This window comes from Rothia nasimurium (assembly GCF_035916755.1).
Classification (GTDB): domain Bacteria; phylum Actinomycetota; class Actinomycetes; order Actinomycetales; family Micrococcaceae; genus Rothia.
Window position 1 is genome coordinate 185,653 of the sequence record NZ_JAYWIX010000003.1, and the last position, 110,241, is coordinate 295,893.

The following is a 110,241-nucleotide window of genomic DNA, read 5'->3' on the forward strand; positions in this document are numbered from 1 at the left end:
CCAGCAGAGGGAGCGCTAGAACCTACCAGCTGATACAGCACCAGCCCCGGGGCAGTCGGCACCCCGTCGGCCATCAAGCGGCGCACATGCCCACTGGCCTCAAGCTCACGCAGCGCTTGAGCTGCAATACCGGGAGTAAGAGAACAAGCCCGCGCCACGATACGCGCAGAGGTAGCCAAGGCACCCGAAGCACCAGCCACACCCCGCACAAAGCCCAGCACCCTCACCACATGCGGCCGCAGCCTATCCACCGGCACCGAATACACCGCCCCGGGCTCTTCAAGCTCACCAGCGAACCAATAGACACTAACCGGCCGCCTATCAGGGGCCAGCACATGAGGGGTCAGATGCACCACTTGATAGGCCACGCTCAAGGCAAAGACCTCTCTACCGTCCTTATCCTGCTGCCCAGGTAGCCACCGCCGCGAGACAAGCCCACGGGCACACAGACGCCGCAACCCGGCCTGAACAGTGGAGTACGTCGCCCCCACAGCCTCAGCAAGGCCCGCAATACTAAAATGGGCTGCCCCGCTGGTAGCTATCGCTAGAAGAATCTCGTACACAATGGCTTTCGTCGCATACCCCTGCCAGCTCTCAGCAGGTTCAAGAACTCGAACCACACGGCCGCCAGGAGCGCTCATAACGGTATTCATAATGGGGTGTTTTCCTCTCTAGAGTCTGTGACTATCCCGCCACCCCTGGGCTGGCTACTACTGCGGTGCCCTGTCTGCAACGGCACTGAACAATAGCCAGCAAAGGGGGGTGTTTTTCCTAGTGGGGCGCTCGCGGCGGGAGCGGTCGCCCCGGGTGGGTGTATCGGCTAATAAGGTGGCTGGTGAGGCCGGTGGGCGGGTCTATCGGGTTAGCCATTCCCTCAAGACCCCGGCCGGTACGCAATGCACGGGGCAGGGTGCTGTGTTGGAGCCCCCGCCACGTCTGGGCATTTACTTGGAAACAGACCCGGGGCCAGTCACACACCAGTTAGGCTTGTGACTGGCCCCGGTTCTCTTATGCCCCGCTCCCCCCTGTCGTTTGCTGTCAGATGGGCTCACCGGCGGCGAGCGCAGCTAGAAGAGCAGCAGGGGCGGCCGTCCTCTTGTTTAGGCGGCGTCTTGCTTGATGGACGCGGCGGGCGGCTCAATCGTTTTCAGGGTCGCCTTGACGTTGTAAATGACCTTGCAAGCCACGTCGAGCAATTCAAGGGGCACATCGCCTACCCAATAAGATGCGTCCTGTTCGTGCGTGTCTAGCCCTTTCTGGAAGAGGTCTACGAACTTCCAGATGTCGCGGGCAACGAAAACCGCTTCGCTCAGGTTATCTTCTTTATAGTGTTTGTACTGGTCTCTGCCTGCTAAAAGGCGGCTAGAGATAAAAGGCGGGATAGTAAGGCGGCTGCAAGGGCCCTTTGTGACGGTAATTTCGGGTCTTCCCTCTTCTGTAGCGTCCAGCATAGTGAACGGGAACGGTAAAGAGCTGTCAAAAGTGATGCCCACACGCAGCACCGTGTAGCTATGTAGTGCTTGGAGCTGAGAGGCTGCTACTTGCAGAGTCTCTAGGGCGGTGCGTTCACTCTTGTTGAGCTTGTTGGTATCGAACGCCCCATAAATAACGATGGCTCGGAAGTTGGCGATGTCCTCGTCTAGTTCAATGAGGTTCATGGTGGTTGTTTCCTTATCTGTTGTTCTCAAGGGTGAGCTATTCGGTCTCAAGGTCGGATAGCTCAGGGAAAATTAGGGTGCTGGGCTTATTGCTGGGCCACTGTGCTTGCTCAAAGCACACGGCGCAGGTCAGGCGACTGTACCCCTCTTCTGGTAGCGGGCGTTCTTCCATCTGGTGCGGTGCCAGCTCTAACCCGCACAACATAGGCGTGTACCCGCTCCCAGCCTTTTTAGCTGCCCGGGCGGCCGTTCGACTGTAGTAATGGGCCATATTGGCACTACCTACAAGGGTCAGACGGCGCTCGCGGGCTAGGCGGGTCAGTGTGGTGTTCAGTTCCGGCGGTGGTTTCATGCTGCCTCTTCTAAAGGTGGTAGGGGGAAGATTTGAGTTAGTGGCCCGTGGCCGTCCCACTGGGCCAGCTGGTAGCAATGGGCGCAGACAAGGCGAGCGCGGCCCTCAGCAGGGGCAGGGCGGGCCTCAAAGTCGTTGGGTGCTAGTTGTAGCCCGCAGAGCATAGGCACAAGCTCATAGCCCGCTTTTTTGGCTGCTGTGGCGTTTTTGTGGCTGTAGTAGTGGGCGATATTGGCGGGCCCAACGAGCTTGTAGCGCTGCTGCTGTGCCTGTTCGGTGAGGGTGGGGTTTAGTTCCGGTGGGGTAATCATTGGTGAGTGTCCTTATCGGCGGTGGTGGTTTGTGTGGTGGGTTTCAGTAGACCGGCGGCCGCTAGGTTCTCTTGCAGGGCGGCGCGGCGGGTGCGCTCGTCCTTTGTCTGGGCGGCGCACCATGCGGCGGCCTGTACCACTTGAGCGGCGGCCTCTTGTATCTCTTCAAGGCTCACCTCTTCTAGGCACACGTTGAGGCTGTAGCTGATAGCCCCGGTGTCTGCCTGTACGATGGTTTCGCAATCTGCTAGCGGTTCGTCCCCTAGCGGTGCTGCCCCGATGAAGTGAAGAGGGAAGCTGGTAAAAGTGGCCGATATTGCCGCGTCATGGTCGGTCTTATAGCCCGGCGGGCAGAGAATCGGGGCCCCTGCTACTGTGTAGAAAATACGCGGCGGAATCTGACCTAGAGGGGCAAAGCTCATGCCGCCTCACCCCCGGCGAAAACAGTAGCGGGCGCGGGCTTGAACGGTGCCAGGGCACTGACCGGGGCCAGCACAGACCGCACAGAATGACGGCGCGGCACCGGACGCGGCACCGGCACCCCCGGCCGCGAGACATGCACCGGACGCGGCCCCCGACGCCGTGAACCAACACTAGGAGCCGCTGCCCCCTGCCCCTGAGCACCGCTAGCCCCGGCCGCTGCAACCCACAGACGCGCCACCGATACCGGCGAGGGCACCCGCACAGCCTCAGCAACCACACCGGCAACCTGCAAGACACTCGCGGCCGCCCCCTGCCCTGCCAGGGTCACGGCACACCCTAAATGAGCTGCCACCTGAGAACCAACCGAACCGGCGGCCGGTGCAGCAGGTACAGGCACAGACCCGGCCACCGGCTGCCTGTGAGCCTCACGCCCTGCCTTGACCTCAGCCAGCAGCTGACCACGACGCGAGCGCAGATAGCCCACCAAGGCCGCCGCCTCTACATCATCTACAGAGCCCGGGGCGGCCGTTATCTGGTCAAACTGGGCTGCCCGCAGGTCTTTCTCAACCGCTGCAAGCTCACCCTCAAGGGCCGAAAACGAGCCCTCAACACTTGAACCTGTGCCGGTGGTAGGCTTAAGTGAAGCAACTGGCTTGAACCTCTCTAGCCTGTGCTGTGCCCCCAAATCAGGGGTCTTATCCAAGCCCGCGCCGCCTGTCTGCAAACTGAACGGCGCGGGCTTGCTTGTACCCATAGACGGGTGAACTGACATAGCCCTCTCGCGGGCCTGATGAATCGGTGTAATGGTGGCTGACATGTGCCACTGCCTTTCTATCGGTTGTCGTAAATCGTTGATGGTGGGCCCTTTTGCCCTTGGGGGGTGCGCTCGCGGGGGGGCGGGTCTCTGCCCCGGCTGGTGGGTGCTAGTGAAAAGGGGTTCCACAAAGCGGATACCCGTAGGCTTATGTCCCGGCCGCCGGGTACTGGCCAAAACCTCCGATTGGGCGGTTTTGAGTTTCGACGTCTGCCCCGGCCGGTGGGTGCTGGTCTAGCTGACAAGGCGTAGACCCCCGTAGTTCCGGCCCTCATACACGGCCGTTTCTTCTGGTGTGATGCGGTGCCCTGCAATGTAGGCGGCGATAGCTGAATGTTCGTACCGCACAGACGAGCCCATTTTCACGTAGGGAATGCCTTTTTGTAGGGTTCGCCAGTTGGCTAGGGTGTTCACGGGTACGCCGGTGAGGTCTTGCACCTCTTTGGGGGTATAGAGCCGAATATCAGCAGCTTCTACCGCGTCGGCCTTGCGCTGTTTCCCGTACCCGTAGATACCTAGTCGCGGGCGGGTTTCTGGCAGTCGTTGAACAGGCATGGCTTCTAGATACCTCTCTCTAGGTTCTGCTGTGCCCCCAACGTGGGGGCCTTATCCAAGCCGGTGCCGCCTGTCTGCAAACTGAACGGCGCTGGCTCAAATCTGTTGCCCGCGAGCGCGGGTGTTCTGGGCTTATGCACGGGAGCCCACTAGCTGCCCGGTGTTCTGCTGCTGGGCGGTGCCGGGGGTCTCTGCTGGCTCGTTTTGGGCGGCTATCCATTCGTTCACGGCGGTTGCTGAGTATCGAACAGCGCCGTTTATGCGGGTGGTGGCCGGGCCCTTGCCTCTGTGTCGCCATTGGGCGAGGGTGGCGGGCTTGATGTCTAGCTGTGCTGCTAGTTCGTTGGTGCTGTAGTAGCGCTCTACAACAGGCATTGCGCCAATACCTCCATATCCAACCGTTTATTGGTTGAGTTTTCTAACCAAAAATAGAATATCCTTTTATCGGTTGGAGTGTCAATGCAATAAACAAATATAGACTTCCAGTAGGGTTTGTGTAAGCAAAAATCACGTACCCTTAACGCATGGACACCAAGACCCGAAACAAAGCCCGAAATAAAGCGATAGGCACAAACATCACCCGACTTCGAGGGGAACTTTCACAAACAGAGTTAGCGAAAGCCATGTCAGAACGTGGGCATAGCTGGCTACAAACAACCGTCTCAGCCATCGAAAGCGGCGAGCGCTCGCTAAAGCTCACTGAGGCTGTAGACCTTGCAGAAGTGCTAGACACCCCCCTAGAGGCCGTTGCTTCTGAATCTTCACTTTTCACAACAGAAAGAGAGCTGAGGAGGTCTATAGATATTCTTTGGAAGTCATACGAGAGCGCGATACAGGCCCTGAAGGACTTCAACAAAACGAGGGGCGCCGTTTTCCTTGATGCAGCAAGAAGGCTCACCACCCCACAGCCGCAAGAGGTCTCAGACGATACACTCACTTCATTTGCTGATATGTACACAAGCTGCAATATCGCAGCCGTGGTATTCAACGCCTTTGACAATGATTACGGCGACGCAGATTTATACACCCCCAATGCCCCGCGCCAAACTGAACAATGGGAAGAATCGAAAGCGCGGGAAATAGCCAAGCTGACCGGCGTAAACGTAGATACATCTGCTGCATTCCCCACGTATCACGACATCAAGGAAACACGTGATTTATTGAGCGGAGTCATTAGGGCACATGACTATGCAACGCAGAAAAACAATTCAGACCCCACACCCTAAGACCATGACCGGGAGGGCAACACGGCAATGGCAACCATAAAACCCTACGAACTAAACACCGGCTCAAGCGCTCGCGAGCGCACCCGCTACCGTGTCGTGTACCGCCGCCCGGACGGCAAGCAAACCAGCAAGTCAGGTTTCAAGACCAAGCGAGAGGCCGAACTGTTCGCCGCGTCCGTCGAGGTGAGCAAGGCTAAGGGTGAGTACGTGAACCCCTCAGATGGGGCCATTCCGGTTCACGTGCTCTCTGAGGGGTGGTTACGACGTAAAAAGGCGCTGCTGAAAGTATCGGCTTACCAGCCTCTTGAATCGGCGTGGCGCAACCATGTTAGGCCGGTGTGGGGTGAGGTTGCCGTCAAGGACGTTCGCAAATCTGATGTTCAGGCATGGGTAGCTGAGATGCTGACCGGCTCTAGCCTCTCTCAGCGCAAGCCGTTGGGTGCGACGTCCGTTATTCGTGCCCATGAGGTGCTAGCGGGCATTCTTGAGAATGCTGTTACTGACCGGCTTATTTTGGTGAACCCTGCTAGGGGCGTGGACTTACCGCGCAAGGGCCGCAAGCCTAACGTGTACCTCTCGCACGATGATGTGTTCAAGCTGGCTGGGCTGTCTGGGCGGCCTGAGTTGGTGCTGACTTTGGCCTATACGGGTATTCGGTGGGGTGAGGCGGCCGGGTTGCAGGTCAAGCATGTGAACTTTGAGCGGCGGCGTCTATCTATCGAGCGCAACCTAGTGGTAGTGCAGGGCGGCCAGGTAGATATAACCACCCCTAAGAACGGCAAGGCCCGCTCTGTACCGTTCCCGTCCTTTCTTGAGCCCCATCTAAGGGCTATGTGTAAATCGAAGCTAGCGAGCGCCTCTGTCTTTACTGAGCCAGATGGGGGCACCTTGAAGCGGCCGCATTCGCGTGATGGGTGGTTTATCACCGCTGTGAGAAAGGCAGAGCTAGAGCATATTACCCCGCACGATTTGAGGCATTCGGCTGCATCATTCGCGGTGGCCTCTGGTGCTCACGTCAAGGCGGTGCAGCGCATGTTGGGGCACCAGAGCGCGGCCATGACCCTAGACCGCTATGCAGACCTGTTTGATGGGGACTTAGACGGTGTGGCGAGCGCTCTTGATGAATCGGTATCGAAGAGCGGGGCGCGTCTGGTAGTTGTGCCGGATATTGCCTAACGCTGGTCTCTGCTGCTGGCCCTTGAGAACCGGCGGTTTGCCGGTTTTGGGTGCGCTCGCGGGCTTTGCTGGCTGCTGGTGAGAGGTGGGGGCGTCCTCTTTGCCGTGGCTGCCCCCGATGTATGTTTTTCGTTCCGCCGGGCTCTGCTGGTGGCCCTTGAAAACCTACGGTTTGTCGGTTTTGGGCGTGCCCGGGTGCTCCAAGGCTCAAAGGGGGTCATTGAAACACTTACCCTCTTTGGTTCTAGGTGCGTTCGCGGGCTCTGTTGGTGGTTGCGGCCTTTTTGGTGCGGCGTCTTGCCTACATGCGGCCGTTGGAATGGCTACCGGGGCCGGTGGGGGCATTGCCCGCGCCACCGGCCCGGCCTCTTACTCACTCAGGGGCACCCGGCGGAGGTATCGACGGCGGCCACCCCTGGTACGTACCAATTTAGCAACCTTATGGGGTTGTTTTCACTTCCCCCAGACTCGTACACAGCCAGAGAGCCAGAACGTAGCGGGAGTGGGCCCAAACACCCCCCGGGGGACCCCCCACGGGGGGGGGTAGGCACAGACCATGCCCTCACATGCGGAAACATCAACTCTACAGGTGAGGAAAAACGCACCAAACACGGGGCAACCACAAATACACACAGCCATGCTAAAGACCAAGCCCCGCGCACCCATCGAAACCCCCACCTCTCTCCACACCAGCCACCGCCCTAGCTGGCCCTGTGCCGCCCTGGGCTGGCTATCGCAGTACATCTACTACCCGGGAGCGCTGGCAGGGCTTAGGCGGCCAGCCTAGCGCGTGTGGGCACATACTGACCCGCACCCGGCGGCGCGAGAGTGTTAAGGTGGTGACGTGCTCGCGGGCTCTACTCTCCCCCGCGAGCCGGGTTTTCTTTCGCGGGCGGCCCTCATTTGCCCATTGGGGGGCTGCCCGCTGCTGGAACTGAAACCGACGGGAACATCATTGGTCATACCTGGTCTAAGGCCCTGGCTACCGCACCACACGCGCAGCCGGGGCCTTTGCCGTCTCCCCCGCCACCCTGCCCCATACCCTCAACAGGGGTGCGCTTGAGATTCTTCTAGGCGCTCGCGCACTTACCAGCCCTCTAGCTGGCTCTATGCCGCCCTGGGCTGGCTATCGTAGTACATCTACTACCTGGGAGTGCTGGCAGGGCTTAGGCGGCCAGCCTAGCGCGTATAGGCGCGAGCTGACCTACACCCGGCGGCGCGAGAGTGTTAAGGTGGGAGCGGCCGCCGGTCATGTGCTCATGTTGGCCGGTCTGCTAGGTCAGTGGCCCCGCTCGTCGTATGCCCATGACGTCGGGCGGGGTAGCCTCTCTAATCTGGTAGGTAGTAGCTCAAAGGGTGCCCCGGTAGTTGCAGCAATGCTCTACCGGGGTTTTTGCTGCCTATCCCCTGCTGCTGGCCCGGCGGCGTCCTACATGCCCGCTCCCCTGGCCCTGCTGCCCCTTTCTGCTGCTGGGCATTCAGAGGCGAGCGCGGTGGGTGTTTTTGGTGGTGGTTTTTTGGGGTGTTGGGGGTGGTTTTTGGGTGGCGATTGTTCCCGGTGTTTACCGGGTGTTACCTACAAAATGTTGCGGAAATGTTGCTGATGGGGTGTTTTTGGGGTGTGAAAAACCCCGTTTATTCCTGGTTTGACTAGGATAAACGGGGTTTTTTTAGCGAGCGCCCCAGGAGGGAGTCGAACCCCCGACCAAGAGATTAGAAGGCTCCTGCTCTATCCACTGAGCTACTGAGGCTAGCCGCTGTTTATACTATCGATTCCTCGGCTAAAAGTCATCTCAGCACCCCAGGCGGCGGTAGTCGAACCCCCGACCAAGAGATGAGCAAGGCTCCCGCTCTCATCTGCAGGCTAGATACTGACTTCGTAGAGGGAGGATCGTTGGCCACGGCGGAGCACTCGGCGGGTTGCCGGGTCGAAGAAGACCAACCAGAAGGCGTAGGCAAGGCTGAGTACAGCTGCGATAAGGCGGCCCATGTTCTGGTCGAAGTTATCGAGGTAGGGTGAGACAGCAAGCTGGTCTGAGACCCCGTAGATCACAAAGAACATGGTGGTCAGGAAGTAGAAGTCCAGCTGCCAGTCGGTGCGCACACCGGCCACCACAAACAACGGGATGAACCAGAGCAGATACCATGACTGCAGCATGGGTGAAAAAACCACAACCATAGCTAGAGCCAGGCCTGTGCGGCGGATGAGGTTTTCGTCCTTGCCAACAAACATGACAACCACGGCCATAATCATGCCTGCTAGCTTGCCCAGGGAGAAGAAGGTGTCGCGCACCGAGTTCGCTAGGGCGTTATCGCCGGTGATAGATACCAGAATCTGGTTGATTTGCAGCCCCAGGAAGCCGATGGGAGTGAACCAGATGTACTGACCACCGGTGGTAGCCAGGGCCCCAATCCAGCCAAAGCCCAGGCCGGTCACGGCCCCAAGTACCCAGAGCTCTGCCATGGAGATAGCCAGGGTCATGGCCCAGAAAATAAAGCGGCGGGGCCAGCTGGCTCCCCTACCGGCCCAGAAAAGCCCGATGAAGGGTAGGGCAACTAGGGCAATAGGCTTGACCGCTACGGCCGCGGTCACCAGGGTAATTCCCAGTAGGCCACCCACGGTATCGCGGCGGGCCGCCGAGTGGTAGACGCCTGCCAACACCAGGCCGGTCATCAAGGCATCATTATGGGAAGAAGTGATGAAGGCGGCGATAAAGAGGGGGTTGGCCAGCACCAGCCAGTTAGCTCGTATGCCATTGATACCGTGGAGGCTCGCCAGTTTAGGCACGTAGTAGGCAATAAGACCCACTCCGATGAGGGCAACCAGTCTAAAGAGATAGAGGGCGGTATCTACGGAATCACCGGCGATTTGGGCTACCCATTTTTCGATGAGCAGGAAGACGGGGCCGTAGGGCGGAGCCGATTCGGACCACATCTGGTCGGCACCGTACTGGAAGAAGTTATTGACGGAAGATACCCCGTACTCGTAGGGGTTAAGCCCTGAGGTCATGACGCGCCCCTGGGCAAAGTAGGAGAAGACGTCACGGCTGTAGAGGGGGAAGGCAAACAGCTGGGGTAGCATCCAGCAAATAATGGCTGCGGTTGCCCAGCGTTTTGCACGCTGGTCCCAGACGAGCAGTTTCTGCACCATGCGCAACCATTCGCGGCAGAGCATCATCGACCCCACAACGAGTAGGGCGATGCAGGTCACTAGCCCTGGTGTCGTGTAGCGTAGCGGGATAATCCAGTCCACCCGGCGGAAGGGCGAAGCGTCCGCCAGCCACCCCACACCGAAGGATGCGAACATCACCAGTAGAGAACCGATGGTTCCAAAGATGAGGGTTCGCAGGGGACTACCCGAGACATAGTGGGCTGTCTTGGGGTTATACCGGTGCACCGGGATGCTGGCGGTATGGGTTTGCGCTGTTCTGGGGCTCATGGTCCTCCTGGCCGGGCGGAAGAGTACACCTGATTTTACCCGGTTACCCCTAGCCCACTGGGCGTGTGCGGCGCTCTGCTCTCTGAAAATCTGCTGTGGGTTAGGGGCCAAAGGGGGTAGATTGGTTCTGTGTCTATTTCAAATGAACGTATCGTATGGATTGATTGTGAGATGACCGGCCTCTCTCTTGAGAAGGACGCCCTGATTGAGGTCGCCGCACTGGTGACTGACGGGGATCTCAACATTTTGGGTGACGGGGTAGATGTCGTCATTAAACCCGAGCCTGAGGCCCTTGAGCAGATGGATGATTTTGTGCGCAACATGCACACGGTCTCTGGTCTGCTGGATGACCTGGAGCAGGGTATCACTATGGCTGAGGCCCAGCAGCTGGTGCTGGATTATGTGAAGCAGTGGGTTCCCGAGCCGCGCAAGGCTGTGCTGGGTGGTAATTCTGTGGGCACCGATAAGACTTTTTTGGTGCGAGATATGCCCGAGCTCGTGGATTACCTTCACTATCGCGTAATTGACGTATCTACCATCAAGGAGCTTTCCCGCCGCTGGTTTGAGAAGGCCACCTATAACGCCCCTGCCAAGACCGGCAACCACCGGGCACTAGGCGATATCCAGGATTCTATCGACGAGCTGCGCTACTACCGCGGCACGGTTTTTGTACCCTCCCCCGGGCCCGATAGCGCAGCCGCCCAGAAGGTTGCCCAGGAGGTTGCGGCAACCCGCCAGCAGATTAATCCTGCTTAGGAGTTCAGGCGGTGCGGGCGCCGCCAGCTGCCGGGCAGCGCCCGCCGGGCTCCCAGCCCCGAAAGTTCGTGAGCACAGTCACCCCGCATTACCTCATTTTCGATTTGCGGGGAATCAAAACTGCGTGTAAGCTAGTATCCGTTGCCAAAACAAGCCAATGAAAAGCGGTTCTGTTTTGAACACATGGTGGTCGTAGCTCAGTTGGCAGAGCGCCTGGTTGTGGTCCAGGAGGTCGCGGGTTCAACCCCCGTCGATCACCCCGAGTAGAAGGGTCGCTACGGTTTTTATCGTAGCGGCCCTTTTTATTTACCCTGCGTGAGAGGTTATGTCATGACTGTTTTGCCCATTGTTATTCACGGTAACCCGGTTCTGCACCACCCGGCTGCTCCGGTGACGTCCTTTGATGATGAGCTGCGCAAGCTGATCGACGATATGTACGAGACCCAGGAGGTCTCGAACGGTGTGGGCCTGGCTGCCCCCCAGGTGGGTGTGGGTCTGCGCCTGTTCACCTACAAGTTTGAGAATGAGGACGGTGTGCCCCCGTTGGGTGTAGTGGTCAACCCGGTTCTGACTCTGGGCAAGATTTCAACGGCTGATCCCGACCCCTACGATGAAGTTGAGGGCTGCCTGTCCTTCCCCGGCTATTCTTTCCCGCTCAAGCGCGCTGACTGGGTCACTGTGAACGGGTTCGACGGTGACGGTAATCCACTGAAGTTTGAGGCTACCGGCTGGTTTGCCCGCGTCATGCAGCACGAGACTGACCACTTGGATGGCAAGCTCTACGTGAATCGCTTGAATGCCAAGTACAGCAAGAAGTACAAGAAGGTTGTGAAAGCTGAGGGCTGGACTGCCGAAGGTAACACCTGGATGCCGGGCGTAGACCCCGACCCCTTTGGTCATGGGGAGTAAAGAACGGGACGGAATCGAGCTGAGGCCTGGAAAGACGCGCCGAATGCCGACGTGGATCGGGGCTGGCGGTGAATTGCTGAGCGAGCTCTGCGAGCCAGCAAGAGCGGCTGTCGGCAAGGCGCGTCTGGAAGGCCGAAAGCGCCAACTAGAGCAAAGCCTGTTGAGAGAACGGGACGCCCGATAAGCCGGGTTCTGTACCTACCCAAAGGCAGGCGGCAATCATCCATCTAGACCCGTCGTTGCCGACGGGTTCAAGCAGCCTACCCGGGCGCTTCACCGCACTGGTTACTAGCGCGCCCTGTTTGGCCTTGCTCCGGGTGGGGTTTACCGAGCTACCGCAGTCGCCTGCGGTACTGGTGAGCTTTTACCTCACCTTTTCACCCTTACCCCGTGGTGGGGCGGTTTGTTTTCTGTGGCACTGGCCTGCAGGTTACCCTGAGTCGACGTTATCGACCACCCTGTGCTGTGGAGCCCGGACTTTCCTCGAAGCGATTGTGCGCTGCGCGATTGCCTGGGCGTCCCGTTCTGGGGTTCTACTTTACTACACTGGTGGGTATGTTGATTTTGTTTCCGCCGTCTGAGGGTAAGACTCCTGCCACATCTGGCTCCGGGGTTGAGTTGGGTGACTTGTTGGCTCCTGAGTTGACGGGGGCGCGTGAAACTGTGGTGGATGAGTTGGTGCGGGTGAGCGGTTTGCCCGATGCGGGGCAGCTGTTGAAAGTTGGCCCGTCCTTGCTGGCCGAGGTGGAGCGGAATACTCTGTTGTGGTCGGAGCCTGCGGCGCCTGCGTCCGAGGTGTATTCGGGGGTTTTGTTTGAGGCTTTTGGGTACGGCGCTTTGGGGGCGGACGCGCGGAAGCGGGCTGATAGGGCTGTTGTGGTGATATCTGCGGCCTGGGGTGCGGTGGGTCTTACCGATATGATTCCGGCCTACCGGCTGTCGATGGGCACGAAGCTGGGTGAGATCGGGGATCTGGCTAAGTTTTGGAAGGGCGAGCTCAAGCGCCCCTTGGATGAGTTAGCCGGGGACGAGCTTGTGGTGGATGTCCGCTCTGCTGCTTACGCGAAGGCGTGGACGCCCGCCCCGCAGCACCATCTGCTGGTTCGGGTGGAGAGGGTGGCGGCTGATGGGAGCCGCAAGGTGGTCTCGCATATGGCTAAGCACTACCGCGGCCTGTTGGGCCGCTACCTGGTGCAGCAAAATCTGACTGAGATTGAGGACGCCGGTGAGCTGGCCGAGGCGCTTGCCCCTGGTTTTGAGGTGGAGCTGCTCTCCCCCACCGGGAAGAAGCCGGGTACCCTGACTCTTCTGGTGAGGGAGTAGAGCATCTAGCGGGTGGAGGCTGAGCCCGTTACCTGCCCGGTGGAGACGGTGAAGTCCCAGGGGTCGGTGTTGAGGGTCGAGACGTAGGTGTCGATAGTAAAGCCCTGGCCCTCTAGCTTATCGGCGAGCAGTCGGGCTGCCCCGTCCATCCAGAGCCATTCGCTGGCGTAGTGGGAGCAGTCGATTAGGGCCGGGGTGCCGCCGCTGATGAGGGCCTGCTCGCGGGCTTCTGAGGCCGGGTGGTGGCGCAGGTCAGCGGTGATATAGACGTCCGCACCCGATGCGCGAGCGTCGCCAAAGAGGGAATCGCCCGCTCCGGTGCAGAGGGCAATTTTTTGAACCTTCTGATCGGGCCGGCCTGCGATACGCAGGCCACCGGCGGTTGCCGGCAGGAAGTCAGCAATTTTTTCGGCCAGTTCCTTGAGGGTGACGGGAGCAGGCAGACTGCCAACGCGCCCGATGCCGACGCGAACGTCCGCCCCCTCAATCTGTACGGCCTCTTCCTCGGCCAGGATCTCGGTGTCGGCGATGCCCAGCTTGCTCATGAAGACCTCGTTGGTGCCGTGCGGGGCCGAGTCCACGTTGGTGTGAGCCCCAAGCAGGCCGCAACTAGCCTCAATGAGGGTGTGCACGATTTCGCCCTTATAGTCGGTATCGGGCAGGAAGGACGCCCCGCGCAGCAGCAGAGGGTGGTGGGTAATGAGCAGGCCCGCGCCTTTTTCTGCGGCCTCACGGGCAGTTGCCACGGTGATGTCCACCGCAAAACCAACGGTGGTGACGGGTGCGTCAGCGCGCCCAACCACTAGACCAGCAGCGTCCCATTTCTCGGCAAGAGAGGGCGGGAAAATTTCGTGGAAGGCCCGGGTTACATCGTCCAGGGTGGGGGTTGAAAGTTCAGTCATGCCCCTATTCTGTCATGAACGCCGGGGCGGGAATAAGACCGGGGAACCTACGGTTACCCGAAGTATGCAAAGTTTTGTTGTAGGTGGCGGGTGCTTCTGGTGCATCGACGCCGTATATCGTCAGTTTGAAGGAATTACCGCCAGTATCAGCGGCTACACCGGTGGGCACCTTGAGAACCCCACCTACCGCGAGGTGTGTTCGGGTACCACCGGCCACGTTGAGGTAGTCAAGGTGGAGTTTGACGAGACCGTCATTCCCGCCGAAACCGTGCTCGATATTTTCTTTACCTCGCACGACCCCACCAGCTGGGATAGGCAGGGGGCGGACGTCGGCCCCCAGTACCGCTCGGCCCTCTACTACGAGAACGAGGAGCAAAAGGCTCTCTTCGAGGCAGCCATTCAGCGGGCCTCACAGCTGTGGGACCAGCCCATAGTGACGGTGGTAGAACCCCTGGGCACTTTCTATGAGGCGGAGGACTACCACCAGAACTACTACGCCCTTAACCCCTACCAGGGGTACTGCATGGCCGTCATCAACCCCAAGCTGGCTAAGACTAGGCAACATTACGCCAGGTTTCTTAGAAGTTAAGCTCTCCCCCTTTGTTTCGTAAACTAGAGGGCGAACCATTCATCTCTTCCACCTGAAAGGTGCACCCGTGTCAAAGATGTACAACAATATCACCGAAGTTGTCGGCCGCACCCCCATCGTCCGCCTCAACCGTCTGGACGCTGACCTGCCCGGCAACGTCGCAGTCAAGCTGGAATTCTACAACCCCGCCAACTCCGTCAAGGACCGTATCGGTGTAGCTATCATCGACGCCGCTGAGAAGTCTGGCGCCCTCAAGCCCGGTGGCACCATCGTCGAAGGTACCTCAGGCAACACCGGTATCGCCCTGGCCATGGTGGGTGCTGCCCGCGGCTACAAGGTCATTCTGACCATGCCCGAAACCATGAGCAACGAGCGTCGCGTCATGCTGCGCGCCTACGGTGCTGAGATTGTGCTGACCCCCGGTTCTGAGGGCATGCGCGGTGCCGTTGAGAAGGCAAAGGAAATCGTCGCTTCCACCGAGAACGCTATTCTGGCCTCCCAGTTCTCCAACGAAGCTAACCCCGAGATTCACTACAACACCACCGGCCCCGAGGTCTGGGAAGCAACCGAGGGTAAGGTAGACATCTTCGTTGCTGGTATTGGCACCGGCGGCACCATCTCCGGTACCGGCAAGTACCTCAAGGAGCAGAACCCTAATATCAAGGTTGTTGCGGTCGAGCCCAAGGACTCCCCCCTTCTGACCGAGGGCAAGGCTGGCCCCCACAAGATTCAGGGCCTGGGCGCTAACTTCGTACCCGATACCCTCAACCGCGACATCTACGATGCCGTCACCGACGTTGCTATCGACGACGCCGTTGCTACCGCCCGTAAGCTGGGCGCCGAAGAGGGCATCCTGGGCGGCATCTCCTCCGGTGCAGCCGTCTGGGCCGCCCTGGAAGAAGCTAAGAAGAGCGAGAACGCCGGCAAGCTGATTGTCGCTGTCGTTCCCGACTTCGGTGAGCGCTACATCTCCACCCTGCTCTACGAAGATATCCGCGGCTAAGCATTCAGCCCTGTGATAATCTCTGGCACCCCGCTGGTTGGCAGCGGGGTGCTTGCGTCTCTACAGGCAGAAGCCTGCGCGGACGCCCGCCCTCAACTTGTCATAAATGTTTTGAGGTGAGACGGAATATCGTTCTAGCCATGACTGTTGTAGAGTTCAGCAAGAGCGCCAACCGCGCTCCCCTTCCTAGATCTTGAGGAGAAGCATGAGTTTCCGAGCGCGCCTGCGTGAAGACTTAGACACCGTCAAAGCACATGATCCTGCCGCCCGCGGTGATACGGAAATCATGATTAACTACTCAGGTATGCACGCCATCTGGGCTCATAGGCTAGCCCATAAGCTCTGGCAGCGGGAGTCTACCCGAACACTGGCCCGTACCCTCAGCCAGTTTGCCCGCTTCATGACGGGGGTTGAGATTCACCCCGGTGCCACCATTGGCCGTCGCTTCTTTATCGACCATGGCATGGGCGTGGTGATCGGTGAAACCACCGAAATCGGTGACGATGTCATGATTTACCACGGGGTGACTCTGGGCGGACGTTCCCTTGAGAAGGGTAAGCGCCACCCCACCATCGGTGACCGTGTGACCATCGGTGCCGGTGCCAAGGTTCTAGGCCCGGTGCTGATTGGAGCTGACTCAGCTATCGGCGGTAACTCGGTGGTCGTACACGACCACCCCGAGGACTCCATCATTACCGGCATTCCCGCCCGCTCGCGTCCGCGCACCCCCGAGAACAAAAAACCCCTGGTCGACGCCGTCGAGTATGTTGACCCCACCATGTGGATCTAATAAAAGATCCCAGCCATGCAGGCTGGGATTTTTTTATTCTCCCCATTTTTGGGTGATTAAACTTCGAGATACGACGTTGTCGTGACGATACTTCTGGTATTTCTTATTCCAGGGGGTACGAGCGTGGAAAGCTAAGACTTCGGGGTCTTGAACAAATACGAGCTTTCCGCTGGCACGAGAGAAAAAATCTCTGTGTTCGTTAAGCCTAAGCTCGTCGTCCCAGCCCCCAATAGAACGAATTGACTCAGTGCGTGCTAAGAAGTCATTGGAGGTCATTAGCCGGAAAGGAAGCCCATGAACCAGCTGCCCGGGTTCGTATACGGGGTCAGCTGATTTAGCGTACAGGGTATCCGCTTTTGAACCGTAAATATGGGTACGGAAGGTGGGAACCTCAATCAGGGTGCAGGCGACTGCATCCACATCAGGGTGGGCTTCTAAATAATCATAAGCTTTCTGCCAGTTGCTCGCACGAGTATGGACAGTATCGTCATCGGTAAATAGAACATACTTGGTGTTGACCTGCTCCAGGGCCGCATTTCGGCCTCGTGAGATACCCACGTTAAAGGGCAACTTTACGACCTCAACCGCAGGGTCTCTAGTTGACCAGTGCTTTTCAGAATCATCAGCTACAACTACGCGCCCGGTAAACGTTGTCTGTCGAATGCCGGAAAGGCAACGGTTCATGGTTTTAGGGCGTAAGAAAGTCTTTACCGCAAAGGTCACATTCTCGTTAAAATCCGAACTGATGGGAGTCTCTTTACGAAGAGCATAGCGGGCAGTAAGGCTGTAATATTTTACGATAGCCCCTACAACCAGGCCATAACTAAATGTAGTGAGTTTATTCCCCTGGTCGCTGATGAGCGCTGTCTTTAACTTTGAACGTAACGACATTCAAATCCTTTTTCTCTTCCAGGTAGTAGACTCTGCGCCCTGAGCTATGAAGCGTCAGGGCACAGAGTCTATTAATGGTAGGTATAGGTATAGAGCCTAGTGGGTGTGGGAGCCCTCAGCGTTGATTTCGCTGCGGTTGCCGCTCCACTCGGTATGCCACATGCCCTCGGAGTCGATACGACCATAGGTGTGGGCGCCGAAGAAGTCACGCTGACCCTGAATCAGGGCAGCGGGCAGGCGCTTGCGGCGCAGACCGTCGTAGTAGCTCAAAGAGGACGCAAAGACGGGGACGGGTACGCCCTCGGCGGTTGCCTTAGCAACCACACGACGCCAGGAGGGAACGAGTTCTTCCATGAGCTTTTTGAAGCCGGGGGCCAGCAGCATGTTGGCGGGGGTTTCGTCCTTGTAGGCGTTCATGATTTCGCCCAGCAGTTCTGCACGGATGATGCAGCCTGCGCGCCAAAGACCTGCAATAACGTCAAGCTTGAGGTCCCAGCCATACTCATCTCCGGCTTTAGCCAGCATATCGAGACCCTGGGCGTAGGAAACCAGTTTGGAGGCAAACAGGGCCTTGCGGACGTCCTCAATAAACTCTTCGTCACCATTAGCAACGGCGGTGGTTGCGATCAGGCCTGCGGGTAGCTCTTCCTGGGCCTGCTTGCGAGCGTCAGCGTTGCTAGATGAGAGGGCACGGGCGAAAACTGACTCTGCGATACCGGATACGGGGGCACCCAGGTCAAGGGCGGCCTGTACAGTCCAGCGACCGGTGCCCTTCTGGCCTGCCTCATCAACAATAACGTCGACTAGGGGCTTGCCGGTCTTGGCGTCAACCTGGGCCAGAACCTCAGCGGTGATTTCGATGAGGTAGGAGTTGAGTTCGGTGGTGTTCCACTGCTTGAAGATTTCTGCCTGGGCAGTGGGTTCTAGACCTGCAACGGTGCGCAGCAGATCGTAGGCTTCACCGATTACCTGCATGTCAGCGTATTCGATGCCGTTGTGGACCATCTTGACGAAGTGACCAGCGCCATCGGTTGAAATCCAGGCGCAGCAGGGGTCGCCGTTGGGGGCCTTAGCAGAGATTTTTTCGAGCAGGGGGCCGAGGGATTCGTAGGACTTAGCGGAGCCGCCAGGCATGATGGAGGGGCCGTTGAGGGCGCCTTCTTCGCCACCGGAGACGCCGATACCGACGAAGTGCAGGCCCTTTTCGGCCAGGGCACGCTCGCGGCGGATGGTGTCGGGGAAGTGGGAGTTGCCGCCGTCGATGATGACGTCACCTTCATCGAGCAGGGGTTCAAGCTGCTCAATGACGGCGTCAACGGGGCCACCGGCCTTCACCATAATCAGGATGCGGCGGGGGGCTTCAAGAGAGTCAACCAGTTCCTGCAGGGTCTCGGTGCGGATGAAGTCGCCCTCATCGCCGTGGGCTTCGAGCAGGGCGTCGGTTTTTTCAACGGAACGGTTGTGCAGGGCTACGGTGTAGCCGTTACGGGCCAGGTTGCGGGCCAGGTTTGCACCCATGACGGCCAGGCCGGTTACACCAATTTGTGCCTTACGAGCAGTATTATTTTCAGTCATGCCTTAAGCCTACGCTGGTCTGCTCTATTTATGCTTCAAGGCCGGGTGAGATGAAGCAAACTCTCACATTCTGGGAGGCTTGCAGTGGTGTGCGCTGGTCTTTGTTAGGAGTCATAGGTGTCGGTGAAGAGCACCCACACAGCAGCGACACCGATGACCAGGGCTACACAAGCGAAAATCGACCAGAGGGTCACCATGGCCCCCTGAGTGATAAAGAAGATTGATATGAGCAGCCAGATGACCGACAAAAAGACCGCGGTGAAGTTTCGTGGTTTAAAGTTTCTATTCACTGTCGTTGGCCTATCTCTCAAGCGGGGAGGCAGAGCCCCAGTCTAGCATTTCTGAAACAAGCAAAAGGGGCAAGACCCAAAAGTCTCACCCCTCTCACTTACCTGCTACGGACATGTGCCTGACTTGCTTATACTTTCGTTGCAGCCTGGACAGTAGTTGCGGTGACCGAGCTTCCGTCAACGGTGTAGGTAGCTACATAACCGGTGTATAAACCTACGATCTCGTTTGCCAGCATGGCACCGTCAGGCGAGGTGAAGCGGCCTGAAATATTGGTTGCGATATCGGTGCCCAAAACGGCCTGGGAGGTGGTTTCAGACCCTACAGTAACGGTGGTTGCACCTGCGTTATAGGTTGCCGCATAGATCAGATAATCTGCAGAGGAGAGCACATTACCGTTGGTGAGAGCAACGGTGCCTTGAGCTGAAGAAGCCATCGGGTCCCAAACGGTCGCAGCAGGCCCATAATTAATGTTGACTGAATCGATTTCGTAGGCAGCATTACGAGGAATCAGCACATAGTAGGTCAGGGCTGTGAGGACGGCGGTGGTATCGGTACCGCTGGTCTGGTAAAGACGGAAGCCGGTTGAGCCATCGGTCATGGGTGACTGGGCGGTCTGACCTGTGAAGTTCACCAGGTCAGTTGAGTCCACACTCTGGAAGCCAAAGGAGTCCGCTGACCCTTGAGCAATGACGCTCGTGGACGGAGTTGAAGACGCATAAGCAGGGATTGCAGCGGTTGCTAGGACGGCCGGGGCCGCCCAGGCGGTCCCTTGGAGCAGGGTACGACGTGAGGTAGTCAAGATAGGTTTCCCCTCTAAAAGTATGTGCGTGAGTCAAACTGAAGTTTTTAGTTTACCTATGAGTGCTTCCTGCGAGCACTACATTTACCCTTGTTAGACGCCCACACATAGGCCCACAACCCTCCCCAACCTGACCACAAAAGTGGTGGAATACAAAAAGCCCCACACCGAAGTGTGGGGCTTATTTGTGGGTCCTACCGGGATCGAACCGATGACATCCACGGTGTAAACGTGGCGCTCTACCAGCTGAGCTAAAGACCCTTGTCTCTTCCGCGTTATCTCTCGCGGCGACATGTAATACTCTACGCAGGTCAAAACAGTCGCGCAAATCGAAAGCCCCCTTTGAAGCACAAAAAGGGCTCATTTTCTGACTATTTCAAGCAGACAAACACCAGAAAATACCTTTTTGACATGGGGTTATATTTTTCTCAAAAAAATTATTAACTTTTTTCTGCACCACCTTCTTTCGGGCTAGAACCTACCAAAAAGGGCCCCCTGTCTAACCAGACAGAAGACCCTTACGCCTATTTCCCCTGCTTCATCACTAGGCGGAAAGCAGCCCAGTCTTGAGCGAGAGACTCAGATGTAGTCACATGCAGACCCGCCAGCGGGGCAGCTTCTTGAATCTCCACCGGTGGGATATGCCCTTCACGACCATTTTTTGGAGTCAGAAGCCATACAACTCCCCCATCATCGAGAGTTGCTAGTACATCCATGAGTCCGTCAACCAGATCGCCGTCCTCAGCACGCCACCACAGCAAGATGCCGTCGACAACTTCCTGATCGTCTTCATCTAGTAGCTCCGTACCCAGAAAATCCTCTAGGGCATCGCGCAGGTCGAAGTCGACGTCCTCATCGTAGCCAAACTCCTGCATCAGGCTGCCAGCGGGCAGGCCCAGCTTCTGACCAACAGTCTCTTTAGTAGCACCGGTGGCGCTCACGTATGTCCTCCAAAGAATCATAAGAAAGTGACGGGCTGCCATACCGCAGACCCTGCACACCCGTGTCCGCCCTCTTTGCTGAGCGAACTCAGGCATGCTCATAGTTCCTACTGAACACGCTTCAAGGCCCCAAATCAACAGAACACGACCAAAACAGGTCAGCTAATTTCACCCTCAGAAGAAGAAGGGGCAAGTGACGGCTAATTCACACCCCCAAACCCTTGAAACCACAACCTTAAAACCGGCAATTTGTGACAACATAGAAGAGAAGTTGTCTTAGCGCCTGGCCACCGGCAGCGCGAGACATACACCCAAGGCTCACCGGGCGCATACGCTGCCACAGGTGAACATATACCCCTACAACAAAGAGAGGTTGACTAGTGGGACCCTCAGAAACGAACGATCACGTTTTGAGTGCACTGACCAACAGCTTCACCGACATTGATCCCGAAGAGACCAGCGAGTGGATTGAGTCTTTCGACGACCTGGTTGAAGCTCACGGCACCGAACGTGCACAGTTCATCGTGCGCTCACTCATGCAGCGCGCAGGCCAGAAGTCGATCACCGTACCCATGGTGACCACCACTGACTACGTCAACACTATTCCTGTCGACCAGGAACCCGAATACCCCGGCGACGAGCAGATTGAACGCCGCTACCGCGCGATGCTGCGCTGGAACGCTGCCATGATGGTTCAGCGTGCCCAGAAGGCCACCATTAGCGTAGGCGGCCATATCTCCTCCTACGCGGGTGTAGCTACCCTCTACGAAGTAGGTTTCAACCACTTCTTCCGCGGCCGCAACCACCCCGGTGGCGGCGACCAGATTTTCTTCCAGGGCCACTCATCCCCCGGCAACTACGCCCGTGCCTTCCTCGAAGGCCGCATCACCGAAGAGCAGCTCGACGGCTTCCGCCAGGAAAAGACCAAGCAGGGCACCCACCTGCCCTCCTACCCCCATCCCCGTAACCTGCCTGACTTCTGGCAGTTCCCCACAGTTTCAATGGGCCTTGGTCCCCTGAACGCCATCCACCAGGCACAGTTCAACAAGTACCTGCACAACCGCGGCATCAAGGACACTTCAGACCAGCATGTCTGGGCCTTCCTGGGTGACGGTGAAATGGACGAGCCCGAGTCACGCGGTGCCCTGCAGCTGGCTGCCAACGACAAGCTCGATAACCTGACCTTCGTGGTCAACTGCAACCTGCAGCGCCTGGACGGCCCCGTTCGCGGTAATGGCAAGATCGTTCAGGAACTTGAAGCCTTCTTCCGCGGCGCAGGCTGGAACGTCATCAAGGTCCTCTGGGGCCGTGAATGGGATTCCCTGCTCGAGAAGGATAAGTCCGGCGAGCTCGTCCGCATCATGAACGAAACCCGCGACGGTGACTACCAGACCTACAAGGCTGAGTCCGGCGGCTTCATCCGCGAGCACTTCTTCGGCCAGACCCCTGAGACCAAGGAACTCGTTGCGGACATGACCGACGACGAAATCTGGGCCATGAAGCGCGGCGCTCACGACTACCACAAGGTTTACTCAGCCTTTAAGGCAGCTGTTGAGCATAAGGGTCAGCCCACCGTCGTTCTTGCTCAGTCTGTTAAGGGTTATGGCCTGGGCGCCTCCTTCGAGGCCCGCAACGCCACCCACCAGATGAAGAAGCTGTCGATGGAAGACCTGAAGCAGTTCCGCGACCACCTGCGCATCCCTATCTCTGACGAAGAGCTGGAGAAGGACCTCTACAACCCGCCCTACTACCACCCCGGTAAGGACTCCGAAGAGTACAAGTACCTCATGGCCCGCCGTGAGGAACTGGGCGGCTTCGTCCCCTCCCGCAAGAACGTCCAGCCCAAGATTACCCTGCCCTCAGACAAGGCCTACAAGGGTGCATTCAAGGGCACCGGTAAGCAGATGGCTGCTACCACCATGACCTTCGTGCGTCTGCTCAAGGACCTCATGCGTGAGAAGGACTTCGGCCACCGCATCGTGCCCATCATCCCCGATGAGGCCCGCACCTTCGGTATGGACTCCTACTTCCCCACCGCCAAGATTTACAACCCCAATGGCCAGAACTACCTGGCTGTTGACCGTGAACTCATGCTGGCCTACAAGGAATCACCCGAGGGCAAGATTATTCACGTAGGCATCAACGAGGCTGGCGGTACCGCTGCCTTCACCGCCGTAGGTTCCTCCTACGACACCCACGGCGAACCCATGATTCCCGTCTACATCTTCTACTCGATGTTCGGCTTCCAGCGCACCGGCGATGCCTTCTGGGCAGCAGCTGACCAGCTGACCCGCGGCTTCATTATGGGCGCAACTGCCGGCCGCACCACCCTTACCGGTGAAGGCCTGCAGCACGCAGACGGACACTCACCGATTCTGGCCGGCACCAACCCCGCAGTGATCCACTACGACCCTGCCTACGGTTACGAAATCGGCCACATCGTCAAGCGCGGTATCGAGCACATGTACGGTGACAAGGACGAAGACCACAACGTCATGTACTACATCACCGTCTACAACGAGCCCATTCAGCATCCCGCTGAACCCGAGAACCTTGACGTTGACGGCCTGCTCGGCGGTATCTACCGCCTGCACGAGGCAAAGAATGACGGCCCCCGCGCCCAGCTTCTGGCCTCAGGCGTTGCAGTTCCCTGGGCTGAAAAGGCACAGCAGATCCTGGCCGAGGACTGGGGCGTCTCAGCAGACGTCTGGTCAGTTACCTCATGGACCAACCTGCGCCGCGACGGCCTTGCCGCCGAGCGCGAACTGCTGACTAACCCGTCCGCTACCCCCCGCACCCCCTTCGTTGCCCAGCAGCTTGAAGGTGCAACCGGCCCCATCGTCGCCGTGTCTGACTATCAGACCGACCTGATGGACGGCATCCGCCAGTTCGTTCCCAACGAATTCGCAACCCTGGGCGCAGACGGTTTCGGCTTCTCAGACACCCGCGCAGGTGCCCGCCGCTTCTTCAAGATCGACGCCGAGTCCATCGTTGTCCGTACCCTGCAGATGCTGGCTAAGCGAGGCGAAGTCCCCGCTGACGCACCTGCTAAGGCCTTCGAGAAGTACGACCTGAACAACATCAATGCAGGCACCTCAGGTACCGCCGGTGGCGACGCCTAAGCCCCTGTGCTGATCAGTTCCTAGCTCACGGCGAGTCCTAGATTCGCGCTGAGTGTAAGGGCGGTCCCCACGAGCATCGTGGGGGCCGCTTTTGTTCTGGGCAGTCTTTGGTCTAGCCTGTCTTACCCTCTAGCTTTCTTGGGCCGAGGCCCTTAGCTGTGAGTTTTCTTGGCTTTTGAGATTGCACAGCTGTGCCGTCCCAGCTGGCCTGCTAACAGGAGTAGGATAGTTATTTGAACAAAGCGCTAGAAACTTTCAAGTTCTAGGTCTCACACTCTATTTTCAAGGCGGTTACGCGTGATAGCACTGGTGTGCCCCGGCCAGGGGTCGCAGAAGCCCGGGTTCCTCTCAAACTGGTTAGACATCGACGGGGTACGCCCCCACCTCGAGCGTCTCTCTGAGGCTGCAGAGCTTGACCTGGTTCATTACGGCACCGAGGCCGATGAGGAAACCATCAAGGACACCACTATTGCCCAGCCTCTGATTGTGGCAGCTGGTCTTGTTACCGGTCGCCTAGCCCAGAAGGCGCTGGAGGGTCAGAAGCTGGTTTTTGCCGGTCACTCGGTAGGTGAAATTACCGCTGCAGCCCTAGCCGGTGTGCTCACCGAAGAGGACGCTATGCGTTTTATCAAGGTGCGAGCCGACGGCATGGCTCAGGCAGCTGCCGCTACTCCCACCGGCATGGCCGCCGTTCTCGGTGGAGTTGAGGACGCCGTCCGCGCCGCTATCGCCGAAGCCAACCTCACTGCCGCTAACTCGAACGGCGGCGGGCAGATTGTAGCCGCTGGTTCCCTCGATGCTCTTGCAGCTTTCGCCGAAAACCCGCCCGCCAGAAGCCGCGTGATTCCGCTGAAGGTAGCTGGTGCCTTCCATACCGACTACATGGCAGCAGCCCAGGGGCCCCTGGCAGACTTTGCGGCAGGCCTCTCCCCCGCAGAACCGACTGCTGAGCTGCTCTCAAACTTCGACGGCCAGCCTGTTGCCTCGGGGACAGCGGCCCTTGAATCGCTGGTTGCCCAGGTGACCCGCCCCGTCCGCTGGGATTTGTGCATGGCAACCCTCGCGGAGCGGGAAGTTACCCGCTTGGTTGAGGTTGCTCCCGCCGGTACCCTCGTGGGTCTGGCCAAGCGCGGTATGCGCGGCACACCAGCGTCCGCCATCAACACCCCCGATGACCTTGCCGCCCTAGCCCAGGCTCTCCAGGCCTAAAGTTTTCCCGAAAGGACTTCACGATGCCTACTCTCAAGCAGGTTGAGCCCAACCGCTACTCCCGTATTCTGGGCTACGGTGCTGCCCGCCCCGACCTGATCGTCACTAACGATGATATTGCCGGCCCGATTGATTCCTCAGATGAATGGATTGTTCAGCGCACCGGTATTAAGACCCGCCACCGTGCTTCAGAAAAGATTTCTGTAACAGACCTTGCAGTAGGAGCTGCACAGGACGCCCTGGCCGCCTCAGGTGTGCAGGGTGAAGAGCTGGACGCCGTCATCGTCGCCACCATCTCCCACCCCTACGCAACCCCCGCCCTCGCAACCCTGGTAGCTGAAGCTGTGGGGTCCAAGGCGCCCGCTTACGATATTTCGGCAGCCTGTGCAGGCTTCTGCTACGGCATTGCCCAGGCGGACGCCCTGGTGCGCTCCGGCACCGCCCAGAAGGTTCTGGTCATCGGCGTTGAAAAGCTCTCAGACTTCATCGATAGCACCGAACGTACTATTTCCTTCCTGCTCGGTGACGGTGCTGGTGCGGCAGTCGTAGGTGCTTCCGATGAGCCCGGAATTGGCCCCACTATCTGGGGTTCGGACGGCGAGCGCTGGGACGCTGTGGGCATGACCCATTCCATGCTTGATATCCGCAACCGTGATTTTGTGGCTAACCCGGTACAGGAGGGCGAGAAGCTGTGGCCGACCCTGCGTCAGGACGGTCAGGCGGTCTTCCGTTGGGCTGTGTGGGAGATGGCTAAGGTCGCGCAGAAGGCTCTCGATGCTGCCGGTATTACCGCAGATGACCTGGGGGCGCTGGTGACTCACCAGGCCAACATGCGCATTATCGACCAGATGGTGAAAACCCTGAAGCTGCCCGAGAGCGTTGTGGTGGCCCGCGATATCGAGTGTGCAGGTAACACCTCTGCTGCTTCGGTTCCGCTTGCTGCCCACCAGCTGCTCCAGGACAACCCCGACCTCTCTGGCAAGTTTGCCCTGCAGATTGGTTTCGGTGCGGGTCTGGCCTACGCGGCTCAGGTTGTTGTGTTCCCCTAACCTGCTCTGAGCAGCGTCGGCGGAGCGGGCGTCCGCACCGTATTTTGACAAAATGTTAGATTTATTTCAAAAATTAGGTGGCGTCACAGCTTAGCTTTGTGCAGGCTAGGGGCTACACTCAATTTTGGAAGCTAAAGCGGGTTCTGCCCGCTTAACCCTCAACCGCTGCGCGCCCCTGCGCGGTGAGTTACAACTGTGGCCCCACGCCACTCATACTAAGACGAAGGAGCCATCATGGCAGATCAGAACGAAATCCTCGCAGGTCTTGCAGAAATCGTGAACGAAGAGACCGGTGTAGAGGTTGAGGACGTCCAGCTCGAGAAGTCCTTCACCGAAGACCTGGACATCGACTCCATCTCAATGATGACCATCGTTGTGAACGCTGAGGAAAAGTTCGGCGTTACCATTCCCGACGAAGAGGTCAAGAACCTGAAGACCGTCGGCGACGCTGTTAACTTCATCGCTAACGCCTAAGTCGCGTTGACCAGGTTGGGCACGGTCTTATCGTGCCCAACCTGCTTTTTATTCTTTACCCCCAACCCAAGACTGTATTCGAAGGAATCAAGCATGACTCGTAAAGTTGTGGTCACCGGCCTCGGCGCCACCACCCCCATCGGTGGGGATGTTCCGACGACCTGGGAAAATGCGCTTGCAGGTGTCTCAGGCATCACCACTATTGAAGAGCCCTGGGTTGAGGAATTCGACCTGCCGGTTTCGATTGCTGGCCGTGTGGCTGTAGACGCTGTTGAGTCGGGCCGTCTGACCAAGGTTGAGGCTAAGCGCCTGGACCCCTCGGGCCAGCTGGCTTTGGTTGCTGCGCGCGAGGCCTGGGAGGACGCCGGTTTTAGCGGCCCTGATGCTGAGACTGCCGAAGAGTGTGATTCGCGGCGGACCGCTGTTGCTTTTGGTACCGGTATCGGTGGTGTGTGGACTCTGCTTGATGCCTGGGATACTCTGCGTGAGAAGGGCCCGCGCCGTATGCTGCCCATGACGGTTCCCATGCTGATGCCCAACTCAAATGCTGCTGCGGTTTCTATGAACCTGAAGGCCCGTGGCGCTGCGCAGACCGTGGTGTCCGCCTGTGCTTCGTCGACCGAGGCTTTGGAGCTGGGCCTGATGCTGATTCGCTCGGGTAAGGCCGATGTGGTGATTGCCGGTGGTTCTGAGGCCGCGATTCACCCCATGACGATTGGCGCTTTTGCGAAGATGCAGGCCCTGTCGACCCGCAACGATGACCCTGCTGGTGCTTCCCGCCCCTACGACACCGGCCGCGACGGTTTTGTGATGGGTGAGGGCGGTGCTGCGCTGATTCTCGAATCTGAGGAGCACGCGCTGGCCCGTGGTGCCCGTATCTACGCGGAGCTGGCTGGCACCGGTGTCTCAGCGGACGCCCACCATATCACCGCTCCCGACCCGGCTGCTCTGGGTGCTACCCGCGCCCTGCAGGAGGCTCTGACCGATGGCGGTATTTCTCCCGAGCAGGTAGTGCACGTCAATGCGCACGCAACCTCTACTCCCGTGGGTGATATCCCCGAGTCCCTGGCTCTGCGTGAGGTCTTCGGGGAGCACACCGGCAAGGTAGCTGTATCTGCAACCAAGTCAATGACCGGTCACCTGCTCGGCGGTGCCGGTGCTCTTGAGGCTGTGCTGACTGTTCTTGCGATTTACCACCGTAAAGCTCCCTGCACCATTAACCTGGAGAATAAGGACCCCGAGATTGACCTCGACGTTGTTACGGAGGCTCGGGACCTTCCTGCCGGTGAGATTGTTGCTGTCTCGAACTCCTTTGGCTTTGGTGGCCACAACGCTGTAGCGGCTTTCCGTAGCGTCAGCAACTAGCACCGTGCTGGTCTAGCCTGTGAGAAAGGGCCTTTCTGTGCGAACTCTGGTTCGGGCAGAAGGGCCCTTTGCTGTGCTCTGGGGCTGGTGCTCTTGCCTTAGGCCCGGAGCCTGACGGTAGCGCTGGTCGATGAGGCGTTAGGACGCAGGGGCTCAAGTTCGTCGTCCCAGGGCTGGCCAACAGCGGCAGAGAACTGCCGGTAGAGTTCATCGAAATTGCCGGCTGCCTTTTCGAAGGCATAGCGGATGCGGTCTTCGGTCACGGTGAAGTTGCCCTGTAGGTCTATCGGTAGGGTACAGATGCCGAGTTCTGGGGTGTGCATGATGCGTAAGGCGTCGGAGGTTGCGGTGCGGCGCTCGGTGACCTCAAAATAGCTGCCCTTGAAGTGCCGCAGGGTGGAGGCGATGAGGGCTGCTCCCCCGCTGTTGCCCTGCCAGCTGATATCTGCACGGTGGTAGCCCGGTTTCTGGGGCTGGGCTTGCCAGGTGGGGGTCAGCCGGTAGGCAGTGAGATTTTCAAGAGCCCAGGTAACGTGGCTTGTGAGGGCTGAGGGGATAGCCAGCAGAAAGATAAAACCACCGGTAGGGTTGCCGATAGTCTCTGGTGGAAGGGGGACGGGCTGGCCGGTCTTTTCTGCTGGTGAAAACATGGTCTTCCCATCCTATACCTTCTGCCTTACCTTAGGCCCGAGGGTGAGCCCTGCTATAGGCCTGGGCAAGACGATCTACCGAGACGTGGGTGTAGACCTGGGTGGTTGCTAAAGAACTGTGCCCGAGAAACTCTTGGACGGCTCTGATGTCTGCTCCCCCATCGACCATGTGGGTTGCTGCTGTATGGCGGAAGACGTGGGCGCCTGTGGCTTCGGTGTCGTCCAAGGTACCCAGGAGGGTGGTGAGGTCTTGGCGAATCTGCCGGGGATTGGCGCGTTTCCCCTGGGGGCCGATGAAGAGGGCGTGTTGAGCCGGGGCGCTTTTAGCTGTCTCTGTCTCGGGAAGCCACTGCGGGCGTCCTGCCACAACCCACCGGTTGAGGGCCTGCATAGCCTGGGCCCCGAAGGGCACGACCCGCTCTTTATTGCCCTTACCCAACACGCGCAGGGTTCGCTGTTTACGGTCAATGCTTGCTAGGTCTAGACCGGTGAGTTCTGAGATGCGCAACCCGCTGGCGTAGAGTAGCTCCACCACCGCTTGAAGACGCAGGAGCCGGGCATCTCGCGGGGCCTGCTCCAGAGCTGCTGTCAGGGTTGTGGTGAGCGCCTGCATCTGGGCTTCGCTGAGTACCGAGGGCAGGTGGTTGCTCTTCTTGGGGGTAGTGAGTTTGAGTGCCGGGTTGGCTTGGATGAGTTCTTCTTCCTCCGCCCAAGTGAAGAAAGTCCGCAAGGACGAGGTCCGCCGGGCCATAGAGCTCCGGGCAGCCTGTTTGCGGTGATGGTAGGCTAGCCAGTCTCGAATGACGTCAAGGGTGATGTGAGAGAGGTGGGTGGTGCCGTGCCGGCGAGCGTGGGCAAAGAAATCAGTGAGATCGGAAACATAGGCCCGAATTGTTTGGGGTGAGCGGTGGAGCTCGTAGGTGAGGTAGCGTTCAAAGGCTTCAAGGGCTCGTACGAACTCTCGGTCTTCATCGACCGTGGAGGCCCCGATTTTGAGGGTGGTGGGTAGCTGGTCTGCAGGGTGCACCGTACCGTTCCTTTCTACCGGTGGCTGAGCTCAGGTCTTCATTCTATCCCCCGGAGCTTTCCGCCGGTGGTTTAGTTTTTCGCCATCCAGTGCCTTCCTGCTCTGCGAGGTTGAGTCGGTTGAGTTGGGATAGGGCAATCATGGCGGTTCGGGCAGGTAGCGCATGGTCAGCACTGAGCTGTTCAACGGTAGCAGGAGTGTGGAGGGGCAGTACATCCCACACCCGTCTTTGAGTTTCGGTGAGCGAATCCAGGAGCTGCTGGTGGGCAGAGGGAGCTGCAAATAGGCTGGTTTGTTCTGCATCTATCTCCGAGGTTCTGTCGTCAAGAATCTGGCGGGCATCGGTCACAAGCTGGGCTAAACCGTCTCGAATCAGACGGTGGCAGCCTTCTGAGGTCGGTGAAAAGATAGGGCCGGGTACAGCATAGACGGGGCGTCCCAGTTCTAGGGCATGATGGGCGGTATTGAGCGCGCCACTGCGCCAGCGGGCTTCAACAACTATGCTGGCCCCGGTAAGAGCGGCGATGAGCCGGTTACGTTGGAGGAACCTGTAGCGGGTGGGGTTCTGCCCCAGGGGAACCTCGCTCAGCAGCAGGCCCCGTTCAATAATCTCGTGCAGCAGGCGTTCATTGGGCTTGGGGTAAAGACGGTCAAGACCTCCTGCCATCAACGCTACCGTGGGCAGGGAAAAGGTCGCGGTAGCGAGGGCAGCTCGATGGGCAGTGGTATCTACACCAAAGGCTCCGCCTGAGACCACCGTATAGCCCCGGTTTGCCAGTTCACCGGCAAGGTGGCTGGTTGCTGAGTTGCCGTAGGAGCTGACATCGCGGGACCCCACTACCGCATAACTCTTTTCGGTGGTGAGCTGGGCCAGTAGCTGGCGGTCTCCCCTGCCCCAGAGGCCGACCGGAGTTTTTTCTGCGAGGTCATTCAATGCCTGTGGCCAGTCTGGGTCTTCGGGTATACACAGCCAGCTACCGCTGGCCCGGGCTAAAGCCATGTCCTGTTGGACGCTGATACCTGCCCGCCTGCTCTTCCACCGCTGCGTCCGTTCACCGATTGCACTAGCGAGGGCAGGTGCCGCAGAGACATCCTGTGCTCCTGCTTCCTCAAGGTGTCGGGCTAGAAGATGCGGAGTGAGCTCCTGGCGGCCGGTGAGGTAGTCTGCGGCACGAACCGGCCCCACTAGCCGAAGCAAGGTGTAGGTGGCGACGTCCTCGGGGTCGGTAATGCGCAGGATCTCGGTACGGGCTCTACGAATATCGTGGTGGGGGTCGTGATGTGTCATGTCTGGTAGCTTTCAGTGGCGTGGTTGCGGAAGTAGAGAGCGAGGTCAAGGTGATCTCGACTGGGGCTGGTGACTCCATCTAAATCGGCTAAGGTCCAGGCAGTCCGTAGCACTCGGTCATAGCCGCGGGCTGTGAGGGTACCGTGATCCAGGGCGGTGGAGAGGGACGAGGTCAGTTGGGCTGAGAGCTTGAGAGGGCCTCGCAGAATCTTGCCGTTGGTCTCAGCGTTTGTGGTCACGCCCAGCGGGCTCAGTCTTTCCGCCTGGGCTTTGCGGGCTTGGCTGACCCGATAACGAATCTCGTCTGAACTTTCGTTGGTGCCGCTGGTAGCGAGGTCGGCGGCCGTTACTTTAGGGACGCTGATATGAAGATCAATACGGTCGAGCAGGGGCCCCGATAGCCGATTGAAGTAGGACCTTCGCTCACGGCTAGTACAGGTGCAGTCTAGGCCCCGACCCACGTTATAACCGCAGGGGCAGGGGTTGGCAGCTAGTACGAGTTGGAATCTAGCCGGGTACCGGGCTGAAGCAGCTGAGCGGCTAATAATGACTTCGCCGCTTTCGAGGGGCTGGCGCAGAGAATCTAAAACGCTGCGCTTAAATTCCGGAGCTTCATCGAGAAAAAGGACGCCCCGGTGCGCCTTTGAGATGCACCCTGGCTTGGGCAGTCCGGCACCGCCTCCCATAATCGCAGGTGCGCTGGCAGTATGGTGGGGCGCTTCGAAGGGCGGCCTGGTCATCAGTTCGGTGAGAGGTTCACCCGAACGACAGAGCGAGTGCACCGCGGTGACATCCAGCGCTTCTTGTGGCGTGAGCGGAGGAAGAATACCGGGGAGGCGTTCTGCCAGCATGGTCTTGCCAGAACCGGGCGGACCGGTCAGCAACAGGTGATGGCCCCCTGCAGCTGCTATTTCAAGGGCTAAGCGCCCCTCGGTCTGCCCGGCAACATCTGCCATATCAGCGCTCTGCTGCGGGCTGCTGGGCTCCGTAACGGTCTTCTGGCTCCCCACCAGAGCTGGTCGTTTGAGTTTTTCTGGTTCGGGGCAACCCAGGAGTTCAAACACTTCAGCGAGACAGCTGACCCCGGTCACTTCAACCCCCTCTATCAGGGCTGCTTCTTGGGCATTACCCCCGGGTACAACTACCCGCTCATACCCGGCATCGCGGGCCGCTTTGACAGCAGGTAGCACTCCGGGAACCTGTCGAACGCTCCCGTCAAGACCGACTTCGCCCAGAAAGACCGTGCGACCTGATGAACCTAGCTGCCCCGCCGCCTGCTGGGCTGCAACCAACATGGCCACATCAAATGCCGAGCCGCGTTTGGGAAGGGTAGGCGGGGTGAGGTTGATGGTGAGTTTCTGGGGTGGCAGGGGCAGCCCGGAATTCTTCGCGGCAGACCGAACCCGGTCTTTGGCCTCGTTCAAAGAGCTATCGGGCAGCCCGAGCAGCACGAAGCCGGGTAGGGCAGATGAGATATCGGCTTCTACTTCAACGAGATAACCGGTAACGCCCACCAGGGCAACCGAATAGGTTCGTGCGAAGGCCACGGCTACACCACCGCCTGCCGATGCTCAAAAGTGAAATCCGTGGGACTCCCGCACAGGGCAATAGCGTCTACTCTCATAGTGGTATAGGGAGCCCGGTTTTCTGCCAACCAGGCGTAGGCCAGGTGTCGTAGCATCTGGCACTTCCGGGCAGTAATAGATTCAAGCGGGTGCCCATAGCCTGCACCAGAACGGGTTTTAACCTCGATAAAGACCAGGGTCTGGTCGCTATCGCGCATAATCAAATCAAGTTCACCGCTCCACCGCGGCCGCTCTTCAGTTCGTGCGGGCCGCCAGTTACGAGCCAAGAGGGTATAGCCTTGCCGTTCTAAGACGGCCAGGGCAATATCTTCACCCCAGCGCCCCACCTCTTTGGGCCGCAAGGACGCATGAGGCGAGGATAGTTGTAATGCGGGGTTCATGGGGCCTCCTTTATGTATCTGGGTTAGCCCCATCATGACCTGCCGGATCTGGTTCTACCTAGCTCTGTGCTGGCTGTGGATTTCGCCTTTTCCCTATACCACCAGGTCAGCACCAGATAGCTCGCATCTGCACGCCCATAAACGGTACAGCCATGACCCAACTATGACGTCCCGCGCGTCCTTATCCCCAGCCAGCTGCACCGGGCGTCCACGCCCCTCTACCTCCTATAGACGAAAAACCCGCCCCTTCCCTCGCGGGAAGAAGGCGGGCTCACACGCAAAGTAGTTTTTAAGCCGAACCGGGGTCGAAATCACTCATGGTCGGCACGACCAGGTCTTCAGCGGCAGCGCGTTCTTCAACGTTTACATCATGCACCGAATACACCTTCACGTTTTTGACAAACCGAGACTGGCGGAAAATATCCCACACCCACACGTCCTGCATCTCAACCTCAAAATACAGAGACCCGTCAGCAGTTCGCGGGGTCACCTGTACCTGGTTGGCCAGGTAAAAACGGCGGTCGGTCTCAACGATATAGGTAAAGAGCTCAGCTACATTCTTGTACTCTTCATACAGGGCTAGCTGGGCACCTGACTCGTAGCTCTCAAGATCCTCTTGGCTCATACTTCTTCCTTCTCTCGTTCCACCATAGCCTGCTGGATTTGTGCCTCGGTAGCCGGCAACGACCAGCTCAACCGATGTAAGGGGGTGGGCCCCATCGTTTCTATCGCGGTGCGGTGGGCAGCCGACCCGTAACCCTTATTTTTCGCCCAGCCGTAGCCAGGGTAGCAGGCGTCCAACTCGTCCATGAGGGTATCGCGCTCCACCTTAGCCACCACCGAAGCTGCCGCGATAGAGGCACAGCGGTAGTCCCCCTTAATCTCCATCTGCACCGGCCCGAACCAGCCACCTGACTCACCCGCTAGACCTGCCCAGGCTTCAGCCACCAGCCCACAGTAGAGGGCGGTTGCCGGATCAAGGTCTGCAAAAAGGTCAGCCTCGGGAGCAGAAAGCCAGTTATGCTTGCCATCCAAGAGGACGGCGTCAGGGTAGGCCCCAGCCCGAGCCACCTGGGCAAGAGCCCGCTGGCCCGCTAAACGCAGGGACATGGTGATACCCAGAGCATCGATTTCAGCCGGGCTGGCGTGCCCCACTGCGGTCACGGCCCACTGCTTCACCTGCGGAACCATGGCCACCCGCTTTTTCTCGGTCAGAGCCTTTGAATCGATGAGCCCCTCAATGCTGAGCTGGGCGCTCGCATCAATCACGGCAACCCCAACGGTAACCGGCCCAGCCAGCGGACCGCGCCCCACCTCATCCATACCAGCCACCAGGGTCTTGCCCGCTGCAAAAAGCTGAGTTTCGACGCTCAAGTCAGCGGACGCTGGTTCTTTAGCGGGCACGGTCTTACTCGGTATCGGTTAGGTCGGCAAAGACATCGCTGGCCCCACCGACGAATGTGAAGTTAGACAGGGGCCAGGCAACCACGAAGACTTCCCCCACGACATCGGCGTCGTTGATGAACTCGGTGCCGGTCTGAATATGGTAACGGGAGTCAGCAGAGTTAGAGCGGTTATCGCCCATGACGAAGTAGGAGTTCTGGGGAACAATCACATCGAAGGGAAGCTCGGTGGGGCTTACACCGGGCTTGAGGTAGGTCTCGTCAATTTCTACGCCGTTGACGGTGATACGACCATCAGCGGTCCCCACGATGTGGTCACCACCCACCCCAATCACACGCTTGACCAGGTAGTTTGATGAGCTATCGGGCATCACTCCCACAAAGGCTAGGGCATCGCGTACGGGGTTAGAGTTGGTAGAGACCGGCATCCAGCCCTGGGTGTCTTTGAAGACCACGATGTCGCCGCGCTCGGCTTCGGTGAAGAGTCCACCTGCCACGTTCACAAAAACGCGATCGTTAATCTGCAGGGTATCTTCCATGGAGCTAGAAGGAATGTAAAACCCGCGAACCACAAAAGTTTTCAGCAGGAAGGCGATGAGCACCGCATAGAGGATAATCAGGGCGTACTCTTTGACCGCGCTGTTTTCGCGGCGGCGCTTACCGCCGCGGGGCTTGTCAGTCGAGGCTGTGGTGGCCTCCTGTGCCGCTGCCTCGATGCTGTCTGAGTTCTTCTGCTGCTCCATGAGCCCGCACCCTTCTGCTATGAACGTGTTTAGAGGATAGTTTAGTGGTTTTAGCTGGGAGCTTGGCCAAAGCGGTGGGCTGGCCAGGCAATAAAAACCGGGGTGCCAATTATCTTATCGGTGCGAATCATACCCCCGCCAGGTGCCCCCAGCAGGGACCTGGAATCAACAGAAGCCGACCGGTAATCGCCCATGACCCAGATACGTCCCTCAGGCACCTGCACGCTAAAGTGCACCTCGCTAGCGCTGTCGCCGGGGTAAAGATAGGGCTCTTCAGAGCGCTGCCCGTTCACCAGAAGATAGCCCTGGGCATCGCAGCACTCCACGCTATCGCCTGCCACCCCAATAACGCGCTTGATGTAGACCGTCTCTGACCCCACCAGCCCCAGCCACTGGCCTGCGGTGGTGATGGGCTCACGCACCCAGGAGCTGCCGGGCACATAGGGGGCAAAGGAGCCGGTACCGTCAAAAACGACCACATCGCCGCGCTTCGGCTCGGTAGTTAGTTTTGAGACTAGAATACGGTCGCCCGGTTCGTAGGTGGGTTCCATGGAACTTGAAGGTATGTAGAACACATCAATGAAGAAGGAACGAACCACCAGGAGCAGGGTGAAGGCCAGGGCTGCGGCAACAGCAACAAGGCGCCAGCCCTGTAGAAAGGGTTGGCGCCTTGCCTCAGAAGAGTCGGCGTTTACGCCAGTCTCCATAAATCTGATGAAACCTAAATGGCTTAGGCTTCGCGCTTCTCGCGGATGCGAGCAGCCTTACCGTGGCGGTCGCGCATGTAGTAGAGCTTTGCACGGCGGACATCACCGCGGGTGACAACCTCGATCTTTTCGATGACGGGAGAGTGTACGGGGAAGGTACGCTCTACACCAACACCGAAGGAAACCTTGCGGACGGTGAATGTTTCGCGGACGCCAGCGCCCTGACGGCCAACAACGAAGCCCTTGAAGACCTGGACACGGCTGCGGTTACCTTCAACAATGTTGACGTGTACGTTCAGGGTGTCGCCGGGGCCGAACTCGGGGATGTCGGTGCGAAGTGACTTGTTATCAATGAAGTCAAGAGTCTGCATTGAGTTTCTCCGTGAATATCTCTGCCGCAGGTCAAACATATTCGGTGTATGTCGCAGGCAGTGTCTAGGGCTACCAGGCGATGCTAGACCGATGCTGTCTACGATAAATTCTTTTCTCACCGTACCCTGAACGGTCAGGGCCGGTGGTTCACGCTGTTATAGGTCGCTCTTCCCCCTGCGGCAGGGGCGTGCCCAGCATGAACACAAAGAAAAATTATCCCACAGAAAACCCGCCTGCACCAGAGGTGCGGCGGCGGGCGTCCTGAAGTTAAATGTGAGCTTACCTACTTTACTAGCCTTCGCTTGAAAGCTCGGCCTCGCGCTCAGCTTTTTTTGGCAGCTTTCTGCTCGGTGTGCAGCTCCTGCAGGAGCTTGCGGTCCTTCTTATCCCAGTTCTCTGCGGGGTAGGCCTTGACCATATCGGGGCGGCGGGCAAAGGTGCGCTTGATCTGCTCATCGCGGCGCCAGCGGGCAATAGCCCCGTGATTGCCAGAGAGCAGGACGGGCGGCACCTGCTGATCACGCCAGGTAGCGGGCTTGGTGTAGACCGGGTACTCCAGCAGCCCGCCGGTGTGGGACTCTTCGGCCAGGGACTCGGGGTTGCCCATAGCACCGGGAATCAGGCGGGTAATGGCCTCAATCATGACCATCACAGCAATCTCTCCCCCGTAGAGCACATAGTCGCCAATTGATACCGGCAGCACCCGAAACTCCTGCTCAGCCCAGTCCAGCACACGCTCGTCAATGCCTTCGTAGCGGGCCGGAGCGAACACGATGTGCTCTTCTTCTGCCAAATCGTAGGCCAGCTGCTGGTTGAAGACGGTGCCCGCTGGTGAGGGCACGATCAGCAGGGGTTTGCCCCCGTCCGCCCGTGCGGACGCAGGTGAGGCGGCAAGTGCCTGGTCCAGGGCAAGGCCCCAGGGCTCGGGTTTCATGACCATGCCTGCTCCCCCGCCGTAGGGGGTATCGTCAACGGTTTTGTGCCGGTCGAAGGCGAAGTCACGCAGGTTGGTCAGGTGCAAATCAACCTTGCCCGATTCGCGGGCTTTGCCCATGAGGGAGAGCTCTAGCGGGGCCAGGTATTCGGGGAAGATGGTGATGACATCAAAGCGCATGAGCGTTAGTTGTGCTCACTCTCGGTCTCAGCTTCTGCTTCTTCACCGTCGCTGTTGAGTTCGAGCAGGCCGGCGGGCGGGTTGATGATGATGTAGCCTTCTTCGGTGTCGATAGCGGGGATGAGTTCTTCGACGAAGGGGATCATGATCTCTTGGCCATCTGCGGTGTTTTCGAGAATCAGTAGGTCCTGGGTGGGCATGGTCTGCAGGCCGGTGACGATGGCGACGGGTTCTTCGGGAAGGTAGCCGTCCTTGATGTCGGCGGCCAGGTAGACGGGCAGGTCGAGCAGTTCGTGCTCGTAGTAGCCTTCATCGTCACCATCGGTGTCGGTTTCTGCGGAGGAATCGAAGGTGAGGCGGGTGTCGCGGAGTTCTTCGGCCTGGTTGCGGTTGGTGACTTCTTCGAAAGCTACGACCAGGATTTTTTTGTTCCAGCGGGATTTTTTGACGGTGAGGGTACCTGCGGGGGCGATGGCGCCTGCGGGGCTTGCGGGGTTGAAGTTTTCGATATCGAGTACGGCCCCTGGGGCGAAGCGTTCTTCGGGGGCGTCGGTGAAGAGTTGGACGGTGACTTCGCCGCGGATGCCGTGGGGTTTGCCGATGCGGGCGACCTGTACCTGCACGCGTATCTCCTTGGGGGTAAAGGTGGTGTGGGGTTTGGGTTCTAACTTTACCGGGTTTTGCGGACGCCGGTGGGTAGGCACAAGAAAGCCCCTACAGCTGATAAGCGGTAGGGGCTTCTTGAGAAGTATTCAGTTAGCGTCGTCGGTCGGTGTCGATGACGTCTACGCGCACGTGGTCGCCATCGTTGATGGCATTGACCACGGTGCGGATGCTCTTGGCAGTGCGGCCGGAGCGGCCAATAACACGGCCAAGGTCATCAGGGTTCACGCGAACCTCCAGGGTTTCGCCCCGGCGGCCAGTTTTGGCGCGGACCTGGACGTCGTCTGGGTTGTCGACGATACCCCGAACGAGGTGTTCGAGAGCGTCAGCCAACATGATTACTCAGCTGCTTCCTCAGAAGCTGCTTCTTCAGCAGCCTCTTCTGCGGGAGCTTCTTCAGCCTTGTCCTCGCCCTTGGGGGTGATTGCCTCGGGAAGGATGACGGAACCCTTTTCGGGAACAACGAACTCGGGCTTAGTGTCAACGGGCTTTACGGTTGACTCAGCCTTTTCGCCCTTGGCAGCAGCCAAGTCACCGGTCAGCTTCAGCAGAGCAGCTACCTGCTCGGTGGGCTGGGCGCCAACTGACAGCCAGTACTGGGCACGCTCTGAGTTGATCTCGATGCGTGAGGGGTTCTCGGTCGGGTGGTAAATGCCGATTTCCTCGATAGCCTTACCGTCACGCTTGGTGCGTGAGTCAGCTACTACAACACGGTAGCGGGGATCGCGGATTTTACCGAAACGCTTCAGACGAATTTTAACAGCCACTGTAGTGGTTTCTCCTGTTTTCTATAACTGTTCGAGGTCAGGCATCAGCTCGTGGGGCGGGCTTCGTCAAGACCTCTGCGGACACAATTTCTCCCGGATGAGAGGGGCCGGTAAAAATCGAGTACCCGTCAAGTATGCCAGCTTGGCCCCGCTTAATCTAGGGTTACGCTCTATGGAGTGAGCGTGTTGTGAGCAAGCTGACCCAGGCTACTCCAGCGCATAGAGCTCGCGGCGAAGCTGCTGGCTCGGGGCTGGCGTGAATCACCTAGTGAGCGCAAGCGAACCGGGTGAGAGGGTCGGCAGCGTGCGCGAGCTCAGGCGCTGGAGAAGCCTACCGCCCCTCCCACATCAAACCTATCTCCTCAGCGCCTGCTTCCAGCTCACCGAGGTTCCGCCGCGCATGATGTTGTTGCGGTAGATGCGGGCGCCGAGCCGGGTGAGGAGGGCTGCTACTGCCAGGGTGAGGGCGAGGGCGAGTAGGGGTTCCCAGAGGGCTACGTCTTCGGCGAGCAGGCGGCGGGGCATGGCGATTGAAGATAGGACAGGCACAAAGGAGACAATCTTGAGCCAGGTTCCTGAGACGTAGATACCGGCGAAGAGGGCGGCGATGAGCACCATGGTGATGGGGTTGGAGAGGTTGGCGATGTCTTCGGTGCGGGCTGCCATGGCGCCGACGGCGGCCCAGATGGTGGCGATGGCTGCAAAACCGACGATGTAGAAGAGGGCGAACCAGCCGGCCGAGGGTAGAATCCAGCCGAATTCTGAGGCGCTTCCGGTGATTTGCATGCCTATGAGGCCGGCGACTGCGTAGATGGCTACCTGCAGGATGGCGAGCACGATGTTGCCCACGATTTTGCCCGCCAGCAGCTGGCTAAGCGGTATGGCGGTGGCGATGATTTCGACAATGCGGTTTTGTTTTTCTTCGACCACGGAGTTGGCGATGGCTATGCCGAAGAGCAAGGTGGTCATGTAGAAAATCATGGCGAAGACCATGGCGATAAGGAAGGCCAGCCCTGCATTGCTGTTACCGGAGAGGACGCTGGTGCTCACCTGGGTGCCCGCGGCCAGGGCTTCGAGATCAACACCTGCGGCAGCTGCGTTTTCGGCTGTAACGGTGGAGGTGATAACGGCGCCCAGTTCAGTGACCAGGCTGTTGTCGGGGGAAGAGTCAAAGACAAGTTCCCAGCCCTGGTCTGTGGGGGCGAGGTAGGCGTCCGCGTCCCCGTCGGCAACGAGGGTGCGGGCAGCGTCCGTGCTGTCGACCTGGGTGGCGGTATAGCTGGTGTTCTCGTCGCTGCTGGCTTCAGCGGAAGCGACCAGGGAGGTCGCTCGGTCGTCGCTGGTGGCTACGGTGTAGTCGGTTGACCCCGAGCTCATAAAGTAAGGGATGAGGATTGCGGCCAGGATGATGACGAGGGAGAAGATGGTTCCGCCGATGAAGGATTTGTCGCGCAGCTTGACTATGATTTCGCGGGTGGCAACGATTTGCCAGGTGTTTTTGGGGGCGGTGCTGGGGCGGGTGGGTGCGGTGTTCATTGGCCGGTGACCTTTCGGTAGATGTCGCCGAGGGTGGGGAGCTGGCGGGAGAACTCGTGCATGTCATGGTGAAGTCCTGCGCTCAGGATCTGGTGGCGGACGCTGGCCAGGTCGGCCCCGTCTGCGATTTCGAGGACCGCGTCGGTACCGGAGACATCGAGGACGTTGACCCCGGCCAGGTCGCGGAGCCAGGCGGCGTCAGCCCCGCCCCGGTAGAGGTAGCGGGGGGCGCCTGATTCGCGCAGTTCGGTGGCGCTACCGCTGGCGCGGACGGTTCCGCCGTGCAGAATAACGACGCGGTCGCAGAGACGGTCAACCAGGTCGAGCTGATGAGATGAAAAAAGGATGGGGACCCTGTTACGCATGAGCTCGCGCATCATGGAGACCATGGTGTCTACGGCTTTAGGGTCAAGGCCGGAGAAGGGTTCGTCAAGAATCAGGGCGGTGGGCTGGTGCAGGATAGAGGCTACGATTTGCACCCGTTGCTGGTTGCCGAGGGAGAGGGATTCGAGCTTGTCGTTCAGGCGCTCCCCCAGACCCAGTTCGGTGAGATGGTCGGTAGCGATAGTGCGGGCGGTGCTGGCGCTCATACCGCGTAGCTGGCCCAGGTAGATGAGCTGGGCAAGGATAGCCTGCTTGGGGTAGAGGCCGCGTTCTTCGGGCATGTAGCCAAAACCCGCACGGTCTGCGGCGGTGATGGGACGGCCGCCGTAGAGTACCTGCCCTTCGGTGGGTTCGAGCAGGCCCATGATCATGCGCATGGTGGTGGTTTTACCCGCGCCGTTAGCGCCGAGGAAGCCGGTCATGGAGCCCGGCTCAACGGTAAAACTCACATTTTCTACGGCGGTAGTGGCACCAGGGCCGCTGCCGTAGACCTTGGTGAGGTCATGCACTTCTATGGTTCGGTCAGTCATGGGGCACTTCCTTCGGGTAGCTTGTACTTCAAGTCTAGGAAGGCTGTGAACATAACGACTCCCCCACCGGGTGGAGCCGGGCGGGGGAGATTGTGGGCGGGCGCTGAGAAGCTAGGTTGAGAATCTAGGCTAGCCCTACCCGGTGGGCGAAGATAACGGCACCGACCCGGTCACGGCTGTGGGTCTTGGCCAGGATATTAGAGACGTGGGTCTTGATGGTTGCCGCCCCGAGGAAGAGTTTTTCTGCGATTTCTGCGTTGGTAAGGCCCTGGGCAAGGAGCTCTAGGGTTTCTTTCTCTCTGGGGGTAAGTGTGCTCAGGGCGAAGGCGTCCTCAGGACTCAGGTCCTGGGCGGAGCATATTCCCCCGCTCTTGCCTGCCCCTAAGCTACCTGCCTGCGCTGCGGCATCCTGCCCCTTGGTCTGCTCCACAAAACGGGCAATGAGCGGCAGGGTCATCTCGGGTGAGAGCAGGGCTAGGCCGCCGGCGACCTTACGGATAGCTTCAACCAGCTCATCGGCATCCGAGGTTTTAAGCAGAAAGCCGCTGGCCCCGGCCTGCAGGGATGAGAAGAGGTAGTCCTCGCGGTCGAAGGTGGTGAGGATTAGGACGGACGTGCCCGGCAGCTGCTCGGTCAAGGCGGCGGTGGCGGTGATTCCGTCCATCACGGGCATTTGAACGTCCATGAGCACCACATCGGGGCGGGTGGCTACGGCAAGGTCAAGGGCCTCGGCCCCGTTGCGGGCCTGGCCGACCACCTCGATGTCGTCCGCCATCGAGAGAATGAGGGCGAAGCCGGAACGCACCATGTCTTGGTCGTCAGCTAACAGTACTTTGAGGGTCATGAGGTGCTCCTAGAGGCGTGGGTGTCGTGGGTTTCGTCAATATCTATGGGGAAACGTACCTGTACCTTCCAGCCGGGGGCGCCGCGGCGACGTCCGGCCCAGCAGGTACCGCCCAGGGCTGCAGCTCGTTCCCGGATGCCCTGCAGACCGTAGCCGTGGCGGCTGGAATCGGGTATGTATTCTTGGCCTTCTCCCCGCTCTGGGCCGGTGGCAGGGCCGTCATCGGTGACCTCTAATTCAGCCCAGTGGGCACCGGGGCTGCCGCCGGTACGCAGGGCCAGCACCGCATTCTGGGCAGCTGAATGTTTGCGCACGTTGGTCAGGGCTTCTTGGGCCATACGGTAGATGGACAGCTGGCTTCCCTGGTGAAGGTGGGTCAGCCGGGCAAGGTCTTGTTCCCCTACCTGCAGTCGGGTCTGGACGCCAACCGAGCTCATGTGCTCAACCAAGTCAAAAATTTCAGCGACCTGGGGTTCTTTCGCCGAGCCACCACCGTGCTCAGCCTCCCCTGCTGCCCGCATGACTCGAATCAGGTTCTTCATTTCAGAGACCGACGAGCGGGCCAGCTTTTCGATGTTGGCCAGGGGCTCTGCTGCCAGTTCAGGTTTCTTGTTCAGGGCCCGGCGGGCTGCTGCCGCCTGGATCCCCATGGACGAGACGTGGTGGCCTACCGAGTCGTGGAGTTCCCTGGCGATACGCAGGCGGTCGCGGGTCACGGCGTCCTGGGCCATCTGCTCAGCCTGCCGCTCTAGCTGCTGGGCCTGGGCCGCAAGGACGGTCCGCTGGTAGGCCTGGTTCCAGGCTGTGCGCCCCATCAGGGCGGCGCACCCGTAGTAGAAAAAATTTGTTACGAAAGACATCACGTAGCCGGCCGTTGCCTGGCTGAAAGGGCCCCCGGAGTACTCTTCAACGCCCGCCATACTGTAGGCCGAGTCGGTCACGACCCAGGCAAGCACAATCCAGATGAGGGCGGCAGTGCAGACCAGGGCATAGACAATCCAGGTCATCGTGCGGTTTTTACCCCAGGCGATGCCGGCAAAGAGCACCGTAAAGTAGCAGAGTTGGTAACTCAGGGTAGCGGACGCTATTTCAGACACATAGCTCAGAGCAAAGAAGAGCGCGGTGGCCAGGAGCATCATGCTCAGCGGGTAGACTCGGCGGAAAATAAGCGGCAGCGTCATCGCAGCTGCGGCCCAGTAGGAATGGTGAATCTGCTGGGCGTCATCCCCCAGAAAACCCGCGGAGTGGTAGGCGGTGTTCAGTAGCAGGGTTGCGGCAAGCACCACGAGCCAGACCAGCACATCCCGGCGCAAGGACGCCGCTGGCGGGGTGGGGCGCTCCCAGTCCGGGTCTATATGTGAGAAGGAAAAACGTGTGGCTGTGTTCACCTGCCCACTGTATCAAGACCAGGGCGCTGGCGGCTCCCCCGCGAGGCGGAGGGAGCCAGGCTCCTAGTCACGAGCGCCGAAGAAATGCCCCCAGCTGTTGCCGGACAAGCTGCCCTGCCTGGCGGCCGAGCTTCTGGGCGTTGCGGACGACCTTGGGGGCCTGCGGCTCGGAGGTCTCTTCCGCCTGTTGCTGGGCCTGGGCGCGGAGCTCTTCGGTCAGCGAGAGGGGTCTCACCTGGTGGTGTTCGACCGTGGACAGTTTCTCGGCTGCCTGCAGGCGGCGGTAGACACGTGCGATGACTAGTTCGGCTGCGCCGGTAGCCCCGAGGGTGGCTGCTGCGATGAGGGCCGCGCGGGGTGAACGACCCTGCGCTACGCGTCGGGCTGCCCACAGGGCCAGGGCGCCGGAGGCACCGAGCTGGGCAGTGGCATCCGCTGTGAGAAGCCAAGGGCGTTCCCTAATTTCCCGGCTCACGGTGCTGAGTGTATCGGTGCCGTTGGGGTAGGCGGTGACGCTCTCCTTGAAGCGCTCCAGCCCATTCATATCGGGGGCGAATTTTCGGTAGCCCGCGAACTCATCAAGGTGCACAGCCCCGGTGAGCACCTTCAGTAATTCTTCGGGTAGTTCGAGGGCATGGATTGTGGATTCCAGTCCGTCGGAGCTTTCGCAGTCCAGCACGTAGTTGGTCAGGCGATTAGCGGTTTGCTCATCGAGCCCGTAGAGCCAGATGAGCTGTTCGAGCTGCTCACGGGCGGCTAGTTCCCTGAACGGTGCCGGGAGTAAGCCCGGCAGACTCCAGACCAGGTTACCCACTTCGCTGGAGACCCGTTCAAGGGCAGAGCCGATTTTTGTTAGGGGTGACCAGCTAAAAGTCAGCACGGTGCCTACCAGACCCGAGTCGGGAGTGCCCATGACCTGGTTGACCCAGTCGGTGACGCTACCGGTTTCGGGGCCGGTGGAATCGGCAGGGAGCACGAAGGTCAGGTTCTGACCAAAGAGGGTCTGCTCAGCCACAATCGAGGGCACGTTCATGGCTTCAAGCAGATTGGCCAGGGTGCGGGGGTCGGCAGTAAGCAGCGACCAACCCTTATCGGCAGGTGCCGCCTCAACCTCACCGGCCATGAGCTCAGGCTGCATGTAGGTGGCAAGGTCAGCCATCGACAGCTCCACCAGCGCAGCACTCACCCCGTGCGGGTCAAGACTCAGGGAATCGGTGCCCTGGGAGAAGGACGCCAGGTGGTAGTCCTCCCCCGGCTTTTGGGGTATAAGGTCAGCGGCACCCGGGAAGAGGTCGTCCAGCTGATTCAGAAACTCGCTCAGGGGCACACCGGGCAACAGCACCCCGGTGCTGTCGGTCTGCACAGTACGCAAGGACGCCTGCCCCGGCACTCGCTCGCACAGCACGAAGAGCTGGGCGCGGCGTCCGTCCGTTTCAAGGGCCGTCACCGTCGCCACTGACTCTAAATAACCAGCTAGCTGAGGGGTAATCTCCCAGTTCAGCTCTTCCACCGCGGCCAGATCCTCTGGGGTGAGGTCACCGGTCATTGTCTGAAGCTCCTCTGCGGTAACCTCAGTAGAAACCTCTTCAGGCTCTGCCAGGAACTCTCCGCTTCCCTGCTCTGCCTGCATAATCTGCTGAATCAGATCATCGAACTTATCGGGGTCGGCAGCGAGCTCTTCAACACTCTTGATGTCGTCCTCGGTATACTCGTAGCTCTGGCCAGCTCCCTGAGCCTGCTCCCGAATCATGCCGATAATGCTCTCTAGCTGATCCCGAACCTGCTGCTCAACGTCAGCAGGCAGGGCAAGCTGCTCACCGGCGTCCGCCCCCTGCTGAGTATCAGGCGAACCGCTGTAGAGAGTAGGAACCAGCTCCCGCCAGCTCCCCCAGGGCTGGGCACAATCAATGCGCAGACGCACCCACAGCACATCAGAACCCACAACCTCCCCGTAGGAGGCACCCTGCTGGGCGGGGTCACAGTGTGATTCAGTCATATGCTTACAATCCTTATCAACGCTTCATCAAACGGGCAGAGCTCTGCCTCGGGCCACATAAGGCAAGGGTAACTAGCGTGCAGATGAATCGCTAGAAAACTCGTACACGGCCCCGGTCTGCAGGGCACGGAAAGCCTGCTGCAAACGGTAGGCCTGCCCCTGATCAAAGTAGTTACCCAAATCTTCAGGTGCTACCCATTCATAGGCGGTCAGCTCTTCTTCCTGCAGGGTAATGACCGCATGGGAAGGAAGCACACCGGCGTCATAGATGTAGTAAGTGGAGTCACCCCAGATACCCATCTGCAGGCCGTGGAAAATCACCAGAAGACGGCCCGGCTCAAGGGTAAGACCAACTTCCTCAGCCACCTCACGGAAGCAGGCTGGCTGCGGAGCTTCACCCGCCTCAACGGTACCGCCCGGGATAGTCCAGCCGTCCTTATAGTTGGGCTTGACCAGCAACATCTGCCCCGCTTCATTCCGAATCACAGCACCGGCCGCCAGACGACGGGTGGGCAGACTTTCAATAAAAGCCTTCAGTTCTTCTTCAGGCAGATAAGAATCAACCACGGTACTGCTCCTTCTCAACGGGCGGTTACTACACCCAATGTACCGCGCCAGACCACAGCGTAAAAGGCAGAGGGGCCCTTGCACTCTCTCAGCAGAACTGGCCCCTGCCCCCAAGCGTCCTTAAAAGCCACAGGGCGGGGGTAAGCCACCTGCTTACCCCCGCCCTATCAGCAGGTTTTACTTGAGGAACTTCTCAAAACCCTTGGGCAGGTTCAGATCCTCAGGCTTAACGTCCTGGGTCTGCTGCCCAAAGGCCGAACCCAGAGCAGCCTGCTGCTTAGCTGCAGCTGCCTGCTCCTGCTGGGCACGCTTTGCCGGGTTGCCAGAACGAGCCTTCTGCTTGCCCTTACCCTTACCCTTGTTCTTACGGGCAGCACCACCGGCAGCGGCCATACCGGGCATCTGCATACCACCGGGCATACCGGCCATATTGCCGCTAGCCAGCTTCTTCATCATCTTCTGGGCCTGGGCAAAACGCTCCATGAGCATGTTGACCTCAGAAACGGTCACACCGGCACCCTTAGCGATACGGGCACGGCGGGAGCCGTTAATAATCTTGGGAGCCACGCGCTCGTGCGGGGTCATGGAGCGAACAATAGCCTCGACGCGGTCAATTTCCTTCTCGTCAAAGTTCTCCAGCTGCTGACGAATCTGGGCTGCACCCGGCATCATCATGAGCAGCTTCTTCATGGACCCCATCTTACGAATCTGCTGCATCTGGGCCAGGAAGTCTTCAAAGGTGAAATCTTCCTGGTCAACGAACTTCTTGGCCATGCGGTCAGCTTCGGCCTTATCCCAGGTCTGCTCGGCCTGCTCAATCAGAGTGAGCACGTCACCCATGTCGAGAATACGGCTGGCCATGCGGTCAGGGTGGAACTGCTCAAAGTCGGTGACGTTTTCACCAGTTGAGGCAAACATGATGGGCTTGCCGGTTACCGAAGCAACTGACAGGGCGGCACCACCGCGGGCGTCACCGTCCAGCTTAGAGAGCACAACGCCAGTGAAGTCGACGCCCTCGTTGAAGGCGTTAGCGGTGTTGACGGCATCCTGACCAATCATGGCATCGATGACAAAGAGAACTTCGTTAGGTTCAATAGCGTCACGGATGTTGCGGGCCTGCTGCATGAGCTCGGCATCGACACCCAGGCGGCCTGCGGTATCGACAATGACCACGTCGTGCAGCTTGGCGCGGGCTTCAGCTACACCGTCGCGGGCGACCTGGACGGGGTCACCGGTGGGCACGTCAAATTCACTGGTGACGCCGGGGTGCGGGGCGTAGACGGGTACGCCAGCGCGCTCACCCACCACCTTGAGCTGGTTGACGGCGTTGGGGCGCTGAAGGTCAGAGGCCACCAGCATGGGGGTGTGGCCCTGCTTCTTGAGCCAGTGGGAAAGCTTACCGGCCAGGGTGGTCTTACCGGCACCCTGCAGACCGGCCAGCATAATGATGGTGGGGCCGGTCTTGGCCATGTTGATACGGCGGGTCTGGCCACCCAGAATGTTGACCAGCTCTTCGTTGACGATTTTAACGATCTGCTGGGAGGGGTTGAGGGCTTCTGACACCTCGGCACCCAGGGCGCGTTCCTTGATGTGAGAGGTAAATTCACGGACGACGGGGACGGCCACGTCGGCATCCAGCAGGGCACGACGGATTTCGCGAACTGTAGCGTCAATGTCTGCTTCAGTCAGCTTGCCTTTGCCGCGCAGGTTTTTGAAGGTTGCTGTCAACCGGTCTGAGAGTGAATTAAACACGGGCTGTGCACTACTTTCGTGGCTGGATGGGCGTCGCGGGCTTAGAGGGGCCCGCTAACAAATTTAAGAATCAGCTATTAAGAATAACGTATATAGGCCAGGAGCCGCCGGGTTTGCGCGGTTGAGAGTCAGAATCCCTGTTTCGACACTTTCGCCGGTTTTCAACGGCTAAACCGTCGAAAACCGGCGAAAAGATGGAAACTTAGGCGTTGGGCCTATTCCTTGACCCAGCCGGTGTTGATGTAGGCGGACGGGTTGGCGTAAGGGCGGGCAAAAAGGAAGGCACCGTAGTTAGCCAGGTTGGTCTTGCAGAACCAGATTTCAGGGCCGTTGATGATGGGAATCATGGTGGCATCCTCTGCCATGTGCTTCTTCTCAATCTCAGTGGCCACGGCAAGATTGAGGACGCCGCCCTCCTGCAGGTTTGCGCGGTCACGTTCGTTGATGGCAACGAGCTTTGAGATATCGTCACCGCTTGTGAGTGCCGAACCGGTTTCGGTGCTTGAGGTATTGCTATTGCCGCCGCAAGCAGCTAGGAGACCGGTCATACCGGCTACACCTGAAACGAGGAAAAGTACCTGCGGTTGAGGTTCATTCGAGCATTCATGATGCCACCCTTAGATAAGCAGAACTTAATGTTCACCACACCTTTTATGTGATTGGGGCTACCCTAGTGGGCAATTCATGCCACTGTAACTCTTTTTCAACCCGTATTTCACATAATGGCCCCGTAAGAACTGAGTATTTTTGTCAGAAATAGATTAGCTTCTCTAAATTTTTCTGATGTTTCAGCATCTTCAGAGCCCCTCCCCTGGTCACCAACCCACAGGAGTAACAGTGCACCGAGATAACACCCCAGATTAAACAAACAACTTGCCCCACCACCTGCATTAGGTGATGGGGCAAGTTAGGGGTTGCCCTGGGAGTTTTCTAGACTAGATGAATTTAGTCCTTCATCCAGCCCACACGAGCCCAGAGGTGCGGGTTCGCGGAGGGACCACCGAACATAGCTGCACCGTAGTTAGCCAGCTTGGTCTTGCAGTAGTAGATATCGGGGCCGTTGAAGACAGTACCGAGGGTTGCGAACTCGGCCATGAACTTCTTTTCAATCTCGTTGCACTTTGCGTTACGCTCAGCGTCGTCCTCAATCTTTTCCATATCGGCAATCATGGTGTCGATTTCCTCAGAGCCTGCAGCACCGTCGAGGTTAGATGAGTGGTAGAACTGACGGGTTACTGAGGTTGCATCGGGGCCAACAGTGAAGCCTGAGAAGGTCATGTCGTATTCCTTGTTACCGACCACCGAGGTGAAGTTAGCGTCGGGCTGCTGGTCGATAGAGCACTCAATGCCGATGGCCTTCATCTGTTCAACCATGGTCTGAGCCAGGGCAGCTGAGCCGGGGTCGTCACCAAAGTTGGTTACGCGGAAGCTGGCATTGGCGCCGTCCTTAGCGTAGTAGTTGCCGTTCTTGGTGTAACCGGCATCTTCCAGAATCTTTTGAGCCGCCTCAACACCGCGCTCTTCGGGGAAGTTGTCCTGATAGTACTCGGAAACAGGTAGCAAGAGCATGGAGCCCGGAGTCTCTTCAGTCCAGTTCAGACCCTGGAAGCGGATATCTGAGAGTGCCTTGCGGTCGGTACCTGCAAAGATAGCGCGGCGCAGGGCGACGTCCTGGATACGAGCAGGGTTGAGGTTCAAACCGCCGGAGAAGAGACGCAGAGCGCGACGGGGCTCAGCATCGGGAGTTCCCTCAACGTCCTTGTAGGCCGCCAGGGTACGGGCACCCACTGCATCAATTTCGCCATTGCGGAAGGCTGCACGGGCTGCGGTAGCTTCCATCTGGCGGAAAGTGATGCGGTCCAGAATAGGCTTAGTACCCCACCAGTTTTCATTGGGAACAACGGAAAGGCGCTTTTCTGCTGAGTTCCATTCTTCCAACTTGAAGGGGCCTACGCCGTAGTCGGGGTTGGGGTTATCTGTCCAACCGTTATTGAAGACCTCGGCATCTGCCATGGCAGGGTGCAGCAGGGTACCAAAGAGGTTTTCTGCCGGGTAGTAGGGCTGTGACATGGTCACAACTGCGGAGAAAGCATCACCGTCTTCCTCAATGGACTCTACAAACTCATACATACCAGAGGTAACAATATTGTAGTCACCCTCGGTGGACTTGAAGACGTTCCATGAGGTACGCAGAGACTCGATATCGATGGGGGTTCCATCATTGAACTTAGCCTTGGGGTTGAGCTTCACACGAATGGTCTGCACACCATCAACGGTTTCGGACTCATAAGACTCGCAGAAGTCAGGGTTGATGCTGGGGCTACCTTCAAAGTCTGACTGCCAGATACCGCTGGTCATCGAAGTGTGGAAGGTGGAGAGAACGAAGCTGTTATTTGCTGAGTTACCGTTCTGGGAGGAGATGTTGAAATCAGGGCCCAGGGAGCTAACGGGCAGGTTGACGACGCCACCGGTCTGCAAGTTAGCGACGTCCTGCTCGTTGATTTCGACCTTAATTTCATCACCGGCCGCTGCCATGCTGGCGGTTGCAGCGCTGGTGGTGTTGGAGCCTGAGCCACCGCAAGCGGTCAGTAGGCCGGTGGTTCCCAGAATGCCAGTACCCCAGAGCAGGGTACGGCGGTTCAGAACTACGTTCTTGTTCATTCTCTCTTCTCCTTTGTAAAGAGGATGGGCAAAAGTGGGTTTGAAGTGATTTCAATTACATACTATACATGTAATTTAGCTCATAGCAACTTCGTGTTCAGGATAATGACAGGCGTACTGGTGGTCCTCACTCGCCCGGCTTAGAACAGGCACATTTGCGGTGCAGTTCTTCTGCTTATCTTCTGGCAGTAGCTTGAAGACAGGGCAGCGGGTTGCAAAGGCGCAGCCCTCCGGTGCATTCACGGGGGTGGGCAGATCGCCTTCCAGCACAATACGCTCGCGCTTTGCCTCGACCTCAGGATCAGGCACAGGAATAGCAGAGAGCAGGGCCCTGGTGTAGGGGTGGACGGGGTTATCAAAGACCTCATCCACATCACCTATCTCAACCACGCGGCCCAGGTACATAACAGCTACCCGGTCAGAAGCGTGGCGGACCACAGCCAGGTCGTGGGCAACCATCAGATAGCTCAGGCCCAACTCCACCCGTAGCTGCTCCAGCAGGTTAATGACACCCGCCTGCACTGAAACGTCTAGAGCAGAGACCGGCTCATCGAGGGCCACTAGTTTGGGGTTAACCGCAAGAGCGCGGGCAATACCAATGCGCTGACGCTGGCCACCTGAGAACTGATTGGGGAAGCGGTTGACATGATCAGGTTGCAGGCCAACCGTCTTCATCAGCTCCAATACTCGCCGCTTGATATCTTTAACGGCCCAGCCCTGGTTTTCAAGGGGTTCAGCTAGAATCTCGTAGACAGTAAAGCGGGGGTCAATGGCACCGGTTGGATCCTGGAAAACCATCTGCTGGTTCTTACGCAGGGCGTTGAGTTCGGAGCCGCGTAGGCCCTGCTTGTTGGAGACACCTGCAATGACGATTTCACCGTCGATGTCCTTGGAAAACTCCATAATTTCAAGCAGGGTGGTGGTCTTACCGCAGCCCGATTCACCCACGATCGAGAAGCACTCACCCTCGCGGATATCGAAGCTAACCCCGTTAACGGCCTTGACGGTGCCCACACGACGTTTGACAAGGGCGCCCTTGGTGAGGGGGAAGAACTTCTTGACGTTCTTCACCTCAAGCACGCTGGCGCGCTCCTCGCGGGGTACGCTATCGAGGGCAGAGACGGGGATGGGGGGCACAGGGAACATCTGCTCAGGACGTTCGTTGACGAACTTCTCTGCGTACAAGCAGGCTGAGCGGTGGTTCTCGCCGGTACCGGCAATCAACTTGAGCTCCGGCTCCTGGGTGAGGCAGGCGTCCGTAGCCACCGGGCAGCGGGCCGCGAAGGAGCAGCCCACCACGGGCTTGAGCAGGTTGGGCGGGGTACCCTCGATGGGGACCAGGGATACTTTTTCTTTTCGATCCACACGCGGGACCGCCCCCAACAAGCCGATGGTATAGGGCATAGAGGGCTTCTTGTAGAGGTCAGTAGCAGCTGCATGTTCTACAGCCTTACCGGCGTACATGACCATAATTTCATCGGCCATTCCGGCCACGATGCCCAAATCGTGGGTAATCATAATAGTTGCAGCCCCGGTCTCTTCCTGAGCCTTCTGCATGACCTCAAGAACCTGGGCCTGAATGGTGACATCCAGCGCGGTAGTCGGCTCATCGGCAATGAGCACGCGAGGCTCATTGGCAATGGCCATAGCAATCATGACGCGCTGACGCATACCGCCGGAGAACTCGTGGGGGAAGGACTTGAGACGGCTCTCGGGTGAGGGAATACCGACCAGACGCAAGAGCTCTACGGAGCGGGCCTGCATAGCCTTATCGCTCATACCCTTGTTGTGGGCCTTAAGCACCTCAGCTAGCTGGTGGCCGATGTTGAAGACCGGGGTGAGCGATGACAGCGGATCCTGGAAGACCATGGAAATCTCTTTGCCACGGTAGTCGCACATCTGCTTATCGGTGAGGCCCAGTAGTTCAGCGCCCTTGTACTTAATGGAGCCGGTAATATCTGCGGTGGTGGGGTGCAGGCCCATAATCGCCATAGAGGCAACTGACTTACCCGAGCCAGATTCGCCCACGATGCCCAGCGTCTTGCCTTCGTAAAGGTCGAAGTCAATGCCGCGCACCGCGTGCACAATACCGTTCTCGGTATTGAACTTGACGTTGAGGTCTCTAACGCTCAGTACTGGTGTAGTGCTCATTTACTTCTTCTTTTTCTTAACTTTGCCAACGGACAGAGAGGTGGGGTCAAAGGCATCGCGCAAGCCGTCATTCATCAGGGCCAGAGGGCCAACTAGGAGGAAGAAGAACAGCAGGGGAATCCAGAACATCCAGGGCAGGGTGTTAATTTGGCTTGATGCCTGAGCGATGAGAGAACCTAGGGAGAAGTTAGGGTACTTCACGCCAATACCGATGAAGGTGTAGGATACCTCAGCCAGAATTGCTGCGGTGATACCGCGGGTAAATTCAAGCACCATGAGTGAGCCCAGATTGGGAACCAGGTGGCGCCAGATAATTTTCATGGGATGCACACCCATGTAGCGGGCGGCCTTAACGTAGTCACGGGAGATAAGTGACATAGCCATAGCTCGAATAACACGGGCGGTGTACATCCAGCCAAAAATCAGGAGCACGATAGTGAGGATCAGCCAACCGGGCAGGTTATCTCGAATACCCTGGCCACTTGCACCGTTGATAACGATAGCTACAACCAGGAGGCTGGGGGCCATGATGAGGGTTTCAAGGACGAACAGCAAAGTCTTATCGATCTTGCTACCGAAGTAAGCCATCAAGCAACCATAGACCGCTGCGAAGATAACCGATACGCCGCCAACGATCAGGCCGATAAAGACCGAGGTGCGAACGGCTTCTACCATCTGGGCGTAGAGGTCAGTGCCTGCGCTAGTAGTGCCAAACCAGTGTTCGGCGCTGGGGCCAGTAGAGATATAGAAGGGGTCGATGGTGGTGGTGTCCCACTTGGCGAAGATACCACCGAAAAGGCCGAAGGCTACAACGAGCAGGAAGACGGCCAACCCGAAGACAGCGGCCCTATTGCGCATAAAGCGGCGGAAGATAATCTTGTTCTTACTAATGATCTCGAAATCAGCATTAGCCTGGTCAACCCTGGTGATGATGCCGGTGAGATTGTCGCTATTGATGGAGGGTGAATTACTCATGAGATCCTCACTCGGGGATCGACGATGGTGGTGGCAATATCAGCGATGATAGCGCCAACTGCGAAGATGAAGGAGCCGTATGCCAGGGTTGCCACCGCTGCATTGACGTCCTGGGCGCTGATCGACTGAATTGACCAGAGGCCAATACCGGGCCAGGCAAAGATCATCTCTGCAAAGAAGCCTCCGGTAAAAATCGCCGGAACAGTGAAGGCAATAGACTGGGCTACAGGAATGAAGGAGACCCGCAGGGCGTGGCGGCGAATGGCCTGGTTCCGGGTAAGGCCCTTAGCGCGAGCTGTGCGCACAAAGTCGGCGTTGACGCTGTCGAGCAGGTACTGGCGCTGGGAAATCTGGTAGCTGCCCCAGCTCATAATCGTGATACAGAAGGTGGGCACAATGTAGTGGGCTGCCAAGTCTACCCAGTATTCGACGCTACCCGGGGTGAGGCCTGGCGAGGAAATACCGGTCACGAAGAAGACCCGCTCCCCTGCGGTGCTGTTGATTCCAATGGCACCTAGCTGCACGAGGAAGTAGGCGATAGGGGCCGGCAGAATGTAAACCAGGTAGGAGTAACCGGTAATCACACGGTCAGAGAACTTGTACTGACGAGCTGCTGAATAAACACCCAGGGCTACACCGATGATAAGGGAGAGAATCACAGCCACCAGGTAGAGGCGGGTTGATACCCACACTCGCTGACCGAATTCAGCGTTGATGTAGGCGCCGTTGGGGCTGCGGCCCCAGTCCCAGTGCAGAACAACGTTGGTCAGCCACTGAACATAGCGGTCCCAGGCGCTCATGGTGGGGTCAAGGTTCAGGGCGGCGAAGTTACGCTGAATCTGCTCAGGAGTGGGGCGGGGTATGCGCTCTTGTTCAAGCAGGGCGGGGTTCAGTGAGGTAACGGCGAGGAAGTAGCCACCTGTCGTCGTTAAGAAGATCATAACGGCGTAGATAGCTGCTCGCCTCAGCAGATACTTAATCATGAGGCGAACTCTTTCTGGGTAACGAACATTGTGTGTGAGCCTTTACAGATACTGCCAGGCTTGTGATGCCCAACATATACTGACGTGTTGAGTTGAGTATATTTAGTCGCACCCGTCACATCAAGTTGGGCAACACACCGCTCGTCCGCAGCAAAGAGTCGGCGAAACGTAGCCGAAATAATCCACGCATTAAAAAGCCCGAGAATACACGGGTGCAGCCTCCGCCGCTCCCCTGCTGATGCCTGATTCTGCAGTTTCTACCGCTCTAAAACTTTAAAAACATTAAACATTTACCCCGGTTTTTCTCACATATCAGTTCACCCTTGTTAAAGGACCGTCCTGCCCCCATCACCTGGACACAGCAAAACCCGAGGGTCCCTGGCGTTACAGGGGCCCTCGGGCTTCTAACTGATAGACCTGCTTTTACCTAGCCCAGGTCGATATCGAGGAGAATCGGGGTGTGGTCCTGGCGCGGGCCTGAATCAATCATCTCTGAGGCTCGCACCTTCTCAGCGACCCGGTCTGATACCAGCCAGTAGTCAATGCGCCAGCCGGTGTTGTTGATCTTGGAGGTGCGGGAGCGCTGGGCCCACCAGGTGTAGGCTCCGGTGACATCCCCGTGCAGGTGGCGGAAGGTGTCGGTAAAACCCCGGGAGAGGATCTGAGTGAAGCCCTCGCGCTCTTCGTCGGTGAAGCCGGGTGAGCGGCGGTTAGCCTTGGGGTTGGCCAGGTCGATTTCGGTGTGGGCAACGTTGAAGTCGCCGGTTGCAAGCACAGGTTTGGTGGCGTCCAGGCCGGCAAGGTAGTCGGCGTAGAGGCGGTCCCAGACCTGGCGGTCAGGCAGGCGGCGCAGGCCGTCTGAAGCGTTGGGGGTGTAGACCTGGGTGACGTAGAAGTCCTCAAATTCCAGGGTAATCATGCGCCCTTCGGAATCCATGGTGGTGGGGGCAGAGAGGCGGGGGTAGGTGACGGTGGGCTCTAGCTCCTGCTTGTAGAGGAACATAGTGCCCGCGTACCCCTTACGGGCGGGTTCGTCGGAAGATACCCAGGCGATCTTGTAGTCGGGGAAGTAGGCGTGCAGGGCTTCGAGATGCTTCTTGGTGGGGCCCTTGGCTGAGAGCTTGGTTTCTTGCAGGGCAAGGACGTCGGGGTTCAGCAGGGCGATGGAGGCAAAGACATCGCGGGAGAGCAGGGCACGGGCCGACTCACTGGTGAGTGCAGCATTGAGTGAATCAACATTCCAGGAGACAAGTTTCATGCCCCCTAGTCTACCCGGCCTTCCCCCGCCGCCGTCCTGATCCACGTCCGCCCCTTGCCTACTAGATTTCCTGCCTAGCCCGCAAAAAGTTAGGGCAGACCCACGAAACCATGGGTCTGCCCTAGATTTGTAGGTCGCTTGTGCTGAGATGGCGGATACGCCGTGTTCTCCGGTACGAATACGTGCCCGTGCTGGCGTCCGTAGCCCTGGGCTTCTGAGACCGTCATCCCGTCGACCCCAAAGTTTTCGAGGGTTCCCCCGGTTTCTAGATAAACTCAGGTTGCGCTTTAGTCGAGGAGGGCGTCAACGAAGGCACCGGGCTCGAAGGGTGCCAGGTCGTCAGGGCCTTCGCCCAGGCCGATGAGCTTAACGGGTACGCCCAGCTCTTCCTGGATAGCGACCACGATGCCGCCCTTGGCTGAGCCGTCCAGTTTAGTCAGCACGATACCGGTAATCTGAACGACCTCGGAGAAGACCTTGGCCTGGATCATGCCGTTCTGGCCGGTGGTGGCGTCAATGACCAGGAGCACCTCGGTGACCGGGGCTTCTTTCTCGACCACGCGCTTGATTTTGCCCAGCTGGTCCATCAGGCCGGCCTTGTTCTGCAGGCGTCCGGCGGTGTCAATCATGACGGTATCGACGCCGCGGGCCTTGCCCTTGCGGATAGCTTCGAAGGCAACTGAAGCCGGGTCGGCGCCGTCCTTATCGGAGCGGACGGTGTCGACCCCTACGCGGTCGCCCCAGGTCTGAAGCTGGTCGGCGGCCGCCGCGCGGAAGGTATCGGCTGCACCCAGCAAAAGGTTTTTATCTTCAGCGACCATCACGCGGGCCAGCTTGCCCACGGTGGTGGTCTTACCTACGCCGTTGACGCCAACGACCAGAACCACGCCGGGGTTGCCGTCGGTACCGTCCAGGGCCAGGGAGCGGTCGGTATCTTCACCCACGATTGAAAGAAGCTCCTCACGTAGCATCTGCTTGACGTGGGCGGGATTCTCAGTACCCTCCACGCGCACACGCTGCTGCAGGGCCTCCACCAGGCGGGCTGAGGGCTCGGCACCCAGGTCTGCCAGGAGCAGGGTCTCTTCGACCTCATCCCAGACGTCCTGGTCAATCCTGTCGCGGGACAGCAGGGCTAGCAGGCCCTTGCCCAGCAGGTTGTTGGAGCGTGAGAGGCGGGCACGCAGGCGCACCAGGCGCCCCTGGGCGGACGCCGGACGCTCGATAGCGGTGACCGGACCGTCAGCGCTATCTGCGGGGAGGTCATCGGCATCGCGGGTGGCCTCGTAGCCTTCCTTAGGGGCTTTAGGGCCGCGCAGCAGAACCGCGAGCACACCACCCAGAATCAGCACACCGAGAAGTATGTACACAATGAGAGTTAGAGAATCATTCACCCTTCTAGCTTGCCATATTCTCCCCGCCCCATACAGCCCCAGCAATGGGAGTAGAATGCACTTCTACACACTGCTACCCCGCACCGGCAGGCATTGTGAGCTAAGATACTTTTCAGACAGATACACGCAGCATAGAAGCAGCAGAACACAAGCGCATGAGCAACCACATTCCAACCCCCTCCATGGACACCGGGGCCATTCCCGTCATCCCCGAATCGGTACGGCAGGAAAGCCGCAGCCAAAAGCCCCGCACCGCCGAAACCGTCAAGGTGCCAACCCAAATTAAGGTCCTGATTGCCGCCTCATTCCTCATTGCCCTCGGCTACGGCCTGGTCGCCCCCGTGCTCCCCGGCTTTGCCCGCAGCTTCGATGTGGGAGCCATGGCAGCAACCTTCGTCGTCTCAGCCTTTGCCCTCTCGCGCCTGGCCTTCGCACCGGCGTCCGGGCGCCTCATCTCCCGCTTCGGCGAGCGCCGCATCTACTCAGCGGGCCTCATTATTGTGGGGCTGGGCTCCATCGGAGCCGGACTCTCGGTTAACTACCCCATGCTCATTGCCTCCCGCATTATCGGTGGCACCGGCTCGGTTATGTTCACCGTGGCCGCCATGGGTATCTTAGTGCGCAACTCACCCCCGACAATTCGGGGTAAGGTCTCGGGCTACTTTGCTACATCCTTCCTGCTGGGCAATATTTTGGGGCCTGTTCTGGGGGCAGCTGCCTCGTCCCTGGGTATGCGGGCGCCCTTCTTTGTCTATGCGGCAATGCTCCTGTGCGCGGCCCTTGTGGTGCTCACCCAGCTCAAGGACGAGCCGCAAGAGGTCAACCTCAACACCCAAGGTATTGCCGTACCTAAGCCCGAACTCAAACTTGCTGATGCCCTCAAGTTCACCAACTTTAAGGCAGCCCTCGTGACCAACCTGGCGGTGGGGTGGAGTGTCTTCGGCCTACAGTCCACGGTGGTTCCCCTCGCCGCCGTAGCCCTCCTGGCTAATCTGCACGCCGGTGAAGCCGGCTACGACGCCGCCGTTGCCGGAGCCAAGCTGGCAGGTTTCACTCTGGCCACCTACGCAGCCGGTAACGCCCTGGTCCAGATTTACTCGGGCAAGATGGGCGATAAGATTGGCCGCCGCCCCATGGTCTTTTCCGGGCTGATTCTGGCAGGTATCGTCACCATCGTCTTTGGCCTAATCACTAACCCCGTTGTCTTTGTGGGGGCTGCTGTGCTCCTGGGCATTGCCTCGGCCCTGCTCGGACCCTCCCTGCAGGCTGCTGTCTCAGATATTGTGGGCAACAAGCGCTCAGGCGGCCAGCCCCTGGCCTACTACCAGATGGTCTCAGACATCGGACTGATCGTCGGCCCGCTCGTAGCTGGCTTTATCATCGACGCCTGGGGCTTCTTCCCCGCTTTCATCGTGGCCGGTGCTCTGCTTCTTCTTGCGGCTGTTGGCTGGTTCCCCGGCTACCGCCCCAAGTTCCCGGCAGACATAGCCGACGAAGGCTACACCGGCAAGTAGCTACCCTAGTCCGCCAGGCGGTGCGAGAGCACGCTTGAAACACCCTGCCGCATGGTGATGCCGTAGAGGGTATCGGCCTGGGCCATGGTGCGCTGGTGGTGGGTAATCATCAGCAGCTGGGACTTCTCCCGCAGCTGCTCCAGCACCTCCAGCAGACGGCCCAGGTTACGGTCATCAAGCGCTGCTTCTACCTCATCCAGCACGTAGAAGGGGGCAGGGCGGGCCATAAAAACCGCCAGGAGCAGGGCCAGAGAAGCCAGGGTGCGCTCGCCACCAGAAAGCAGGGAAAGACGGGTGACCTTCTTACCGGCCGGTGTCACTCGGATATCAAGCCCGCTGTGTTCAAGGTCATTGGGGTCGGCCAGCACCAGTTCGGCCTGGCCGCCGGGAAAGAGGAGGGCGAAAATCCGGCTGAACTCCACCTGAACATCGGCTAATGCCCGGCTGAAAGAGGTTTCAATCTGGCCGGTCACATCCTTCATCACAGCCCGCAGGTCTGCCCGCGAGGTCTTGATGTCTTTAATCTGCTGGCGCAGGTAGCTATGGCGCTGTTCGAGAGCCTCGTACTCTTCAAGGGCTAGGGGGTTGATAGCCCCCAGGCGGGCCAGCTCTGCCTCGGCTACCGCCAGGTCAGTCTCGATGTCCTCCCTGGGCAGGTCGCTGGCCTTGTGGCTCTCTAGCAGGGCCTCAAGACTGAGCCCCAATTCGCTATCTACCCGCTGGGTCAGGGCTTCCCAGCGGGCTTCAACGCGGGCGCCCTGGGCCGACGATTCAGCCTGCAGGGTCAGGGCGGCAGCCAGGGAGGTCTGGGCACCGGTCAGTTCTTCGCGGGTGGCAGTGAGGGCCTGCTGGGCCTGCTCGGCTCGGGCCAGGGCCATGCGGTGTTCCTCGTTCTCCTGGCTCTCCACCTGTTCGAGGGCCAGCGCCAGTGCCCGGGCACAGGCAGCTACCCTGCGGGCACGATGCCCGGCGTCAGCGGCCTCTTGTTGGCGCAGCTGACGAGCCTCCTCAGCCTTTTCGAGGGCGGCAAGGGCTTCTTGGGCCTGGGTGAGGCGGGCCTGGGCTGCCTCCTCTTTTTCGCGGGCGTAGGTTGCTGTGGCTTCGGCGAGGGTTTTAGTCTCCTGGGCTTCGACCAGGGTTTTTTCTGCAGTGCGGACGGCCTCGCGCAGGGTAGCGCTGTCTGCCTGGGGTTCGGTGCTGCGCACCCGAGCTAGGGCCTCTTGGGCGGCCTCCACGTGCCTTTGAGTCTCCTTCTGGGCTTCTTCGGCGCGGGTGGCAGCTTCTTGCAGACGTTCGAGGGCTGCCTGTGAGCTTTCTGCCCTGCCAGTGAGAGTGGCAAGGTCTGCCCGGGCGGCAGCTAGCTGGGCCGTGAGTGAACCGGTGGTACGGGCCTGGGCTTTTTCAGCTTCCTGAGCAGTCTTTAGTGCTTCTTCAGCCTGCCGGTGGGCGCTCTCTACCTGCTCCAGTTGCTGGGCAAGCTCCCGGTGGGTCTGTTGAGCTCGGGTAAGTTCAGCGTAGCGTTCAGTCAGGGGCCGCTCTTGGGAGGGGTAGAGGGTTGAGCCTGCGGTCAGCACGGTACCGTCGGTGGTCACGGCGCGGACGCCCGGGTGGGCAATAACCAGGGCGCGGGCGGCTTCTTGATCGGGAGTCAGGTAGGTATCGGCGGTGAGCACGGTGAGGGCGCGGCTGAGGGCCTGCGGTGCGGTCAGGACGTCCGCTAGCGGGCGAGCTTGGTAAACCTTAGCTTGAGATGAAGATAGTTCGAGCAGGTCAACTTGCTCAATGTTACCCTCAAGGGAATAAACCTGGGTTACTCCAGCAGGTAGGGACTCACCGCTCGTCAGGGTTAGGGCCCTCAGATAGGGGCCCAGAGCAGCAGCCACAGCAGCCTGCCAGGTATCTTCAATCTTAAGTAGAGAAATAAGTTCTTGCGCTCCCCGTTCCAGGGCCTGCTGGCGGAGGCCTTCACTATCGCCACTTTCGGCGTCATCATGCTGCCAGGCTGCCTCAAGGGCCTCGTATCGGGCCTGAGCAGCATGAAGCTTTACCTGAGCTTGATGTAGCTCTTTGCGGCTGGATTCCACCGTTTCACTCGCCTGCTGCCGCGCCAGACGCAGGTTTTCTTCTTCGGCTTCGGCCCGCTCTAGCTGCTCCCGGTAACCGTTCACGGCTGCCTGGGCCCGCTCGGTATCAGCACCGGCTGAGGCCCCCTGCTCTTTAGCCTCTGCATACTCAGCTGCTCGACGGGCGGCCTCTTCACCGGCTCGCTCAAAAGCTACGCGGGCGGTAGCCAGCTGGGCGGTGAGCTGCGACAGGTTCTCCTTATAGTCCCGCACCTGCTGCTCGGCCGTAGCCAGCGCCTGCTGGGCTATGCTCTGCTCCGCCTGGGCCTTTTCCAGGGCAGAGTGAGCAGCAGTACGTTCTTCTTCAGCTGCTTTCCCCGCCTCCCGGGCCCGTTCAAGATTTCCTTCCTCCCGGGCACAGGCCTGCTGGGCCGAATCCAGGCGGGTGGCGGCGTCCTGGTCTTCTTCCTGCTGGTGGGAAGCAGACAAACGTTCAGCAGCCACCAGCTGAACCGTCTCCACCAGGTGGGCAACCTCTTTCAGGGAGGTACGGCGCTGGGTGGTCTCATCTAGAGCCTGCTGGGCTACCTGCCGGGCCTCGGCCAGCTCCCCCAACTGCCCCTCGAGGGTGCGGCTACGCTCCTGCGCCCGAAGGCGGGCAGCCTCAGCCTGTTGGCCAGCGGCTTGCTCAGCCTGCCGCTCCTGCATCATGGCGCGTGCATCGTGAGTCAGAAGATCAGCGGTCAAGCTACGAACACGGCCCGCCACCTCGCTCGCTGCCCGGGCCGCGTCAGCCTGCTCCCGGCGTCCTTCCAGCTGCTCAGCCAGCTCACCGGCTAGATCCTCCAGCCGGTCAAGATTGGTCTTCAAATCTTCAAGCTTGCTCGCGGTCTTCGCCTGACGCTTACGGTGCTTAAGCAAGCCAGCAGCCTGCTCAATCAGCTCACGGCGGTCATCAGCGGTACCGTGCAAAATCTTATCGACCTGCCCCTGCCCCACCAGGGTGTAGAGCTCCCGGCCCACACCGGCGTCCGCCAGTAGGTCCTGCACATCAACCAGACGGGCAGGCTCCCCGTTAATCTCGTACTCAGAACCACCAGCAGAAAACATGGTGCGCGAAAGCCGAATCTCAGCATAAGGCAACGGCAGGGCACCGTCCTCGTTATCAATCACCAGCTCAACCTTGGCGCGCCCCAGCGCACCGCGGGAACCACCACCAGCAAAAATGACGTCCCTCATGGCGCCACCGCGCAGCTGCTTAGCCCCCTGGGCACCCATCACCCAGGCAAGGGCATCCACCACGTTCGACTTACCCGACCCGTTCGGCCCCACCAGCACATTCAAGCCCGGCTCAAACTCAAACACTGTAGCCGATGCAAAAGACTTGAAGCCGCGCACGGTCAAAGATTTTAGGTACATAGTGGTGGGCCCCATCGATTGAGTAAAAACGGGTTTGGGTCGGCTTACCACTTTACCGCAGCCCCGCGCCCCTGTTCGGTGTGAGATGAACCCGCGCCATCAATCACCGCACCTGCCCCGCCGGGGCATATTATTGAAAAAGTGCCCTGTTTCTTCAAATAAGGGCTTTCCCCAGTCCGCACTAAGGCTAGAAGAGTAGATTGACCGCTAATTCAGATATTCGCCACAAGAACGCCTCCCTGCTATCGGTAACCAAGGTACTACCGCCGGAGGTCGTCACCAGCTCCTACTTTGACGAGCAGCTAGCGGCCACCTACAAACGACTTAAGATGCCCAAGGGCCTGCTGGAACGTCTGGCAGGCATTAGCGAGCGCCGCTCCTGGGGCCCCTCCATGCATTTTGAGGACGGCGCGGTGCAGGCTGCTGAGCAGGCTATCGCCCAGGCCGGCATCAGCAAGGAACAGATCGGGCTGATTATTAACACCTCGGTTACCCGCGATAATTTTGAACCGGCCGTGGCTGTGGGTATTCACGACCGTCTTGGCCTGCCCCGCCACGCCCTGAACTTTGATATCACCAACGCCTGCCTGGGCTTCGTCAACGGTATTACGGTGGCAGCCACCATGATTGATGCCGGGGCCATCGACTACGCCCTCATCGTCGACGGTGAAGACCCCTCCCCCTGGCACGCCACCGCCCTGCGCCATCTCAACCGCCCCGATTCAACCCGAGACGACGTGCTGGCCCAGTTCGCCACCCTGACCCTGGGCTCGGGAGCCGCGGCCGCCGTCATTGGCCGCTCCGACCTGCACCCGACGGGCCACAAGATTATCGGTTCGGTCTCCCGCGCGGGAACCGAGCACCGCAATCTCTGCATTGGTGGTGAAGCCGACCAGGGGATGAGTACGGACGCAGCCGGTCTGCTCAAGCACGGCCTGCAGCTGGTAGCTGAGGCCTGGGAGGAAGCCCACCAGAATGGCTGGGACTGGGGCAATATGCGCTCCTATGTAACCCACCAAATTTCTAACGCCCACACCAACGCCATTATTGAGGCCGTCGGTATCGACCGCGAGCGCATCCCCTTGACCTTCCCGGTCTGGGGTAACGTGGCAGCAGCCGCCCTTCCCATGACCCTGGCTGAGGAAAGCGACCACTTCGTAGCCGGTGACCGTATTCTCTGCATGGGTGTTGGCTCCGGCCTGAACACCGCTCTCATGGAAATCACCTGGTAGGAGCCACTATGACCGTTTCTCAGCTCACTCCTGTTCCTGACCTCTGGCCCGGCGTTGACCCTGCCTGGTCCCACCAGCTGCAGGTGCCCTCGTCCGCCCCGGTAGAAGAAATCGGGGTCGGTCGCCGCTGGCACTACCTCGATAACGGCCCGGCGCTCGAGGCCGCCGGGCGCGCCCCGGTCGGTACCGTACTGGCGGTGCACGGTAACCCTACCTGGTCCTATCTCTGGCGGTCGGTCATCGCTGCCGCCACTGATGCCAAGCAGCCCTGGCGCGTGGTAGCGGTAGACCAGCTCGATATGGGCTATTCGGAGCGCACCGGTCTGACCCGCTCGCTCTCAGACCGGATCGCTGACCTCGGTGATTTTACAGCCACACTTGGACTTGATACTACCGAGCTGCCCCTTGTCACGCTGGCCCATGACTGGGGCGGGCTAATATCGCTGGGGTGGGCCCTGCGCCACCGGGAGATCGTCTCGGGTGTCATGCTGACCAATACCGCTGTTTTTCATGACGCCGGTGAGAAGATCCCGGTAGCCCTGCAGGCGGCCCTCAACCCCGCTCTACATTCCTGGGCGACCGAAAAATCGACCGCCTTTATCGACGTGACTCTGGGCCTGGCCCAGGGCGGGCTTGATGCTGCGGTCAAGAAGGCCTACAAGCTGCCCTACACCACCGCCGAGCACCGGATGGGCGTACGAAATTTCGTGGCCGATATACCGGCAACCGAAGCGGCTGCCAGCTACCGCCCCATGGTCTCTATTGCCGAGGGCATTACCGAGCTCGATGTACCTGCCCTCATGCTCTGGGGCACTAAAGACCCGGTCTTCCAGCGCCGCTACATGGCCGACCTGGCTACCCGCCTGCCCCAGGCCGACATTCACCGTTTTGAAACCGCCAGCCACCTGGTTGCCGAAGATGAAGACATCGCCAGCCCCATTCTGGCTTGGCTAACCGAGCACTTCGTCACCGGCACAACCCAGCGGGACCTCCACCTCACTGCGCGCGCTGACCGGGTGCCGGCGTCCGCTCATTACCGCCCCATGGGAGCCGAGCTGGCAGACCGGGCGGACGACACCACCCTGGCTATCGTTGATATGAGCAGCAAGGGAGACGGCACCGAGGTAGCCGCCCAGCTCTCATGGGCTGAACTGGCTGCCGAGGTAGACCGGGTTGCCTCTGGCCTGCACAGGATCGGGGTGAAGCCCGGCGACAGGGTCAATCTGCTGGTACCACCCGGTATTAAGCTCACCACCCTTATCTACGCCTGCCTCAAGATTGGGGCCGTGATTGTTGTGGCCGATACCGGCCTGGGCGCTGCGGGCCTGACGCGCGCGCTCAAGGGGGCACGCCCGTCCTGGCTCATCGGTATACCTGCTGCCCTCACCCTGGCCCGTACCCTGGGCTGGCCCGGCCAGCGCATTGCAGCCGGCTCCCTCCCCGCTGCCGCCGCCCGGGCCCTGGGTGTAGTGGGTGCGGTCGATGATTTTACAGCCCCTGAGATTTTTGCGGTAGCCGCCCCTGACCCCGATGCGGACGCCGCCATCCTCTACACGTCAGGCTCCACTGGCCCGGCCAAGGGCGTGGTCTACACCCACCGCCAGCTAGCAGCTATGCGGGATACCATCGCTGCCACCTACGACTTGGCCGCCGGCAGCGGTCTGGTGGCGGGCTTCGCCCCCTTCGCCCTACTGGGCCCGGCTCTGGGAGCCACCTCAGTTACCCCGGCCATGGACGTCACCAAGCCCAAAACCCTGACCGCTTCCGCGCTGGCGTCCGCTGCCGGTGCAATCGGGGCAACCACGGTCTTTGCTTCCCCGGCAGCCCTGATGAACGTACTCGAGACCGTCGATGGGCTGAGCAGCCAGCAGCAGGCAGCCCTGGGGCAGGTCACCACCCTGCTCTCCGCTGGGGCTCCCATTACCTCTCCCCTGCTGGCCCGCCTGCAGACACTGCTCCCGGCAGCCTCCCTGCACACCCCCTACGGCATGACCGAGGCCCTGCCCACCACCGACGTCTCCTATGCCCAGATTCAGCAGGCTGAGCAGGACGCGGCAACCGGGCTCCTCGGTGCTGGCGGCGGTGTCTGCGTTGGCACCCCCGTGCACGGGGCTGCCCTGCAGATCGCTCCCCTGCTGTCGGATGGAACCGCCTCAACCGAGGTTACTACCGACCCCGGTATCACCGGTGAGATTCTGGTAGCAGCCCCGCACATCAAGGACCGCTACGACACCCTCTGGATCACCGAACGCGCGTCCAGCGCCACCCCCGGCTGGCACCGTACCGGCGATGTGGGGCATTTCGATGCCAGTGGACGCCTGTGGGTCGAGGGCCGTCTTGCCCATGTGCTGGTGACCGCCCAGGGCGTGCTCACCCCGGTTGCCCTGGAACAGGCTGCCGAACTCGATGCCGAGGTGCGCCGGGCAGCCGCTGTTGCTACCGGCCCGGCCGGGGCGGCGTCCGTCCTGATCGTGGCCGAGGTTGGCCCCACCTTCCGCGGCAAGAAGACCCGCAAGGGTTTGGCTCCGGCTGACCTAGCCCAGCGGGTGCGGGAGCAGGTACTGGCTGAGACCGGTGTAGAGGTATCGGCTGTGCTGGTGGTTGCTGAACACCCCACCGATGTGAGGCACAACTCGAAGATTGACCGCCCGGTGCTTGCCGCCTGGGCCCAGCAGCTCCTCCAGGGGAAAAAGGCCCGTCTGGGCAAGGGGGTTATCGCGTGGTAGGTTCGCTGCGTCCGCTCACCCCCGAAGTCTGCCAGCCCGCCCGGTCTGAGCGGGTGCTGGTCACCGGAGCCTCTGGGCTTCTGGGCCGTGAGGTTGTCTTTGCCCTGCTGCGGGCAGGCTATGCGGTACGAGCTTTCCAGCGCGGGGACTCCGGTATCGCCCAGATGCTCCCCACCCACCTGGCCGACCGCTTTGACCAGGTGCAGGGTTCCCTCACCGACCAGCTGGCGGTGCGCCGGGCTGTTACCGGTGTTCAGGGGATTATCCATCTGGCCGCTAAGGTGTCTGTGGTCGGGGAATGGGAGGATTACCGGCAGGTCAACGTCGAGGGCACCCGCACCCTGCTTGAGGCTGCCCGCGCAGTCGGTATCGGCAAGTTCCTGCACACCTCTTCGCCCTCAGTTGCCCACACCGGAGCCTCCATCGTGGGTGAAGGTAACCCGCCCGCTAGCCCCGACCAGGCCCGCGGTAACTATGCCCGGTCTAAGGCCGAGTCTGAGCTGCTGGCCCTGAGCTACGATGCGGACGATTTCTGGGTGGGTGTGCTGCGCCCCCACATTGTCTGGGGCCCCGGCGATACCCAGCTGGTGGAGCGCGTCCTAGACCGCGCCGCCGCAGGCCGCCTGCCCCTGCTCAACCAGGGAACCGCCATGATTGACACCCTTTACATCGATAACGGGGCGGACGCTTTCGTGCGCGGCTACCAGCGCCTGGAAGCGATTCGCGGGGTGCCCCTGGTAGTCACCAACGGCCAGCCCCGCCCTGTCGGTGAGATTATCGCCGGTATGTGTACCGCCTGCGGCGTCAAACCCCCGGCCTACTCGCTGCCGGCGTCCGTGGCCTATGGGCTGGGTCTGGTGATGGAAAAGGCCTGGGCCCGTTTCGCCCCCGGGCAGATTCCCCCCCTGACCTCTTTCTTAGCCGAGCAGCTGTCCACCGCCCACTGGTTTGATCAGCGCACCACCCGGGAACTCCTGGACTGGTCCCCTACCGTCTCCCTGGAGGATGGGTATGAACGGCTGGGCGACTTCTACGGACGGAGATTCGTAGGAACTACTAACTAGCTCATCTCAAATAGGCAGGCAGAGCGCCGACAGCCAGCTGGACCGGGGCTGGCGGTGAATTGGGCGAGCGCCCCGCGCGAGACCAAGAGGGTTGCTGGCCTAGGCGCTCTGCCTGCCGTCTGATGCAGTCACATTCCTCTGGGCCTTCTCTGACAATGCGGGCACCGGTAGGAGCTCCTCCCTCCGAAGGGCTCCCGCACCATCAGCGAGGTGCGCCCCGCCTCTAGGCAGCGGGGGCAGGGCTGCCCTGCCTGCCCGTAGGCATTGAGGGACCGGTCGAAGTAGCCCGATTCCCCGTTGACGTTGACGTAGAGGGCATCGAAGCTGGTGCCGCCCTGGGCTAGGGCAGCACGCATGACGGTGCGCGCGGCGTCCACCAGTTCACGGGCGGTTGAGGCGGGGATGCTCTTGGCTGGTTTAGCGTAGTGCAGTCTGGCCCGCCATAGGGCTTCGTCGGCGTAGATGTTGCCTACCCCTGAAATGGCGCTTTGGTCGAGCAGGAGCTTCTTGATGCCGGTGGAGGTGCCCAGCATGGTGCGCCTGAACTGTCCGAAGTCGAAGTGGGGGTCGAGCGGGTCGCGGGCGATGTGGGCAACGGCCTGCGGGATGAGGGGCAGGCCCAGGGCGGACGCGGACGCCCCCGGCACCAGCTCACCGGCGGCGTTGTGCACAGGTAGCAGGGGGCTTACAAACATGCCGCCGAAGATACGCTGGTCCACAAAGCGCAGGGTGAGCGGGGCTTCGCGCCCGCTCTCATCGGTTGCACCGGCCAGATCTACGAGCACCTTGAGGTGTTTTTCTGCCGGTAGGTCAGGGGCTTTGAGCAGTACCTGCCCGCTCATGCCCAGGTGAATAACCAGGGCGAACTCTTCGTTGCCCTCAAAGAGCAGCCAGAGGTACTTGCCGCGTCTGGCCACATCCGCCACACGCAAGCCCGTCAGTAGCCGCTCGAAGTTCACCGGCCCGGCCTCGTGGCGCCGCACCGAGCGTCCGTCCACTACCTGCACCCGCTCCAGCACCGCACCGAGGATGTGCCCGGCTAGGCCCCGGCGCACCACCTCAGCCTCGGGTAATTCCGGCATATTCACTCCGCCTTTCAAAAAATGAAAAAATATGCACCGCGTGGTGCCCACACCTTGAACATATCAGGTGCAGAATAGACCCTGTGCATTCTCACCTGCAACCAGCCTACTGCTGATCAGCTGGTTGCGGGTGCAGAACCAACCCTTCTGTTTAAGGAGAGACTTTTGTCGATATCCCCAACCCCCACAGGGCAGCACGCTGACGTGCCGTCCTTCGCCCACGAGCAAGAGGGCTTCCAGCAGGGGCTCAAGCCCCGTCAGATTCAGATGATTGCCATGGGCGGGTCCATCGGAACCGGCCTCTTTCTCGGCGCGGGCGGACGTCTACACGATGCCGGCCCCTCCCTCATCTTCCTCTACGCTATCGCCGGTTTCTTCGGTTACCTGATTCTGCGGCAGCTGGGTGAGCTGGTCAGCTACCGCCCCTCGTCCGGCTCCTTCGTGAGCTACACCCGCGAATTCTACGGCGAAAAATGGGCCTTCTTCGTTGGCTGGATGTACTGGTTCTCCTGGGCCGCTACCGCCATTGTTGATGCGACCGCTATCGCTATCTACTTCAACTGGTTTGGCCAGTACATCCCTGCTATCGAGCAGATTGACCAGTGGGTGGTGGCGCTCATCGTCATTGTCGTGGTGGTCTCGATGAACCTGATTTCGGTCAAGATTTTTGGTGAGCTCGAGTTCTGGTTTGCCCTGATTAAGGTCGGTTCCCTGGTGCTCTTCATGATCATCGGCATCTTCTTCGTCATCTTCGGCACCCCCACCGGCTCCCCCGTGGGTTTTACCCATATCGCTGAGTCTGGCTTCCTCCCCAACGGCCTGCTGGCTGCCCTGGTGGTCTCCCAGGGCGTTATCTTCGCCTATTCCGGTATCGAACTGGTTGGTACCGCTTCGGGTGAAATCAAAGACCCCCGAAAGGCCATCCCCAAGGCCATTAACACCGTGGTCTGGCGTATAGCCCTCTTCTATGTGGGTTCCGTGCTGCTGCTCTCCCTGCTGCTGCCCTACGACGCCTACTCGGCTGATGAGTCCCCCTTCGTCACCTTCTTCGGTTCCATCGGGGTCGATTACGCTGCCCCCATCATGCAGCTGGTGGTCATTACCGCAGCGGCCTCATCGCTGAACGCGGGTCTCTACTCCACCGGCCGTATCACCCACTCCATGGCTATGAACGGCTCAGCTCCCCGCTTCACCGGGGCTATGAGCAAGTCGGGCGTGCCAATCGGCGGTATCCTGCTCACCGGCGCGGTAGCCCTGCTCGGTGTGGCGATTAACTACTGGAAGCCCTCCGAGGCCTTCGAGATCGTCCTGAACATCTCTGCCGTCTGTATCGTGATTGGCTGGATGGCCATCACCCTACCCCACCAGCGCTTTGTGCTTATGGCCCGCCGGGGCGAGCGCGTCCGCCCCGAGTATCGGGCTCCCCTAGCGCCCGTCACCAACTGGCTCACCATGGCCTTCCTGGTAGGTGTATTGGTTCTGATTGCCTTCGACTACCCCATCGGCACCTACGCCCTGGCGGCCATGGCCCTGGTGGTTCCGATTCTGGTCATCGGCTGGCTGGCCGTCTGCAAGCGGGTTCGCGCCTTGGCGGCTGAGCGCGCGGAAGCTGCGCCCACCCAGACCACCTCAATCAACATTGTCGGCAGGGACGACGAGATCGGTCTGCCCTAGCCTCGCCACAGCAAGAAGCAGAGAAAAAGAAGGGGCGGGCCCACCGTTTGATACGGTGGGCCCGCCCCTTATATGCGGTCTAGGGTGAGAACCGGCACGCGGCAGGTAGCTTAGCCATAGACCCTAGAGTAGGCCTGTTCGGCAGCCATGCGCTCAGCTTCTTTTTTGCTGGTGCCCTTGCCCTGCCCCATGACCTTACCGGCCAGAAGGACCTTGGCGGTGTAGCGGCGGGCGTGGTCGGGGCCGGTTCCCTCAACCTCGTAGACGGGCTCGCCGGTGCCCTGGGCGGCAGCGTATTCCTGGATTTCTGTCTTCCAGTCGCGCCCAATGTTCAGGGTCTTATTATCATCCAGCAGGTGGGAGGTGTGAGCCAGCACGAGCTGGTGGGCGGCCTCAGCCCCGTGCTTCATATACACGGCACCGAAGACGGCCTCCATGGTGTCAGCCAGGATAGAGTCCTTATCGGCACCACCGGTTTTCTTCTCCCCCTTACCCAGGCGGACGCAGGGCCCCAGCTTGAGGCTGCGGGCCAGGTTGGCCAGGGTACGGGTAGAAACAATCACGTGGTGGCGCTTGACCAGCTCGCCCTCGGGCAGGTCAGGGAACTTCTTGTAGAGTTCTGAGGCGACGGCCAAAGACAGCACGGAGTCGCCCAGAAATTCTAGGCGCTCGTTGTGGGGTATGCCGCCGTTTTCAAAGGAGTAGGAGCGGTGAGTCATTGCAAGCTGAAACGTCTCGGTATCGAGGTCGATACCGAGACGTTTCAGAAACTCTTGTGATGCAGAGTTAGTCATAAGGCGCGAATTAGGCGTCAGCTACCTTGCGGCCCTTGTACTCGTAGAAGAGTTCGTTGCCGGCTGAGTCAGTCACGAGCTTTGCCTGATGGGGCAGGGAGTAGGTGACGCGACCGTTTTCTACGGTCTTGACCAGCTGAGGAACGGAAGCCTTCCACTGGGAACGGCGGGCGCGGGTGTTAGCACGGGACATTTTCCGCTTGGGAACAGCCACAGCTATCTCTTTTCTCTTGTTGCTTTATAAGTTTTATTTGTCGTTCGCATCGAGCAGCGCTGATAGCGCGTTCCACCGGGGGTCGATGACCTCATGGTGATGCTCAGGGTCGTCCTCTAGGCGTGCGCCGCATTCGGAGCACAAGCCCTGGCAGGAGTCACTGCAAACAGGTTGGAACGGCAGTTGAAGAATCACTGCGTCCCGCAGCGCCGGTTCGAGATCAATTTCATCGTTCTCTACGGCGTACTGCTCATCTACTTCATCTTCGGGGCCGCCTTCGGGGGCCTTCTCGAAAACAAAAAGCTCTTGAACATCGGCTGTAACATCAAAGTCAACCGGGTCTAGGCAGAGGCTGCATTCACCGGACACGGTGACAGTTGCAGTACCAGTTACCAAGATACCATCTGAAACGGATTCCAGGCGAACATTGAGGTCAATGTCGCTGCCTTCTTCCGCCTCAATCAGAGCGTTGCCAAAGTCGCTTGGCGCTGGCAGAACTTCATCAAGGGTCTCCATTGCGCCCGGGCGATGAGCTAGATCTCGAACCGAGATCTTAAGGGGCGATGAATCTTTTCGTGAAATGACGAACTCCCTATCGAATGTTTTAAACCAAGTACCTATTTTAGGGGCTTAAGACCGGCCGAATCAAGCGCTCTAGGTTTAACCTCTTGTTTGGCTGACCACATTAATGCTCGGGGTAGAGGGCCCGCTGCACCGCGCGCGGGACGAAAGCCCGCACGTCCCCACCGTAGCCTGCAACCTCTTTAACGATGGTCGATGAGATGTGGTTGTACTTAGGGTCCCCGGCGATAAAGCTGGTTTCAACCCCGGCGATGTGCCGGTTCATCGAAGCCATGGGGGCTTCGTATTCATAGTCGGCGGTATTGCGCAGCCCCTTCACGATGAGCACGGACCCCTGGTCGCGCACGAAGTTAGCCAGCAGCTCCCCCTCGGGCAGAACCTTGGCGCTCACCCCGTCGAAGAGGGCGAAGGTTTCCTCAACCATGGCGACGCGCTCTTCGAGGGTGAAGCGGTACTTTTTCTTGGAGTTGTGGGAGACCGCGACGATGACGTTACCGTAGATTTTTGCGGCGCGGGTGATGATTTCGACGTGACCGTTGTGGATGGGGTCAAAGGATCCGGGGCAGACAACCAATTGCATGTCTCTAGGCTACAGCAGGTTGGTTAGGTATGACACACCAAATCACTCACACCGTGGCGCCCTCACTTGACCGGTAGTCTGGGTTCAGAAGTAACGAATACCCGTTGTGAAGCTATGCTGCGGGTCAAGAGAATGGAAGAGATTACCTGTGACCGGTACACAAAAGCAGCGGGCCTTTGAGCGGGTAGGTTTAGCGGCAGGGCTCATGGGGGCGGACGGCCACTGGCGCTCCACCATCTTTGAGGAAATGTCGGCACTGGCATCACGCTACGGTGCTATCAATCTGGGGCAGGGTTTTCCAGACACGGACGGCCCCGCCGAAATGCTTGACGCCGCAGCGGACGCTCTGGCTGGCGGAGTCAACCAGTATGCCACTATCGCGGGCAACCCGGCCCTGCGTCAGGCAATAGCCGAACACCAGCAGCGTTTCTACGGGCTTACTCTCGACCCCGATACCCAGATGACGGTAACAGCAGGTGCCTCAGAAGCTCTCGCCGCCACCATTGCAGCTCTGGTAGAGCCCGGGGATGAGGTGATTATCTTTGAGCCTTACTACGACCTCTACCCTGCCGCTGCCGCCCTGGCCGGGGCGCGCGTCCGCACCGTTCCACTGCTCCCGCCCACTTTTGAGCCCGACCTGGACGCCCTCGAGTCGGCTTTCTCTGACCGCACCGCCCTGGTGGTGGTCAATGACCCGCACAACCCCACCGGCGCAGTCTTTTCAGCCGAAGCCAAGAGCAAGATTGTAGAGCTGGCGACCAAATTCAATGCGGTCATTCTGGCTGATCAGGTCTACGAGCACCTGGTTTTTGACGGCCCCTACCGACCCATTCAGACCCTCCCGGGAGCAGCTGAGCGGACGGTGGCGGTTTCAGCGATTTCGAAAACCCACTCGGCTACCGGTTGGAGGGTGGGCTGGATGACCGGCCCGGCAGACCTCATTCTCCCCATTCGCCTGGTCAAGGGCTACTTCACTCACTCTGCGGCCGCTCCCCTACAGGCAGCTGCAGCTGTCGGTGTGGGACTGGGTGACGATTTTTACTCAGGGGTCAAAGAGCGCTACGCCCAGCAGCGGCAAGTTTTGGTGGAAAACCTAGCAGGCTCCCCCTGGGCTGTGATTCCCCCGGAAGGCACCTTCTTCGCGGTGGCCGATGTATCACGGGTCTTAGCTGAACAGGACCTTACCTCTGCAGAAGAGCTCTGCCAGCGCCTTCCCGAGCAGGCCGGGGTAGCCCTGATTCCCCTCACTGCCTTTACCACCGAGCGCTACCGGCAGCAGGTAGAGACCTACGTGCGCTTTGCCTTCTGTAAGCGCCCGGAAGTATTGCAGGACGCCGCCACCCACCTGCGCGCCTACAGCGGCTAGGTTCTGCTAGTTGCGGGCGTCCTTAGCTCGAATCAAATCGAGGGCCACCAGACCACCCAGAATAGCCAGGCGCACAGGTTCGGGGGCACCGGGGTCGAAATTAACCCCGTAGCGGCTCTTACCGCGCAGCCCTGCCACCAGGCCGCCCCACTCGCGGGCAACACGGGCAGCTACATGGCCGTTAACCGTGATATTGAAGTCGTATTCGAAGAGACTACCTTCGAGCTCCAGGGTGAGGCCCGGTAGCTCGATTGTGAGGCGCTTGCGCATGAAAGAGAACTGCTTTTGCACGTGGGCGAAGAGGGAGCCATCGGGGTTCAGCAGTTCGTAGCGGTCCAGGCCAAAGTCAAAGGGGTCAACAATCTTGAGAAGAAGGTTCCCGTTACCGTCGACCAGGTCAAAGGTGCGGTTGCCCTTGAGCAGGCGCCCCGCGGTTGAGCCGGTGGTGAGCACCCGGCCGAGCACGCGCCCGTCCTGGCTCTGCATCTCAAAGTCATTGCTCATTAAGCTGCGGGTTTGCTGCACCACCAGGGTGTTTTCGGTCAGCAGGGGCGCGGACACTCCCTGGCTCGTTTCTGGGGTCAGCTGGGGCTGGTTACCGGTTTCGTTCGTGTTCTCGCTCATAGTTCCACCCTAACTAGGCTGCGGGCTCCACATAGTAGAGCACGGTCTCACCGTATTTTTTCTCGGCAAACTTTTCGAGGCCTTCGGGCCAGGTGGGCTCGTCGCTGCGGGAGGCCCGTTCAACCACCACCACCGCCCCCTCGGTCAGGCGGGGTGCCAGCAGAGCCAGCAGCTCTTCGAGCTCACTGTTGGTCACAGCGTAGGGCGGGTCAATAAAGACCAGGTCCCAGGCGGACGCCCCCGCCGAAAGGTAGGTGCGGGCCGTCATCTTATGCACGCGGGCAGTTCCGCTAGCGGTCTTACCCACAGCGGCGATGTTTTTTTCGATGACTGTAACGGCCTTGAGGTAGTGGTCCACGAAGTCCACGTGGGCGGCCCCGCGTGAGAGGGCCTCGCAGCCCAGAGCACCCGAGCCGCCGAAGAGGTCGAGGGCGCGCACACCGTCCAGCATGTTGTAGGTATCCAGGCGGGAAAAAAGGGCTTCTTTGACCCGATCGGTGGTGGGGCGGGTGTTATCACCGGGGACATTGGCTAGGCGCAGGCCACCTGCGGCTCCTGCAATGATGCGGCTCATTCGGCTGCGCTCCGCTCGTAGTGGTAGGGGGTGGGACTGTTATAAGGGTACCGGTAGGGCTGGTGAGAACAAAGAGAGGGCTAGGTTTTGGTGACTGGTGACGGAGGGCCCGCCGGGTACTTGAGTTGACCGCATTTATTCTGGTTTACCCGCAACTAGTTGCGGGTAAACCAGAATAAATGCGGGGCCTACGTCCTTGGCCGAGTCTACCCGCGCCCCAGGAAGGCCTCGCGGTCGGCATCAAGGGCCCGGTCGATGGTGCGGGCCAGGTCGGGGTGTTTGGCCAGGGTGGGGTCAGCCTCAATAATTCCGAAGGCGTCCTGCCGGGCCCGCTCAATGAGTTTGGCATCGGTCAGGGCCCGCAGCAGCTTGAGAGTTGACTTCTTACCTGATTGGGCAGCGCCGAGAATATCACCCTCGCGCCGCTGTTCCAGGTCAATCCGGGACAGCTCGAAACCGTCGGTAGTGGCTGCAACCGCGTTCAGACGCTCCCGACTGACGCCGTCCGCCGGCTGCTTGGTGACCAACAGGCAGGTGCCGGGCAGGGAGCCGCGGCCGATGCGTCCGCGCAGCTGGTGGAGGCCAGAAATACCGAAGCGGTCGGCGTCCATGATAATCATGAGGGTTGCGTTGGGCACGTTGACGCCCACCTCAATCACGGTGGTAGAGACCAACAAGTCGATGCGACCGGCGGAGAATTCGGTCATGACCAGGTTCTTCTCGGCGGTATCCATACGCCCGTGCAGGCCCTCGATGCGAACCCCGGCCAGGGCGGGTACGTCCTCGAGCTCCTCCAGGGTGCTCTCGACCGAGGCCAGCGAACCGCGGGCACTCTCCCCCGCTGCTACCTGGGAGCCCAGCCCCTGATCGGTTATGCTCCCTGCCCCGAAGAGGGTCTGGCCGGCCTCGGCGTCACTGGGGGTATCGGTCCCACCGATTTTGGGCACCACCACATAGACCTGGTGCCCGGCGTCGATTTCTTCGCGGGCGCGGGCCCAGATACGGTCGGCCCAGCGGGGGTGTTCGGCCAGCGGCACCACGTGGGTGGTAATTTTTTGGCGGCCGGCCGGTAGCTGGTCAAGCACCGAGGTGTCGAGATCGCCAAAGACGGTCATGGCGACGGTACGGGGTATGGGGGTGGCGGTCATGACTAGTCGGTGGGGCAGCTCCCCGCCGGGCCCGCGCAGGGCATCGCGCTGTTCAACGCCGAAGCGGTGCTGCTCATCGACCACGACTAGCCCGAGGTCGGCGAAGGTTACCGCGTCTCCGAGCAGGGCGTGGGTGCCAATGACGATGTCTGCCTCACCCGAGGCGATAGCCAGCAGGGCTTCTCGCTTGGCCTTGGTTTTGAGGGAGGCGGTGAGCAGAACGACACGGACGCCCGCACCGACGCTCCCGGAACTGTCCTGCGGGGCCAGCATATCCCCCAGAATCTCGCAGACCGACCGGTAGTGTTGTTCGGCCAGCACCTCGGTGGGGGCCAACATGGCTGACTGGGCACCGTTATCTGCCACCTGCAGCATGGCGCGCAGGGCCACTACGGTTTTACCCGAGCCCACGTCCCCCTGGAGCAGGCGGTTCATGGGGGAAGAGCTGGCCAGGTCAGAGCGAATTTCTGCACCAACAACTTGCTGGCCTTCGGTCAGCTGATAGGGCAGGGCTTCCAACAGGGCGTCCGCGAAACCGCCCTCTACATAGGGGCGGGCAACCGTCTGGTGGGCGGCGCGGGCAGCACGAATACGGGCAAGAGCGGCCTGTAGCACGAAGGCCTCGCGGTAGCGCAGGGAGTGGTGGGCTGCCCGCCAGGTTTCTTCGGTATCGGGAGTGTGCACGGCCCGGTAGGTCCACTCCAGGGAAGGGATCTTACGGCTCTTGCGCACGGTAAAGGGGACTGGGTCTTCGAGTTCCTTGAGGTTGATGCGCTCAATTAGGGTCTCGATGGCTGCGGCCACCTTATCGGTGGGGAACTTGGGGCTGGCCTTATAGACCGGTATGGGGGCGGACGCCCGCGCGGCGGCCCGCTCAATCGCTTCGGCGCTAGCACCGGGGGCGGTGGCCAGTTCTTTACCGGCGATGACGGCGTAGTGGGGGTTGGTCAGGGTGATTTCGCCCCGGTAGGAGCCCACCTTGCCCGAGAACATAACCTGGTCGCCCTCGTGGATGTCTCGGGCTGCTGTCCAGGCGTTGAAGAAGCTCAAGGTCATGGTGCCGCTGGCTGTCAGCGAGTAGGGGCCGGGGGCGTAGCCGCCAAAGACATCTCCCAGCTGGTAGTTGGGCTGGGTGCCCGGTAGCTGGGTGTCGGTGGAGCCCCCTGCGCTACTGTGCAGGCGGGGGTTGGTGTAGCCCCGGGTGTAGGACGCCGGTGGGGCCGCTCCCCGGTAGGCGTTGGGGTTGGGAGGTTGCCAGGTGGGCTCGGGCTGGCCAACCTGATCTAGCTGGTCGGTGATGGTGATTTCTGTGATGGATCCGCGGCGCGATGCCATCTGGCGGGTCGTCACCCGCACCACCCTGGCGACGATGGTAGCTTCGGTACCTTCAACCAGGGAGGAGAAGGGAGTGAGTTCCCCGCGCGGCAGGTACTTGCGGGGGTAGTAGTCCAGGGCCTGCCCCACGGTTTCTAGCCCCAGGTGAGTCTTGAAGGACTTGGCCAGGGTTGCTCCCAGGTAGTCAGCTAGGGGGGCGTTATCGAGGCGGTCTTCTGCGGCGTAGCGGGCCAGGGCGTCCTTTGCCTGCTCGCTCAGTTCCGGGGTCTTGCGTTTGCGGGCTGCCATTAGGGGGTGGGCTCCCGGTGAGCTTCCTGGTGGGCGGGGTCATCCAGGGAGGTGGTTCGCACGTTGAGGGGGTCACCCGCAGCGCGGAGGAGGGCCAGGGCGTCCTCGGCCTCAGGGACGTGCACGTGGATAGCCCACAGGGCCTCGTTCCCGGCTTCGACCTGGGCGATAGAAACCGAGTCCCCGACTGTCTCCAGGGCGCTGCGCAGCTGGGTTACTTCGAGCACGGGCAGAAAAATCTCGCACATAACCTCGATGCGGGCTTCTGCCGCCGAGCGCTGCTGAGCACTTCGGGGTGGTAAGGACGCCGCCCCCACCTGGAGCAGGTCGCGGTAGGTGACCTGCGGGGCGGCCCCCAGTAGCTCTGTTGCCAGGGCTCCTAAGACCAGGTGCAGGCCCAGGGCACCGGAATCTACCCAGCCGTTACGGGCGTGGTCTGCTTCGGCGGTAGCTCGCAGGGCAGTCTCTGAAGCGGCAAGTAGGGTCGTGAGGTAGACCTGCCAGGGGTCCTCTTCATCGGTAGGATCTGGTAGCGGGCAGGTGGTAAGAGCCTGAATGAGGGTGAGCATGGTGCCGTCGATGGGCTGGCTCAGAGCGGCGAAGGCCTGTTGAGCTCCTCGTTCCCAGGCTGCGGCGAGTACCTGCGGGGTCAGGGGCTGTACCGGGGACGGCGGCAGCTGACCTGCCTCCCCCAGTTCCTCAGCCAGGCCCAGGAGCCAGACAGCCAGCAGGGTTCCTGAATTACCCCTGGCCCCTCGTAGGGCCGCTCGGGCAGCTAGAGCCAGGGTGGGCTCGTCCGCCATGCCAGCGGTGTCAGCGGCCCGCCCGAGGGTAGCGACCATGTTGGCCCCGGTATCGGCGTCGGCTACGGGGAAGACGTTAATGCGGTTGAGAAGGGATCGGTGCTCCACCAGCTGGGTGCGAGCGCGCAGTAGCCAGTTCAGCCACCAGTTAGCGGGAACCTGCCTCAAAGTGATCCCATCCTTTCGCGGTGTAGGTGCGGCCGTCGACGGTGATTCCGTCGCCTGCCTGTACCGTACCAATTCTAGTAAATCCGGGCGGTATCTGTGCAGGCGGGCAGGTGCCTAGGAGGCCGTGGTCTTCCCCGCCGGTCAGCACCCAGCGCAGGGCTTGGGCGTCCGCCTGTTCGGGGGTGCCTGCGGCAAGCAGGGCTGCAGAACCTACCCTGCTGACCCAGGGAGCCAGGGCCGATGAATCGAGGTCGAGGGCCACACCGGAGGCCGCTGCGATACGGCCGCCATCGCGCACCAGCCCGTCGGAGACATCCATGAGGGAGGTCAGATAGGGAGCGCCCTCCGGCCCCAGGTGAAGGGGCGAGCGGGGGCGCTGCTGGGCGCGGACGCAGGCGGTCAGCTCTTCGGTGGCGGTGAAGGGGTCTGAGTCGAGCAGGGCAAGACCAGCAGCTGCGGTGCCCAGGGCACCGGCGAAGACTACGGCGTCCCCGGGGCGGGCACCACTTCGGGTGATGGGCCGGTCGGTCAGGCCCACGGCGGTGACCGTTACCGAGATTTCGCTGCCGGAACCCATATCGCCCCCGGCAATCGTGCAGGTGGTAGCCCCCTGGGCAGTGCAAGATTCGGTGAGGCCCCGGGCAAAGTCTTGCACCCAGCTCACGGGGATGTCAGGGGTTAGGGTCAGGGATACCAGCAGGGTGACCGGGGTAGCCCCCATAGCTGCAATATCGGCAAGGTTCTGGGTGGCGGCCTTCCAGCCCACCTCGAACCCACCGGTGGTGTAGCCCGAGGGCCAGCTGCGGCGGAAGTCCTGGTTTTCGGTTTGGGTGTCGGTGCTCATGACGGTCAGCCCGCCCCGCATATCGAGGGCAGCAGAGTCGTCCCCCGGCCCCAGTACCAGGGCGCCGGGGGCACCCAGCTCGGCGCGGACGTCCGCCGCCCGCTCATTGTGCTCAGTCAGAACGGGCAGAAACAGGGCAAGAAGCTGGCCCTCACTCACCTGGGCAACGGTCTGCATAGGGCTCCTAATTCCTGGGCGCGCGGTTACGCCAGACAAAGTTAAAGACCACCAGGGCCAGGCCTGCTGTGGCAATACCCGTAAAAATCAGCAGGGGGCGGGCACCGTTCATAATGGTGTTGCCGCGCTGGAAGATACTCCCCCCGGTCACCGCCCCGGCCTGGTGCCCCTGGGCTTCTGCCCCGGCAACACCGGCGGCCTGGTTGGGGTCGGCAGATGAGGATCTGTTCCCCTGGGCCCCCGACACGTTCAAGAAGCCCTCCACCCACTCAGGTGCCCCCGCGTACCCGGGGCTCTGCTGGCTACTTGAGAAAATACCCAGCACTGTTCCATCTACCGGTGAGGTTTCCAGCTGGCTAGTATCGGCATCCATGCGGGCCGGGTCCTGGGCCCCAGCGACGCTGTTGCCCAGGGTTGAGGGCACGAAGGCCTCCTGGCCCGGTAGCGCAGCTCCGCTGCCCTCGCTTTGGCCCGTACCGGTGGATGACTGGGCCGAGGGGTCGGCGGCGGGCAGGCTGGGCAGCCCGGCAGCTCCTCCGGTCACGTCCGGGGCGGACGTCTCCCCCGGCGGCACCGGAACCACGATAACCGACTCGCTGGGCGCAGGAACCGGCTCAGAATCAGCAGAAGGCACCGGGTCGCTGGTGGGTTCTGGTGCCGGGCTAGATGGCGCAGGCGAGCTAGGTTCAGGCGCTGGGCTTGTCGGCTCCGCACTCGTAGGCTCAGGGCTAGGAGTCTCCGGTGTTGGTGTTCCGGGGCTGGGTGATTCAGTAGCGCTAGGGGCGACTGTGACCTCCAGGCGGGGGCTCTCGCTCGGGCTCTCACCCACCGACGGTGTGCTGGTGGGTGTGAAACTTGTCTGGGCGGGGCTTTCTATTGGGTCAGCGGCAAAAGCGCTCTGGGGGCCGGTCAGAACCTGCCCGGCGAGCAGGGCAAGGGGGGCTACCGTCACGGCAAGAGCCGTCCCCGCCGCATAATAGGTCTTCTGCTTCATAGCCCCTCCTTCCATCGCTCATATCCAGGTAGTCTTGTTCGGTTACCCGTCCCGGCTAACTCTACCCCTACCCTACCGAATCTGCTCTCCCCCGGCTAGCGCCCCTCACCACCGGCGTCCTGCCACAGCGAAAGTTATACAATAGCCAGGTGAGAACACCGCACAAACCCCTTATCCTTTTACTAACCGCCCTAGGCCTGAGCGGCTGCGGGGCAGGTGCCGTCAACCTTGAACCGGCCCCAGACGCCGCTAACCCCACCTGCGCCTACGCACTGGTTGCTATGCCCGATACCGTGAGCGGCCTGGCCCAGCGCGAAACCACCGCCCAGGCCACCACCGCCTGGGGCGACCCCAGCGCCGTCATTCTCAAGTGCGGGGTCGAGCTCGACACAGCCCCCGTCTCAGATACCTGTGTATCGGTCAACGGCGTTGACTGGATCGTCAAACCCGCCGACGAAGAAATCGCCGCTGCCGCCGAGCAAACTGCCACCGGCACCTGGGTCGCCGAAACCTTCGGCCGTGACCCCGCCGTGCAGGTCACTTTCGACGCTGACCGGGTCTCCTCCTCCACCGTCCTTGCAGAAGTATCGTCGGCCGTCGCCCAGATACCCCAGCAGATGCAGTGCACCAATGTCGATGACACCCTTACCGACATCGACAGCGGCACCGGCAGCTAAACGAGAAACCGTGTAAGCGAAAACCCCCGATACCGTCTCAGGTAGCGGGGGTTTCGTTGACATCTAGAAGCAGGGGCTTACCCCAGTGCCTGTGAGGTCTCCTAGCGCAGGCCCAGGGGGCGCTCTAGAGCCAGAGAAATCAGCTCATCAATCAGCTCGCCGTAGGGCAGGCCAGTGTTCTCCCACATGGTCTTATACATGGAAATCGGGGTAAAGCCGGGCATGGTGTTCACTTCGTTAATCACCAGGCGGCCATCCTCGGTGTAGAAGAAGTCAGCGCGGCACAGGCCCTCACCGTCAACGGCTAGGAAGGCCTCAACAGCTAGCTGGCGCATCCGCTCAGAAACCTCAGCGGGTAGGTCAGCCGGGCAGCGGGTCTCAGCCGAAGTCTTCGAAACGTACTTGGCCTCAAAATCATAGAAACCGTGCTGCTCATCAACCACCACAATCTCACCGGGGTAAGAAGCCCGAGGCAGCTCAGAGCGGTGCCCATCGAGCACAGCACACTCAATCTCACGGCCCACAATACCGGCCTCAATCACCAGCTTGGGGTCGTGGGCCTGGGCCTCGGCAATCGCCGCATCGAGCTGGTCCGCCGAATCAACCTTGGTGATACCGAAGGACGAGCCCGCGCGGGCAGGCTTCACAAAGACCGGGTAACCCAGCTTTTCGATGCGCTCGCGGGCACCAGCCTGGTCAAGCACCCACTGCCGGTGGGTCACAACCTCATAGGGCCCAACCTCTAGGCCAGCAGCCTCAAAGGCCACCTTCATGAAGTGCTTATCCATGCCGATAGCAGATGAGGCTACGCCGCAGCCTACGTACTTCAAATCTGCCATTTCCAGCAGGCCCTGCACGGTGCCGTCCTCGCCGAAGGGGCCGTGGAGCAGGGGGAATACCACGTCGATAGCCGGGCCCACCTCAACGCTGGTGGCATCGGCGGAGTCAATCAGTCGTAGGCGGTTATCGCCGCCGCCCAGGGGCAGGAAGACCTGCTTGCCCTCAGCGGGGAACTCTGCCAAGGCGGTAGCCTCAGTCAGCTCGATCAGGGTTGCTTCGTCGGTCAGGTACCAGCGGCCGTCCTTAGTGATACCGATGGTGACCACGTCGTACTTGTCGTGGTCGATAGCCCCGAGTACGCCTCGGGCGGTAATCAGTGAGATGGAGTGCTCGGATGAGCGCCCACCGCACAGCAGAGCGACGGTAGGTTTGGTGCTGGTTTCGGTCATAACGTCCTTTGGTTTCGTGCGGGGCTCAGCCCCGTCTGCCCTAGCTGACTGCCGGGGTGCTTCCCTCAGATTTGAGGGAGCGGCCCAGCAGGACGGGGGCTAATTCTTCAACTGATATTCTACGGTCGAGCACGGCGGTGACCGCTTCGGTGATGGGCATTTCTACCCCTACTTTTCGCGCGAGTTCTGCCACAACGGGGGCAGACTTGATGGACTCGGCGGTCTGGGTCATCACGGTGTGCAGCTGGTCAGGGGCAATGCCTTCGGCCAGCAGACGCCCGGCGGTGTGATTACGGGAAAGCGGTGAGGCGCAGGTGGCGATGAGGTCGCCCATACCGGCCAGGCCGCTCATGGTCTCACTCTTACCGCCAAGAGCCAGGGCCAGGCGGGTGGTCTCGGCAAGGCCCCGGGTCATGACCGAGGCCTTGGAGTTATCGCCGTACTGCTTTCCCTCGCACATACCCACGCAGAGGGCAATGACGTTCTTGACCAGACCGCCAATTTCTACGCCCACAATATCGGTGTTGGTGTAGGGGCGGAAATAGTCGGCAGCACAGATAGCGGCAATCTGCCGGGCGGTTTCCTCACTTTGAGCGGCAACCACGCTGGTCGTGGGCTGCTCCGCGATGATTTCCTTGGCCAGGTTAGGGCCAGAGAGCACGGTGACCCGCCCGGGGACAGCCTCTACGGCTTCGGGGGCTGCACCGCTGGCGATCAGGTGGCTTTGCAGCACCTCAACCATGACCTCGCTCATGCGCAGGCCTGTACCCATTTCCAGCCCCTTGGCCAGGGAGACCAGCAGGGCGTCCTCTTCCATCAGGGGGGCAAAGACCTCAAGCTGGGAGCGCAGTACCTGGGCGGGAATAGCCAGCACCACGATGCTGGCCCCGGTCAGGGCTTCAGCGGCATCGGCCGTCATGACCAGCGTGTCGGGGAGCTTAACCCCGGGGAAGTAGCCCTCGTTGGTGCGACTCTGCTGCATGGCTTCCATCGTGTTGGGGTTACGCCCCCACAGCACGACCTGCCGATTGGCGCCTGAGCCGGTGGCGGCGTCCGCAAGAACCTTGGCAAAAGCGGTGCCCCAGCTACCTGCTCCAAGAACAGCAATTTTCTGGTGCTTCACATCGGTCATGGGTGCGTGCCTCCCCTAGCGGTTACTGGTCAGGTGACTGGCGGACGTCCAAAACGGCGTTCCAGCGCCCGGCAGGGGCTTTCTCGCCGCGCAGGCCCTCAAGCAGGGCGGTGACGTCGTCGAGCATGCGGTTGGTGACGGCGGCCAGCTCGTCATGGGTGTAGCGGGCACCGTCTTCGCGGCGCTGGACCAGGTCGCTAAAATCAACCGGGTCGCCCACCACAATCTTGACCTTCTTACGGGGCCAGCTGAAGCGGGGCTTGCCGCGGCGGGGCCAGAAGTCCTGGTCGCCCCAGTGAGCTACCGGGTAGACCGGGGCGCCGGTGGCCAGGGCCAGGCGGGCTGCCCCCGACTTACCTGTCATGGGCCACATGTCGGGGTCCTTAGTCAGGGTGCCCTCGGGGAAAATAATGACCGCTCCCCCGGCACCCAGAACATTCTGGGCTACCTCAAGGGACTGGCCTGCCCGGGCTGAGCCGCGGGCAACCGGGATGTGGGCGCACTGGCGCATGAGCCAGCCCAGCACCGGCACCCTGAACAGCGTTTCTTTGGCCAAGAACCGGGGCAGCACGCCCTCAAGGAAGAGGGGGTAGGCTGCGGTAATCGGGTCTACCACGGTCAGGTGGTTTGAGACCACGATAAACCCGCCGGTCTTGGGTAGCTTCTCCCGCCCCTCAATCTGCGCCTTCATGGGCAGGTTGTAGAGGGGGCGCAAGAGCGTACCGGCTACGGTGTAGACCGCATCCCCCATTTTGGTGGGCTTGATATCACTCAAAGAAGCGCTGTTCTTGCTCATCTTAGGCAGTGACCTCGAAGTTAGCGCCTAGGGCGGTGAGCTTATCAACGAAGTGCTCATAGCCACGGGAGATCACGGAAACGCCGGTGACGTTTGAGGTGCCTTCAGCGGTCAGGGCAGCAATCACGTGGGAGAAGCCACCGCGCAGGTCGGGCACGTTGATGTCGGCGCCGCGCAGGGGGGTCTTACCGGTGATGATGGCTGAGTGCTTGAAGTTCTGGTGGCCGAAGCGGCAGGGGGTGGGGCCCAGGCAGTCCTTGTGCAGCTGCACGGTAGCGCCCATACGAACTAGGGCGTCGGTGAAGCCGAAGCGGTTCTCGTAGACGGTCTCGTGAACAACGGAGACGCCCTTAGCCTGGGTCATGGCGACGACCAGGGGCTGCTGCCAGTCGGTCATGAAGCCGGGGTGCACGTTGGTTTCAACGAAGAGGGGGTTCAGATCGCCGCCCTGGTGGAAGAAGCGGATGCCCTCGTCGGTGATGTCCAGGCCGCCGCCCAGCTTGCGGTAGACGTTGATGAAGGTAGAGAGGTCCTTCTGGTTGGCGTTGCGCACGAAAATGTCGCCACCGGTGGCCAGGGCTGCTGACGCCCAGGAGGCTGATTCGTTACGGTCGGGCATGGCCACGTGGTTGAAGCCGGTCAGCTCGTCGACGCCCTCAATGATGATCTGACGGTCGGTTTCGACGGTGATGATGGCGCCCATCTTCTGCAGGATAGCGATGAGATCCATAATCTCGGGCTCAATGGCAGCGCCGGTCAGCTCGGTCTTGCCCTTGGCACGAGAAGCGGCCAGCAGAACCTGCTCGGTGGCGCCCACTGAGGGGTACTCCAGGTTGATCTGGGCGCCCTTGAGACCGCCTGCGGGGGCCTTCATAGAGATACCGGTGGGCAGCTTCTCAATCTTGGCGCCAAACTTTTCGAGTACGCGCAGGTGCCAGTTGATGGGGCGGTCACCAATCTTGCAGCCGCCCAGGTCGGGAATGAAGGCCTCACCGATGGTGTGCAGCAAGGGGCCACAGAGCAGAATCGGGATGCGGGAGTCGCCTGCGTGCACCTCAATGTCAGTGTGGTTGGCTACAGAGACCTTTGAGGGGTCCATGCGCAGCTCACCGGCCTGCATGTTGTAGTCCACCGATACGCCGTGCAGCTCAACCAGGTCAGTAACGACCTGTACGTCCTTGATTTCGGGAACGTTGCGGAGCACCGAGGGGGTGGAACCCAGCAGGGCGGCAACCATGGCCTTGGGGACCAGGTTCTTAGCACCGCGGACGTTTACCTCGCCCTTCAGAGGGGTGCCACCTTCAATACGCAGTGCGCTGACCATGTATGTCCAATCGTCAAAACTATTAGGGTGTTGATTCGCGTTACTTTACGCGTCAATTCTCGTTTACCAACTTTACCCCACTTAGGTGCACTAGTTGTTGTACAGGCGGTGTTCTTAGCCATACCACAGCTTTTACTTATCTAGACGGGCTAGGCAGAACGCCACAAGGACGCCGGTACGCGGGGCACGGCGTCCTTGCGGTTAAAGCTGTGGGCTGGTTCTACAGCTGCTGGGTGCGGGGCAGCCAGGCCGGGCGCTTGGCCTCATAGGCGGTGATGGCGTCCTCGTGCTGCAGGGTAAGGCCGATGTCGTCCAGGCCCTCCATCAGGCGCCAGCGCACATAGTCGTCAATCTGGAAGGGCACGGTCAAAGCGCCGACAGTGACGGTCTTGTCTTCTAGGTCAACGGTGACTTCGGTGCCGGGTTCTGCCTCTAGCTGCTTCCAGATCAGTTCGATGTTGTCCTGGTCCACCTGGGCAGCAACCAGGCCCTGCTTGCCTGAGTTACCGCGGAAGATGTCAGCAAAACGGGCTGAGATAACCACGCGGAAACCGTAGTCCTTGAGAGCCCAGACCGCGTGCTCGCGGGAAGAACCGGTACCGAAATCGGGGCCAGCAACCAGCACTGTGCCATGCTTGTAGGGCTCCTGATTGAGGATGAAGTTCTCGTCCTTACGCCAACCAGCGAACAGGGCGTCGTCGAAGCCGGTCTTGGTCACGCGCTTGAGGTAAACGGCGGGGATAATCTGGTCGGTATCGACGTTGGAGGCACGCAGGGGCACGCCAATGCCGGTGTGCTTCTTAATGGGTTCCATGAAAAATCCGTTCCACCCGGGCTTACCGGGTTCATTCAAAGAGGGCCTACAGGTCTGCCGGTGATGAGAGAGTGCCGCGGATGGCGGTAGCGGCGGCGACCAGAGGGGAAACCAGGTGGGTGCGTCCGCCCTTACCCTGGCGTCCTTCAAAGTTGCGGTTGGAGGTCGAAGCGCAGCGTTCGCCGGGGGCCAGCTGGTCGGGGTTCATACCCAGGCACATGGAGCAGCCGGCAAAACGCCAGTCGGCGCCGAAGTCCTTGAAAATCTGATCCAGGCCCTCTTCTTCAGCCTGGGCTCGCACCTTCTGGGAGCCGGGGACGACCATCATGCGCACACCCTCAGCCAGCTTCTGGCCCTTGACGATCTCGGCGGCAGCGCGCAGGTCTTCGATACGGGAGTTAGTGCAGGAGCCCAGGAAGACTACGTCCACGGGGATGTCCTTCATGGGGGTACCTGCGGTCAGGTCCATGTATTCCAGGGCACGAGCGGCTGCCTTCTGCTCGTTTTCGTCCTCGAAGTCCTCGGGGAAGGGCACAGCCTGGGAGAGAGGGACGCCCTGGCCCGGGTTGGTGCCCCAGGTAACGAAGGGTTCCAGCTCGTCGGCATTGATGAAGACCTCTCGGTCAAAGGTAGCCCCCTCGTCGGTGGGCAGGGTCTTCCAGTATTCAACGGCAGCATCCCAATTCTCACCGGTCGGTGCGTGAGGGCGGCCCTTGACGTATTCAAAGGTGGTCTCGTCGGGAGCGACCATGCCTGCGCGAGCACCGGCTTCAATGGACATGTTGCAGATGGTCATGCGCCCCTCCATCGAGAGAGCACGAATAGCCGAGCCGCGGTATTCCAGCACGTAGCCCTGGCCACCGCCGGTACCGATTTCGGCGATAACAGCCAGGATGATGTCCTTGGCGGTGACACCGGGCTTGAGGGTGCCCTCAACATTGATGGCCATGGTCTTGAAGGGGGCCAGGGGCAGGGTCTGGGTAGCCATCACGTGCTCCACCTCAGAGGTACCGATGCCGAAGGCAAGAGCACCAAAGGCACCGTGGGTTGAGGTGTGGGAGTCACCGCAGACCACGGTCATGCCGGGCATGGTCAGACCCAGCTGGGGGCCCACCACGTGCACGATGCCCTGCTCTTTATCGCCCAGGGAGTGAATACGCACGCCGAATTCTTCAGCATTGCGACGCAGGGTTTCGATCTGGGTGCGGGAAGTCAAGTCAGCGATGGTGGAGAAGATGTTCTCGGTGGGAGTGTTGTGGTCCTCGGTTGCGATGGTGAGGTCTAGGCGACGCAGGGAGCGCCCTTCAAGGCGCAGGCCCTCGAATGCCTGAGGTGAGGTCACTTCGTGGACCAGGTGCAGGTCGATGTAGAGCAGGTCGGGCTTGCCATCTTCGCCGGGCACTACGGTGTGCGCGTCCCAAACCTTCTCTGCCAAGGTTCGCGGGGTATGGTCGGTAATACCAGCCATGTCGTCCTCCAAAAAAATTTTCTCGTGATGCTTTAACAAGTGTGACGCGCTAAAGAAAATCTTTCCAATAAATGAACTTGCATATCAGCATATGAGAAGTCATCATAGGTTATACGGACACAATCCTTTTAGTTCTCAATCTTTCACACTCGGAAGGCCCCACCTCACCATTCACCTGGGCCGCAGAGCGGCCCACGACCACAGGCGAAAGTTACCACCATGCAAGATAACCGCAGCTCAGGCGTCGGCGTCCTCGACAAAGCCGCCCATATTCTTGACTGTCTCGAAGCAGGCCCCGCCACCCTGTCCCAGCTCGTTGAAGCCACCGGGCTTGCCCGCCCCACGGCCCATCGACTAGCTGTTGCCCTCACCCACCACCGCCTGGTAGCCCGCGACGTTCAGGGCCGCTTCATGCTCGGCCCCCGCCTGGGCGAGCTATCCAGCGCCGCCGGTGAAGACCGCCTGATTGCAGCCGCAGGCCCCGTGCTCAACAACCTGCGTAATGTCACAGGTGAATCCTCCCAGGTCTTCCGTCGCCAGGGTGACTGGCGAGTCTGCGTGGCCTCCGCCGAGCGTCCTATCGGCCTGCGCGACACCATCCCGGTCGGCACCCAGCTTTCCATGAAGGCAGGCTCAGCCGCCCAGATTCTTACTGCTTGGGAAGACCACGCCCGCCTGGTCGAAGGCCTGCACAACGCCCGTTTCTCAGCCACCATGCTGGCAGCTGTCCGCCGCCGCGGCTGGGCCCAGTCCGTCGGTGAGCGCGAACGCGGTACCGCATCCGTTTCAGCACCGGTGCGCTCCCCCTCTGGCAAGGTCATTGCGGCGGTTTCTATCTCGGGCCCCATCGAACGTCTGACCCGTCAGCCCGGCCGCCTGCACGCCGAAGTAGTGTGCGAGGCTGCTGCTGCACTGACTGAGGCGCTGCGTAGCTAAAACCTTCTTCAGCAGGGGTTTCACAGGCCTCTTACTAAGATGCTGAAACGCAGAAACTCCCCGCTCACCGGTTTCGGTGGGCGGGGAGTTTTTGTTTTATCGCGCCTCGTGCAGAGCCTGACGGTAGCCCTGGAGGCGGGCTAGTTCGTCCTGCACGGGGGCGGTGACGCAGCGGGCTGCCACATCTGCCAGGTTTGTTTCGAGCTGGCGGCGGATGTTCTTGGCGTAGATGCGGTGCCCCACTGCTGCTAGCCCTCGGCCCAGGGCAGCTGTCAGAATGCCCAACAACATGCCGGTGGCCACGAGCAGGGTGGGCACGGGCAGGGGGAAACCCTCGATGGTGGGCGGGTCGGGCAGCATAATCTGGAAGTAGCCTGCCACTGCCAGACCGGTGAGCCAGAGCAGGCCCACAAGAGCCGTTGCTAGCCCGACCCATTGCAGAATGTTGAGCAGGTGCCACCACCAGCGCTTCTTCTGGGCGTCGTAGTGCACGGTGGCTGCGGCCCGCTCGATTTCACCGGGGAGCTGACCCTCGAAGGTTCGGGCTGCTGCCCTGATGGAGTGGCTCCAGGGCTCTTCAACGCCGTCTGAGACGCTCGTGGCAAAGGTGCGCAGGGAGGTTGAGAGGGCCGCTTTCTGGGGGACTCCCAGCGGCGGCAGGGAGGACTTAGAGAGAGGTGCCCCGTCGTGGTCCTTGTGCAGGCCCAGGCGCTTGAGGGGGTCGCGTTTGATTTTGAGTAGCCAGCGGGTTGCAATCCAGCCGGTGGACGAGGCCGCGTGCAGCTTGTAGGAATCCGCTGCGGCCTTGACCAGGGCTTCTGCACCCGAGGCGGTATAGAAGTCGTCCTCGAGCCGGGTGGTTGCGGCGGCGGTGATGCCGGCGGGTTCTCCCCCGCCGTCCTGGGCAGCAAGGTCTGAGCGGACACCCGCCAAATCGGCTTCGAGACGGGCAACCGCGGCGCTCTTGGCGACGGTGACCTGACCGAGAATCTCGCGGAGGCGGGGTATCTGGTAGCCGGTGCGGGCTGAGACGCCCAGAGGGTCCGCAAGCAGGGTGGGGCTCAGCCCGTCCTGAGCCAGCAGGAGCTTGAGGGAGTCAAGTACAGCCGGGACCTCGGCCTCATCGAGCCTATCTACCTGGTTGAGCACGGCCAGGGTTACTGCTCCGTGGGCCGCCAGGGGCTGGATGAAGTCCTGGTGAATGACAGCGTCGGCGTACTTTTGCGGGTCCATGACCCAGACCAGCACATCCACACACTCGGCCATTTTTTCAACGATAGCCCGGTTAGAGGCTTCTACCGAGTCGAAGTCGGGTAGGTCGAGTAGGATGAGCCCGCCACTGGCCTGTTCGGTCTTGCCGGCTCCTACCGAGCGGCGAATCTTGTTCCACATGCCCACGGTCACCGGTACGTCGGCTCGGTTGAGGGCTTCTGCGGCCTGGGCGGGGTCTTCGTCCATGTAGGTACGGTTGGTGACGCCCAGCCAGTCCAACAGGGGTTCTTCCCCTTCCTTACCCCAGATGGCGGCCTGGGCGGTGGAGGTGGTGGGGCGGCGGGCCGCGCTCTTGGCGATGTCTTTACCGACTACCGCGTTGAAGAGGGTGGACTTGCCCGAGCCGGTGGCACCGAAAAAGCCGATGACGGTGTGCTCGGCAGACAGTTCCCGGCGGGCTGCTGCCCGGCCCAGGGTTGCTCGGGCAGTTTCGAGGGTTTCGGGGGTTACTCGCCCCTCGCCCAGGTCAAGTGCCTCGGTGAGGGCATCCAGGCGGGTGGCCAGAGCGGTGGTGGCGAAAGCTGTATCTGTGGTGGTCACGGTGGTACTCTCGCTTACTTGGTCTCGTCAGTGGGTGCGGGTTTGGCTGCGATGGAGGCGGACGCCAGCTGCTCCCCCGCGCGGGCCAGGATCTGGGCCGCTTCGGTCAGGTCGGCAGCTGAGGGGGTTTCGGGATCGGTGCTGCCGCTTGCCTCGTCCAGGCGCTGGGTAAAGCGTTCCTGCTGGCTGGCAAGGAGCTCTCGCATACGCTCTTCGAGGCGGGTGCGAGCTCCGGCTGCCATGCGGCGTACGGCGTCCTCACCGAAAATTGCTTCGAGCAGTTTCTGGCCCACCACACCTGAGCCGCCGGCGATGCCCACTTCTAGGCCGGTGAGGCCGCCGGTCATGGAGAAGACCGCAACCATCAGAATCACGGCGGTGACGTTCACGCCCAGCGACATGAAACGGGCCCGCTGGCGCTTACCGGCGCCTTCGGCGGCGATGATATCCATGACGTCCTGCTGCCAGGCTCGAATTGACTCGGCGACCTCTTCGGAGAAGTTCTCGCCCAGGGCTGCCAGGTCATCCCCAGCCAACAGGGCACGCCCGGCTCGGTCTTCGAGCCAATGGCGCTGGGCGGTCTCAGCGGCAGCTGCGGCTTCTTCCATGATGACCGAGTGCAGACCCACTTCAAGGGCCTGTTCTACCTCTACGGCACGGGTGGGCGGAGTGCCCCTGAAGAACCCGGCGACGCGATCGCGTACCTTACCGATAGTGGTTTCTACCTGGCGGAAGAATTCGCCGGTACCCACAAAGTCCTGCCAGCGGGTCAGCACCTCGCCGCGGAGCATCTGCCCGTCCTGGGTGGCCTCGTTCAGGTTGGCCAGGGCTCGCTCAAAAGCCAAGGTGACGTCCGCGCGCAGGCGGGCTTCGGCGTCCTGCTGTTCTCCGGCAGCCTGGGCGAGAATAGCTGCCTGCTGCCCTACCGCCCGCACCGCACCTTCTAGGGTGCGGCGGGCGATATCGGAGCGGGCGTCCACGTCAGCGCCCAGGGAGCGCAGCCAGAAAATCAGGGGGGTGAGGGCGACGGAGGGCAGCAGCCCGCGTTCGTCGCGTTCCTGTTCGGTCACAGAGTGAATCAGGGCGGGAGTGATGCCAGCTTCGGTCAGCATGCGGGTGAGGTCGGCTTCAATTTCGTCCTCGGCGCCCTCGGGCACGCGGTTGAGCACCACGGCGATGGTGATATCGCGGGCAGCTGCCTGGCGCAGAATCTCCCAGGGCACGGCGTCGGCGTAGCGGTTGGCGGTGGTCACAAAAAGCCAGAGGTCGGCAGCACGCAAGAGCTGCTGGGCCAGGCGGCGGTTCTCGTCTGAGACCGAGTCAAAGTCGGGGGCGTCGATCAGGGCGATTCCGGCAGGCAAGGAGTCGACGGGTACGGTGACCAGTTCATCCTGGCCCTTGTGGGGGTTAGCACCGGGTAGGGTTTCGCCGGGGGCTACCGGAACTCGCACCAGGTGGGGCAGCATGCGCTCGGGGGTGAAGGCATCAGCGTCTTCGGGGCGGTGCAGAAGGACGGGCTGGCGGGTGGTGGGTCGGATCGCGCCGGAGCGGGTGACGGGCTCCCCCATTAGGGTGTTGACCAGGGTGGACTTACCAGCACCGGTGGAGCCACCCACCACGACGGTCAGCGGGGCGTCGAGGGTAGCCAGCTTAGGCAGGATGTAGTCATCGAGCTGGGTGACGGCGGTACGCGCCTCCTTGCGCGCTGCGTCGGCTGAGCCGGTGACCAGGGGGAAGGACGCCGCAGCGAGGGTATTGCGGGCATCGCGAACTGCGGTGAGAGCGGGAGTGATTGATTCGTTGTGCACGTACCCTATTCTCGCATGTTTAGCGAAAGACGCGGGGCTTGGCAGCCAATGACTCTGTGGGCAAAAGAAAAGCTCCACATCCTACTGGATGTGGAGCTTTTAGCCTGTGACCCCAACCGGATTTGAACCGGTGTTGCCGCCGTGAGAGGGCGGAGTACTAGGCCGCTATACGATGGGGCCGAAACTCTTTCGAGCTGCTGCCGTTTCCGGCAACAGATAAAACTATACACACACCGTTTACCTGCGCACAAGCTGGAAGGGTGTAATCTGCGCCATTTCTAAGAACACAGGCGCACGGGGCAAATGTGGCGCCTACCGCCATATGTGGCAATGGCGCTGCCACATTTGGCGACCATCGCAACATGTTGCATTCAGACACACGAAAAAATCCCCCGCTTCGAATGAAGCGAGGGATTTTAGCCTGTGACCCCAACCGGATTTGAACCGGTGTTGCCGCCGTGAGAGGGCGGAGTACTAGGCCGCTATACGATGGGGCCGCAACATCTTGAAACAAGATGTTCGCTGGGATACCAGGACTCGAACCTAGAATGACGGTACCAGAAACCGTAGTGTTGCCAATTACACCATATCCCATTATTATTTGCTCCGGCTTGTTTTCCTTTCGGAACTCATCGCCGCAACGAGTAATAACTCTATACGAGCTTTTGAGAGCGTGCAACTTGAAATCTGTAGAGCTGGCTCACATTCAAGTAGTTCACCCCGCGTTTACCCTTATTTCTAGCGGTTTTTGGTCCCAAAATTTTTGTAAAAATTCCTGAAAAAGCCGCTGCGGGCGTCCTACTTCCCCATTTTTCTCCCCTCCCAGGTCTTATAAAAAACACCGCCCCGCTCCCCCACTAGGTGGGGTCACGGGGCGGTGCGTGAGCTAAACCTTGAAATTTTTTTTAGGCCAGCGAAGCGCGGAGCTTCTTCAAGCGAGCAAGAGAGGAATCCTTGCCCAGAATCTCCATAGACTCGAAGAGCGGCGGTGAGATGCGCTGGCCGCTCATGGCGGTGCGCACCGGGCCAAAGGCCAGGCGGGGCTTGATCTCAAGACCATCAACGATAGCTTCGCGCAGGGCAGCTTCGATGGTGGCAGCGGTGAAATCGGTCAGGCCCTCAACGGCGGTGATAGCCGCATCGAGAACTGCCGGTGCTGACTCCTTGAGCTGCTTGGCGGCGTCCTCAGCAACCTCGATGTTCTCGTCGGCGGTGAAGAGGAAGCCCAGCAGGCCGGGGGCCTCGCCCAGAAGCTGCATGCGCTCCTGCACCAGGGGGGCCGCCTCGGTCAGAATAGCCTGCTCGCGCTCAGTCAGGTTCTCGAAGCTCTCAGCAGAAACCAGCTGCGCCTTGTGCAGGAAGGGAACCAGGCGGTTGCGGAAGTCCTCTGCCTCCAGCAGACGAATGTGGGTGCCGTTGATGGCCTCTGCCTTCTTCAGGTCGAAGCGGGCGGGGTTAGCCAGTACGTCCTTGATGTCGAAGGCGGCAACCATCTGATCCATGGTGAAGATGTCTTCGTCGTGGGAGAGGGACCAGCCTAGCAGGGAGAGGTAGTTGAGCAGGCCTTCCTTGATGAAACCGGCATCCAGCAGGTTGTAGAGGCTGGACTCGGGGTCGCGCTTGGAAAGCTTCTTGTTGCCCTGGCCCATGACGTAGGGCAGGTGGCCGAATTCGGGGATGAAGCTGGTGACGCCAACCTCAACCAGGGCCCGGTAGAGGGCAATCTGGCGGGGGGTTGATGACAGCAGGTCCTCGCCACGCAGCACGTGGGTGATGCCCATGAGGGCGTCGTCAACGGGGTTGACCAGGGTGTAGAGGGGCTTGCCGTTGGCGCGGACGACCACGAAGTCGGGTACGGAACCGGCCTTGAAGGTGATGTCACCGCGCACCAGGTCGTGGAAGGTGATGTCCTCATCGGGCATGCGCAGGCGCAGCACGGGGGTACGGCCCTCGGCGCGGTAGGCGGCCTTCTGTTCTTCGGTCAGGTCGCGGTCGAAGTTGTCGTAGCCCAGCTTGGGGTCTTCGCCCTTAGCCTTGTGGCGCTCTTCAACCTCTTCGGGGGTTGAGAAGTCTTCGTAGATGAAGCCGCCGGCCTTGAGCTTTTCTACCACGTCAGCGTAGATGTCCATACGCTCTGACTGGCGGTAGGGGGCGTGGGGGCCGCCGATGCCGACGCCCTCGTCCCAGTTGATGCCCAGCCACTGCAGGGATTCGAGCACCTGGTTGAAGGATTCTTCGGAGTCGCGGGCGGCGTCGGTGTCTTCGATGCGGAAGACCATGGTGCCGCCGGTGTGCTTGGCGTAGGCCCAGTTGAAGAGGGCGGTTCGCACCATACCCACGTGCGGGGTTCCGGTGGGTGAGGGGCAGAAGCGGACGCGGGTCTCGCTGGGGTCGTTGAGTTTCAGAGCGTAATCACTCATGGATGCGGGCACATCCCTTTCTAGTTGAAAGCTGTTCGTAGGTTCTAGTTTACTCGGCGCGGACGGTGTTGATGAGGGAGCCGATACCCTCAACCTCAATCTCGACCTCGTTACCTGCGCTCAGGCGTCCTACCCCTGCGGGGGTGCCGGTGAGAATCACGTCGCCGGGCAGCAGGGTGAAGTATTCGCTGGCGGCGGCGACGAGTTCGGCAACGGAGAAGACCATGTCGGCGGTGGTGCCGTCCTGTTTGAGGTCGCCGTCAACCCAGGTTTGGATGGTGAGGTCGTCGGTGTCCAGGTCGGTTTCGATCCAGGGGCCGAGGGGGCAGGCGCCGTCGAAGCCCTTGGCACGGGCCCACTGGATGTCGGTTTTTTGGGCGTCGCGGGCGGTCAGGTCGTTGGCGACGGTGAAGCCGTAGATGACTTCGGGCACGCGGTCCAGGGGTACGGACTTGGCGATGCGGCCGATGACGACGGCGAGCTCACCTTCGAAGGAGACGTTATCTGACCATTCGGGCAGGGCGATGGGGTCGCCGGGGCCGATGACGCTGGTATTGGGCTTGAAGAAGAACTGGGGGGTGGTGGGGGTTTCGTTGCCCAGTTCGGACGCGTGGTCGCGCCAGTTGCGGGCCACACCAATGACCTTGGAGCGGGGAATAATGGGGGCAAGCAGGCGGACGTCGGCGATGGGGTATCGCTTGTCGGTGGGGTTAATGCCGGTGTAGAAGGGGTCGCCGGAGAGGACGGTGATGGTCTCTTCGCCGGGCTCACCTTCAACCAGGCCAAAGTGCAGGGTATCGTCTACGGTAAATCGGGCAATGCGCATGGTTCTAGACTACCGGACTTGAGCACCAGGTTACTCGCTTTTCAGTAGGGACCAGATTTCTCTCAAATTCCTTCATCTCAATACATACAACCGTCGCTTTTCTGGTCCATTCGCAAAAAGTGGCAGTACTGGCTGAATTTCAGAAGTCGTTGACAACGTCCACCCCGCTCCCCTACAGTAATCACCAGTTCTTGTTCCCTACGGAAGGCTCCCCAGTGGATTTTTCAGCGGCTCTCTAGACCATGCTGAAACCTCTCACCGCGGTTTTCAGCACCTCATCTCTTTGACGCTGAATGGATCGCACCCTCATGCCTATTTCCGTATCTGAACCCCACCTTTCTTTTAACAGCCTCAGCCTCATCTGGCCCGACGGCACCCCCTGCTTTGAAAACCTCACCGGCGCTGTCAGTGCCCCGGTGACAGCACTCATCGGCGATAACGGCTCCGGCAAATCAACCCTGCTTAAGCTTCTAGCTGGCACCCTAGAACCAACGAGCGGTAGCATCAGCCAGCCCGGTACCGTCGCCTACCTGCCCCAGGATTTAGGGCTCACCCCGCAGACTACCATCGCCGACCTCTTCGCTATCACAGACATTCTCGACGCCCTCACCGCGTTAGAAGCCGGCGACTACTCTGAAGAGCTCTACGACCGGATCGGTGATAACTGGGATGCCGCCGAGCAAGCCCAGGCTACCCTGGCCGCGTCCGGTTTCTCCCCCGCCCTAGCCGCTACCGACGCCCGCGCCCTCATGCGGCGCACCGTCGGTACGCTCTCAGGTGGCGAGGCCGTCACCGCTGCCCTCACGGCACTGGTTGCCTCGCGCCCCGGCGTCCTGCTACTCGATGAGCCCACCAACAACCTCGACGCCGACGCCCGCGCCACCCTCTACCGGATCCTAGACAGTCTGTCTTGCCCCGTGCTCGTGGTCAGCCACGACCGCGACCTGCTCGAGCGGGTTGATGAAGTGCTGGAGCTCAGGCAGGGAACCTTGCGATCTTTCACCGGTAACTACAGCGCCTACCGGCAGGCCATCGACAGCGAGCAGGACGCCGCCGCCCGCCACCTGCGCGAGGCCAAGCAGGTTGAGCGGCAGGAAAAGCGGGAGCGTATCGAGGCAGAAACCAAGCTCGCCCGCGCGGCCCGGGCTGGGGCGAGCGCCAAGGCTAACCGTCGGGGCTCGCGTATGTCGATGGGGCTGGCAGCCTCCTCGGCCCAGCGGTCAGCGGCCAAGATTCGGCAGACCCACCAGGGCAGACTGGATTCTGCTACTGCCACCCGGCAGGCCCGGGAGCGGGATATCCGCGAGGACCAGGCCATCTACCTTGACCTACCCGGCACCCGGGTACCAGCAGGTAAACGGGTGCTGGAACTCACCCTGCGGCAGGGTACCGGTGCGGACGCCCACCCCCACCAGGGTGAGCAGGAGCAGGCAGACGACGGGGCGGCTGTTACTACTCCCCTGCCTGAGCGGCTGATTGTCCGGGGCCCTGAGCGTCTGCGGCTAGCTGGGGCTAACGGGTCGGGTAAGAGCACTCTGCTGAAGGCCATTATGGGTGATGGGCAGGCAGGCGACACCGCCCGCTACTCCTGCGACTACCGGGTAGAGAACACCGGCTACCTGCCCCAACGGCTGGCACTCCCCCAGGACCAGAGCATGCTGCAGCTGGTCATGGCAGCCAACCCGACGCTGACCGAACAGCAGGTCCGCGATGATTTAGCCCGGCTGCTCTTCCGCCGGGAACGGGTGCACCTGCCCGTGGGGGTTCTCTCCGGTGGCGAGCGCTTCCGAGTGGCCCTGGCAACCGTCCTTTTGGCCAGCCCGGCGCCCCAGCTGCTGATTCTGGACGAGCCCACCAACAACCTCGATATGGCCTCGGTGGACTGGCTAATCCAGGCGCTAGCCTCTTATGAGGGTGCCCTGCTGGTGGTCAGCCACGACGAAGCCTTCTGCGTGCAACTGGGTCTGACGGGCGTCCTGACACTGCCCGCCCTGCACTAACCGGCAAGGGGCAGGCTAGACCAGCTTCACGTTCCAGCCCAGGCGGTCCTCGACCTTACCGGTCTGAATACCTACCAGCTCTTCGCGCAGGGCCATGGTGACCTCACCGCCGTCCGCGCCAGAAGCTGAGGGGATTTCAAAGTCAGCGGCCTTGAGCTTACCCACGGGGGTAATGACGGCAGCGGTACCGCAGGCAAAAATCTCGGTAATCTCACCAGAAGCTACGCCCTCGCGCCACTCGCTCAGGGTAATCTTGCGTTCCTCAACGGTGTGGCCGCGGTCCTGAGCCAGCTTGATGATGGACTTGCGGGTCACACCGCGCAGGATCGTGCCGGTCAGCTCGGGGGTGACGATGCGTCCGTCCTTGTAGACGAAGAAAACGTTCATGCCGCCCAGCTCTTCAATGGCGTCATCGCGGTTGGGGTCCTTGAAGATGACCTGCTTGCAGCCCTGGGCCTCACCCTCCAGCTGGGCGGCCAGAGAGGCCGCGTAGTTGCCGCCGCACTTGGCCTCGCCGGTGCCGCCCACGCCAGCGCGGGCGTAGGTGGTTGAAAGCCAGATATCGACGGGCTTGGGGGTGCCGAAGTAGTTACCGGCGGGGGACGCAATGATAAAGAAGGAAACCTCGTGCGCCGGGCGAATACCCAAGAAAGCCTCGGTAGCAATCATGAAGGGGCGCAGGTAGAGGGATTCGCCCTCACCGGAGGGAACCCAGTCAGCGTCGATAGTCACCAGCTGGCGGATTGCCTCAACGAAGAGCTCTTCGGGCAGGTTAGGCAGCACCAGGCGGTCAGCTGACTTGTTCAGACGAGAAGCGTTCTCTTCGGGGCGGAAGGTGGTGATGGACCCGTCCGCCTGGCGGTAGGCCTTGATGCCCTCAAAGATTTCCTGGCCGTAGTGGAAGACGGACGCCGCTGGGTCCAGGCTCAGGGGGCCGTAGGGCAGAACCTGGGCGTTGGTCCATTCGCCGCCGTCGGTGTGGGTGCCGCGCCAGTCGATGCGCACCATGTGGTCGGTGAAGAAGTTGCCGAAGCCGGGGTTGGCGAGAATTTCGGCGCGGCGTTCGTCGCTGGCGGGGTTAGGGTTACGGTTGATGGTGAATTCGAGTGACATGCTCATCCTTCAAACGGTGTCGTGGGGTCTGTATTCTAGGGTAGCCCAGGGGCTTGTGCTCTGTTAGCTAGCTTACGCAAGACCCCACCGGTTTTCGGTGGGGTGCTGGCGTTTTAGTGGAGCTGGGCGAGGATTGCATCGCCTATTTCGTCGGTGGCGCGGGTTGCGCCGGGGTTGGCTGCGAGGTCTGCTTCTACTGCCTGTTCGATGCGGGCGGCACTGGTCTCGTGCCCCAGGTGGCGCAGGAGCATGGCAGCGGCCAGGACGGTGGCGGTCGGGTTGGCCTTGTTCTGCCCGGCGATGTCTGGGGCTGAGCCGTGCACGGGTTCGAACATGGAGGGGTAGGTGCCGTCGGCGTTGATGTTGCCGCAGGCTGCGTAGCCGATGCCGCCGGTGATGGCCCCTGCCTGGTCGGTGAGGATGTCGCCGAAGAGGTTATCGGTGACGATCACGTCGAAGCGGGCGGGGTCGGTGGTGAAGAAGATGGTGGCTGCGTCGATGTGCAGGTAGTCGGTGGTGACCTGGGGGTATTCTTCGGCGACCTTGTTGAAGATACGGGTGTAGAGGGCACCGGCGTTGACCAGCACGTTGGTCTTGTGAATCAGGGTCAGTTTTTTCTTCTCGCGGCTAGCTGCCAGTTCGAAGGCGTAGCGCACTAGGCGCTCGATGCCGTAGGCGGTGTTGACCGAGACTTCGGTGGCGATTTCGGCGTCGGTTCCGGCGCGGAGCACACCGCCGTTACCAGCGTAGGGGCCTTCGGTACCTTCACGTACGACCACAAAGTCAATATCGCCGGGGTTGCTCAGGGGTGATACAGCGCCGGGGAAGAGACGGGAGGGGCGTAGGTTGATGTAGTGATCAAAGGAGAAACGCAGGTTGAGCAGGATTTCTCGTTCGATCAGGCCGCTGGGCACGGCGGACGAGCGCGGGTCGGCACCGACGGCGCCGAAGAGGATGGCGTCGTGCTGGGCGAGTGCGGTCTTGGTCTCTTCGGTGAGGGTCTGACCGGTGGCGAGCCAGTGTTCTGCACCGAGGGGGTATTCGGTGGAGGTGACAGTGATGTTGTCGAGTTCGGCGGCGCGGGTGAGGACGCGGTGGGCTTGGGCTACTACTTCGGGGCCGATGCCGTCGCCGGGGATTACTGCCAGGTTGATGGAGCTGTTTTCAGTCATGGTTTAAGGCTAGTCCTGCGAGCGCAGCTTTGCCCATATTTTGACTGGTGGTTTCATATATTGATCTAGGGTGTGAGGTGGTCGGTAGCTGGTAGGGCCGCTACCGGCTTATTGCCTGTGGGGGCTACTTCTAGAGTGGTGAGCCTGCTGCCTGTTAGATGGGCGAGGACGAGCGCGTCCCCGTCCTGGGTGCCTACGGATAGGTAGGTGCGGGGCAGGTCCTGGTTGATGGGCTCGCCCGGGTAAAGCAGGTTGTAGGTGAGGCAGGTGCCGCAGTCGCAGGTCTGTTCAATCTGAGCTTCTTCAAGGGCAGCAATTGCTGCCTCACGTTCTGCTGTATTCGGTTCACGATCGCTTGGGGTGTGGGGCTTGGCCAGGCGCAATACCGTTGCAAAGAACTCTTTTTCTTGTTCCATAGCCACACTATAAAACAAAACGTTAGAAGAGCGTGTCATGACTACCTGTGCGGGTTAGAACGAGAAGAAGCTCTTCTCGTTCCACCTTGTAAATCAGCAGCCAGTCCCCTTCAATGTGTAGTTCTCGATAGCCCTTCCAGTTCCCCTTGAGTGCATGATCCTTGTATTTAGTGGAGAGCACGTCACGGTCTTCAGCTAAAAGCGCTTCAACAGCCGTGGCAAGCTTTTCGGGCTTGTAGTGCTTTCGAAAGAGTGCTTTGGCATCTCTTTTGAACTGGCTGGTTCGGTGAATTCTAGTCAGCATCGGTCAAATCAGCCATGAGAGCCTCAACCGATGTGAAGGTTTTCCCGTGCCGCTGCTCAGCTTCCTGACGGGCTCGTACATTGAGAGGGTTCTCGCGGTGGGGAGTAAAAGGCAGACCGTTATCAACGAGCGACTGCTTAAGGAACATATTCAGTGCAGTGCTAAGGTCGAGGCCGAGGTCGCTGTAGAGTTTTCGCACTTCTTCTTTGGTAGCGCTATCGGTGCGGAAGGAAATTGTTGCATCAGTCATGAGTGCTCCTGTTATTACAGTGTCATTACAGTTGCACCATACTCGCGTGAGTCTATCTTTTCAAGACTTATGCCGAGAAACTCACGCGTTCGAGCATCCCGGCAACAAGAAACCACATGCCTTGTCACCAGCCCCAGACTTTAATCGGGGCTCAACACGACATGTGGTTCACTAAGAGGTGAGTGAACGGTTAGACGTTCTTCTCAATCAGCTCCTTGACCGCCTCTACCTCGTTGGGCAGGTCGATGACGTGGCGGTCGGCGTCCATGATGCCGGCAAAACGCTCAGGAATAGCGGGCTCGGCGCCGGTAGCTTCAAGAATAGTTTCGGCGAACTTGACGGGCAGGGCGGTTTCCAGGCAGATGATGGGGGTATCAACCTTCTCTGCCCAGTCGCGAGCGACCTTGACACCGTCCGCAGTATGGGGGTCAAGTAGCACGCCCAGGCGCTCGTTGGCATCGCGGATGGTGGCGACGCGGTCGGCGTGGGTTGAGCGGCCCGAGGCAAAGCCGTAGCGCTCAGCAGCCTGAGCAAAGGCAGGGTCATCGGTCAGGGAGAAGCCGCCCTGGCGCACTTTAAGACCGAAGAGGTCGGCGGTACGCTCAGCGTCACGGCCTAGCAGGTCGTAGATGAAGCGCTCAAAGTTAGACGCACGGGAGATATCCATGGAGGGGCTGGACGTCTCGTAAGTATCAGCCGAAGAACGCACCCGGTAGTCGCCGGTGCGGAAGAATTCGTCGAGCACGTCGTTCTCGTTGGTGGCAACAATCAAACGGTCGATAGGTAGGCCCATCTGGCGGGCGATATGGCCGGCGCAGATATCACCAAAGTTACCGGTGGGCACGCAGAAGGAAACCTTCTGGTCGTTGCTTTCGGTGGCGCGAATCCAGGAAGAAACGTAGTAGACGATCTGAGCCATCAGGCGGGCCCAGTTAATGGAGTTCACCGCACCGATGCGCTTGTCAGCCTTAAAGGCGGCGTCAGCTGAGATGGCTTTGACGACGTCCTGACAGTCATCGAAGACGCCGTCGAGGGCGACGTTGAAGATGTTTTCGTCGTCCAGGCCGAACATCTGGGCCTGTTGGAAGGGGGTCATGCGCCCGGCGGGGGTGAGCATGAAGACCTTGATGCCGGGGCGGCCGCGCATGGCGTATTCGGCAGATGAACCGGTATCACCCGAGGTTGCCCCCACAATGTTGAGGGTTTCGCCGCGGCGGCCCAGCTCGTATTCGAAGAACTCACCCAGCAGCTGCATGGCCATGTCCTTAAAGGCGGCGGTGGGGCCCTCAGACAGGTGGCCGATCAGGATACCGGGTTCCAGTTCAGTTACAGGAACAATCTCTTCTGAGGCGAACTTGGGGTAGGAGTAAGCCCGGGCGGTCATAGCCTTGATGTCTTCAGCAGGAATATCGTCGATGAAAAGCTGCAGTACCTCAGCTGCGAGCGCCGCATAGCCTTCCTCAGTAAGCACAGCACGCCAGCGGGTCAGAGTGGCGTCGTCGAGGGTGGGGTAGGTTTCGGGCAGGTAGAGGCCGCCATCGGGGGCAAGACCGCCGAGCAGAATATCGGTGAACTTGGCGGAGGTGCTGGTGGTGTCGCGGGTTGAGATGTACTGCATGGGTATAAGCCTACCGAAACTGCCCCGCCGGTGGTGCTAGGCGCTCATACTGCGGTATGAATTTGGGGTGCGGACGCCCGCCACCGCCTTCCCGGGGCTGCGGCGGCTTTTAGACTTAGGAGGGTGGATACCCTACAGATAGAACTGGCTACTACCCAGCGCCGGAAGAAGCTGGTCAATGCGCTTGCTGTTGCCCTGGGGCAAATACTGACCCTGGTGTTAACACTTGCCTTTGGTCTTGCCATGGTGGAGGGCACCTGGGCGCTGATTTACATAGTGGCCTGGCTGGTTGCTACGTCGAGTCTCTATTTCAGGTATTCCCGGCCGATTCTGGTCGTGGTTCTGGTCGTGGTATCGCTTCTCATCACCATACCCGCCCAGTACCCGGCGGTAGGTTCCTGGTGGGCTGCCCCGGTGATGGTCTACCACCTGGTGCGTTATTTTTCGAGACCTGTTCGTATTGGCACCTTTATTGCGGCTCTGTTGGCCTCAGCCATTGGTGGCTTTGTTTTCGCCCGCGCTTTTTTGGTCTATAACCCCACCGCTCTCGAGTTCAACATTACGGCGTTGACTGCCGCTTTTATCTGCGCGGCTATCGTGACTATCGCCTGGTTCTTTGGCGACTCCCGGCGCCTGCGCGAGAACCGCCACCGGGCCCTGATTGAGCGCAACCGCCAGCTAGAACACGAGCGCGAGCAGGAGCGGGCCCTTGCCGCCCTCGATGAGCGGGCCCGCATTGCCCGAGAAATGCACGACATCGTGGCTCATTCGCTGTCTGTCATCATTGCCCAGGCGGACGGCGCCCGCTACGCTGCCGCCGCCCAGCAGGCTGGGAGCGGGGCGGGGGCGTCCGCGCAGAATGAGCCCGTGGAGCTCGCCGCCCTGGGTACAATTTCTGAGGCGGCCCGGTCGTCCCTACAACAGATGCGCACCCTGCTGGGGGTCCTGCGCACCGATGAGGGCACTACCGTTGAGCCCCTCCCGGCCCTGCACAACGTCCCCCAGCTCATTGAGCAAACCCAGAAACTGGGCATACCGGTGCGCTTTAGCGCGGTATCGGGGGTTGAAGAGAAACTACCGCAGGGTGCCGACCTGACCATCTACCGTATTGTGCAAGAAGCTCTGACCAACGTGGCCAAGCACTGCCCGGGCACTCCCCTGGTGACCGTCGCTATTAGCGAGGGTAAGCAGACCCTGGATATCGGCATCACCAACCAGCCCCAGGCCGAGCCCACCGAGCCCCTGCCTGGTGCCCGCCGGGGGCTGCTGGGCATGCGCGAGCGAGTTGATATGTACAACGGCACCCTGCACTACGGCCGCCTAGCCGATGGTTCTTTTAGGGTTTTTGCCCAGATTCCCTTCGTGCCCTAAACCCGTTTGAATAAGAACCAGCCACCTAATAATAATCAGGAGCGATAGAGTAAAACCGTGATTAGAGTTCTTCTTGTAGATGACCAGCAGTTGGTGCGTTCTGGCCTGGCTATGCTGATTGGGTCGCAGGTCGATATGCAGGTGGTGGCCCAGGCCGGGGACGGCCAGCAGGCAATCGAGCTGGTCACCGAGCTGCAAGCTGCGGGGCTGGGGCCTGATGTAGTGCTCATGGACGTGCGCATGCCGGTGCTCGATGGTATCGAAGCCACCGGCGCTATCATCGCCGCCCACCCGGAGGTCAAGGTAGTCATGCTGACCACCTTCGATATCGACGACTATGTGTACGCCGCGGTGCAACGCGGGGCCAGCGGCTTCCTGCTCAAGGACGCCCCACCCGAGCAGCTTCTCGGGGCGATTCGGACGGTGCAGCGCGGGGACGCCGTCATCGCCCCCAGCGCCACCAAGCGGCTGCTCGAACAGATGATTCCCCATCTGGCAGGTGGCGCGCCCCAGCAGCCGCCCCAAAAGCACGCCGACAAAATTGCCAGCCTGACCAACCGCGAGCGCGAGCTCTTCTTGCTCATTGCCCAGGGCCTGTCGAACGGTGAGATGGCCCAGCAGCTCTTTGTGTCTGAGGCGACCGTTAAAACCCACGTCTCGCATATTCTGGCTAAGCTTGAGGCCCGCGACCGTGTGCAGGCAGTGATTATTGCCTACGAGGCGGGGCTGGTCTAACCTTCGACACTTATATGTTCTAGGGTCGGCACCGAGCGTGAGTCTGCGGAACCTATTTTCATACCTAGGTATGAGGCCCGCCCCTTTCGCTTCACTCCCTAGTGCGATGTGCCCTGCCCCACTGCCTTGTCATACTGGGCATATGAGCACCTCACACACTATTCCTATCGCTGTTTCTGCCCGGAATCTTTCTAAAACCTACACGGGTGAGTCCCCCGTGCACGCCCTGCGCAACATTTCCATTGATTTTGAGCGGGGCAAGTTCACGGCCATCATGGGCCCCTCTGGCTCCGGCAAGTCGACCCTGCTGCACACCCTGGCAACCCTTGATGCCCCCGACCCCGGGGAGCAGACGTCCGTACAGGTCAAGGGCGTAGAGCTGACGGGGCTCAAGGACGCCGCCCTAGCTGAGTTCCGGGCCCGTAATATCGGCTTTATTTTTCAGACCTTCAACCTGATACCCACGCTCACAGCGGCCCAGAATATGGAGCTGCCCCTGGGGCTGGCTAAGATGGCGGTTGATACCATCTGGCGCGACGAGCTAATACGCACCCTGGGCCTTGAGGACCGCCTCAAGCACCTGCCCTCCCAGCTCTCCGGTGGGCAGCAGCAACGGGTGGCAATCGCCCGGGCCCTGCTCCCGCGCCCGGCCGTCATTTTTGCGGACGAACCCACCGGCGCCCTCGACTCGGCGACCAGTACCGAGGTGCTGGGGCTTCTCCAGCAGGCCAGCCGGGAACAGGGGCAGACCATTCTGATGGTGACCCATGATCCGCTCGCGGCCTCCTATGCTGACCGGGTGCTCTTGCTCAAGGACGGCCAGCTAGCCGGTGGGCTCGAAGCCCCCACCCAGACCAGCGTGCTCTCAGCTCTCGCAAGGTTGGGTGACTAGCATGGCAACCACCCTAAGCACCGTTGCCTTTTCTAACCTGGGCAAGCACCGCCTACGTTTTGCTCTGACCTCCATCGGCATCGCGATTTCAGCCTTCTTTCTCACGTCCGTACTGCTGATTAATACCTCCTTCTATGACGAGGTGCGGCAGGAAGCAGGCCAGAAGTACTCCACCGCCGATGCCGTTGTCGAAACTACCGATAGGTTCTCCGAAGGGGACATCACTAACTACCATCTCAGCCAAGAGCAAGCCGACCGAATAGCAAACCTACCCATGATCGAGTCGACCTGGACGCTGGTCGCTACCTACTCCGTTATTTACCTGCCGGCTCAGGGTGAAAGTGAAGGTGGCACCTACAGCATCATCCAAGCCGATATGCCAGCCGAGACCTTCTTCCCCTACTCCCTGACAGAGGGCAGCCTGCCGACGTCCGACCATCAGATAGTGATTACCGACCGGGCAGCCGAAGCTCTCTCTATAGGGGTGGGCGGGACGGTCGTCCTCGATGATCTTTCTACCATAACCGAGCAGACCGACCTGATGGAGTCTCTTCCCCAGGCGGTCTACACCGTCACCGGTATCTACGAACACCCCGCAGGCTACAGAGCAGGACCAGATATGGTCTTTACACCGGGTACCGGAGTAAAAACCTACGTCGAACGCAGTCGGACCTATTGGGACAGTAGCGACGGCATCTACGAACAGGTTCTTCTGAAGCTCAAAGACCCTGCCTCTACGTCCTTAGCAGAGCTCAAGCAGGCTCTTGCCAACTCCCCCGGCCTTACAGTCTCATCAGTTGAGGAACAAATCAGAAACGATGTCGGCAAGGAAGTGGGCAGCTACACCGCCCTGCTCTCTATTCTCTTCGGCTTTGGGGCCCTCTCGCTTCTCATGAGTTCCTTCATCATCGCCAGCACCTACAAGGTGCATGCAGCAGCCCGCTCCCGTGAGCTAGCCCTGCTCCGCACCCTGGGCGCTACCCGCCTAGCGGTGGTGCGTATGCTCCTGGTTGAGGCAGCTGCCCTCGGTGCGCTCTCCTCTCTCGCCGGTATCATCACCGCCTACCTTGCCGCTCTAGTGTTCAACGAAAGTGGCCGCATCACCTTTAACCCGCTAGCGGGTGCTCTCGCTATGCTGGTCTGCACGTTCGTTACCCTCGCCGCCGTGCTCAAGCCGGTCTGGGCAACCCGAGCTATACCACCGGTAGCGGCGCTCAACGGCTACCAGGATTTTTCGAACTCTCCCCGCACCAGGCACACCTGGGCTTATATCGGCTTCTGCCTTATTCTCACCCTGACTACGGTAGCCTGCGCCCTAGCCGGGCTTCAGGAGAGCCATGCGGGACTAATTATGCTGGCTACGGTTTTGGCCGCCCTTACCTTTGTGGTGGCAGCTCCCCTGCTCGTCGCGCCGGGCATCGCCCTACTCCGGGGCTTTGCTCGGCCCTACTCCACCGCGGCCCTGGCCCACAGCAATATCGCTCAGTCACGGGCGTCCGCCTCCGTGACCGTCCGTATGGTCTTCATCTGCGCGGCCTTCATCAGTGCAGCCCTCACCGGTTATTCCACCATGCAGCAGAGCTTCATGGCAGAACTAGACCGCAACTACCCCTACGACGTTGAAGCGGTACTTGCAGAACCGGATGTTGCCCGGCTACAGGAGATAGAGCGCCAGGTTTCCCAACTCGACGGTGTGGACGCCGCCCTTGTGGCCCTGCCCCAGGGTAGTGTGGTGACCTCGTCCGATAGCTGGTTCAGCACAACGGTCTACTCCGTAGACCCCGAAACCCTCACCCGCCTACACGGTGAACAAACCGGCCAGAAGCTGACAGAGCAGACGGTGCTGCTGAGCCAGGCCTATGCAGACTCCTTCGGGGTACAGGAGGGCCAGCAGCTCTACATCGAAGGAACCCGTGACGCTATAGAACTCACCGTCAGCATCACCCCCGATACGCTGCGCGGCTTCCTCATCACCACGCAGAACGGCAACCTCATCAGCGGCACAGGCCTGGTAGACCCCACCGGAGAGAACACCGAGGCAGGCCTGCTCCTAGTCGATTTTGCCCCCGGCATCAGCTGGAGCGACCGCTTCTCGGTGCTCAACCCCATCGCCGAAATCACCGGCCTCGATGCGGGTGAACTTTCGGGCGTAGCCACCGAAAAAGCCAGCGTGCAGGATAATATGCGCTTAGTTCTCTGGGCTGTTCTGGGTCTTCTATCGGCCTCACTGTTGGTCTCGCTCGTGGGACTTGCCAACACCCAGTTACTGAGCACCCAGCAGCGGCGCAGGTCCTACGCCCTACTTCGCATCAATGGCCTCTCCAGCCGTCGATTGCAGGCTGCCGTCAGCTACGAAACCCTGCTACTAGCTGTCTTCGCCCTCATCTGGGGTGCAGGAGCCGGCCTTATCACCGCTCTGCTCATGCTCCAGGTTTTTGCTGTCAACAATTTCAACCTGGTCTACAGCGTGCAGGCCTGGCACTACCTAGCGGTTATCGTAGGCGGCCTTGCCCTGGCCTGGGCCACGGTCTTTTTCCCGGCCAGGTCAGCCTCCCGCATACCGCCGGTTGCCGCCCTGCAGGAGGTGAACTAGCAGGGCGGGGGCGGGCATCTGTCCCCTTCAGAAAAAGGACGCCTACCCCTACCCTTAGCTGGCAGAGGGGCTAGCGGTGGGGGTAGGTACCGTCACTGGTGAGGTGTTCTTGGGGTCGGTCTTATCAGCAGCGACCCGCTCCCCAGCTGTGGCGTGGGTAGCCTCAAGCTCTTCAGAGAACTGCTCAAGACGCTGGTAGACAGCCTCATAGTAAGAGTTCTTCAGGTCGGTGATCGACGAGTCAAACGAAATGCTCTCACGGCAGGAAATATCGGCCTGTAGCATCTTCTCAGCGCTATCGGCACCCAGCAGGCTAGCGCTATAGGCTGCCTGGTCGGTGCTCGAGGCCTGGCCAAACCCCGCGTCCTTCATGCAGGTAGCCCACGACTCCTGCAAGGCCAGGTAGTTCTCATCGGCCCGCAGGCTGGTCTCAATAGCCTGGGCGAACTCGGGGGCCAGCAGGGCCGCCTTCACACCGCTTTCTACAGAGCCGTAGATGTACTCGTAGCTCTGGGCCATACAGCCAGCCGAGTTCAGCTCGCCGCTGGAGTACTCCATGAAGGTCACGGTGAAGGTTTCGCCGTCCTTACCCAGGTAGGCATCCAGCCCCGCCTCGTCAAAGCTAGCGGTCGCCCGGCCCTCAGCGGCAGGCAGCTGGCCGTAACCGGAGGTCTTCAGCTCCTCGGTGGTGCGGCCCGTGTAGACGGCTGAACCCAGGGTCACCCCGACCTCAGGCTCCTTGTAGCTGCCGCCGGCCTCAGCCACACAGCGCTCCACAAAAGCCCGGCGGGCAGACTCAGCTTCAGCAGGCGGGAAAATCCAGGACTGCAGGGCATCAAGATGCTCGGTCTTAGCGGTCTCAGCAGTCAGCTCATCAAAGTTCTGAGGCTGCGAAGAACACCCGGCCAGCCCTAAAGCTGTGAAACAACCAAGCACAGCGAGCCCTTTTACACAGCGGTTCGTAAGTAATGACACGGCGTCCTCCCTAGATAATCAGCCTCAATTCTAACTACTATGAAGAAGCAGCATCACCACAATCATCGAATGAATCCACGACGACCTCGTCACAGAAAGCAGACTACAAACGCCATGACCTCCCTTGACCAGCAAGGACTTCAGACCAGCCGCCGTGGCCTCATGCGCTTTGCAGCGATCACAGGTGTGGCCGGTGTTGCCACCGCCGCCGGCGGAGCCGTCCTCAGCAGCTCAGCACACGCTACCGATGCCACCGCCCCAGCCTTCCCAGCTGACCTCACCTACCCCGCAGTAACCGGCCCCTCCCTAGCCCTGTGGGGTAGCTCTTCCTTTGAGGGTGCCCAGGCCAACCAGGGTGTGCCTGCGGGCTTCAATGCGACCCTTGATGCCCTGCTATCGGGCTACCTTTCAGTTCCCGTCCTCAAATTTGGGCGTGGCGGCGAGACCTCTTCTATGATTGCGGCCCGCCGAGGGGTGGCCAAGAATATCTATAAGCTTTCCTTCCCTCACGACCGTATTCCTGCCAGCGGGTCTGTAGAGGTCACCCTGTCAGAGCCCAGTCTTGCCTGGGGCTCTTCAGCCTACCTTCCTGGCTATGTGGGTGCGGTAGCGGGCGTCCTACGGGCAGGGGGCACAGAGGGTAGCTACATCTTCACCAGGATCACCCCGGGTGAGGAAATCTACGCCCCGGCCCAGAGCCCGGCTGCCTGGTTCCACTCCTACCAAGAGATGATCAGCCGTTCTTCCTACCATGTGCTCCAGATCGGCCGGAACAACATGAACGACCTGGCCCAGATCCAAAAGGATACCGAGAACTGCTATGCCCTGGCTCCGGAGCATACCCTTGTTATGGGCCACTTTGCCTCCCGGGACGACGGTGCCGACTCTGAACGTATTAAGCAGGCCCGCGCCTATAATGCCTGGGCGGCTGAAACCTACGGTAACCGATTTATGAACCCCGAAACCTACCTGAGGGATACAACCCAGGAGTCCTGGCTGCGCTACGGGGCGCTTTCAGGTTCAGGAGTCTGGTCTTCAGATAAAGACCGTAAGGCCTACGAGGCCGGGCAGATTCCCCCGTCCCTGTACTCCTCCGACGGCCTGCACTTGAACGGCTGGGGTTACATTGCCCTGTCGCAGATGGTCTACTACAAGGTCACTGAGCTCGGCTGGTTCTAGCCTCTCGGATGTAAGCATAAGGACGCGGCCCCGCCGGTAGCGCGGAAGGCGGGGGCGC

98 protein-coding genes, 6 tRNA genes and 1 other RNA gene (1 of these 105 only partly in view) are annotated in these 110,241 nt (G+C 60.4%); 28 read left to right on the forward strand and 77 right to left on the reverse strand.

The window, feature by feature from the left end; genetic code table 11:
• The 7 genes from VSX42_RS04525 to VSX42_RS04555 form a co-directional block, all read right to left on the reverse strand.
• Positions 1-653, reverse strand: partial view of a MarR family winged helix-turn-helix transcriptional regulator gene (locus VSX42_RS04525; protein WP_326503160.1) — the 5' portion only. The gene continues 274 nt to the left of window position 1, outside the view; the window shows 653 of its 927 coding nt (coding positions 1-653); the start codon lies at positions 651-653; its stop codon lies beyond the left edge, outside the window.
• Between the two features lie 447 nt (positions 654-1,100).
• A complete protein-coding gene (locus VSX42_RS04530) occupies positions 1,101-1,658 on the reverse strand; it encodes a hypothetical protein (RefSeq protein WP_326503161.1) in 558 nt (185 codons plus the stop codon).
• Between the two features lie 348 nt (positions 1,659-2,006).
• The gene (locus VSX42_RS04535) at positions 2,007-2,321 is read right to left on the reverse strand and encodes a hypothetical protein (RefSeq protein ID WP_326503162.1); all 315 of its coding nucleotides are present in this window, start codon (positions 2,319-2,321) and stop codon (positions 2,007-2,009) included.
• On the reverse strand, positions 2,318-2,743 hold the full coding sequence (locus VSX42_RS04540; RefSeq protein WP_326503163.1) for a hypothetical protein: 426 nt from the start codon (positions 2,741-2,743) through the stop codon (positions 2,318-2,320). The genes VSX42_RS04535 and VSX42_RS04540 overlap by 4 nt, the downstream gene beginning before the upstream one ends.
• Positions 2,740-3,561, reverse strand: a complete 822-nt coding sequence (locus VSX42_RS04545; RefSeq protein ID WP_326503164.1) for a hypothetical protein — start codon at positions 3,559-3,561, stop codon at positions 2,740-2,742. The genes VSX42_RS04540 and VSX42_RS04545 overlap by 4 nt, the downstream gene beginning before the upstream one ends.
• A gap of 231 nt (positions 3,562-3,792) precedes the next feature.
• Positions 3,793-4,113 carry a helix-turn-helix domain-containing protein gene (locus tag VSX42_RS04550; protein WP_326503165.1) on the reverse strand — a complete coding sequence of 107 codons (321 nt, stop codon included), beginning with the start codon at positions 4,111-4,113 and terminating at the stop codon, positions 3,793-3,795.
• A gap of 132 nt (positions 4,114-4,245) precedes the next feature.
• Positions 4,246-4,488, reverse strand: a complete 243-nt coding sequence (locus tag VSX42_RS04555; RefSeq protein WP_326503166.1) for a helix-turn-helix domain-containing protein — start codon at positions 4,486-4,488, stop codon at positions 4,246-4,248.
• Between the two features lie 149 nt (positions 4,489-4,637).
• On the opposite strand from VSX42_RS04555, the gene VSX42_RS04560 reads away from it, so the two are divergent.
• Together VSX42_RS04560 and VSX42_RS04565 are read left to right on the forward strand one after the other, a co-directional pair.
• Complete coding sequence (locus VSX42_RS04560; RefSeq protein ID WP_326503167.1) at positions 4,638-5,339, forward strand: helix-turn-helix transcriptional regulator; 702 nt, start codon at positions 4,638-4,640, stop codon at positions 5,337-5,339.
• Between the two features lie 27 nt (positions 5,340-5,366).
• Positions 5,367-6,515: a site-specific integrase gene (locus VSX42_RS04565; protein WP_326503168.1), complete on the forward strand. Its 1,149-nt coding sequence runs from the start codon at positions 5,367-5,369 to the stop codon at positions 6,513-6,515.
• Between the two features lie 1,678 nt (positions 6,516-8,193).
• On the opposite strand, the gene VSX42_RS04570 is transcribed toward VSX42_RS04565, so the two are convergent.
• Both VSX42_RS04570 and mptB read right to left on the reverse strand, forming a co-directional pair.
• Positions 8,194-8,266 (reverse strand) — tRNA-Arg (locus VSX42_RS04570).
• A gap of 113 nt (positions 8,267-8,379) precedes the next feature.
• A complete protein-coding gene (mptB, locus tag VSX42_RS04575) occupies positions 8,380-9,954 on the reverse strand; it encodes a polyprenol phosphomannose-dependent alpha 1,6 mannosyltransferase MptB (RefSeq protein WP_326503169.1) in 1,575 nt (524 codons plus the stop codon).
• 129 nt (positions 9,955-10,083) lie between these two features.
• Here mptB and orn point away from each other — a divergent pair, with 129 nt between their 5' ends.
• The 3 genes from orn (at position 10,084) to def (ending at position 11,619) form a co-directional block, all read left to right on the forward strand.
• The gene (gene orn / locus VSX42_RS04580) at positions 10,084-10,710 is read left to right on the forward strand and encodes an oligoribonuclease (protein ID WP_326503170.1); all 627 of its coding nucleotides are present in this window, start codon (positions 10,084-10,086) and stop codon (positions 10,708-10,710) included.
• A 186-nt stretch (positions 10,711-10,896) separates the two neighbouring features.
• A tRNA-His gene (locus VSX42_RS04585) sits at positions 10,897-10,969 on the forward strand.
• 71 nt (positions 10,970-11,040) lie between these two features.
• Entirely contained in the window at positions 11,041-11,619 is a 579-nt protein-coding gene (def, locus tag VSX42_RS04590) for a peptide deformylase (protein ID WP_326503171.1), read from the forward strand.
• Between the two features lie 165 nt (positions 11,620-11,784).
• Here the strand turns inward: def and rnpB are convergent.
• Positions 11,785-12,142, reverse strand: an RNA gene (gene rnpB, locus VSX42_RS04595) — RNase P RNA component class A.
• A gap of 32 nt (positions 12,143-12,174) precedes the next feature.
• On the opposite strand from rnpB, the gene VSX42_RS04600 reads away from it, so the two are divergent.
• Complete coding sequence (locus VSX42_RS04600; protein ID WP_326503172.1) at positions 12,175-12,942, forward strand: peroxide stress protein YaaA; 768 nt, start codon at positions 12,175-12,177, stop codon at positions 12,940-12,942.
• 5 nt (positions 12,943-12,947) lie between these two features.
• On the opposite strand, the gene VSX42_RS04605 is transcribed toward VSX42_RS04600, so the two are convergent.
• Positions 12,948-13,844 carry a Nif3-like dinuclear metal center hexameric protein gene (locus VSX42_RS04605; protein ID WP_326503173.1) on the reverse strand — a complete coding sequence of 299 codons (897 nt, stop codon included), beginning with the start codon at positions 13,842-13,844 and terminating at the stop codon, positions 12,948-12,950.
• 64 nt (positions 13,845-13,908) lie between these two features.
• On the opposite strand from VSX42_RS04605, the gene msrA reads away from it, so the two are divergent.
• The 3 genes from msrA to epsC all read left to right on the forward strand — a co-directional run bounded on the left by msrA (position 13,909) and on the right by epsC (position 16,226).
• Positions 13,909-14,433 (forward strand): peptide-methionine (S)-S-oxide reductase MsrA, encoded by a 525-nt coding sequence (gene msrA / locus VSX42_RS04610; RefSeq protein WP_326503174.1) that lies wholly within the window; start codon positions 13,909-13,911, stop codon positions 14,431-14,433.
• A 76-nt stretch (positions 14,434-14,509) separates the two neighbouring features.
• Complete coding sequence (cysK, locus tag VSX42_RS04615) at positions 14,510-15,436, forward strand: cysteine synthase A (protein WP_418950769.1); 927 nt, start codon at positions 14,510-14,512, stop codon at positions 15,434-15,436.
• Between the two features lie 205 nt (positions 15,437-15,641).
• On the forward strand, positions 15,642-16,226 hold the full coding sequence (epsC, locus tag VSX42_RS04620; RefSeq protein WP_326503176.1) for a serine O-acetyltransferase EpsC: 585 nt from the start codon (positions 15,642-15,644) through the stop codon (positions 16,224-16,226).
• A 33-nt stretch (positions 16,227-16,259) separates the two neighbouring features.
• Here the strand turns inward: epsC and VSX42_RS04625 are convergent, their stop codons facing one another.
• From VSX42_RS04625 to VSX42_RS04650, 6 genes are all read right to left on the reverse strand, one after another.
• Complete coding sequence (locus VSX42_RS04625; protein ID WP_326503177.1) at positions 16,260-17,117, reverse strand: glycosyltransferase family 2 protein; 858 nt, start codon at positions 17,115-17,117, stop codon at positions 16,260-16,262.
• Between the two features lie 96 nt (positions 17,118-17,213).
• Positions 17,214-18,692: an NADP-dependent phosphogluconate dehydrogenase gene (gndA, locus tag VSX42_RS04630; protein WP_326503178.1), complete on the reverse strand. Its 1,479-nt coding sequence runs from the start codon at positions 18,690-18,692 to the stop codon at positions 17,214-17,216.
• A 104-nt stretch (positions 18,693-18,796) separates the two neighbouring features.
• A complete protein-coding gene (locus tag VSX42_RS04635) occupies positions 18,797-18,982 on the reverse strand; it encodes a hypothetical protein (protein WP_326503179.1) in 186 nt (61 codons plus the stop codon).
• A 128-nt stretch (positions 18,983-19,110) separates the two neighbouring features.
• Positions 19,111-19,782 (reverse strand): hypothetical protein, encoded by a 672-nt coding sequence (locus VSX42_RS04640; RefSeq protein WP_326503180.1) that lies wholly within the window; start codon positions 19,780-19,782, stop codon positions 19,111-19,113.
• A 188-nt stretch (positions 19,783-19,970) separates the two neighbouring features.
• A tRNA-Val gene (locus VSX42_RS04645) sits at positions 19,971-20,043 on the reverse strand.
• 263 nt (positions 20,044-20,306) lie between these two features.
• Entirely contained in the window at positions 20,307-20,723 is a 417-nt protein-coding gene (locus VSX42_RS04650) for a DUF3052 domain-containing protein (RefSeq protein ID WP_418950767.1), read from the reverse strand.
• A gap of 380 nt (positions 20,724-21,103) precedes the next feature.
• Here VSX42_RS04650 and aceE point away from each other — a divergent pair, with 380 nt between their 5' ends.
• From aceE to fabF, 5 genes are all read left to right on the forward strand, one after another.
• On the forward strand, positions 21,104-23,845 hold the full coding sequence (aceE, locus tag VSX42_RS04655; RefSeq protein WP_326503181.1) for a pyruvate dehydrogenase (acetyl-transferring), homodimeric type: 2,742 nt from the start codon (positions 21,104-21,106) through the stop codon (positions 23,843-23,845).
• A 297-nt stretch (positions 23,846-24,142) separates the two neighbouring features.
• Positions 24,143-25,054: an ACP S-malonyltransferase gene (locus VSX42_RS04660; RefSeq protein ID WP_326503182.1), complete on the forward strand. Its 912-nt coding sequence runs from the start codon at positions 24,143-24,145 to the stop codon at positions 25,052-25,054.
• Between the two features lie 23 nt (positions 25,055-25,077).
• The gene (locus VSX42_RS04665) at positions 25,078-26,103 is read left to right on the forward strand and encodes a beta-ketoacyl-ACP synthase III (protein ID WP_326503183.1); all 1,026 of its coding nucleotides are present in this window, start codon (positions 25,078-25,080) and stop codon (positions 26,101-26,103) included.
• A 234-nt stretch (positions 26,104-26,337) separates the two neighbouring features.
• On the forward strand, positions 26,338-26,577 hold the full coding sequence (locus VSX42_RS04670; protein WP_185174557.1) for an acyl carrier protein: 240 nt from the start codon (positions 26,338-26,340) through the stop codon (positions 26,575-26,577).
• A 93-nt stretch (positions 26,578-26,670) separates the two neighbouring features.
• Positions 26,671-27,942 (forward strand): beta-ketoacyl-ACP synthase II, encoded by a 1,272-nt coding sequence (fabF, locus tag VSX42_RS04675; RefSeq protein ID WP_326503184.1) that lies wholly within the window; start codon positions 26,671-26,673, stop codon positions 27,940-27,942.
• A 98-nt stretch (positions 27,943-28,040) separates the two neighbouring features.
• Here fabF and VSX42_RS04680 read toward each other — a convergent pair whose 3' ends face one another.
• The 28 genes from VSX42_RS04680 to ftsY form a co-directional block, all read right to left on the reverse strand.
• On the reverse strand, positions 28,041-28,592 hold the full coding sequence (locus VSX42_RS04680) for a DUF3145 family protein (RefSeq protein WP_326503185.1): 552 nt from the start codon (positions 28,590-28,592) through the stop codon (positions 28,041-28,043).
• A 31-nt stretch (positions 28,593-28,623) separates the two neighbouring features.
• A complete protein-coding gene (locus VSX42_RS04685; protein WP_326503186.1) occupies positions 28,624-29,619 on the reverse strand; it encodes a tyrosine recombinase XerC in 996 nt (331 codons plus the stop codon).
• Positions 29,620-29,662: 43 nt separating this feature from the next.
• Positions 29,663-30,907, reverse strand: coding sequence for a DNA-processing protein DprA (dprA, locus tag VSX42_RS04690; RefSeq protein ID WP_326503187.1), 1,245 nt, complete (start codon positions 30,905-30,907; stop codon positions 29,663-29,665).
• A complete protein-coding gene (locus tag VSX42_RS04695) occupies positions 30,904-32,454 on the reverse strand; it encodes a YifB family Mg chelatase-like AAA ATPase (RefSeq protein ID WP_326503188.1) in 1,551 nt (516 codons plus the stop codon). The genes dprA and VSX42_RS04695 overlap by 4 nt, the downstream gene beginning before the upstream one ends.
• A gap of 2 nt (positions 32,455-32,456) precedes the next feature.
• The gene (locus VSX42_RS04700) at positions 32,457-32,873 is read right to left on the reverse strand and encodes a YraN family protein (protein WP_326503189.1); all 417 of its coding nucleotides are present in this window, start codon (positions 32,871-32,873) and stop codon (positions 32,457-32,459) included.
• 289 nt (positions 32,874-33,162) lie between these two features.
• Complete coding sequence (locus VSX42_RS04705) at positions 33,163-33,498, reverse strand: DUF2469 family protein (protein ID WP_326503190.1); 336 nt, start codon at positions 33,496-33,498, stop codon at positions 33,163-33,165.
• A complete protein-coding gene (locus VSX42_RS04710; protein WP_326503191.1) occupies positions 33,495-34,277 on the reverse strand; it encodes a ribonuclease HII in 783 nt (260 codons plus the stop codon). The genes VSX42_RS04705 and VSX42_RS04710 overlap by 4 nt, the downstream gene beginning before the upstream one ends.
• 4 nt (positions 34,278-34,281) lie before the next feature.
• On the reverse strand, positions 34,282-35,019 hold the full coding sequence (lepB, locus tag VSX42_RS04715) for a signal peptidase I (protein ID WP_326503192.1): 738 nt from the start codon (positions 35,017-35,019) through the stop codon (positions 34,282-34,284).
• A 50-nt stretch (positions 35,020-35,069) separates the two neighbouring features.
• Complete coding sequence (gene lepB, locus VSX42_RS04720; protein ID WP_326503193.1) at positions 35,070-35,726, reverse strand: signal peptidase I; 657 nt, start codon at positions 35,724-35,726, stop codon at positions 35,070-35,072.
• A 23-nt stretch (positions 35,727-35,749) separates the two neighbouring features.
• Entirely contained in the window at positions 35,750-36,097 is a 348-nt protein-coding gene (gene rplS / locus VSX42_RS04725) for a 50S ribosomal protein L19 (protein ID WP_135011098.1), read from the reverse strand.
• A gap of 323 nt (positions 36,098-36,420) precedes the next feature.
• Complete coding sequence (trmD, locus tag VSX42_RS04730) at positions 36,421-37,212, reverse strand: tRNA (guanosine(37)-N1)-methyltransferase TrmD (RefSeq protein WP_326503194.1); 792 nt, start codon at positions 37,210-37,212, stop codon at positions 36,421-36,423.
• A gap of 5 nt (positions 37,213-37,217) precedes the next feature.
• Positions 37,218-37,835, reverse strand: coding sequence for a ribosome maturation factor RimM (gene rimM, locus VSX42_RS04735; RefSeq protein WP_326503195.1), 618 nt, complete (start codon positions 37,833-37,835; stop codon positions 37,218-37,220).
• A 133-nt stretch (positions 37,836-37,968) separates the two neighbouring features.
• Entirely contained in the window at positions 37,969-38,211 is a 243-nt protein-coding gene (locus VSX42_RS04740) for an RNA-binding protein (protein ID WP_135011094.1), read from the reverse strand.
• Positions 38,212-38,213: 2 nt separating this feature from the next.
• On the reverse strand, positions 38,214-38,642 hold the full coding sequence (gene rpsP / locus VSX42_RS04745; protein ID WP_326503196.1) for a 30S ribosomal protein S16: 429 nt from the start codon (positions 38,640-38,642) through the stop codon (positions 38,214-38,216).
• A gap of 354 nt (positions 38,643-38,996) precedes the next feature.
• Positions 38,997-40,178: an ABC transporter permease gene (locus VSX42_RS04750; protein ID WP_326503197.1), complete on the reverse strand. Its 1,182-nt coding sequence runs from the start codon at positions 40,176-40,178 to the stop codon at positions 38,997-38,999.
• Positions 40,175-41,092 carry an ATP-binding cassette domain-containing protein gene (locus VSX42_RS04755; protein ID WP_326503198.1) on the reverse strand — a complete coding sequence of 306 codons (918 nt, stop codon included), beginning with the start codon at positions 41,090-41,092 and terminating at the stop codon, positions 40,175-40,177. The genes VSX42_RS04750 and VSX42_RS04755 overlap by 4 nt, the downstream gene beginning before the upstream one ends.
• A 124-nt stretch (positions 41,093-41,216) precedes the next feature.
• Positions 41,217-41,936, reverse strand: a complete 720-nt coding sequence (locus VSX42_RS04760; RefSeq protein ID WP_326503199.1) for a response regulator transcription factor — start codon at positions 41,934-41,936, stop codon at positions 41,217-41,219.
• The gene (locus VSX42_RS04765; protein WP_326503200.1) at positions 41,933-43,324 is read right to left on the reverse strand and encodes a sensor histidine kinase; all 1,392 of its coding nucleotides are present in this window, start codon (positions 43,322-43,324) and stop codon (positions 41,933-41,935) included. The genes VSX42_RS04760 and VSX42_RS04765 overlap by 4 nt, the downstream gene beginning before the upstream one ends.
• A 67-nt stretch (positions 43,325-43,391) precedes the next feature.
• Positions 43,392-45,320 carry a hypothetical protein gene (locus VSX42_RS04770; RefSeq protein ID WP_326503201.1) on the reverse strand — a complete coding sequence of 643 codons (1,929 nt, stop codon included), beginning with the start codon at positions 45,318-45,320 and terminating at the stop codon, positions 43,392-43,394.
• A 72-nt stretch (positions 45,321-45,392) separates the two neighbouring features.
• On the reverse strand, positions 45,393-45,887 hold the full coding sequence (locus VSX42_RS04775; RefSeq protein ID WP_326503202.1) for an NUDIX hydrolase: 495 nt from the start codon (positions 45,885-45,887) through the stop codon (positions 45,393-45,395).
• 177 nt (positions 45,888-46,064) lie between these two features.
• Positions 46,065-47,639: a signal recognition particle protein gene (gene ffh / locus VSX42_RS04780; protein ID WP_237194151.1), complete on the reverse strand. Its 1,575-nt coding sequence runs from the start codon at positions 47,637-47,639 to the stop codon at positions 46,065-46,067.
• Positions 47,640-47,854: 215 nt separating this feature from the next.
• Positions 47,855-48,187, reverse strand: a complete 333-nt coding sequence (locus VSX42_RS04785) for a hypothetical protein (protein ID WP_326503203.1) — start codon at positions 48,185-48,187, stop codon at positions 47,855-47,857.
• Between the two features lie 397 nt (positions 48,188-48,584).
• Positions 48,585-50,300: an ABC transporter family substrate-binding protein gene (locus VSX42_RS04790; protein ID WP_326503204.1), complete on the reverse strand. Its 1,716-nt coding sequence runs from the start codon at positions 50,298-50,300 to the stop codon at positions 48,585-48,587.
• Between the two features lie 75 nt (positions 50,301-50,375).
• Positions 50,376-52,451, reverse strand: coding sequence for an ABC transporter ATP-binding protein (locus VSX42_RS04795; protein WP_326503205.1), 2,076 nt, complete (start codon positions 52,449-52,451; stop codon positions 50,376-50,378).
• The gene (locus tag VSX42_RS04800) at positions 52,452-53,426 is read right to left on the reverse strand and encodes an ABC transporter permease (protein WP_326503206.1); all 975 of its coding nucleotides are present in this window, start codon (positions 53,424-53,426) and stop codon (positions 52,452-52,454) included.
• Positions 53,423-54,409: an ABC transporter permease gene (locus VSX42_RS04805; protein WP_326503207.1), complete on the reverse strand. Its 987-nt coding sequence runs from the start codon at positions 54,407-54,409 to the stop codon at positions 53,423-53,425. Before VSX42_RS04805 ends, VSX42_RS04800 begins: the two co-directional genes overlap by 4 nt.
• A 427-nt stretch (positions 54,410-54,836) precedes the next feature.
• The gene (locus tag VSX42_RS04810; protein WP_326503208.1) at positions 54,837-55,667 is read right to left on the reverse strand and encodes an exodeoxyribonuclease III; all 831 of its coding nucleotides are present in this window, start codon (positions 55,665-55,667) and stop codon (positions 54,837-54,839) included.
• A 287-nt stretch (positions 55,668-55,954) separates the two neighbouring features.
• Positions 55,955-57,058: a signal recognition particle-docking protein FtsY gene (gene ftsY, locus VSX42_RS04815; protein WP_326503209.1), complete on the reverse strand. Its 1,104-nt coding sequence runs from the start codon at positions 57,056-57,058 to the stop codon at positions 55,955-55,957.
• Positions 57,059-57,213: 155 nt separating this feature from the next.
• Here ftsY and VSX42_RS04820 point away from each other — a divergent pair, with 155 nt between their 5' ends.
• Entirely contained in the window at positions 57,214-58,572 is a 1,359-nt protein-coding gene (locus VSX42_RS04820; RefSeq protein WP_326503210.1) for an MFS transporter, read from the forward strand.
• Positions 58,573-58,577: 5 nt separating this feature from the next.
• Here the strand turns inward: VSX42_RS04820 and smc are convergent, their stop codons facing one another.
• Positions 58,578-62,054, reverse strand: a complete 3,477-nt coding sequence (smc, locus tag VSX42_RS04825; protein ID WP_326503211.1) for a chromosome segregation protein SMC — start codon at positions 62,052-62,054, stop codon at positions 58,578-58,580.
• A 200-nt stretch (positions 62,055-62,254) separates the two neighbouring features.
• Between smc and VSX42_RS04830 the strand changes: the two genes are divergently transcribed.
• From VSX42_RS04830 to VSX42_RS04840, 3 genes are read left to right on the forward strand one after another with little or no spacing between them, the layout of a single operon-like run.
• Positions 62,255-63,286, forward strand: coding sequence for a 3-oxoacyl-ACP synthase III (locus VSX42_RS04830; protein WP_326503212.1), 1,032 nt, complete (start codon positions 62,255-62,257; stop codon positions 63,284-63,286).
• Between the two features lie 8 nt (positions 63,287-63,294).
• On the forward strand, positions 63,295-66,012 hold the full coding sequence (locus VSX42_RS04835) for an alpha/beta fold hydrolase (protein ID WP_326503213.1): 2,718 nt from the start codon (positions 63,295-63,297) through the stop codon (positions 66,010-66,012).
• Positions 66,006-67,076, forward strand: coding sequence for an NAD-dependent epimerase/dehydratase family protein (locus VSX42_RS04840; RefSeq protein ID WP_326503214.1), 1,071 nt, complete (start codon positions 66,006-66,008; stop codon positions 67,074-67,076). The genes VSX42_RS04835 and VSX42_RS04840 overlap by 7 nt, the downstream gene beginning before the upstream one ends.
• Before the next feature lie 128 nt (positions 67,077-67,204).
• On the opposite strand, the gene mutM is transcribed toward VSX42_RS04840, so the two are convergent.
• Positions 67,205-68,158: a bifunctional DNA-formamidopyrimidine glycosylase/DNA-(apurinic or apyrimidinic site) lyase gene (gene mutM, locus VSX42_RS04845; RefSeq protein ID WP_326503215.1), complete on the reverse strand. Its 954-nt coding sequence runs from the start codon at positions 68,156-68,158 to the stop codon at positions 67,205-67,207.
• 165 nt (positions 68,159-68,323) lie between these two features.
• On the opposite strand from mutM, the gene VSX42_RS04850 reads away from it, so the two are divergent.
• Positions 68,324-69,832 (forward strand): amino acid permease, encoded by a 1,509-nt coding sequence (locus tag VSX42_RS04850; RefSeq protein ID WP_418950768.1) that lies wholly within the window; start codon positions 68,324-68,326, stop codon positions 69,830-69,832.
• Between the two features lie 110 nt (positions 69,833-69,942).
• Here VSX42_RS04850 and rnc read toward each other — a convergent pair whose 3' ends face one another.
• From rnc to coaD, 4 genes are all read right to left on the reverse strand, one after another.
• A complete protein-coding gene (gene rnc, locus VSX42_RS04855) occupies positions 69,943-70,626 on the reverse strand; it encodes a ribonuclease III (RefSeq protein ID WP_326503216.1) in 684 nt (227 codons plus the stop codon).
• A gap of 10 nt (positions 70,627-70,636) precedes the next feature.
• On the reverse strand, positions 70,637-70,840 hold the full coding sequence (gene rpmF / locus VSX42_RS04860) for a 50S ribosomal protein L32 (protein ID WP_135011069.1): 204 nt from the start codon (positions 70,838-70,840) through the stop codon (positions 70,637-70,639).
• A gap of 33 nt (positions 70,841-70,873) precedes the next feature.
• Complete coding sequence (locus tag VSX42_RS04865; protein ID WP_185174525.1) at positions 70,874-71,356, reverse strand: YceD family protein; 483 nt, start codon at positions 71,354-71,356, stop codon at positions 70,874-70,876.
• A 169-nt stretch (positions 71,357-71,525) separates the two neighbouring features.
• Entirely contained in the window at positions 71,526-72,002 is a 477-nt protein-coding gene (gene coaD / locus VSX42_RS04870) for a pantetheine-phosphate adenylyltransferase (RefSeq protein WP_326503217.1), read from the reverse strand.
• 148 nt (positions 72,003-72,150) lie between these two features.
• Here coaD and VSX42_RS04875 point away from each other — a divergent pair, with 148 nt between their 5' ends.
• A complete protein-coding gene (locus tag VSX42_RS04875; RefSeq protein ID WP_326503218.1) occupies positions 72,151-73,368 on the forward strand; it encodes an aminotransferase class I/II-fold pyridoxal phosphate-dependent enzyme in 1,218 nt (405 codons plus the stop codon).
• Between the two features lie 6 nt (positions 73,369-73,374).
• Here VSX42_RS04875 and VSX42_RS04880 read toward each other — a convergent pair whose 3' ends face one another.
• The 6 genes from VSX42_RS04880 to VSX42_RS04905 all read right to left on the reverse strand — a co-directional run bounded on the left by VSX42_RS04880 (position 73,375) and on the right by VSX42_RS04905 (position 80,323).
• The gene (locus VSX42_RS04880; protein WP_326503219.1) at positions 73,375-73,992 is read right to left on the reverse strand and encodes a hypothetical protein; all 618 of its coding nucleotides are present in this window, start codon (positions 73,990-73,992) and stop codon (positions 73,375-73,377) included.
• Positions 73,993-74,005: 13 nt separating this feature from the next.
• Positions 74,006-74,566 (reverse strand): 16S rRNA (guanine(966)-N(2))-methyltransferase RsmD, encoded by a 561-nt coding sequence (gene rsmD / locus VSX42_RS04885; protein ID WP_326503220.1) that lies wholly within the window; start codon positions 74,564-74,566, stop codon positions 74,006-74,008.
• A gap of 206 nt (positions 74,567-74,772) precedes the next feature.
• Positions 74,773-77,337 carry an ATP-dependent DNA helicase RecG gene (locus VSX42_RS04890; protein WP_326503221.1) on the reverse strand — a complete coding sequence of 855 codons (2,565 nt, stop codon included), beginning with the start codon at positions 77,335-77,337 and terminating at the stop codon, positions 74,773-74,775.
• Positions 77,337-78,308 (reverse strand): DAK2 domain-containing protein, encoded by a 972-nt coding sequence (locus VSX42_RS04895; RefSeq protein WP_326503222.1) that lies wholly within the window; start codon positions 78,306-78,308, stop codon positions 77,337-77,339. Before VSX42_RS04895 ends, VSX42_RS04890 begins: the two co-directional genes overlap by 1 nt.
• Positions 78,289-79,329, reverse strand: coding sequence for a thiamine-phosphate kinase (gene thiL / locus VSX42_RS04900; protein WP_326503223.1), 1,041 nt, complete (start codon positions 79,327-79,329; stop codon positions 78,289-78,291). Before thiL ends, VSX42_RS04895 begins: the two co-directional genes overlap by 20 nt.
• Before the next feature lie 7 nt (positions 79,330-79,336).
• Positions 79,337-80,323, reverse strand: coding sequence for a hypothetical protein (locus VSX42_RS04905; protein ID WP_326503224.1), 987 nt, complete (start codon positions 80,321-80,323; stop codon positions 79,337-79,339).
• Positions 80,324-80,472: 149 nt separating this feature from the next.
• Here VSX42_RS04905 and VSX42_RS04910 point away from each other — a divergent pair, with 149 nt between their 5' ends.
• Positions 80,473-81,000: a DUF3515 family protein gene (locus tag VSX42_RS04910; RefSeq protein WP_326503225.1), complete on the forward strand. Its 528-nt coding sequence runs from the start codon at positions 80,473-80,475 to the stop codon at positions 80,998-81,000.
• Positions 81,001-81,101: 101 nt separating this feature from the next.
• Here VSX42_RS04910 and VSX42_RS04915 read toward each other — a convergent pair whose 3' ends face one another.
• The 6 genes from VSX42_RS04915 to leuC form a co-directional block, all read right to left on the reverse strand.
• The gene (locus VSX42_RS04915) at positions 81,102-82,229 is read right to left on the reverse strand and encodes a D-alanine--D-alanine ligase family protein (protein ID WP_326503226.1); all 1,128 of its coding nucleotides are present in this window, start codon (positions 82,227-82,229) and stop codon (positions 81,102-81,104) included.
• A 40-nt stretch (positions 82,230-82,269) separates the two neighbouring features.
• On the reverse strand, positions 82,270-83,361 hold the full coding sequence (locus VSX42_RS04920; RefSeq protein ID WP_326503227.1) for an NAD(P)H-dependent glycerol-3-phosphate dehydrogenase: 1,092 nt from the start codon (positions 83,359-83,361) through the stop codon (positions 82,270-82,272).
• A 22-nt stretch (positions 83,362-83,383) separates the two neighbouring features.
• A complete protein-coding gene (locus VSX42_RS04925; protein ID WP_326503228.1) occupies positions 83,384-84,157 on the reverse strand; it encodes a lysophospholipid acyltransferase family protein in 774 nt (257 codons plus the stop codon).
• Between the two features lies 1 nt (position 84,158).
• On the reverse strand, positions 84,159-85,481 hold the full coding sequence (gene murA / locus VSX42_RS04930; protein WP_326503229.1) for a UDP-N-acetylglucosamine 1-carboxyvinyltransferase: 1,323 nt from the start codon (positions 85,479-85,481) through the stop codon (positions 84,159-84,161).
• Positions 85,482-85,701: 220 nt separating this feature from the next.
• A complete protein-coding gene (gene leuD / locus VSX42_RS04935; RefSeq protein WP_237204481.1) occupies positions 85,702-86,295 on the reverse strand; it encodes a 3-isopropylmalate dehydratase small subunit in 594 nt (197 codons plus the stop codon).
• Positions 86,296-86,341: 46 nt separating this feature from the next.
• Entirely contained in the window at positions 86,342-87,763 is a 1,422-nt protein-coding gene (gene leuC, locus VSX42_RS04940) for a 3-isopropylmalate dehydratase large subunit (protein WP_326503230.1), read from the reverse strand.
• A 219-nt stretch (positions 87,764-87,982) separates the two neighbouring features.
• Between leuC and VSX42_RS04945 the strand changes: the two genes are divergently transcribed.
• Positions 87,983-88,699: an IclR family transcriptional regulator gene (locus VSX42_RS04945; protein ID WP_135013841.1), complete on the forward strand. Its 717-nt coding sequence runs from the start codon at positions 87,983-87,985 to the stop codon at positions 88,697-88,699.
• Positions 88,700-88,795: 96 nt separating this feature from the next.
• Here the strand turns inward: VSX42_RS04945 and VSX42_RS04950 are convergent, their stop codons facing one another.
• The 7 genes from VSX42_RS04950 to VSX42_RS04980 all read right to left on the reverse strand — a co-directional run bounded on the left by VSX42_RS04950 (position 88,796) and on the right by VSX42_RS04980 (position 95,565).
• Positions 88,796-90,511 carry a dynamin family protein gene (locus VSX42_RS04950; RefSeq protein ID WP_326503231.1) on the reverse strand — a complete coding sequence of 572 codons (1,716 nt, stop codon included), beginning with the start codon at positions 90,509-90,511 and terminating at the stop codon, positions 88,796-88,798.
• A gap of 14 nt (positions 90,512-90,525) precedes the next feature.
• Positions 90,526-92,319, reverse strand: a complete 1,794-nt coding sequence (locus tag VSX42_RS04955; protein WP_326503232.1) for a dynamin family protein — start codon at positions 92,317-92,319, stop codon at positions 90,526-90,528.
• Between the two features lie 107 nt (positions 92,320-92,426).
• Positions 92,427-92,499: transfer RNA gene (locus VSX42_RS04960), tRNA-Glu, on the reverse strand.
• A gap of 244 nt (positions 92,500-92,743) precedes the next feature.
• Positions 92,744-92,816: transfer RNA gene (locus VSX42_RS04965), tRNA-Glu, on the reverse strand.
• A 25-nt stretch (positions 92,817-92,841) separates the two neighbouring features.
• Positions 92,842-92,913: transfer RNA gene (locus tag VSX42_RS04970), tRNA-Gln, on the reverse strand.
• A 311-nt stretch (positions 92,914-93,224) separates the two neighbouring features.
• Complete coding sequence (gltX, locus tag VSX42_RS04975) at positions 93,225-94,739, reverse strand: glutamate--tRNA ligase (protein WP_326503233.1); 1,515 nt, start codon at positions 94,737-94,739, stop codon at positions 93,225-93,227.
• A 49-nt stretch (positions 94,740-94,788) separates the two neighbouring features.
• Positions 94,789-95,565: a fumarylacetoacetate hydrolase family protein gene (locus VSX42_RS04980; protein ID WP_237185915.1), complete on the reverse strand. Its 777-nt coding sequence runs from the start codon at positions 95,563-95,565 to the stop codon at positions 94,789-94,791.
• A gap of 308 nt (positions 95,566-95,873) precedes the next feature.
• Here VSX42_RS04980 and VSX42_RS04985 point away from each other — a divergent pair, with 308 nt between their 5' ends.
• Entirely contained in the window at positions 95,874-97,565 is a 1,692-nt protein-coding gene (locus VSX42_RS04985; protein ID WP_326503234.1) for an ABC-F family ATP-binding cassette domain-containing protein, read from the forward strand.
• A 15-nt stretch (positions 97,566-97,580) separates the two neighbouring features.
• On the opposite strand, the gene VSX42_RS04990 is transcribed toward VSX42_RS04985, so the two are convergent.
• The 6 genes from VSX42_RS04990 to thrC form a co-directional block, all read right to left on the reverse strand.
• The gene (locus VSX42_RS04990) at positions 97,581-98,678 is read right to left on the reverse strand and encodes a branched-chain amino acid aminotransferase (RefSeq protein WP_326503235.1); all 1,098 of its coding nucleotides are present in this window, start codon (positions 98,676-98,678) and stop codon (positions 97,581-97,583) included.
• A 113-nt stretch (positions 98,679-98,791) separates the two neighbouring features.
• Complete coding sequence (locus VSX42_RS04995; RefSeq protein WP_326503236.1) at positions 98,792-99,850, reverse strand: 3-isopropylmalate dehydrogenase; 1,059 nt, start codon at positions 99,848-99,850, stop codon at positions 98,792-98,794.
• A gap of 65 nt (positions 99,851-99,915) precedes the next feature.
• Positions 99,916-100,266 (reverse strand): hypothetical protein, encoded by a 351-nt coding sequence (locus VSX42_RS05000; protein WP_326503237.1) that lies wholly within the window; start codon positions 100,264-100,266, stop codon positions 99,916-99,918.
• A gap of 22 nt (positions 100,267-100,288) precedes the next feature.
• Positions 100,289-100,570 (reverse strand): type II toxin-antitoxin system YafQ family toxin, encoded by a 282-nt coding sequence (locus tag VSX42_RS05005; RefSeq protein ID WP_326503238.1) that lies wholly within the window; start codon positions 100,568-100,570, stop codon positions 100,289-100,291.
• A complete protein-coding gene (locus tag VSX42_RS05010; protein ID WP_237204488.1) occupies positions 100,560-100,820 on the reverse strand; it encodes a type II toxin-antitoxin system RelB/DinJ family antitoxin in 261 nt (86 codons plus the stop codon). Before VSX42_RS05010 ends, VSX42_RS05005 begins: the two co-directional genes overlap by 11 nt.
• A gap of 190 nt (positions 100,821-101,010) precedes the next feature.
• Positions 101,011-102,438, reverse strand: a complete 1,428-nt coding sequence (gene thrC, locus VSX42_RS05015; protein WP_326503239.1) for a threonine synthase — start codon at positions 102,436-102,438, stop codon at positions 101,011-101,013.
• A 123-nt stretch (positions 102,439-102,561) separates the two neighbouring features.
• Between thrC and VSX42_RS05020 the strand changes: the two genes are divergently transcribed.
• The 4 genes from VSX42_RS05020 to VSX42_RS05035 all read left to right on the forward strand — a co-directional run bounded on the left by VSX42_RS05020 (position 102,562) and on the right by VSX42_RS05035 (position 108,029).
• Positions 102,562-103,809: a sensor histidine kinase gene (locus tag VSX42_RS05020; RefSeq protein WP_326503240.1), complete on the forward strand. Its 1,248-nt coding sequence runs from the start codon at positions 102,562-102,564 to the stop codon at positions 103,807-103,809.
• Between the two features lie 57 nt (positions 103,810-103,866).
• Positions 103,867-104,544, forward strand: coding sequence for a response regulator transcription factor (locus tag VSX42_RS05025; RefSeq protein ID WP_326503241.1), 678 nt, complete (start codon positions 103,867-103,869; stop codon positions 104,542-104,544).
• Positions 104,545-104,686: 142 nt separating this feature from the next.
• On the forward strand, positions 104,687-105,436 hold the full coding sequence (locus tag VSX42_RS05030; RefSeq protein WP_326503242.1) for an ABC transporter ATP-binding protein: 750 nt from the start codon (positions 104,687-104,689) through the stop codon (positions 105,434-105,436).
• A 1-nt stretch (position 105,437) separates the two neighbouring features.
• Positions 105,438-108,029, forward strand: a complete 2,592-nt coding sequence (locus tag VSX42_RS05035; RefSeq protein WP_326503243.1) for an FtsX-like permease family protein — start codon at positions 105,438-105,440, stop codon at positions 108,027-108,029.
• A 54-nt stretch (positions 108,030-108,083) separates the two neighbouring features.
• Here VSX42_RS05035 and VSX42_RS05040 read toward each other — a convergent pair whose 3' ends face one another.
• Complete coding sequence (locus VSX42_RS05040) at positions 108,084-108,965, reverse strand: hypothetical protein (protein WP_326503244.1); 882 nt, start codon at positions 108,963-108,965, stop codon at positions 108,084-108,086.
• Positions 108,966-109,118: 153 nt separating this feature from the next.
• Between VSX42_RS05040 and VSX42_RS05045 the strand changes: the two genes are divergently transcribed.
• On the forward strand, positions 109,119-110,183 hold the full coding sequence (locus VSX42_RS05045; RefSeq protein WP_326503245.1) for a hypothetical protein: 1,065 nt from the start codon (positions 109,119-109,121) through the stop codon (positions 110,181-110,183).
• The last annotated feature ends 58 nt before the right edge of the window (positions 110,184-110,241 follow it).

Coding starts and splice junctions, on each gene's coding strand:
- VSX42_RS04890 (WP_326503221.1), bottom strand. CDS start 77,337: ATGGCAGCCCGCAAACGCAAGACCCCGGAACTGAGCGAGCAGGCAAAG.
- VSX42_RS04865 (WP_185174525.1), bottom strand. CDS start 71,356: ATGGAGACCCTTGATGAAGTTCTGCCAGCGCCAAGCGACTTTGGCAAC.
- lepB (WP_326503193.1), bottom strand. CDS start 35,726: ATGGAGACTGGCGTAAACGCCGACTCTTCTGAGGCAAGGCGCCAACCC.
- VSX42_RS04835 (WP_326503213.1), top strand. CDS start 63,295: ATGACCGTTTCTCAGCTCACTCCTGTTCCTGACCTCTGGCCCGGCGTT.
- dprA (WP_326503187.1), bottom strand. CDS start 30,907: ATGACACATCACGACCCCCACCACGATATTCGTAGAGCCCGTACCGAG.
- VSX42_RS04755 (WP_326503198.1), bottom strand. CDS start 41,092: ATGACTGACCGAACCATAGAAGTGCATGACCTCACCAAGGTCTACGGC.
- VSX42_RS04760 (WP_326503199.1), bottom strand. CDS start 41,936: ATGACCCTCAAAGTACTGTTAGCTGACGACCAAGACATGGTGCGTTCC.
- VSX42_RS04905 (WP_326503224.1), bottom strand. CDS start 80,323: ATGAAGCAGAAGACCTATTATGCGGCGGGGACGGCTCTTGCCGTGACG.
- VSX42_RS04995 (WP_326503236.1), bottom strand. CDS start 99,850: ATGACTGAAAACAGCTCCATCAACCTGGCAGTAATCCCCGGCGACGGC.
- mptB (WP_326503169.1), bottom strand. CDS start 9,954: ATGAGCCCCAGAACAGCGCAAACCCATACCGCCAGCATCCCGGTGCAC.
- lepB (WP_326503192.1), bottom strand. CDS start 35,019: ATGGAGCAGCAGAAGAACTCAGACAGCATCGAGGCAGCGGCACAGGAG.
- leuD (WP_237204481.1), bottom strand. CDS start 86,295: ATGGAACCCATTAAGAAGCACACCGGCATTGGCGTGCCCCTGCGTGCC.
- VSX42_RS04880 (WP_326503219.1), bottom strand. CDS start 73,992: ATGAGCGAGAACACGAACGAAACCGGTAACCAGCCCCAGCTGACCCCA.
- VSX42_RS04705 (WP_326503190.1), bottom strand. CDS start 33,498: ATGAGCCAAGAGGATCTTGAGAGCTACGAGTCAGGTGCCCAGCTAGCC.
- epsC (WP_326503176.1), top strand. CDS start 15,642: ATGAGTTTCCGAGCGCGCCTGCGTGAAGACTTAGACACCGTCAAAGCA.
- VSX42_RS04750 (WP_326503197.1), bottom strand. CDS start 40,178: ATGAACACCGCACCCACCCGCCCCAGCACCGCCCCCAAAAACACCTGG.
- murA (WP_326503229.1), bottom strand. CDS start 85,481: ATGGTCAGCGCACTGCGTATTGAAGGTGGCACCCCTCTGAAGGGCGAG.
- VSX42_RS05005 (WP_326503238.1), bottom strand. CDS start 100,570: ATGCTGACTAGAATTCACCGAACCAGCCAGTTCAAAAGAGATGCCAAA.
- thrC (WP_326503239.1), bottom strand. CDS start 102,438: ATGCAGTACATCTCAACCCGCGACACCACCAGCACCTCCGCCAAGTTC.
- VSX42_RS04605 (WP_326503173.1), bottom strand. CDS start 13,844: ATGACTGAACTTTCAACCCCCACCCTGGACGATGTAACCCGGGCCTTC.
- VSX42_RS04680 (WP_326503185.1), bottom strand. CDS start 28,592: ATGTTTTCACCAGCAGAAAAGACCGGCCAGCCCGTCCCCCTTCCACCA.
- VSX42_RS04805 (WP_326503207.1), bottom strand. CDS start 54,409: ATGATTAAGTATCTGCTGAGGCGAGCAGCTATCTACGCCGTTATGATC.
- VSX42_RS04740 (WP_135011094.1), bottom strand. CDS start 38,211: ATGTTGGCTGACGCTCTCGAACACCTCGTTCGGGGTATCGTCGACAAC.
- VSX42_RS04985 (WP_326503234.1), top strand. CDS start 95,874: ATGCCTATTTCCGTATCTGAACCCCACCTTTCTTTTAACAGCCTCAGC.
- VSX42_RS04980 (WP_237185915.1), bottom strand. CDS start 95,565: ATGCGCATTGCCCGATTTACCGTAGACGATACCCTGCACTTTGGCCTG.
- VSX42_RS04535 (WP_326503162.1), bottom strand. CDS start 2,321: ATGATTACCCCACCGGAACTAAACCCCACCCTCACCGAACAGGCACAG.
- rnc (WP_326503216.1), bottom strand. CDS start 70,626: ATGACTAACTCTGCATCACAAGAGTTTCTGAAACGTCTCGGTATCGAC.
- VSX42_RS04945 (WP_135013841.1), top strand. CDS start 87,983: ATGCAAGATAACCGCAGCTCAGGCGTCGGCGTCCTCGACAAAGCCGCC.
- VSX42_RS04555 (WP_326503166.1), bottom strand. CDS start 4,488: ATGCCTGTTGTAGAGCGCTACTACAGCACCAACGAACTAGCAGCACAG.
- VSX42_RS04540 (WP_326503163.1), bottom strand. CDS start 2,743: ATGAGCTTTGCCCCTCTAGGTCAGATTCCGCCGCGTATTTTCTACACA.
- gndA (WP_326503178.1), bottom strand. CDS start 18,692: ATGACTGAAAATAATACTGCTCGTAAGGCACAAATTGGTGTAACCGGC.
- VSX42_RS05030 (WP_326503242.1), top strand. CDS start 104,687: ATGAGCACCTCACACACTATTCCTATCGCTGTTTCTGCCCGGAATCTT.
- fabF (WP_326503184.1), top strand. CDS start 26,671: ATGACTCGTAAAGTTGTGGTCACCGGCCTCGGCGCCACCACCCCCATC.
- VSX42_RS04990 (WP_326503235.1), bottom strand. CDS start 98,678: ATGTCACTCGAATTCACCATCAACCGTAACCCTAACCCCGCCAGCGAC.
- VSX42_RS04530 (WP_326503161.1), bottom strand. CDS start 1,658: ATGAACCTCATTGAACTAGACGAGGACATCGCCAACTTCCGAGCCATC.
- leuC (WP_326503230.1), bottom strand. CDS start 87,763: ATGGCTGGTATTACCGACCATACCCCGCGAACCTTGGCAGAGAAGGTT.
- VSX42_RS04565 (WP_326503168.1), top strand. CDS start 5,367: ATGGCAACCATAAAACCCTACGAACTAAACACCGGCTCAAGCGCTCGC.
- VSX42_RS04600 (WP_326503172.1), top strand. CDS start 12,175: ATGTTGATTTTGTTTCCGCCGTCTGAGGGTAAGACTCCTGCCACATCT.
- VSX42_RS04545 (WP_326503164.1), bottom strand. CDS start 3,561: ATGTCAGCCACCATTACACCGATTCATCAGGCCCGCGAGAGGGCTATG.
- VSX42_RS05045 (WP_326503245.1), top strand. CDS start 109,119: ATGACCTCCCTTGACCAGCAAGGACTTCAGACCAGCCGCCGTGGCCTC.
- VSX42_RS05010 (WP_237204488.1), bottom strand. CDS start 100,820: ATGACTGATGCAACAATTTCCTTCCGCACCGATAGCGCTACCAAAGAA.
- mutM (WP_326503215.1), bottom strand. CDS start 68,158: ATGCCGGAATTACCCGAGGCTGAGGTGGTGCGCCGGGGCCTAGCCGGG.
- VSX42_RS04560 (WP_326503167.1), top strand. CDS start 4,638: ATGGACACCAAGACCCGAAACAAAGCCCGAAATAAAGCGATAGGCACA.
- VSX42_RS04785 (WP_326503203.1), bottom strand. CDS start 48,187: ATGACCGGTCTCCTAGCTGCTTGCGGCGGCAATAGCAATACCTCAAGC.
- cysK (WP_418950769.1), top strand. CDS start 14,510: ATGTACAACAATATCACCGAAGTTGTCGGCCGCACCCCCATCGTCCGC.
- VSX42_RS04925 (WP_326503228.1), bottom strand. CDS start 84,157: ATGAGCAAGAACAGCGCTTCTTTGAGTGATATCAAGCCCACCAAAATG.
- VSX42_RS04800 (WP_326503206.1), bottom strand. CDS start 53,426: ATGAGTAATTCACCCTCCATCAATAGCGACAATCTCACCGGCATCATC.
- VSX42_RS04625 (WP_326503177.1), bottom strand. CDS start 17,117: ATGTCGTTACGTTCAAAGTTAAAGACAGCGCTCATCAGCGACCAGGGG.
- VSX42_RS04790 (WP_326503204.1), bottom strand. CDS start 50,300: ATGAACAAGAACGTAGTTCTGAACCGCCGTACCCTGCTCTGGGGTACT.
- gltX (WP_326503233.1), bottom strand. CDS start 94,739: ATGAGTGATTACGCTCTGAAACTCAACGACCCCAGCGAGACCCGCGTC.
- VSX42_RS04670 (WP_185174557.1), top strand. CDS start 26,338: ATGGCAGATCAGAACGAAATCCTCGCAGGTCTTGCAGAAATCGTGAAC.
- VSX42_RS05000 (WP_326503237.1), bottom strand. CDS start 100,266: ATGGAACAAGAAAAAGAGTTCTTTGCAACGGTATTGCGCCTGGCCAAG.
- VSX42_RS04665 (WP_326503183.1), top strand. CDS start 25,078: ATGCCTACTCTCAAGCAGGTTGAGCCCAACCGCTACTCCCGTATTCTG.
- VSX42_RS04915 (WP_326503226.1), bottom strand. CDS start 82,229: ATGACCGAAACCAGCACCAAACCTACCGTCGCTCTGCTGTGCGGTGGG.
- smc (WP_326503211.1), bottom strand. CDS start 62,054: ATGTACCTAAAATCTTTGACCGTGCGCGGCTTCAAGTCTTTTGCATCG.
- coaD (WP_326503217.1), bottom strand. CDS start 72,002: ATGCAATTGGTTGTCTGCCCCGGATCCTTTGACCCCATCCACAACGGT.
- rsmD (WP_326503220.1), bottom strand. CDS start 74,566: ATGAGCCGCATCATTGCAGGAGCCGCAGGTGGCCTGCGCCTAGCCAAT.
- def (WP_326503171.1), top strand. CDS start 11,041: ATGACTGTTTTGCCCATTGTTATTCACGGTAACCCGGTTCTGCACCAC.
- VSX42_RS04550 (WP_326503165.1), bottom strand. CDS start 4,113: ATGCCTGTTCAACGACTGCCAGAAACCCGCCCGCGACTAGGTATCTAC.
- msrA (WP_326503174.1), top strand. CDS start 13,909: ATGCAAAGTTTTGTTGTAGGTGGCGGGTGCTTCTGGTGCATCGACGCC.
- trmD (WP_326503194.1), bottom strand. CDS start 37,212: ATGCGCTTTGATGTCATCACCATCTTCCCCGAATACCTGGCCCCGCTA.
- VSX42_RS04770 (WP_326503201.1), bottom strand. CDS start 45,320: ATGACTGAATCACACTGTGACCCCGCCCAGCAGGGTGCCTCCTACGGG.
- thiL (WP_326503223.1), bottom strand. CDS start 79,329: ATGCAGACCGTTGCCCAGGTGAGTGAGGGCCAGCTTCTTGCCCTGTTT.
- VSX42_RS04700 (WP_326503189.1), bottom strand. CDS start 32,873: ATGAACCCCGCATTACAACTATCCTCGCCTCATGCGTCCTTGCGGCCC.
- VSX42_RS04920 (WP_326503227.1), bottom strand. CDS start 83,361: ATGACCGATGTGAAGCACCAGAAAATTGCTGTTCTTGGAGCAGGTAGC.
- VSX42_RS04795 (WP_326503205.1), bottom strand. CDS start 52,451: ATGAGCACTACACCAGTACTGAGCGTTAGAGACCTCAACGTCAAGTTC.
- VSX42_RS04810 (WP_326503208.1), bottom strand. CDS start 55,667: ATGAAACTTGTCTCCTGGAATGTTGATTCACTCAATGCTGCACTCACC.
- VSX42_RS04820 (WP_326503210.1), top strand. CDS start 57,214: ATGAGCAACCACATTCCAACCCCCTCCATGGACACCGGGGCCATTCCC.
- VSX42_RS05035 (WP_326503243.1), top strand. CDS start 105,438: ATGGCAACCACCCTAAGCACCGTTGCCTTTTCTAACCTGGGCAAGCAC.
- rplS (WP_135011098.1), bottom strand. CDS start 36,097: ATGCAGACTCTTGACTTCATTGATAACAAGTCACTTCGCACCGACATC.